The sequence below is a fragment of the Rhodococcus sp. JVH1 genome (assembly GCF_000280725.2).
In the GTDB taxonomy this organism is placed as follows: Bacteria; Actinomycetota; Actinomycetes; order Mycobacteriales; family Mycobacteriaceae; genus Rhodococcus_F; species Rhodococcus_F jostii_A.
In genome coordinates this window covers 6,352,620-6,455,000 of record NZ_CP166289.1, presented here as the reverse complement: position 1 = coordinate 6,455,000, position 102,381 = coordinate 6,352,620, and the positions used below count along the sequence as shown (strand labels likewise).

At 67.9% G+C, this 102,381-nt stretch carries 99 protein-coding genes, 2 tRNA genes and 2 pseudogenes (2 of these 103 running past the window's edge); 32 read left to right on the top strand and 71 right to left on the bottom strand.

Features of this window, described 5'->3' with window-relative positions; translation table 11 throughout:
- A protein-coding gene (gene murA / locus JVH1_RS30005) for a UDP-N-acetylglucosamine 1-carboxyvinyltransferase (RefSeq protein ID WP_011594473.1) crosses the window boundary here: on the bottom strand, positions 1-710 show its 5' portion. It extends 565 nt beyond the left edge of the window; only the first 710 of its 1,275 coding nucleotides appear in the window; the start codon lies at positions 708-710; the stop codon falls past the left edge of the window.
- A gap of 54 nt (positions 711-764) precedes the next feature.
- Between murA and JVH1_RS30000 the strand changes: the two genes are divergently transcribed.
- A complete protein-coding gene (locus tag JVH1_RS30000; protein ID WP_009474164.1) occupies positions 765-1,340 on the top strand; it encodes a cob(I)yrinic acid a,c-diamide adenosyltransferase in 576 nt (191 codons plus the stop codon).
- On the opposite strand, the gene JVH1_RS29995 is transcribed toward JVH1_RS30000, so the two are convergent.
- The 21 genes from JVH1_RS29995 to argS form a co-directional block, all read right to left on the bottom strand.
- Positions 1,341-1,763 carry a DUF2550 domain-containing protein gene (locus tag JVH1_RS29995; RefSeq protein WP_005571048.1) on the bottom strand — a complete coding sequence of 141 codons (423 nt, stop codon included), beginning with the start codon at positions 1,761-1,763 and terminating at the stop codon, positions 1,341-1,343.
- 48 nt (positions 1,764-1,811) lie between these two features.
- Positions 1,812-2,180: a F0F1 ATP synthase subunit epsilon gene (locus JVH1_RS29990; protein ID WP_005252961.1), complete on the bottom strand. Its 369-nt coding sequence runs from the start codon at positions 2,178-2,180 to the stop codon at positions 1,812-1,814.
- A 6-nt stretch (positions 2,181-2,186) separates the two neighbouring features.
- Positions 2,187-3,638, bottom strand: a complete 1,452-nt coding sequence (atpD, locus tag JVH1_RS29985) for a F0F1 ATP synthase subunit beta (protein WP_005252960.1) — start codon at positions 3,636-3,638, stop codon at positions 2,187-2,189.
- A gap of 3 nt (positions 3,639-3,641) precedes the next feature.
- Positions 3,642-4,622, bottom strand: a complete 981-nt coding sequence (locus tag JVH1_RS29980) for a F0F1 ATP synthase subunit gamma (RefSeq protein ID WP_009474166.1) — start codon at positions 4,620-4,622, stop codon at positions 3,642-3,644.
- Between the two features lie 48 nt (positions 4,623-4,670).
- Positions 4,671-6,314: a F0F1 ATP synthase subunit alpha gene (atpA, locus tag JVH1_RS29975; RefSeq protein ID WP_005252958.1), complete on the bottom strand. Its 1,644-nt coding sequence runs from the start codon at positions 6,312-6,314 to the stop codon at positions 4,671-4,673.
- A 62-nt stretch (positions 6,315-6,376) separates the two neighbouring features.
- The gene (locus JVH1_RS29970) at positions 6,377-7,204 is read right to left on the bottom strand and encodes a F0F1 ATP synthase subunit delta (protein WP_009474167.1); all 828 of its coding nucleotides are present in this window, start codon (positions 7,202-7,204) and stop codon (positions 6,377-6,379) included.
- 5 nt (positions 7,205-7,209) lie between these two features.
- A complete protein-coding gene (locus JVH1_RS29965) occupies positions 7,210-7,767 on the bottom strand; it encodes a F0F1 ATP synthase subunit B (protein WP_009474168.1) in 558 nt (185 codons plus the stop codon).
- Between the two features lie 7 nt (positions 7,768-7,774).
- The gene (locus JVH1_RS29960; RefSeq protein WP_005252955.1) at positions 7,775-8,020 is read right to left on the bottom strand and encodes an ATP synthase F0 subunit C; all 246 of its coding nucleotides are present in this window, start codon (positions 8,018-8,020) and stop codon (positions 7,775-7,777) included.
- 85 nt (positions 8,021-8,105) lie between these two features.
- Positions 8,106-8,888 carry a F0F1 ATP synthase subunit A gene (atpB, locus tag JVH1_RS29955; RefSeq protein ID WP_009474169.1) on the bottom strand — a complete coding sequence of 261 codons (783 nt, stop codon included), beginning with the start codon at positions 8,886-8,888 and terminating at the stop codon, positions 8,106-8,108.
- Positions 8,889-9,215: 327 nt separating this feature from the next.
- Complete coding sequence (locus tag JVH1_RS29950) at positions 9,216-9,689, bottom strand: hypothetical protein (RefSeq protein ID WP_009474170.1); 474 nt, start codon at positions 9,687-9,689, stop codon at positions 9,216-9,218.
- Positions 9,690-9,727: 38 nt separating this feature from the next.
- Positions 9,728-10,909, bottom strand: a complete 1,182-nt coding sequence (locus JVH1_RS29945) for a glycosyltransferase family 4 protein (RefSeq protein WP_005252952.1) — start codon at positions 10,907-10,909, stop codon at positions 9,728-9,730.
- Complete coding sequence (locus JVH1_RS29940) at positions 10,906-11,562, bottom strand: L-threonylcarbamoyladenylate synthase (protein ID WP_011594474.1); 657 nt, start codon at positions 11,560-11,562, stop codon at positions 10,906-10,908. Before JVH1_RS29940 ends, JVH1_RS29945 begins: the two co-directional genes overlap by 4 nt.
- Positions 11,559-12,488: a peptide chain release factor N(5)-glutamine methyltransferase gene (prmC, locus tag JVH1_RS29935; RefSeq protein WP_009474172.1), complete on the bottom strand. Its 930-nt coding sequence runs from the start codon at positions 12,486-12,488 to the stop codon at positions 11,559-11,561. Before prmC ends, JVH1_RS29940 begins: the two co-directional genes overlap by 4 nt.
- Before the next feature lie 53 nt (positions 12,489-12,541).
- Positions 12,542-13,621, bottom strand: a complete 1,080-nt coding sequence (prfA, locus tag JVH1_RS29930) for a peptide chain release factor 1 (RefSeq protein WP_009474173.1) — start codon at positions 13,619-13,621, stop codon at positions 12,542-12,544.
- A gap of 91 nt (positions 13,622-13,712) precedes the next feature.
- Positions 13,713-13,955, bottom strand: coding sequence for a 50S ribosomal protein L31 (gene rpmE, locus JVH1_RS29925; RefSeq protein ID WP_005252948.1), 243 nt, complete (start codon positions 13,953-13,955; stop codon positions 13,713-13,715).
- A gap of 226 nt (positions 13,956-14,181) precedes the next feature.
- Positions 14,182-16,275, bottom strand: coding sequence for a transcription termination factor Rho (gene rho, locus JVH1_RS29920; RefSeq protein WP_009474175.1), 2,094 nt, complete (start codon positions 16,273-16,275; stop codon positions 14,182-14,184).
- A gap of 328 nt (positions 16,276-16,603) precedes the next feature.
- On the bottom strand, positions 16,604-17,548 hold the full coding sequence (gene thrB / locus JVH1_RS29915) for a homoserine kinase (protein WP_029539442.1): 945 nt from the start codon (positions 17,546-17,548) through the stop codon (positions 16,604-16,606).
- A 44-nt stretch (positions 17,549-17,592) separates the two neighbouring features.
- Positions 17,593-18,675: a threonine synthase gene (gene thrC / locus JVH1_RS29910; protein WP_009474178.1), complete on the bottom strand. Its 1,083-nt coding sequence runs from the start codon at positions 18,673-18,675 to the stop codon at positions 17,593-17,595.
- A complete protein-coding gene (locus tag JVH1_RS29905; protein WP_009474179.1) occupies positions 18,672-19,985 on the bottom strand; it encodes a homoserine dehydrogenase in 1,314 nt (437 codons plus the stop codon). The genes thrC and JVH1_RS29905 overlap by 4 nt, the downstream gene beginning before the upstream one ends.
- Positions 19,982-21,403, bottom strand: a complete 1,422-nt coding sequence (lysA, locus tag JVH1_RS29900; protein WP_009474180.1) for a diaminopimelate decarboxylase — start codon at positions 21,401-21,403, stop codon at positions 19,982-19,984. The genes JVH1_RS29905 and lysA overlap by 4 nt, the downstream gene beginning before the upstream one ends.
- Complete coding sequence (gene argS, locus JVH1_RS29895; protein WP_009474181.1) at positions 21,400-23,052, bottom strand: arginine--tRNA ligase; 1,653 nt, start codon at positions 23,050-23,052, stop codon at positions 21,400-21,402. The genes lysA and argS overlap by 4 nt, the downstream gene beginning before the upstream one ends.
- A gap of 218 nt (positions 23,053-23,270) precedes the next feature.
- On the opposite strand from argS, the gene JVH1_RS29890 reads away from it, so the two are divergent.
- A complete protein-coding gene (locus JVH1_RS29890; RefSeq protein ID WP_009474182.1) occupies positions 23,271-24,191 on the top strand; it encodes a DUF3105 domain-containing protein in 921 nt (306 codons plus the stop codon).
- Positions 24,184-24,894 (top strand): DUF305 domain-containing protein, encoded by a 711-nt coding sequence (locus JVH1_RS29885; RefSeq protein ID WP_009474183.1) that lies wholly within the window; start codon positions 24,184-24,186, stop codon positions 24,892-24,894. The genes JVH1_RS29890 and JVH1_RS29885 overlap by 8 nt, the downstream gene beginning before the upstream one ends.
- A gap of 9 nt (positions 24,895-24,903) precedes the next feature.
- Here JVH1_RS29885 and JVH1_RS29880 read toward each other — a convergent pair whose 3' ends face one another.
- Positions 24,904-27,306, bottom strand: coding sequence for a phosphoketolase (locus tag JVH1_RS29880; RefSeq protein WP_009474184.1), 2,403 nt, complete (start codon positions 27,304-27,306; stop codon positions 24,904-24,906).
- A gap of 166 nt (positions 27,307-27,472) precedes the next feature.
- On the opposite strand from JVH1_RS29880, the gene JVH1_RS29875 reads away from it, so the two are divergent.
- Together JVH1_RS29875 and JVH1_RS29870 are read left to right on the top strand one after the other, a co-directional pair.
- Positions 27,473-27,548, top strand: a tRNA-Arg gene (locus tag JVH1_RS29875).
- Positions 27,549-27,761: 213 nt separating this feature from the next.
- Positions 27,762-28,922 carry a N(5)-(carboxyethyl)ornithine synthase gene (locus JVH1_RS29870; protein ID WP_009474185.1) on the top strand — a complete coding sequence of 387 codons (1,161 nt, stop codon included), beginning with the start codon at positions 27,762-27,764 and terminating at the stop codon, positions 28,920-28,922.
- Between the two features lie 72 nt (positions 28,923-28,994).
- Here JVH1_RS29870 and JVH1_RS29865 read toward each other — a convergent pair whose 3' ends face one another.
- The 11 genes from JVH1_RS29865 to JVH1_RS29815 are packed head-to-tail and all read right to left on the bottom strand — an operon-like array spanning position 28,995 to position 40,269.
- Positions 28,995-30,653, bottom strand: a complete 1,659-nt coding sequence (locus tag JVH1_RS29865; protein ID WP_043778485.1) for an AMP-binding protein — start codon at positions 30,651-30,653, stop codon at positions 28,995-28,997.
- Positions 30,654-30,706: 53 nt separating this feature from the next.
- A complete protein-coding gene (locus JVH1_RS29860; RefSeq protein WP_009474187.1) occupies positions 30,707-31,495 on the bottom strand; it encodes a RhlG family 3-oxoacyl-ACP reductase in 789 nt (262 codons plus the stop codon).
- Positions 31,496-31,506: 11 nt separating this feature from the next.
- Positions 31,507-32,490, bottom strand: coding sequence for an NADPH:quinone oxidoreductase family protein (locus tag JVH1_RS29855; RefSeq protein ID WP_009474188.1), 984 nt, complete (start codon positions 32,488-32,490; stop codon positions 31,507-31,509).
- 35 nt (positions 32,491-32,525) lie between these two features.
- Positions 32,526-33,626, bottom strand: a complete 1,101-nt coding sequence (locus tag JVH1_RS29850; RefSeq protein WP_009474189.1) for an acyl-CoA dehydrogenase family protein — start codon at positions 33,624-33,626, stop codon at positions 32,526-32,528.
- Positions 33,623-34,813 (bottom strand): acyl-CoA dehydrogenase family protein, encoded by a 1,191-nt coding sequence (locus tag JVH1_RS29845; protein WP_009474190.1) that lies wholly within the window; start codon positions 34,811-34,813, stop codon positions 33,623-33,625. The genes JVH1_RS29850 and JVH1_RS29845 overlap by 4 nt, the downstream gene beginning before the upstream one ends.
- A 5-nt stretch (positions 34,814-34,818) precedes the next feature.
- A complete protein-coding gene (gene fabG, locus JVH1_RS29840; protein ID WP_009474191.1) occupies positions 34,819-35,580 on the bottom strand; it encodes a 3-oxoacyl-ACP reductase FabG in 762 nt (253 codons plus the stop codon).
- A 10-nt stretch (positions 35,581-35,590) separates the two neighbouring features.
- Positions 35,591-36,625, bottom strand: coding sequence for a phosphotransferase family protein (locus JVH1_RS29835; RefSeq protein WP_043778488.1), 1,035 nt, complete (start codon positions 36,623-36,625; stop codon positions 35,591-35,593).
- A complete protein-coding gene (locus JVH1_RS29830; protein WP_009474193.1) occupies positions 36,618-37,400 on the bottom strand; it encodes an SDR family oxidoreductase in 783 nt (260 codons plus the stop codon). The genes JVH1_RS29835 and JVH1_RS29830 overlap by 8 nt, the downstream gene beginning before the upstream one ends.
- 1 nt (position 37,401) lies before the next feature.
- Positions 37,402-38,655, bottom strand: coding sequence for an acyl-CoA dehydrogenase family protein (locus tag JVH1_RS29825; RefSeq protein WP_011594487.1), 1,254 nt, complete (start codon positions 38,653-38,655; stop codon positions 37,402-37,404).
- Complete coding sequence (locus JVH1_RS29820) at positions 38,642-39,454, bottom strand: enoyl-CoA hydratase-related protein (RefSeq protein WP_009474195.1); 813 nt, start codon at positions 39,452-39,454, stop codon at positions 38,642-38,644. Before JVH1_RS29820 ends, JVH1_RS29825 begins: the two co-directional genes overlap by 14 nt.
- Entirely contained in the window at positions 39,451-40,269 is an 819-nt protein-coding gene (locus JVH1_RS29815) for an SDR family oxidoreductase (protein ID WP_009474196.1), read from the bottom strand. Before JVH1_RS29815 ends, JVH1_RS29820 begins: the two co-directional genes overlap by 4 nt.
- 162 nt (positions 40,270-40,431) lie before the next feature.
- Here JVH1_RS29815 and JVH1_RS29810 point away from each other — a divergent pair, with 162 nt between their 5' ends.
- From JVH1_RS29810 to JVH1_RS29795, 4 genes are all read left to right on the top strand, one after another.
- Entirely contained in the window at positions 40,432-40,911 is a 480-nt protein-coding gene (locus tag JVH1_RS29810; RefSeq protein WP_009474197.1) for a MaoC family dehydratase, read from the top strand.
- Between the two features lie 28 nt (positions 40,912-40,939).
- Positions 40,940-42,460 (top strand): AMP-binding protein, encoded by a 1,521-nt coding sequence (locus JVH1_RS29805; protein ID WP_009474198.1) that lies wholly within the window; start codon positions 40,940-40,942, stop codon positions 42,458-42,460.
- Between the two features lie 5 nt (positions 42,461-42,465).
- A complete protein-coding gene (locus JVH1_RS29800; protein ID WP_009474199.1) occupies positions 42,466-43,479 on the top strand; it encodes an NADP-dependent oxidoreductase in 1,014 nt (337 codons plus the stop codon).
- A gap of 88 nt (positions 43,480-43,567) precedes the next feature.
- Entirely contained in the window at positions 43,568-44,551 is a 984-nt protein-coding gene (locus tag JVH1_RS29795) for a zinc-binding dehydrogenase (RefSeq protein ID WP_043778515.1), read from the top strand.
- 50 nt (positions 44,552-44,601) lie between these two features.
- Here the strand turns inward: JVH1_RS29795 and JVH1_RS29790 are convergent, their stop codons facing one another.
- Complete coding sequence (locus JVH1_RS29790; RefSeq protein WP_009474201.1) at positions 44,602-45,978, bottom strand: MFS transporter; 1,377 nt, start codon at positions 45,976-45,978, stop codon at positions 44,602-44,604.
- A 192-nt stretch (positions 45,979-46,170) separates the two neighbouring features.
- On the opposite strand from JVH1_RS29790, the gene JVH1_RS29785 reads away from it, so the two are divergent.
- Complete coding sequence (locus tag JVH1_RS29785) at positions 46,171-46,797, top strand: TetR/AcrR family transcriptional regulator (RefSeq protein ID WP_009474202.1); 627 nt, start codon at positions 46,171-46,173, stop codon at positions 46,795-46,797.
- Positions 46,798-46,804: 7 nt separating this feature from the next.
- Here the strand turns inward: JVH1_RS29785 and JVH1_RS29780 are convergent, their stop codons facing one another.
- From JVH1_RS29780 to JVH1_RS29745, 8 genes are all read right to left on the bottom strand, one after another.
- A complete protein-coding gene (locus JVH1_RS29780) occupies positions 46,805-47,443 on the bottom strand; it encodes a TetR/AcrR family transcriptional regulator (protein WP_009474203.1) in 639 nt (212 codons plus the stop codon).
- A 1-nt stretch (position 47,444) separates the two neighbouring features.
- A complete protein-coding gene (locus tag JVH1_RS29775; RefSeq protein ID WP_009474204.1) occupies positions 47,445-48,437 on the bottom strand; it encodes a phosphotriesterase in 993 nt (330 codons plus the stop codon).
- Between the two features lie 80 nt (positions 48,438-48,517).
- Positions 48,518-49,168, bottom strand: a complete 651-nt coding sequence (locus JVH1_RS29770) for an SUMF1/EgtB/PvdO family nonheme iron enzyme (RefSeq protein WP_009474205.1) — start codon at positions 49,166-49,168, stop codon at positions 48,518-48,520.
- A gap of 7 nt (positions 49,169-49,175) precedes the next feature.
- Entirely contained in the window at positions 49,176-49,577 is a 402-nt protein-coding gene (locus tag JVH1_RS29765) for a nuclear transport factor 2 family protein (RefSeq protein WP_009474206.1), read from the bottom strand.
- Positions 49,574-50,704: a 3'(2'),5'-bisphosphate nucleotidase CysQ gene (locus JVH1_RS29760; RefSeq protein ID WP_009474207.1), complete on the bottom strand. Its 1,131-nt coding sequence runs from the start codon at positions 50,702-50,704 to the stop codon at positions 49,574-49,576. Before JVH1_RS29760 ends, JVH1_RS29765 begins: the two co-directional genes overlap by 4 nt.
- Positions 50,694-52,544, bottom strand: a complete 1,851-nt coding sequence (cysC, locus tag JVH1_RS29755) for an adenylyl-sulfate kinase (protein WP_009474208.1) — start codon at positions 52,542-52,544, stop codon at positions 50,694-50,696. Before cysC ends, JVH1_RS29760 begins: the two co-directional genes overlap by 11 nt.
- Positions 52,544-53,461, bottom strand: a complete 918-nt coding sequence (gene cysD, locus JVH1_RS29750) for a sulfate adenylyltransferase subunit CysD (protein ID WP_009474209.1) — start codon at positions 53,459-53,461, stop codon at positions 52,544-52,546. The genes cysC and cysD overlap by 1 nt, the downstream gene beginning before the upstream one ends.
- 119 nt (positions 53,462-53,580) lie before the next feature.
- Positions 53,581-54,504 carry a helix-turn-helix domain-containing protein gene (locus tag JVH1_RS29745; protein WP_009474210.1) on the bottom strand — a complete coding sequence of 308 codons (924 nt, stop codon included), beginning with the start codon at positions 54,502-54,504 and terminating at the stop codon, positions 53,581-53,583.
- A 93-nt stretch (positions 54,505-54,597) separates the two neighbouring features.
- Here JVH1_RS29745 and JVH1_RS29740 point away from each other — a divergent pair, with 93 nt between their 5' ends.
- The 3 genes from JVH1_RS29740 to JVH1_RS29730 are packed head-to-tail and all read left to right on the top strand — an operon-like array spanning position 54,598 to position 57,735.
- Entirely contained in the window at positions 54,598-55,764 is a 1,167-nt protein-coding gene (locus JVH1_RS29740) for a hypothetical protein (RefSeq protein WP_009474211.1), read from the top strand.
- Between the two features lie 5 nt (positions 55,765-55,769).
- The gene (locus JVH1_RS29735; protein WP_043778525.1) at positions 55,770-56,558 is read left to right on the top strand and encodes an SDR family oxidoreductase; all 789 of its coding nucleotides are present in this window, start codon (positions 55,770-55,772) and stop codon (positions 56,556-56,558) included.
- Between the two features lie 19 nt (positions 56,559-56,577).
- Positions 56,578-57,735, top strand: coding sequence for a sulfotransferase (locus JVH1_RS29730; protein ID WP_009474213.1), 1,158 nt, complete (start codon positions 56,578-56,580; stop codon positions 57,733-57,735).
- Here the strand turns inward: JVH1_RS29730 and JVH1_RS29725 are convergent.
- The gene (locus JVH1_RS29725; RefSeq protein WP_009474214.1) at positions 57,719-58,414 is read right to left on the bottom strand and encodes a low molecular weight phosphatase family protein; all 696 of its coding nucleotides are present in this window, start codon (positions 58,412-58,414) and stop codon (positions 57,719-57,721) included. The genes JVH1_RS29730 and JVH1_RS29725 overlap by 17 nt on opposite strands.
- A gap of 304 nt (positions 58,415-58,718) precedes the next feature.
- Between JVH1_RS29725 and JVH1_RS29720 the strand changes: the two genes are divergently transcribed.
- Together JVH1_RS29720 and JVH1_RS29715 are read left to right on the top strand one after the other, a co-directional pair.
- On the top strand, positions 58,719-59,327 hold the full coding sequence (locus tag JVH1_RS29720) for a ClpP family protease (RefSeq protein ID WP_005568279.1): 609 nt from the start codon (positions 58,719-58,721) through the stop codon (positions 59,325-59,327).
- A gap of 4 nt (positions 59,328-59,331) precedes the next feature.
- The gene (locus tag JVH1_RS29715) at positions 59,332-59,916 is read left to right on the top strand and encodes an ATP-dependent Clp protease proteolytic subunit (RefSeq protein ID WP_005264590.1); all 585 of its coding nucleotides are present in this window, start codon (positions 59,332-59,334) and stop codon (positions 59,914-59,916) included.
- Positions 59,917-59,925: 9 nt separating this feature from the next.
- On the opposite strand, the gene JVH1_RS29710 is transcribed toward JVH1_RS29715, so the two are convergent.
- The 3 genes from JVH1_RS29710 to JVH1_RS29700 all read right to left on the bottom strand — a co-directional run bounded on the left by JVH1_RS29710 (position 59,926) and on the right by JVH1_RS29700 (position 63,012).
- Complete coding sequence (locus JVH1_RS29710; protein WP_009474215.1) at positions 59,926-60,273, bottom strand: helix-turn-helix domain-containing protein; 348 nt, start codon at positions 60,271-60,273, stop codon at positions 59,926-59,928.
- A gap of 106 nt (positions 60,274-60,379) precedes the next feature.
- Entirely contained in the window at positions 60,380-61,228 is an 849-nt protein-coding gene (locus tag JVH1_RS29705) for an alpha/beta fold hydrolase (protein WP_009474216.1), read from the bottom strand.
- The gene (locus JVH1_RS29700; protein WP_009474217.1) at positions 61,225-63,012 is read right to left on the bottom strand and encodes an amidohydrolase family protein; all 1,788 of its coding nucleotides are present in this window, start codon (positions 63,010-63,012) and stop codon (positions 61,225-61,227) included. The genes JVH1_RS29705 and JVH1_RS29700 overlap by 4 nt, the downstream gene beginning before the upstream one ends.
- A gap of 99 nt (positions 63,013-63,111) precedes the next feature.
- Between JVH1_RS29700 and JVH1_RS29695 the strand changes: the two genes are divergently transcribed.
- Positions 63,112-63,720, top strand: coding sequence for a TetR/AcrR family transcriptional regulator (locus JVH1_RS29695; protein ID WP_009474218.1), 609 nt, complete (start codon positions 63,112-63,114; stop codon positions 63,718-63,720).
- Between the two features lie 152 nt (positions 63,721-63,872).
- On the opposite strand, the gene JVH1_RS29690 is transcribed toward JVH1_RS29695, so the two are convergent.
- Positions 63,873-64,391 (bottom strand): SRPBCC domain-containing protein, encoded by a 519-nt coding sequence (locus JVH1_RS29690; RefSeq protein ID WP_009474219.1) that lies wholly within the window; start codon positions 64,389-64,391, stop codon positions 63,873-63,875.
- Positions 64,388-64,690, bottom strand: a complete 303-nt coding sequence (locus JVH1_RS29685) for a helix-turn-helix transcriptional regulator (RefSeq protein ID WP_009474220.1) — start codon at positions 64,688-64,690, stop codon at positions 64,388-64,390. The genes JVH1_RS29690 and JVH1_RS29685 overlap by 4 nt, the downstream gene beginning before the upstream one ends.
- 205 nt (positions 64,691-64,895) lie before the next feature.
- Between JVH1_RS29685 and JVH1_RS29680 the strand changes: the two genes are divergently transcribed.
- Together JVH1_RS29680 and JVH1_RS29675 are read left to right on the top strand one after the other, a co-directional pair.
- The gene (locus JVH1_RS29680) at positions 64,896-66,509 is read left to right on the top strand and encodes a class I adenylate-forming enzyme family protein (protein ID WP_051033660.1); all 1,614 of its coding nucleotides are present in this window, start codon (positions 64,896-64,898) and stop codon (positions 66,507-66,509) included.
- A 53-nt stretch (positions 66,510-66,562) separates the two neighbouring features.
- Positions 66,563-67,867, top strand: a complete 1,305-nt coding sequence (locus tag JVH1_RS29675; protein ID WP_009474222.1) for an MFS transporter — start codon at positions 66,563-66,565, stop codon at positions 67,865-67,867.
- Between the two features lie 47 nt (positions 67,868-67,914).
- On the opposite strand, the gene JVH1_RS29670 is transcribed toward JVH1_RS29675, so the two are convergent.
- Positions 67,915-67,986: transfer RNA gene (locus JVH1_RS29670), tRNA-Cys, on the bottom strand.
- Positions 67,987-68,079: 93 nt separating this feature from the next.
- On the opposite strand from JVH1_RS29670, the gene JVH1_RS29665 reads away from it, so the two are divergent.
- Together JVH1_RS29665 and JVH1_RS29660 are read left to right on the top strand one after the other, a co-directional pair.
- Positions 68,080-69,330: a multidrug effflux MFS transporter gene (locus tag JVH1_RS29665; protein WP_009474223.1), complete on the top strand. Its 1,251-nt coding sequence runs from the start codon at positions 68,080-68,082 to the stop codon at positions 69,328-69,330.
- 54 nt (positions 69,331-69,384) lie between these two features.
- Positions 69,385-69,918: a MarR family winged helix-turn-helix transcriptional regulator gene (locus tag JVH1_RS29660; RefSeq protein ID WP_009474224.1), complete on the top strand. Its 534-nt coding sequence runs from the start codon at positions 69,385-69,387 to the stop codon at positions 69,916-69,918.
- Positions 69,919-69,977: 59 nt separating this feature from the next.
- On the opposite strand, the gene JVH1_RS29655 is transcribed toward JVH1_RS29660, so the two are convergent.
- Genes JVH1_RS29655 through JVH1_RS29635 form a run of 5 tightly spaced genes read right to left on the bottom strand, consistent with a single transcriptional unit; the run spans position 69,978 to position 75,399 of the window.
- On the bottom strand, positions 69,978-70,754 hold the full coding sequence (locus JVH1_RS29655; protein WP_009474225.1) for an enoyl-CoA hydratase: 777 nt from the start codon (positions 70,752-70,754) through the stop codon (positions 69,978-69,980).
- On the bottom strand, positions 70,751-71,791 hold the full coding sequence (gene mmsB / locus JVH1_RS29650) for a 3-hydroxyisobutyrate dehydrogenase (RefSeq protein ID WP_272942751.1): 1,041 nt from the start codon (positions 71,789-71,791) through the stop codon (positions 70,751-70,753). The genes JVH1_RS29655 and mmsB overlap by 4 nt, the downstream gene beginning before the upstream one ends.
- The gene (locus JVH1_RS29645; RefSeq protein WP_371113099.1) at positions 71,683-72,741 is read right to left on the bottom strand and encodes an enoyl-CoA hydratase/isomerase family protein; all 1,059 of its coding nucleotides are present in this window, start codon (positions 72,739-72,741) and stop codon (positions 71,683-71,685) included. Before JVH1_RS29645 ends, mmsB begins: the two co-directional genes overlap by 109 nt.
- Positions 72,741-73,886, bottom strand: a complete 1,146-nt coding sequence (locus tag JVH1_RS29640) for an isobutyryl-CoA dehydrogenase (RefSeq protein ID WP_009480662.1) — start codon at positions 73,884-73,886, stop codon at positions 72,741-72,743. Before JVH1_RS29640 ends, JVH1_RS29645 begins: the two co-directional genes overlap by 1 nt.
- A gap of 10 nt (positions 73,887-73,896) precedes the next feature.
- Positions 73,897-75,399, bottom strand: a complete 1,503-nt coding sequence (locus JVH1_RS29635) for a CoA-acylating methylmalonate-semialdehyde dehydrogenase (RefSeq protein WP_005564060.1) — start codon at positions 75,397-75,399, stop codon at positions 73,897-73,899.
- A gap of 292 nt (positions 75,400-75,691) precedes the next feature.
- Between JVH1_RS29635 and JVH1_RS29630 the strand changes: the two genes are divergently transcribed.
- Positions 75,692-75,802: a nucleotidyltransferase family protein gene (locus tag JVH1_RS29630; RefSeq protein ID WP_237726852.1), complete on the top strand. Its 111-nt coding sequence runs from the start codon at positions 75,692-75,694 to the stop codon at positions 75,800-75,802.
- Between the two features lie 4 nt (positions 75,803-75,806).
- Here the strand turns inward: JVH1_RS29630 and JVH1_RS29625 are convergent, their stop codons facing one another.
- Positions 75,807-76,298, bottom strand: a complete 492-nt coding sequence (locus JVH1_RS29625; RefSeq protein ID WP_005252867.1) for a pyridoxamine 5'-phosphate oxidase family protein — start codon at positions 76,296-76,298, stop codon at positions 75,807-75,809.
- 35 nt (positions 76,299-76,333) lie between these two features.
- Positions 76,334-77,649: pseudogene (locus JVH1_RS29620) on the bottom strand (HNH endonuclease).
- A 158-nt stretch (positions 77,650-77,807) separates the two neighbouring features.
- Here JVH1_RS29620 and JVH1_RS29615 point away from each other — a divergent pair.
- Positions 77,808-78,125, top strand: coding sequence for a hypothetical protein (locus JVH1_RS29615; protein ID WP_157173956.1), 318 nt, complete (start codon positions 77,808-77,810; stop codon positions 78,123-78,125).
- A 57-nt stretch (positions 78,126-78,182) separates the two neighbouring features.
- Here JVH1_RS29615 and JVH1_RS29610 read toward each other — a convergent pair whose 3' ends face one another.
- The 6 genes from JVH1_RS29610 to JVH1_RS29585 are packed head-to-tail and all read right to left on the bottom strand — an operon-like array spanning position 78,183 to position 84,037.
- Complete coding sequence (locus tag JVH1_RS29610) at positions 78,183-78,896, bottom strand: copper homeostasis protein CutC (protein ID WP_009474233.1); 714 nt, start codon at positions 78,894-78,896, stop codon at positions 78,183-78,185.
- Complete coding sequence (gene nagB, locus JVH1_RS29605; protein WP_009474234.1) at positions 78,897-79,676, bottom strand: glucosamine-6-phosphate deaminase; 780 nt, start codon at positions 79,674-79,676, stop codon at positions 78,897-78,899. It lies immediately after the preceding gene.
- Positions 79,664-80,848: an N-acetylglucosamine-6-phosphate deacetylase gene (locus JVH1_RS29600; protein WP_009474235.1), complete on the bottom strand. Its 1,185-nt coding sequence runs from the start codon at positions 80,846-80,848 to the stop codon at positions 79,664-79,666. Before JVH1_RS29600 ends, nagB begins: the two co-directional genes overlap by 13 nt.
- Positions 80,845-82,524 (bottom strand): phosphoenolpyruvate--protein phosphotransferase, encoded by a 1,680-nt coding sequence (gene ptsP, locus JVH1_RS29595; RefSeq protein ID WP_043778544.1) that lies wholly within the window; start codon positions 82,522-82,524, stop codon positions 80,845-80,847. Before ptsP ends, JVH1_RS29600 begins: the two co-directional genes overlap by 4 nt.
- Complete coding sequence (locus tag JVH1_RS29590; RefSeq protein ID WP_037197193.1) at positions 82,524-82,793, bottom strand: HPr family phosphocarrier protein; 270 nt, start codon at positions 82,791-82,793, stop codon at positions 82,524-82,526. Before JVH1_RS29590 ends, ptsP begins: the two co-directional genes overlap by 1 nt.
- A 2-nt stretch (positions 82,794-82,795) precedes the next feature.
- On the bottom strand, positions 82,796-84,037 hold the full coding sequence (locus tag JVH1_RS29585; RefSeq protein ID WP_050787260.1) for a PTS transporter subunit EIIC: 1,242 nt from the start codon (positions 84,035-84,037) through the stop codon (positions 82,796-82,798).
- A 248-nt stretch (positions 84,038-84,285) separates the two neighbouring features.
- Here JVH1_RS29585 and JVH1_RS29580 point away from each other — a divergent pair, with 248 nt between their 5' ends.
- Positions 84,286-84,516, top strand: a complete 231-nt coding sequence (locus tag JVH1_RS29580; protein WP_005563039.1) for a glucose PTS transporter subunit EIIB — start codon at positions 84,286-84,288, stop codon at positions 84,514-84,516.
- On the top strand, positions 84,513-84,977 hold the full coding sequence (locus JVH1_RS29575) for a PTS glucose transporter subunit IIA (RefSeq protein ID WP_011594521.1): 465 nt from the start codon (positions 84,513-84,515) through the stop codon (positions 84,975-84,977). Before JVH1_RS29580 ends, JVH1_RS29575 begins: the two co-directional genes overlap by 4 nt.
- A gap of 96 nt (positions 84,978-85,073) precedes the next feature.
- Here JVH1_RS29575 and JVH1_RS29570 read toward each other — a convergent pair whose 3' ends face one another.
- The 7 genes from JVH1_RS29570 to JVH1_RS29540 all read right to left on the bottom strand — a co-directional run bounded on the left by JVH1_RS29570 (position 85,074) and on the right by JVH1_RS29540 (position 95,090).
- Complete coding sequence (locus tag JVH1_RS29570; RefSeq protein ID WP_005265200.1) at positions 85,074-85,817, bottom strand: GntR family transcriptional regulator; 744 nt, start codon at positions 85,815-85,817, stop codon at positions 85,074-85,076.
- Positions 85,818-85,930: 113 nt separating this feature from the next.
- Positions 85,931-86,410, bottom strand: a complete 480-nt coding sequence (locus tag JVH1_RS29565) for a DUF1990 family protein (RefSeq protein ID WP_009474239.1) — start codon at positions 86,408-86,410, stop codon at positions 85,931-85,933.
- 69 nt (positions 86,411-86,479) lie between these two features.
- Positions 86,480-86,911, bottom strand: a complete 432-nt coding sequence (locus JVH1_RS29560) for a YkvA family protein (protein WP_011594522.1) — start codon at positions 86,909-86,911, stop codon at positions 86,480-86,482.
- Between the two features lie 10 nt (positions 86,912-86,921).
- Positions 86,922-88,355, bottom strand: a complete 1,434-nt coding sequence (locus JVH1_RS29555) for an FAD-binding oxidoreductase (protein WP_009474241.1) — start codon at positions 88,353-88,355, stop codon at positions 86,922-86,924.
- Between the two features lie 50 nt (positions 88,356-88,405).
- A complete protein-coding gene (locus tag JVH1_RS29550) occupies positions 88,406-91,429 on the bottom strand; it encodes an AAA family ATPase (RefSeq protein WP_009474242.1) in 3,024 nt (1,007 codons plus the stop codon).
- 59 nt (positions 91,430-91,488) lie between these two features.
- Positions 91,489-92,262, bottom strand: coding sequence for an SWIM zinc finger family protein (locus JVH1_RS29545; RefSeq protein WP_009474243.1), 774 nt, complete (start codon positions 92,260-92,262; stop codon positions 91,489-91,491).
- Entirely contained in the window at positions 92,259-95,090 is a 2,832-nt protein-coding gene (locus JVH1_RS29540; protein WP_009474244.1) for a DEAD/DEAH box helicase, read from the bottom strand. The genes JVH1_RS29545 and JVH1_RS29540 overlap by 4 nt, the downstream gene beginning before the upstream one ends.
- Before the next feature lie 373 nt (positions 95,091-95,463).
- On the opposite strand from JVH1_RS29540, the gene JVH1_RS29535 reads away from it, so the two are divergent.
- The 3 genes from JVH1_RS29535 (at position 95,464) to JVH1_RS29525 (ending at position 97,524) form a co-directional block, all read left to right on the top strand.
- A complete protein-coding gene (locus JVH1_RS29535) occupies positions 95,464-96,366 on the top strand; it encodes an NADP-dependent oxidoreductase (RefSeq protein ID WP_043778554.1) in 903 nt (300 codons plus the stop codon).
- Positions 96,367-96,437: 71 nt separating this feature from the next.
- Positions 96,438-96,755: a hypothetical protein gene (locus tag JVH1_RS29530; protein ID WP_005252838.1), complete on the top strand. Its 318-nt coding sequence runs from the start codon at positions 96,438-96,440 to the stop codon at positions 96,753-96,755.
- Between the two features lie 64 nt (positions 96,756-96,819).
- Positions 96,820-97,524 (top strand): HNH endonuclease family protein, encoded by a 705-nt coding sequence (locus tag JVH1_RS29525; RefSeq protein ID WP_016883063.1) that lies wholly within the window; start codon positions 96,820-96,822, stop codon positions 97,522-97,524.
- 20 nt (positions 97,525-97,544) lie between these two features.
- On the opposite strand, the gene JVH1_RS29520 is transcribed toward JVH1_RS29525, so the two are convergent.
- On the bottom strand, positions 97,545-99,119 hold the full coding sequence (locus JVH1_RS29520) for a molybdopterin-dependent oxidoreductase (RefSeq protein WP_009474248.1): 1,575 nt from the start codon (positions 99,117-99,119) through the stop codon (positions 97,545-97,547).
- 85 nt (positions 99,120-99,204) lie between these two features.
- Between JVH1_RS29520 and JVH1_RS29515 the strand changes: the two genes are divergently transcribed.
- The 5 genes and pseudogenes from JVH1_RS29515 to pucL form a co-directional block, all read left to right on the top strand.
- Entirely contained in the window at positions 99,205-100,020 is an 816-nt protein-coding gene (locus JVH1_RS29515) for a shikimate 5-dehydrogenase (protein WP_009474249.1), read from the top strand.
- A 1-nt stretch (position 100,021) separates the two neighbouring features.
- Positions 100,022-100,489: a DUF6328 family protein gene (locus JVH1_RS29510; protein WP_009474250.1), complete on the top strand. Its 468-nt coding sequence runs from the start codon at positions 100,022-100,024 to the stop codon at positions 100,487-100,489.
- Between the two features lie 197 nt (positions 100,490-100,686).
- Entirely contained in the window at positions 100,687-101,196 is a 510-nt protein-coding gene (uraD, locus tag JVH1_RS29505; protein WP_009474251.1) for a 2-oxo-4-hydroxy-4-carboxy-5-ureidoimidazoline decarboxylase, read from the top strand.
- Positions 101,193-101,537 carry a hydroxyisourate hydrolase gene (uraH, locus tag JVH1_RS29500; protein WP_009474252.1) on the top strand — a complete coding sequence of 115 codons (345 nt, stop codon included), beginning with the start codon at positions 101,193-101,195 and terminating at the stop codon, positions 101,535-101,537. The genes uraD and uraH overlap by 4 nt, the downstream gene beginning before the upstream one ends.
- 2 nt (positions 101,538-101,539) lie before the next feature.
- Positions 101,540-102,381 (top strand): annotated as a pseudogene (pucL, locus tag JVH1_RS29495) (factor-independent urate hydroxylase); it runs 51 nt beyond the window's last position.

The following is a 102,381-nucleotide window of genomic DNA, read 5'->3' as shown; positions in this document are numbered from 1 at the left end:
GCTGCGACGATCCGATCGCCGATGACCCGGTGCGTGGTGGGCTCGAGTTTGGGGACGCCCTGGATCGTCAGCGTGGACGTGCCGGCACCCCGGATCTTCGCGCCCATCTGAATCAGCATGTTGCACAGGTCGACGATCTCGGGTTCGCGGGCCGCGTTGTCGATCACCGTCTCACCCTTGGCGAGTACGGCGGCCATCAGGATGTTCTCGGTCGCCCCCACCGACGGGAACGCGAGCCGGATGTTCGCACCGTGCAGGTCGTCGGCCTGCGCCACCACGCAGCCGTGTTCGATCGTGCTGTGCGCGCCCAGCAATCGCAGCCCCGACTGGTGCATGTCGAGGGGCCGCGATCCGATGGCATCGCCACCCGGTAGCGCGACCACGGCGCGTCGGCACCGCGCGACCAGCGGTCCGAGCACACACACCGACGCGCGGAACTGACGTACCGCGGCGAAATCGGCGTGGTGTTTCGGCTCCGCGGGTGTGGTGATCCGGACGATGGAATCGTCGAGGTCCACCTCGCAGCCGAGGCCGCGCAGGACGTCGGCCATCAAAGGGACATCGAGGATGTCCGGGCAGTTGGTGACAGTTGTGGTGCCCTCAGCCAACAGCGCTGCCGCCATCAGCTTGAGAACGCTGTTCTTGGCGCCCCCGACAGACACTTCACCTACGAGGCGGTTACCGCCGGTGACAAGGAAGCGTTCACTCACAGAACACAGCCTAGAGCCAGGGATGCCGACCCCGGAGGCCGGTACCGTAACGCTATGGCCGTACACCTCACCAAGATCTACACCCGGACCGGCGACGACGGGACCACCGGACTCAGCGATTTCTCCCGTGTGTCGAAGAACGATCCGCGGCTGATCGCCTACGCCGACTGCGACGAGGCGAACGCCTCGATCGGGGTCGCGGTGGCATTGGGCGACCCGCCCGAGGAGATCCGGTCGATCCTGCGGCAGATCCAGAACGACCTGTTCGACGCCGGCGCCGACCTCTCCACCCCGGTGGAGGAAGAACCGAAGTACCCGCCGCTGCGCATCTCCGACGAGTACATCGACCGTCTCGAGGGCTGGTGCGACGAACTGAACGAACGCCTGGAGCCGCTGAACTCCTTCATTCTCCCCGGCGGCACGGCACTCGGAGCGCTGCTGCACGTGGCACGGACCGTGACCCGGCGGGCCGAGCGGTCTGCGTGGGCGGCCGTCGACGCGAACCCGGAGACCACCAACGCACTTCCGGCGAAGTATCTCAACCGGCTGTCGGATCTGCTGTTCATCGTCAGCAGGCTCGCGAACCCCGAGGGCGACGTGCTCTGGAAGCCCGGAGCCGGGAAGTCCTGATCAGAGTCGGCGACCGCGAACCGATCGGCCGGACGGTCGTGATTCGACCCAGGACAGGAACGCGGTCAACGCTCCCCCGTCCAATGCGATCTCGTACGAGCTACCGCGGTCCTTGACCGACAGGATGATGATTTCCTCGGACATGATGTCGAACTCGGAGCCCTCCGGGCTGCGACGACCTGCGACTTCGATGCCTTGGCGGTCGATGCGCGAATCAGGGCCGGGGCGCAAACTCGACAGTTTGAAGAAGACGAGGGAACCCTCGCCGTAGCGGATGACGCCGTGGCGCCACCCGGTGTCCCCCGGGGCAGGCGTCACCCGAAGGATCGCCGCGGTGCCACCGCGGCGCAGTACTGCAAGCCGATACAAAAAGACCGCGACGAAGGCCGCGAGCAGCACAACCAGAATGATCAACACAGTCATTCCGATTGTCACTGTTCGTCGGCTCCGTCGCGGTCTTTCTCGTGCAGCCTAAGCGCGCTCTACAGCGCGGATCCGACCCTTGGCGACAGCAATCGCCTCGAGATCGTCTCCACTCTCTGCGAGCACGGCCTTGGCCGCTTCCACATCGATGTCCTCGGCCAAGTCGGCTGACTCGGCGAGGATCGTGACTGTCTTCGCGGTCACGGACAGGAACCCGCCGTGCACAGCAGCGACGATACGCTCACCGTCAGCCGTCGTGATCGCAACCACTCCGGCCTCGACCAGCTGTCCGAGAACCGGCTCATGCCCAGGCATGACACCGATCTCGCCCTCGGTCGTCTGTGCGCTGACGAGAGTCGCCGAACCAGACCACAACCGTCGCTCCACGGCGACGAGTTCCACGGTCATCTCAGCCATCGTCGACTACTTCCCGGCGATCTTCTTGGCTGCAGCCTCGACGTCGTCGAGTCCACCGCAGCTGTTGAACGCCTGCTCGGGCAGGTGATCGAATTCGCCCTTGCAGATGCGGTCGAACGCCTCGATGGTGTCGCGGAGCGGCACCACGGAGCCGGGCTCACCGGTGAACTTCTCGGCGACGATGAAGTTCTGGCCGAGGAACTTCTGCAGGCGGCGGGCACGGCCGACGAGCACCTTGTCCTCTTCCTGCAGCTCGTCCATACCGAGGATGGCGATGATGTCCTGCAGTTCCTTGTACTTCTGCAGGATGCGCTTGACCTCGTTGGCGACCCGGAAGTGCTCGGCACCGACGATGCCGGGCTCCAGGATGCGGGAGGTGGAGGTCAGCGGGTCCACAGCGGGGTAGATACCCATCTGCGAGATCGGACGCGACAGCTCGGTGGTGGCATCGAGGTGCGCGAACGTCGTTGCCGGCGCCGGGTCGGTGTAGTCGTCGGCGGGCACGTAGATCGCCTGCAGCGAGGTGATGGAGCGGCCTCGCGTCGAGGTGATGCGCTCCTGCAGCTCACCCATCTCGTCAGCCAGGGTCGGCTGGTAACCCACGGCCGAAGGCATACGACCGAGCAGGGTCGACACCTCGGAACCGGCCTGGGTGAAACGGAAGATGTTGTCGATGAACAGCAGCACGTCCTGGCCCTGGACATCGCGGAAGTACTCCGCCATGGTCAGCGCGGACAGGGCGACGCGCATACGCGTTCCCGGCGGCTCGTCCATCTGGCCGAAGACGAGGGCGGTGTCCTGGAGGACGCCCATCTCTTCCATCTCGAGGTGAAGGTCGGTGCCCTCACGGGTGCGCTCACCGACGCCTGCGAACACCGAGGTTCCGGAGAACTCGCGGGCGATACGGGTGATCATTTCCTGGATCAGAACGGTCTTGCCGACACCGGCACCACCGAACAGACCGATCTTTCCACCCTTGACGTACGGGGTGAGGAGGTCGATGACCTTGATGCCGGTCTCGAGGATCTCCGTCTTGCCCTCGAGCTGGTCGAAGGCCGGTGGCTTGCGGTGGATGCCCCACTGCTCGCCGTCGCGACCCGTGCCGGGAGCGTCGAGGCAGTCGCCCAGTGCGTTGAACACGTGGCCCTTGACGACGTCTCCGACGGGAACCGAGATCGGCTTGCCGGTGTCGGACACCGAGGTGCCGCGGATCAGGCCGTCGGTGGGCTGCATCGAGACGGTGCGCACCAGGTTGTCGCCGAGGTGCTGTGCGACCTCGAGGGTCAGCGTCTTGGCGACCGAGGGGAGCGTGATCTCGGCGTGCAGGGCGTTGAACAGTTCAGGAATAGCGCCACGCGGGAATTCAACGTCCACGACGGGACCGATGACCCGCACGACGCGGCCGGCGACGGACGAACCCGAGCCTGCCCCGTTGTTTTCGGTTACTGCTGCGGTCATTGCTTAGTCACTTCCTGCGCTCGAGGCAAGCGCATTCGCGCCGCCGACGATCTCGCTGATTTCCTGGGTGATCTGGGCCTGGCGAGCCTGGTTTGCCTGACGGCTCAACGTGTTCACCAGTTCGTTTGCGTTGTCCGTCGCGGCCTTCATGGCGGTACGACGGGCAGCCGACTCCGACGCCGCAGCATCCAGCAGCGAGGAGTAGATGCGGGTGCTGATGTACTTCGGCAGCAGGGCGCCGAGCAACTTGTCGGGTTCCGGCTCGAAGTTGTATCCGGCGACCGGCTCCGAGTCGCTGGACCCGTGACCGTTCGACAGCATGTCTTCGCCGAGTTCGACGCGCTCCTCCGAGACCATCACCTCGAGGGGAGCCATCCGGCGAACCTCGGGAGACTGGGTCAGCATCGACACGAAGCGGGTGTAGACGATGTGCAGCTCGTCGACGCCTTCGATGGTGCCCTCGCCGTTCGGCGCGGGGACCTCCGAGCCGGATCCGGCCATGAACAGGTCGACCAGGTGACGGCTCGCCTTGGCAGCGTCGGAGTAGCCCGGATCCTGGGAGAACCCGGTCCACGCACCTCCCAAGTCGCGGCCACGGAACGTGTAGTACCCCAGGCCCTTGGATCCGAGCACGTAGATGACCGGATCCTTGCCCTCGCTGCGCAGCAGCTGGAACAGCTCCTCGGCCTCCTTGAGGACGTTGGAGTTGTATCCGCCGCACATACCGCGGTCGCTGGTGACGACCAGAACCGCGGCACGCTTGGGATCGGTGCGCTCGTTGAGCAACGGGTGGTCCAGCGAAGCCGACGCGCTCGCCAGCTCCGACAGAACCTTCGTGATCTCTTCGGCGTACGGCTTCGCCGCGGCGACGCGCGACTGTGCCTTCGTGATGCGCGAGGTCGCGATCAGTTCCTGGGCCTTGGTGATCTTCTTGGTCGAGTTGACCGACTTGATGCGAGACCTCAGTTCGAGAATGCTTGCCATCGATCGATCACTCTCCCTTCATGTTTCGCAGCATCATGGGCAGGCCGCTCACTTGCTGACGGTGGTGCGCTTGACGTTGATCTGCTCGTGGCCGACCTCGCCGGCGTCCAGAGCTTCGGCCTCGGCCTCGTTCACGACCCGGCTTCCGTCGGACGCGATGAAGGTTTCCTTGAACTTGTCGGTGGCCTCCACCAGCGCCTTGGCGTTGTCGGCGTCGAGGGCCTTGCCGCCCTTGATGCTCTCGTACACGCCGGAGGCGGTGCGGTGCAGCTCGTCGAGCAGTTCGGCTTCGAAGCGGCGGACGTCGCCGACCGGCACGCTGTCGAAGACACCTTCGCCGGCGAGGTAGATCGAGACGATCTGGTCCTCGACGGGGATCGGGCTGTACTGATCCTGCTTGAGCAGCTCCACCAGGCGGGCACCGCGCTCGAGCTGTGCCTTCGAGGCGGCGTCCAGGTCGGAGGCGAAGGCGGAGAACGCCTCGAGCTCACGGAACTGAGCCAGCTCCAGACGCAGCGAACCGGAGACCTTCTTCATGCCCTTGGTCTGCGCGGCGCCACCGACTCGGGACACCGAGATGCCGACGTTGATGGCCGGGCGGACACCCTTGTTGAACAGGTCCGACTCGAGGAACACCTGACCGTCGGTGATGGAAATGACGTTGGTCGGGATGTAGGCCGAGACGTCGTTGGCCTTGGTCTCGATGATCGGCAGCGCGGTCAGCGAGCCTCCACCCAGGGCGTCGGACAGCTTGGCCGAACGCTCCAGCAGGCGGGAGTGCAGGTAGAAGACGTCACCGGGGTATGCCTCACGTCCCGGCGGGCGACGCAGCAGCAGCGAGATGGCGCGGTACGCCTCGGCCTGCTTGGTCAGGTCGTCGAACACGACCAGGACGTGCTTGCCCTGGTACATCCAGTGCTGGCCGATGGCGGAGCCGGTGTAGGGCGCGAGCCACTTGAATCCGGCGGAGTCGGAGGCCGGGGCGGCGACGATGGTGGTGTACTCCATCGCGCCCTGCTCCTCGAGGGCAGCCTTGACGCCCGCAATGGTGGAGCCCTTCTGGCCGATCGCGACGTAGATGCAGCGAACCTGCTGCTTCTCGTCGCCGGTCTCCCAGTTGGCCTTCTGGTTCAGGATCGCGTCGATGCAGACGGCGGTCTTGCCCGTCTTACGGTCGCCGATGACGAGCTGGCGCTGTCCGCGGCCGATCGGGGTCATCGCGTCGATGGCCTTGATGCCGGTCTGCAGCGGCTCCTCGACGGGCTGACGCTCGAGCACCGAGGCAGCCTGCAGTTCGAGCGCGCGGGTCTCGTTGCTCTCGATCTCGCCCAGGCCGTCGATCGGCTGTCCGAGCGGGTTGATGACGCGGCCGAGGAAGGCGTCGCCGACGGGTACCGACAGCACGTCGCCGGTCCGTTTGACTTCCTGGCCTTCCTGGATGTTCTCGTAATCGCCCAGGATGACGGCACCGATTTCGGTGGCGTCCAGGTTGAGCGCGACACCCAGAATTCCGCCGGGGAACTCCAGCAGTTCGTTGGCCATCGCCGAAGGCAGGCCACTGACGTGCGCGATGCCGTCGCTGGTGTCGGTCACAAGGCCGACCTCTTCGCGGGAGGCCTCCGGGGAGTAGCTCGCGGTGTAGTTCTCGATCGCACTACGGATCTCGTCGGAGGAGATCGTCAGCTCCGCCATGTTTTTCCTGCTCTCGGTGTCTGGTCTTCGAAAAGATCTGGGGTATGGGGTTCGGTTGCGGACTACTTGAGGGATTTCCGCAGCGCTGCGAGACGTCCCGCGCCGCTGCCGTCGATCACCTCGTCGCCCACCCGGACGACCAAGCCGCTGAGGAGTTCAGGATCGACCTCCACGTGAACCGTCACCGGCTTCCCGTAGGTACGGGTGAGGGTGGCGGTCAGCCGATCCGACTGCTCACTGGACAGCGGAGCAGAGCTGCGCACCTTGGCGACAACTGCTTCCCGCTGTGCTGCTGCCAGATTCGACAGTTCGTCGAAGGCGTCCGCGGGTGCGGAGTTCTTCAACCGGCCCACTGCCTGGGTCGCCAGCGCCTCGGCGACAGCGGTGACCTTGCCGTACAGCAGCTTGGAGAGCAGTTCACGCTTCCTCTTCGCCGGCACGGAACGGTCGGACAGTGACTGCTCGAGCTTCGGGTTACCGGCAACGATGCGGCCGAGGCGGAAGAGCTCGTCCTCGACAGCGTCGAGCTGTCCCTGATCGGCCGCTGCCTTCAGCAGCGATTCCCGACCGACGAGCACCAGCGAGTTGAGCAGGTCGGAGGTGACGGACCAGTCCTGGCCCACCGCCGCCTTCAGGACGGCGAGGGTCTCGGCCGAGACCTTGCCACCGAATACCTGCTCGGCCAGACCTTCGCGAACGTTCCCGGGCGTCGAGGTGTCCGACAGGGCACTCCGGAGAGTGCGCTGCTCGTCCAGGATCTCGACGACCGAGAACAGCTCGGCCCCGATCTGGGCCGCGGCCGCTGTGGCTGCTCCGGCAGAGACGGATCCCAAGGCCGAAGACAACGCAGCACGGGTCTGCGTCAAGGCCTCACGGCTCGCTGCGTACATGGTGCTCACTTCCCTGCTGCGGAATTTGCGCCGATGGTGTCGAGCTCGTTCAGGAAGCGATCGACCGTGCCGGCCCGCTTGACGTCGTCGGCGAGGGACTCACCGATGACCTTCTCGGCGAGGTCGACCGCGGTGCGGCCGAGATCGGCGCGCAGTTCGGCGACGATCTGCTGACGCTGGGCAACCAACTGGTTGTTGCCGGCGGCCACGATGCGGTCGCTTTCTTCCTGAGCCTGTGCCTTCATTTCGGCGATGATCTGCTGCCCCTGGGTGCGCGCGTCCTCACGGATCTGCGCAGCCTCGGTGCGAGCTTCGGCGAGCTGAGCGCGGTACTGCTCGAGCGCCGCCTTCGCTTCGGCCTGGGCCTCTTCGGCCCTCTTGATGCCGCCGTCGATCTGCTCGGTTCGCTCGGCAAGGACCTTCTGGAACATCGGAAGGACGTACTTCCAGAAGACGAAACCAACGATGACCAGGCAGACGATCGACCAAACGATGTCATACGTCTCGGGCAGGAGAGGGTTGTGACTCTCTTCCTGCGCGAGGACTGCGATGTTGGCTGCCATGACGGTCTTAGAAAATGAAGCCGGCGACGAGGCCGATCAGCGCGAGGGCTTCGGTGAAGGCGATACCGAGGAACATCGTGGTACGAACCTGTCCGGCCATCTCGGGCTGGCGAACCATTCCCTCGATCGCCTTACCGACGACGATGCCCACGCCGATGCCGGGGCCGATCGCGGCGAGGCCGTAGCCGATGGCTCCGAAACCCGTCGAGTTGGTTTCCTGGACAGCTTCCTGAGCGAGGTAGGCGAGGCTCATGGTGTTCCGTTCCCTTTCTGTTGACCTCCGCCGGATTCGGCGGGAGGCTCAGTTCTTGGTGTAGCTGGTCGTGAAATTTGTGGTGCTAGTGCGAATCCGCGTGCAGCGCCAGATCGATGTACACCGACGTGAGCAGCGCGAAGACGTAGGCCTGCAGGAAGATCACCAGCAGTTCGAAGAAGGTGAATGCAATGCCGGCGGCAAGCGAGGCCACACCGAACACGGCCTGGAAGCCACCGGAGACGAAGAAGAAGTACTGGGTGGCGCTGAAGAACAGCACCAGCAGGATGTGGCCGGCCAGCATGTTGGCCATGAGACGAACCATGAGCGTGAACGGCCGGAGGACGAACGTCGAGATGAACTCGATCGGCACGAGCAGGAAGTGCAGCGGAAGCGGAACACCGGGGACCACGATGCTGCTCTTCACGTACTTGAAGAAGCCGTACTTCTTGATGCCGACGTAGTTGAACACGATGTACGCGAGGGCGGCGAGCACGAGCGGCATGCCGATACGCGCGTTCGGAGAGATGTTGATGAAGGGGATGATGCTGCCGAGGTTGGAGGCGAGCACCAGGAAGAAGATGGTGGTGATGACCGGCAGGAAGCGCTTGCCCTGCTCCTTGCCGAGAATCTCTTCCGCGATGTTGATCCGGACGAAGTCGAGCGCGATCTCACCGATGTTCTGGACACCGCGAGGGATGATCTTCGGGCTGCGCAGCGCGATGACGAAGAAGAGCATCATCAGTCCGGACAGCAGGATGCGAACCAGCATCAGGCGGTCGAGTTCGAACGGAGTCCCTTCGAACAGGACCGCGGGCGGGAAGAAGTCGTTCAGGGAAGGCGCGTGGAATTCTTCTCCAGCAGCCACGTTGATGACGCTCAGCGTTCTCTCCCGTAGTCGGTCCGCAGCCTTCGTTGACTGCGGTTCGATCGGACATTGACGATCAAACAAGTCGACAAGCTCGACTCGCGTATTCGTCAGCTGCTGTGGACTGTTCGAGTCCAGCGTCTGTCGGTGTCGGCGACTCTCGTCGACTCGGCGGCCCGGAAAGTGCGGCCACCTACAAGCATGCAATACCGGCGAGTAACTTACTCGCACTCTCATTGCTCTCGCTTGACCCAGACCTTAGCAAGTCATCTACGACGTTGTGTAGACGGGGTCCGGGTCGATTCAATTTTACTACATCTCGTAGTACTACTTATCGTCCGATTCCGGCGATCCGGCGTCGTCCGACGGCGTCGGCTCGACGTACGGCGCCTTGGTTCCCAGGACGCCGAACGTTTCCGCTCCCAGCACGATCACCAACGACAGCACCATGACCAGCACCAATGCCGTCTTGTCGTAGAAGTCGAGCGGTTTGAGGATCGCCAGGACCGTGATCGCGAGAATCATCTTCAGCAACCACGTACCGAGCAGTACCGCTCCCGCCGTCAAGGCCGGAAGTTTCGCGGTGAACAGCACACCCAGTGCCGTGCACAGGATGAACCCTCCCCCGACTGCCGCACCGAGAAGAGCGCCGTACAGACCGGGCTTGCCCGCGACGAGAAATGCGATGATCGAGCCGACCACTGCCAGCACGATCAGACCGAAAACTCCGTAGCGGACGGCAGCCCGCAACGACGCGGTGTGATCAGGGGCGGAGGCGGGGGTGAACGTCACGGTCGCCAAGGGTAGTGGATCTTCGCCGGTCCGCCGCAACCCTCCGGTCAGCCGCGACGGTCGTGCTGCTGTCCGCGAATCGACGGGACGGCCGTCACGACCAGCGCGAAGACGAGGCCTCCCGCAACCAGGAGGACGACGACGCGACGGTCGAACAGGGCCGATCCGACCGCGCCGAACGCCAGGACACCGACCCACAAGTAGATGAGCAGCACGACGCGGCGGTGCGAGTGCCCGATCTGCAGCAACCGGTGGTGCAGGTGCATCTTGTCGGGACTGAACGGGCTCACGCCCGCACGGGTCCGCCGGACGACGGCGAGCAGCAGGTCGAGGATCGGGATGAACATGACGGCACCGACGAGGAGCAGCGGCGAGAGAAGACCGAGCAGGTCGCGGGTGCCGTACGCGGTCAGCGGGATGCGACCGGACGCGCTGGTGGAGATGGCCGCGAGCATCAGACCGATCAGCATGGAGCCCGAGTCGCCCATGAAGATCTTGGCGGGCTGGAAGTTGTGCGGAAGGAATCCGAGACACGCACCTGCCAGCGCCGCGGCGATCAGCGCGGGCGGATACGCGCTGACGTCGCCGCCCTGATCGTGCAGAAGCCCCACCGAGAACACGCAGATCGCGAGCGAGGAGATCAGACCGAGGCCCGCCGCGAGACCGTCGAGGCCGTCGACGAAGTTCATGGCGTTCACCATCACGACCGCGACACCCACAGTGACGAGACCGGCCTGGAGCTGGTCGAGGATGACGGTGCTGCCGTCCCCGAACGGCATATAGATGATGAACCAGCTCACTCCCATCACGACGAGAATGCCCGCCGCGGTGACCTGACCGACGAACTTGGTGAGCGCGTCCAGGCCCCATCGGTCGTCGACCACCCCCACCAGCACGATCACGAACCCCGAGACCAGCGCCGCGGGAATGTCGGACGTGAACTCGAATCCCCGGGTCAGTGCGGGTAGCTGCTGCGCGAACAACAACGCGACGAGCATCCCGAGATACATGCCGACCCCGCCGAGACGGGGCGTCGGGGTGACGTGGACGTCCCGGTCCCGCGGCACGGCAACGGCCCCGAACCGGAGCGCGAACAGCCGCACCGCCCCGGTGGCCAGGTAGGTGACCACCGCAGCGGTGAAGAGTACGAGCAGGAGTTCACGCAGCGGGACACCCGCGCCCCCACCTGCTTGAGCCAGCGCCACGCCGGCCGATTCGGCAGCACTCACTGGGCGGACAGACTCTCCGCCGTCACTCCGAGCACGTCGGCGACATCGCCGGTGGGCACGGCGCCTTCACGCAGGATCCGGGGGGTCGCGCCGGTGAGGTCGACGATCGTCGATGCCTGCCCCTGCTCCGCCCGGCCACCGTCGAGGTACACGCTCGCCGAGCCGCCGAGTTGCTCGCGCGCTTCCTCGACCGTCGTCGCGGGCGGCTGCCCGGAGACGTTCGCGCTCGACACCGCCAGCGGTCCGACTTCACGCAACAGTTCGAGGGCGACGGGGTGCAGCGGCATGCGCAGCATGACCGTGCCCCGGGTGTCGCCGAGGTCCCACGCCAGCGAAGGTGCTTGCTCCACAACGAGACTCAGCCCGCCCGGCCAGAACGCCCGGATGAGGTCGCGCGTCTGCGGGCGCACGCTGTACACCAGGCCGTCGATCGTGTTCCACGAGCCGACAAGCACGGGAACCGGCATGTCGCGCCCGCGACCCTTGGCCCGCAGGAGGGCGGCGACAGCCTCGCTGTCGAATGCGTCCGCGCCGATCCCGTACAGCGTGTCCGTGGGGAGCACGACGAGCCGCCCGGCCTTCAGCGCATTCTTGGCCGCACTCATTCCGGCGGAGCGTGAATCGGGAAGGCCACAGTCGTAAACGGTACTCACCCGCCCATTCTTTCACCCTCGGTGACGGCCCCTGCACGCTGCGCCTCGATATCCGTGGCGACGCGCCGGGCGACCACGAAGCGCGGCTTGCCTGCGAGGTCCGGGTGCTCCGCGACCTCGCCGAACACCCGGCGGGACGCGAACAGTGCCGCCACGTCGGCCCCGTTGGAGTCGTCGTGTTCGATGCCGACCGCTCCCCCGATCCGCAACCAGCGGGCGACGTTCGAGATCATCGGCTTGATGACGGACAGACCGTCCGGTCCGGCGAACAGTGCACTGTGCGGATCGTGGTCGGCCACCTCGGGTTCGAGCTCGACGCCCTCCGGGATGTAGGGCGGGTTCGCCACGATCAGGTCGACGCCGCCTTCGAGCCCGGCCAGTAACGTCCGGTCGGTCACGTCACCCTGGTACAGGCGGATCGGTGCGTCACCTGCCTGTTCGCGGGCGTCGGCGTTGCGCCGGGCCCATGCGAGCGCGTGCGGTTCGAGTTCGACGGCGTGCACGACGGCGTCGGGGCGGGCATTGGCGATCGCGAGCGCGAGCGCGCCCGAGCCGGTGCACAGGTCGAGGACCACCGGCGGATGCTGATCGCAGCTTCCGAGGAAGGCGAGCGCCCACCCGAGCAGCAGTTCCGTCTCGGGACGCGGCACGAAGACCCCGGGACCGACCTCGATGTCGATGTCCCCCATCGCGGCCGTACCGAGGATGTACTGCAACGGAATCCGCTTGGCGCGCTGGTCGACCATCTTCTTGTAGGCGTCGATCACCGACTCGTCGACCAGCGGGACGAGGCCGAGCCGGGTCCGTTCCACCCCCAGCAGGTGGGCCGCGAGCAGTTCGGCATCCGCACGGGAGCTACGCACCCCGGCCTCGTCGAGTTGCGCGGTTGCGTCGATCAGGGCCAGGCGAAGAGGAAGGCGACTCACAGGTACAGAGTGCCACGCGGCTTGCCGCCCGGTGGCGCGGTCCCGCTTCGCGGCTACTCCGCGGCGAGCCTCGCCTCGCGGTCGGACTTGCCCAGGGCATCCAGCAGGGCGTCGAGTTCGCCGTCCAGGACCGCATCCAGGTTGTGGGACTTGAAACCGATCCGGTGATCGGTGATGCGGTTCTCCGGGAAGTTGTAGGTGCGGATGCGCTCCGAACGATCGACGGTGCGCACCTGACTCTGCCTGCCCGCCGACGCCTCCGCATCCGCGGCTTCCTCGGCGGCGGCCTGCAGCCGCGCGGCGAGCACCTGCATGGCGCGGGCCTTGTTCTGCAGCTGTGAGCGCTCGTTCTGGCAGGTCACGACGATTCCGGTGGGCAGGTGCGTGATACGGACCGCGGAGTCGGTGGTGTTGACACCCTGACCGCCCTTGCCCGAGGAGCGGTAGACGTCGATGCGCAGATCGGTTTCGTCGATCTGCACCTCCTCGACCTCTTCCGGTTCGGGGTAGATGAGGACGCCGGCGGCGGACGTGTGGACGCGTCCCTGCGATTCCGTGACCGGCACGCGCTGCACGCGGTGGACACCGCCCTCGAACTTCAGTCGTGCCCAGACCCCGTCACGCACATCGCCCTTCGACTTGATCGACAGGGTCGCGTCCTTGTATCCACCCAGATCGGACACGGTCGCGTCGAGGATCTCGACACGCCAGCCGTGACGCTCGGCGTACCGGACGTACATCCGGGCCAGATCGGAGGCGAACAGCGCGGATTCCTCGCCGCCCTCCCCCGACTTCACCTCGAGCACCACGTCGTCACCGTCGTGCGGGTCGCGGGGGGCCAGAAGGTCGGTGAGGGCCTTGTCGAGTTCCAGGACCTGCGCCTCGAGTTCGGGCACCTCGGCGGCGAAGCTGGAGTCGTCGGCGGCGAGTTCGCGCGCGGCATCCAGATCGTCCTGCGCCGACTTGAGCTTGGCATATGTCGCCATGATCGGCGCGAGCTCGGCGAATCGCTTGCCCGCCTTGCGGGCGGCGGAAGCGTCGTTGTGCAGGGCCGGGTCCGCCAACTGCTGCTCCAGGCCGGCATGTTCGGCCAGGATGTCGTCGATGGCCGAAGGCTGGGTGGTCCCTGCCATGATTCGCTCCGCTCTGCGTTCTTTCGGGAATAGGCACAAAAAAGCCGACGCCCGGCCTGCAATTATCGCAGGACGGGCGTCGGCGGAACAGCTAGGACTCTGCAGATTCCTTGGCTGCGCCCTTGCCGGCGCGCTTGCCGTAGCGAGCCTCGAAGCGGGCGACACGTCCACCGGTGTCGAGGATCTTCTGCTTGCCGGTGTAGAACGGGTGGCACTGCGAGCAGACCTCGACGTTGATACGCCCGGTCTCCTTGGTGCTGTGGGTCTCGAAGGTGTTTCCGCAACCGCAGACCACGGTGGTGGCCACGTAGTTGGGGTGAATGCCTGACTTCATGGTGTCCCTTTCAATGGTCGCCGGGTCGCCTTCGCCGTTCGAAGACGTGAACCGGAACCGGACTCAGCCGCTCAGTATGCCAGATCGCAGGTTCGCGATCCCAATCGGCATTTGTGCTTGCGGTGTGGTCAACGCGGGTGGTCTGCGTTTTGTTCCACGGTGATTTCGAGGGGAAAACAGCGGGGCCCGGCGACCGAAAGTCGCCGGGCCCCGCCTCTGGTCGCGATCAGTCGTCGATCGCGCCCGGAGCAGTCTTCGACACCTGCATGAGGAACTCGATGTTGCTCTTGCTCTTCTTGAGGCGGTCGATCAGCAGATCGATGGCCTGGTGCGAGTCGAGACCCGAGAGCACGCGCCGGAGCTTGTGCAGCACCGCGGCCTCGTCCGGGCTGAGCAGCAGCTCGTCCTTACGCGTACCCGAGGGGTTCACGTCCACGGCCGGGAACACACGACGTTCCGCGATCTTGCGGTCGAGCTTCAGCTCGGCGTTACCGGTGCCCTTGAACTCCTCGAAGATCACGGTGTCGCCGGTGGAACCGGTCTCGACCATGGCCGTCGCGATGATCGTGAGCGAACCGCCGTTCTCGATGTTGCGCGCAGCACCGAGGAAACGCTTCGGCGGGTAGAGCGCGGTCGAGTCGACACCACCGGAGAGGATGCGTCCCGAAGCCGGCGACGAGTTGTTGTACGCACGGCCGAGGCGAGTGATCGAGTCGAGGAGGACGACGACATCCTTACCCGCCTCCACCAGACGCTTCGCACGCTCGATGGCCAGTTCGGCGACCGAGGTGTGGTCTCCCGGCGGACGGTCGAAGGTCGAGGAGATGACCTCGCCCTTCACCGAACGCTGCATGTCGGTGACCTCTTCGGGCCGCTCGTCGACCAGCACGACCATGAGGTAGCACTCGGGGTTGTTGGTCGCGATGGCGTTCGCGATGGCCTGCAGAACGCTGGTCTTACCGGCCTTCGGCGGGCTCACGATCAGCGCACGCTGTCCCTTGCCGATCGGCATCACCAGGTCGATGACACGGGTCGTCAAGATGTTCGGCGTCGTCTCCAGACGCAGCCGCTGATTCGGGTACAGCGGGGTGAGCTTGCCGAACTCGGGGCGCTTCTTGGCCGCTTCCACGTCGCCACCGTTGACGGTGTCGATGCGGACCAGCGGGTTGAACTTCTGGCGCTGGTTGCCCTGTTCGCCCTCGCGCCCGACCCGGACTGCGCCGGTGATGGCGTCGCCGCGACGGAGGCCGTTCTTACGGATCAGGTTCATCGACACGTAGACGTCGTTCGGTCCGGCCAGGTAGCCGGAGGTCCGCACGAACGCGTAGTTGTCGAGGACGTCCAGGATGCCGGCGACCGGCTGCAGGACGTCGTCCTCGCGGATCTCGGTCTCGCGGGCGTCACCGCCGCCGCCTTCGCCGCGGTCGCGTCCACGACGACGTTCGCGGAAGCGACGTCCGCGGCGTCCGCGACCGCCTTCCTCGTCGTCGCCCGGGCGGTTGTCGTTGTTGCGCGGGCCGTTGTTGCCCTGGCTGCGGTCCCCACGGTTGTCGCGATCGCCGCGTTCGCCGCGGTCACCGCGTTCGCCGCGGGTGTCGCCACGGTCGCCACGATCACCGCGGTCGCCGCCCCGCTCACGTCGGTTGCGGTCGCCGCCCTGTTCGCCGGAGCCGTCCTGCTTGGCCGGCTTCTCTGCGGAATCCTGACGGTCGTCGGCCTGCTTGCGCTCGGCCTGCTGCGTGTCGGCGGCATTCGCCGAGGCGGTGTCCTGAGCGTTACCGCTCTGGTCACCCTGCTCGGGTGCGCCTGCCCGACGCGCGGATCCGCGGCGCTGACGCCCGCGGCGGCCGCCTTCGGCGGTGTCCGTGTCGGCGGCTGCGCCGTCGCCCGTCGCGGGTTCGGCCGTCTTGGGCTCGGCGGCCTTCTCGGTGGTCTCCACCTGGGGAGTCACTTCGAGTTCGGTCTGAGCGGACTCGACGCGCTTCGCGCGGGTCGCCCGGGTCCGGGGAGCGGCTTCGGTCGCGGCAGCGGCCGGGGCGGAAGAGCCGCCCTGGCGCTCCTTGATCGCGGCAATCAGTTCGCCCTTGCGCATCCCCGAGATGCCCTTGATGCCCAGCTCACCTGCGAGAGTGCGGAGCTCGGTGAGCACCATTCCGGACAGCCCGGCACCCCGGCGCGCCTCGGCGCGCTTGGTGGAGGCCGTCACTGCACCTTGGCCGGGTGCGGTCGATGACGCCTGTGAAGAGTCGCCTGCCTGCGCGCCAACGGTATCCACCGAGGAGGCGCGCACAGGAGCGGCGATGAGGTCCGTATCGGTCACGGAGGTCCTTTCCTTCCCTCACTCGCGCTGCGCAGAGTCGAGGGTTCGTCCCGTAATTCGGTTTCGAATACCGAATTCGGATGTGCCGTACGTAGTTGCATGTGAAGAACTGCCGGCTTGCCCGCCATCACATCACCTTTGAAACAGGCGCGTACTCGCAATCCCTACACGACAGATAGTGCGGAGGATCGTGCCAGGAGCCGTCAACCCCGATTGACCTGGAGTAATTGCCCTGGTGAAGCACCGGCGTCTGATGCGCACGATGTACGGACATTGCCCAGGATAGCTGTGAACGACCGTAGGGGCAAGGACACGCCCCTACGGCGTGTCAGCTGGTCCGGACGCCGTCCGCCACGTCCAGTTCGAGAACCTGCAACCCCTCGGCCTCGGCCTGCGCCCGAAGATCCACGGGGAAAGGCTCCGTAGTCAATGCGAGGACGGTCGGTCCGGCTCCTGAGACGGTGGCGGCGATACCCGCCTTCCGGAGGACGGCAATCCATCGCGTCGTGAGCGGAAGGGCCGGAGCGCGCTGCGTCTGATGCAGTCGGTCCTCGGTGGCTGCCATCAGAAGGTCGGGACGCTCTGTGAGCGCCACCACAGCGAGGGCGCCGCGGCTGACGTTGAATGCCGCGTCCCGGTGGGGAACCGTCTCGGGCAACAGACCCCGCGTGTGGGCGGTCGACGAGCGCTCCCCCGGCACCAGCGCGACGACGCGGATCGCGGGATGGACCTTCAGCGCGACGGCCGAGTAGATGTCGGTGGCCGCGGGCGCTCCGTCGGGCTGCTCGCTCGCGCAGCTCCACGACACCACGGCGCCCCCGAGCACGCTGGCCGACGCGTTGTCGGGGTGCCCTTCGAATTCGGACGACAGCTGGACGAGCTGATCGAGCGACAGCCCGAGTTCGGGGTCGAGCTTGATCGCCAGGCCGTTGGCGGCCGCCAGTCCCCCGACGACGGCGGAGGCCGACGAACCCAGGCCCCGAGAATGGGGTATCGCGTTGCGGCACACCACATCCAGTCCGTCGGCCCACACGCCCGCCGATTCCAGGCCACGTTCGATGGCCCGGACCACGAGATGGGACGGACCCCACGGCACGTCGTCGGCGCCCTCGCCCTCGACCCGGATCTTCAGCCCCGAACCCGTGGTCGTCACGGTGATCTCGTCGTACAGCCCGAGCGCGATGCCCAGCGTGTCGAAGCCCGGGCCGAGGTTGGCGCTCGACGCAGGCACGCGGGCGGTCACGGTGAGGCCCGTGGGGAGGGTCTGTGTCATGGCAGCGGTGTGGTCCTGCGACGTGGTGGGCGTGGGCGCCACCACTACGCCAGCTCGAGGGCAGACGCGACAGCGACAGGATCGACCGGGATCGGTTGAACCTCAGGCATACCCGCCAGCGCCGTGTCGGGGTCCTTGAGACCGTTGCCGGTGACCGTGCACACGACGGTCAGGCCCGAGTCCAGCCAGCCCTCCTTGCGGGCGGCGAGCAGACCCGCGACGCTCGCGGCCGAGGCGGGTTCGACGAACACCCCTTCGGTCCTGGCGATCAGCCGGTACGCCTCGAGGATCTCGTCGTCGGTCGCGGCCCGGAAGGCGCCGTGCGACTCTTCCTTGGCGGTGACCGCACCGTTCCAGGACGCGGGCGAGCCGATGCGGATCGCGGTCGCGATCGTCTCCGGGTCCTTCACCGGTGCGCCGTGGACGAGCGGTGCGGCGCCGGCGGCCTGGACACCGAGCATGCGGGGCTTCACGCTGGTGAGTCCGTCCGCGTAGTACTCGGAGTACCCGCGCCAGTACGCGGTGATGTTGCCCGCGTTGCCGACCGGGAGCACGTGCACGTCGGGGGCCTTGCCCAGGGCGTCGCAGATCTCGAATGCCGCGGTCTTCTGGCCCTCGATACGGACCGGGTTGACCGAGTTCACGAGCCCGATCGTGGGGAACTCCGCGGTGGTCTTGCGGGCCAGTTCGAGGCAGTCGTCGAAGTTGCCCTGCACCTGGATGATCCGCGCGCCGTGCATGACGGCCTGCGCGAGCTTGCCCATCGCGATCTTGCCCTGCGGCACCAGTACGGCGCAGGTCATCTTCGCCTTCGCGGCGTACGCGGCGGCGGAAGCGGACGTGTTACCCGTGGACGCACACAGGACGGCCTGCTGACCGCGGGCCAGCGCGTCGGTGACGGCCATCGTCATGCCGCGGTCCTTGAACGAACCGGTCGGGTTGAGCCCCTCGACCTTCAGGTAGACGTCGCAACCGGTGAGCTCCGACAGGTGCCCGGCGGGCAGCAGCGGGGTGCCGCCCTCGCGCAGGGTGACCGTCTTCCAGTTCGGTCCGATGGCGAGGCGGTCGCGGTAAGCCTCGATCAGCCCCGGCCAGGGGGTGTGAACGGGGTTACGGGTGCCGGTCATTGTTCGGTGCCTTCCAGTCGCAGCACGCTGGTCACAGCGGTGACGAATTCGAGTTTGCTCAGTGCCTCAACGGTTTCCGACAGAGCAGAATCCGTCGCGACGTGGGTGACGACGACGAGGCGGGCCCCGTCGCCGGCGCCTTCCTGCCGCACGGTGGAGATGCTGACGCCGTGCTGCGAGAATTCGGCAGCGACCGCCGACAGGACCCCGGCCTTGTCCGTCACCTGCATGTTGACGTAGTACCGCGTGGGGATGTCGCCGATCGGCGCGATCTTCAGCTTGGCGTACTTGGACTCGCGGGGGCCGCGGCCGCCGTTCACCTTGTTGCGCGCGGCCATCACCAGGTCGCCCATCACGGCCGACGCGGTGGGGGCGCCGCCTGCGCCCTGGCCGTAGAACATGAGGCGCCCGGCGTTCTCCGCCTCGACGACGACGGCGTTGAATGCACCGTTGACCGAGGCCAGCGGATGTTCCAGCGGCACGAGCGCCGGGTAGACCCGCGCGGAAATCCGCTCCTTGCCCTCGGGGGTGGCGATCCGCTCGCAGATGGACAGCAGCTTGATCGTGCAGTCGAGTGCGCGAGCCGACGTCAGGTCGGCCGCGGTGATCTTGGAGATCCCCTCGCGGTACACGTCGGCGGCGGTGACCCGGGTGTGGAACGCGATCGACGCGAGGATGGCCGCCTTGGCCGCGGCGTCGTAACCCTCCACGTCGGCGGTCGGGTCGGCCTCGGCGTAACCCAGACGTCCGGCCTCGGCGAGGGTCGCGGCGTAGTCCGCGCCGGTCTCGTCCATCGCCGACAGGATGAAGTTGGTGGTTCCGTTCACGATTCCGGCGACCTTGTTCACCCGGTCACCGGCGAGGGACTGGATGAGCGGGCGGATCACGGGGATCGCACCGGCCACGGCGGCCTCGAAGTAGAGGTCGACGTTGTGCAGTTCCGCCGCCTCGGCCAGTTCACCGGTGTGATCGGCGAGCAGCGCCTTGTTGGCGGTGACGACGGACTTGCCGGAATTGAGCGCCGAGAGGATCAGCTTGCGGGGCAGGTCCATGCCGCCGATTACCTCGACGACGATGTCGACGTCGTCGCGGGCCACGAGGGACTCCGCGTCGGTGGTCTGCAACTCCTCGGGAATTCCGCGGTCCTTGCCGGGGCGGCGCACGGCCACTCCACGCAGTTCCAGCGGGGCACCGACGCGAGCCTCGAGGTCTTCGCTGTGCTCCCGCAGGATGCGCACCACCTCGCTCCCGACGTTGCCGAGGCCGAGGACGGCCACACCGATAGCGCGATGCGCCGATTCGCTCGTCACTCCTGTACCTCCAAGCTCAGCAGGTCTTCCACGGTTTCCCTCCGGAGGATCACGCGCGACTGTCCGTCGCGCACCGCCACCACGGCAGGGCGGGCGAGCAGGTTGTACCTGCTCGACATCGAATAGCAGTATGCACCGGTGGCCGCGACGGCGAGCAAATCGCCGGCGTCGATGTCCTCGGGCATCCAGGTGTCGCGGATCACGACGTCACCGGACTCGCAGTGCTTGCCGACGACACGGGACACCACCGGCGCCGCGTCGCTGACCCGCGAGACCAGTTTGGCCTCGTACTCCGCCTGGTACAGCGCGGTACGGATGTTGTCGCTCATTCCGCCGTCGACGCTGACGTACCGGCGGGTGAGGTTGGCGCCGACGGTGACGTCCTTGATGGTGCCGACCTCGTACAGCGTCACCGTGCCGGGTCCGGCGATCGCGCGTCCGGGTTCGACGGCCAGCGTCGGCTCGGGCAGACCGGCGAGCGCCGACTCGTTGCGCACGATGTCGCCGAGTTTGGCGGCGAGCTGATCGACCGGCGGCGGGTCGTCGGAGGGGACGTACGAGATTCCCATGCCACCACCGAGGTCGATGATCGAGATCTGGGCGGTCTTCTCCACACCGAACTCCGCGACGACGTCCCGCAGCAGCCCGATCACACGGTGCGCGGCCAACTCGAATCCGTCGACATCGAAGATCTGCGAACCGATGTGGCTGTGGAGACCTACCAGCCGCAGGTTGCCGGCGGCGAAGACCCGGCGGACCGCGTCGATCGCCTTTCCGCCCGCGAGCGAGAACCCGAACTTCTGGTCCTCGTGGGCCGTGGAGATGAACTCGTGGGTGTGCGCCTCGACTCCGACCGTCACGCGGATCAGAACGTCCTGCACCACACCGGCTTCGGCGGCCACCTTGTCGAGGCGGTCGATCTCCGTGGCGGAGTCGAGCACGATGTGCCCGACCCGGGCCGACACGGCGGCGTTCAGCTCGGCGACCGATTTGTTGTTGCCGTGCATGGCAATTCGCTCAGCCGGGAATCCGGCGTGCAGGGCGACCGCCAGTTCGCCGCCCGACGCGACGTCCAGGGACAGGCCCTCGTCGGCGACCCAGCGGGCGATCTCGCCGCACAGGAACGCCTTGGACGCGTAGTGCACCTTGGCGGTGGGCCCGAACGCACGGGCCATGTCGCGGCAGCGGGACCGGAAATCGTCCTCGTCGACGACGAACAGTGGGGTGCCGTACTTCTCGGCCAGTTCGGTGACCGGGATGCCTGCCAGGCTCACGACCCCGTCCGCGCCGCGGTGGGCGTTGCGAGGCCACACCTCGGGCGAGAGTGCGGCGAACGCAGCCGCGTCGGCGGGACGTTCGGGCAGACCGGGTGCGTGCAGCTGTTCGGCGTGCTTGGGACCTGCGGGGTGCGCGTTCACATCTGCTCCGGTGCGCTGACGCCGAGCAGGGCGAGCCCGTTGGACAGGACCTGCCGGGACGCGTCGCACAGCGCCAGTCGCGCGATGTGCAGCGGGCCGACCTCCTCGTCGCCCTGGGGCAGGATCCGGCAGGCGCCGTAGAACCGGTGGTAGGCACCGGCCAGCTCCTCGAGATACCGCGCAATGCGGTGCGGCTCACGCAGATTCGCGGCACTGGTGACGACGCGCGGGTACTCGCCGAGGGTGCGGATCAGATCACCCTCCTGCTCCGAGACGAGCAGCGAGAAGTCGGGATCCGCGACTGCGATACCGAGGTCGGCGGCGTTGCGGGCGATGGCCGACAGGCGGGCATGTGCGTATTGCACGTAGTACACCGGATTCTCGTTGCCGGTGCTCGTCCACAGTTCGAGGTCGATGTCGATGCTCGAATCCACCGACGACCGGATCATCGCGTACCGCGACGCGTCGACGCCGATCGCCTCGACCAGGTCGTCGAGGGTGATGACCGTCCCGGCGCGCTTGCTCATCTTCACGGCCACACCGTCGCGGACGAGGTTCACCATCTGGCCGATCAGCACCTCGACGGTGTCGGGGTCGTCGCCGAACGCGGCCGCGGCCGCCTTGAGCCGGCCGATGTACCCGTGGTGGTCGGCACCGAGCATGTAGATGCACAGGTCGAAGCCGCGTGAGCGCTTGTCCTGGAAGTAGGCGATGTCACCGGCGATGTACGCCGCGTTGCCGTCACTCTTGATGACGACACGGTCCTTGTCGTCGCCGAAGTCGGTGCTCTTGAGCCACCAGGCGCCGTCCTCCTGGAAGAGGTTGCCGGAGTCCTTGAGCGTCTCGACGGCCTTCTCCACCGCACCGGACTCGAACAGCGAGTTCTCGTGGAAGTAGACGTCGAAGTCGACGCCGAACTCGTGCAGGGTGCGCTTGATGTGGGCGAACATCAGGTCGACGCCGATGGCGCGGAACACTTCCTGCTGCTCGCCCGCGGGCAGTTCCAGCACGTCGGGGCGCTGGGACTGCACCTGGGCGGCGATGTCGGCGATGTACGCGCCCGCGTAACCGTCCTCGGGGGCGGGTTCGCCCTTGGCGGCCGCGATCAGCGAGCGGGAGAACCGGTCGATCTGGGCGCCGTGGTCGTTGAAGTAGTACTCGCGGGTGACCGCCGCGCCCTGGGTGGACAGGATCCGGCCCAGCGCGTCGCCCACCGCGGCCCAGCGCGTTCCACCGAGGTGGATGGGCCCGGTCGGGTTGGCGGAGACGAACTCGAGGTTGATCCGCTTGCCGTCGAGCGTGTGGCCGGACCCGAAGGCGGCGCCCTCGTCGAGGATCTTCGCGACGATCGCGCCCTGCGCGTCGGCGGCCAGGCGGATGTTGAGGAAGCCCGGGCCTGCGATGTCGGCGCTGTCGATGCCCTCGGCCGCGGTCAGCGCCTCGGCGAGCCAGCCGGCCAGCTCACGCGGGTTGGTACCGACCTTCTTGGCCACCTGCATCGCGACGTTGGTGGCGTAATCGCCGTGCTCGGGATTGCGCGGACGCTCGACCGTGAGAGTTTCGGGAAGCACGGACACGTCGAGTCCGCGTTCGTCGAGCACTTTCGCGGCGGTTCCGCGGAGCAGTTCGGCAAGGTCAGCTGGAGTCACAGGTATCTATCCTATGGCCAACGTGTCCCGGGCGGTGATCCGCCTTGCCGCGAGTCCCGTCGCGGGCCCGGCGACCGCCGGCGAGCGTGGCCGCGGCCACTCTCCCAGGTTGCGCTCAGGGTGGGAAAGTACAGTGGTGTCGCCCTGAGTCCCGGCCCTCAGCTTCCGGTTGCCGGGGGTCGAGCGCCCGTAACCCACACACCGAAAGATCACAATCGATGCCAAGCGGTTCGGAAAGTCGCGGTCCCGACAAGAACTCGGGCGCGAAGTCGGCGAAGGCCATCAAGGCCGCCAAGAAGAAGAGCGGCGGCGCGAAAGTCAAGGGTGGCGCGTCCGCTCCGCGGAGCATCCCCTGGCTGACGATCGGCGCCGGAGCTGCCGTTCTCGCACTCGTGGCGGTCCTCGCGATCAACCTGGTCCCCAAGTACCAGGCCAAGGAAGAGGCCGCGAAGTACGCGCCGAGCGCCGAAAATCCCGACCCGTCGGTCAACATCGACGGCGTCGTCAAGGTCGACTACCCGGCCGGCATCCACATCCAGCCGACGCAGCGCGTCGCGTACGACCAGTCGCCCCCGTTCGGCGGCCCCCACGACGCAATCTGGGCGACGTGCACCGGCACGGTCTACCCGAACGCGATCCGCACCGAGAACGCCGTGCACTCGCTCGAGCACGGCGCCGTGTGGATCGCCTACAACCCGGACGAGCTGTCCGCCGACCAGGTCGAGACGCTGAAGGACAAGGTGGACGGCGAGACGTACACGCTGCTCTCGCCGTACCCGGGCCTCGACAGCCCGGTCTCGCTGCAGTCGTGGGGCCACCAGCTGAAGCTGGACAGCGTCGACGACGAGCGCATCGACCAGTTCATCACCGCGTTGCGGATCAACAAGAACACCTACCCGGAGGTCGGTGCGAGCTGCTCGTCCATCCCGGGCTCCGGTTTCGACCCGGACAACCCGCCGCCGTTCGACCCGAGCACACCCGGCGCGGACGCGGTCCCGATGGACGGTGGCGGCATCAGCCCCGACCAGTCGGAATCCGGTGGTGCGGGAGCGCAGCTGCCCAGCGGCATGCAGCTCCCGAGCGACCTGCAGCTGCCGTCCGATCTGCAGCAGGCGCCGGCCGAGGGTGGCAATGGCTAGTCCTGCCGAACCCGCAGACGATCCAGCCCCGTCCCGGCCCAGTCAGCGAACAGCGCTGCTGGTCATCGGGTTGATCGGCGCCATCGCGCTCGGATTCGCGCTCGGGTTCCTCGCCCGGCTTCCGCTCGAGGACACCGGCGCCCCGGTTCCCGAGGCAGGTTCCGTCGATGTCGGATTCGCGCAGGACATGAGCGTGCACCACAGCCAGGCGGTGGAGATGTCGGCGATCGCGCTGCCGGGCGCCACCGACCCGGCGGTGCGCGGCCTCGCGTACGACATTCTCACCACGCAGCAGAATCAGCTCGGGCAGATGCAGGGCTGGCTCGCGTTGTGGGATCAGCCGGCGCTGCCGTCCGGCGGTTACATGGGCTGGATGGCATCCGAGCACTCCGACGGTCACGACCACGGGGCCGCCGACAGCGGGCACATGGGTTCGATGTCGAAGATGCCGGGCATGGCGTCCTCGGAGGACATGGCCGCGCTGCGTCAGGCCACCGGACCGGCTGTCGACGTCCTGTACCTGCAGCTGATGCTGCGCCACCACCAGGGCGGGCTCCCGATGATGGAGTACGCGGCCCAGCACGCGTCGGAGGACGCGGTGCGCTCTCTCGCGCAGACGATGGTGGACACGCAGCAGAGCGAATCGACGGTGATGACGAACATGCTCACCGCGAAGGGCGCCGCTCCCCTCCCGATGAACTGACCTCCGGCTTCACGACCACGTCCAGTCGCGCACCTCGGGCATGTCCTCGAGGTGCGCGACGACGTATTCGCCGTGCCGTTCGAGTTGCCGGAGGCAGAAGTCGGCCAGTTCCCCGGCACCGGACGGTTCCCTCCGCGTGCGTCGCAGCGCCTCGAGGACCAGGTGATAGCGGCTCATCCGGTTGAGCACGACCATGTCGAACGGGGTGGTCGTGGTGCCCTGTTCGCTGAAGCCGCGAACGTGGAAACGGTCCGGGGTGGGACGCCCGTGGATCAGCTCGTGGACGGCGCGCGAGTACCCGTGGAACGCGAACACCACGTCCGTGTCCGCGGTGAACAGGTCCAGGAACATGCGCGCGTCGAATCCGTGCGGATGTTCCGTGGGTGTGAGCAACCCCATCAGGTCGACGACGTTGACCACCCGGGTGACCAGTTCCGGCGTGTGCTCGCGCAGCAACTGCGCCGCCGCCAGGATCTCCTGGGTCGGAACGTCCCCGGCGGCCGCGAGCACGACGTCCAGGTCGGCGCCCGCCGCGGCTTCCGTCCCCGCCCACGCCCACACCGACGCCCCGGCCGCGCAGTGTGCGTGCGCCTCCGCGAGGGTCAGGTACTGCAGGTGCGGCTGCTTGTCGACGACGATGAGGTTGACGTGGTCGGTGCTACGGAGGCAGTGGTCGGAGATGGACAGCAGAGTGTTCGAGTCCGGTGGCAGCCAGATCCGGACGACGTCCGGTGCGAGCGGGATGACGGCGTCGATCATGCCCGGCCCTTGATGACTGAACCCGTTGTGGTCGTTGCGCCAGCAGGTGCTGGTCAGCAGGACGTTCAGCGACGCCACCGGCGCCCGCCACGGCAGATCCACCGCATGCTGCAGCCACTTCGTGTGCTGGATGAGCATCGACACGCTCACCATCGCGAACGCCTCGTAGCTGGCGAACAGCCCGTGCCGCCCCGACAGCAGATACCCCTCGAGCCATCCCTCGCAGAGGTGCTCGCTGAGCACCTCCATCACCCGGCCGCGGGCCGACAGCCCGTCGTCGTGGTCGGTGACCGGCAGCTGCCAGCAGCGGTCGGTCACCTCGAACACGGCGCCCAACCGGTTGCTGGACGTTTCGTCCGGGCAGAACAGCCGGAAGTAGCCGCCGCCGTCGGGCGTGGTGGTGGCGGCGTACAGGTCGCGGAGCAGTTCCCCGAGCACCCGGGTGGTCTCGTGGTGGGTGGTGCCGGGTTTCTCGACGGGGAGCGCGTACTTCTCCAGCGGCGGCACGGGAAGATCCGCACGCAGGCGGCCGCCGTTCGCGTACGGCGACGATCCCATCCGCTTGTCGCCCTGCGGCGCCAGCCGCTCGAGGTCCGGAACGAGTGCGCCGGACGAGTCGAACAGTGCGTCCGGGCGGTACGACCGCATCCACTCCTCGAGCTGACGCAGGTGCGCCTCGTCGGTCCGCACCCCCGACAGCGGAACCTGATGGGCCCGGTGCGTGCCCTCGACGAGCACGCCGTCGACGGTCCGCGGCCCGGTCCAGCCCTTCGGAGTGCGCAGCACGATCGCCGGCCACTTGGCGGCGCTGCGCCTGCCGGCCCGCGCCTCCCGCTGAAGGTCGGAGATCGCGGTGTGCGCGTCGGTGAGTGCGCGATGCAGCGCCGGGAAGACCTGCCGCGGGTCGTCGCCGGAGACGACGGTCGGCGCCCACCCCTGACCGCCGAGGAATGCCTCGATGTCCGCGTCGCTGCTGCGGCCGTAGACGGTGGGCCCGGCGATCTTCGCTCCGTTGACGTGCAGGATCGGCAACACCGCACCGTCGCGTTCCGGATTGAGGAAGGCGGGGAGTTTCCACGAACCGGACAGCGGTCCCGTCTCTGCCTCGCCGTCTCCGATCACGCACGCCACCAACAGATTCGGGTGATCGAACGCCGCCCCGGCGGCATGCGCGAGGGCGTAGCCGAGCTCGCCGCCCTCGTGGATGCTGCCCGGTGTCTGCACACTGACGTGACTCGGGATGCCACCCGGGGTCGAGAACTGCCGGCAGAGCCGGTGGATACCCGCGGCGTCGCGGGACACGCCCGGATACACCTCCGAGTACGTCCCCTCCAGGTACGTGGCGGCGACGAGCGCCGGACCACCGTGTCCGGGACCCGTCACGTAGAGACAATCGGTGTCGGTCCGGCGGATGAGACGGTTCAGCAGGGCGTAGATCATCGACAGACCCGGGCTCGTCCCCCAGTGCCCGAGCAGCCGGGGTTTGATGTGTTCCGGGCGCAGCGGCTCACGCAGAAGCGCGTTGTCCTGCAGGTAGATCTGCGCGACCGTCAGATAGTTGGCCGCCGCCCACCACCGCAGGTCCAGCTCGAGGCCGGAATCGGAATAGTGCCCGTCGGGGTCCTGCGACCCCAGCTGCGGTCCATCGGTCATTCTCGACGCCTCCCCGGGAGTTCGCGAACGTCCACGTCCTCCCGACACTAGGCGTGTCCGGGCCGCTACCGGGGCGAGTCCAAAAAGTAGGGGGACCGATTTGGTTGATCCCACTACCCATGCGCTACGATTGGCCAGCCCAATCGGCACACCGGTTTTCCGGTGCGCCCCCGTAGCTCAGGGGATAGAGCGTTCGCCTCCGGAGCGAAAGGTCGCAGGTTCGAATCCTGCCGGGGGCACCACGAGAAACTGGGTCGCCTGTCGCGGCGCAGTCTTTCTCTCTGGTGCTACCAGTCTTCCCCGAGTGATCTCCTCGGGCTTTGTCGAGAGCTGCAGCCGCGCCGGCAGATGCCGCGCGCCCACCGATCGAACGCTGGCCTCCTCCATTGCGGGTTCCGCGGTAAGAACTCTCTGCCGAAGACTCTCTCCGGCAGTGTCGACCAAGGGACACCCCTGTGCAGCAACACCGCTCTCATCCACTCACCCTCGGCGTCGTCGCGCGTTCGAGTAAGCCCGACGAACGCCGGCTCCCGATCCATCCGCTCCACTTCGACCGGATCGACCCCGACCTCCGTGGCCGCATCCACCTCGAGTACGGCTACGGCGAGCCCTTCGGTGTCTCCGACGAGCAGCTGGCCCGCTCGGTGGGCGGGCTGCGCACCCGGGAGCAGCTGATCGAGCACTCCGACGTCCTCCTGCTGCCCAAACCTCTCGCGAAGGATCTGGCGGACCTGCGCGACGGCCAGATCCTGTGGGGGTGGCCGCACTGCGTCCAGGACACGGAGCTCACCCAGGTGGCCGTCGATCGCCACCTCACGTTGATCGCGTTCGAGGCCATGAACCACTGGAGCGTCGAGGGGTCGTTCCAGCTCCATGTCTTCCACAAGAACAACGAACTTGCCGGATACAGCTCGGTGCTGCACGCCCTGTCGATCGCGGGTTCGACCGGCGACTACGGCCGCCGCCTGCGCGCCGTGGTGCTCGGCTTCGGTGCCACCGCTCGCGGCGCCGTCACCGCGTTGAACGCCTTGGGCATCCACGACGTCCACGTCGTCACGCAACGCGGGGTCACCGCCGTGAGCTCGCCGATCCACTCGGCTGAGATCGTGCAGTTCGATCACGACGACGCCGATCCGCGCCGCAGCCACGTCACCACGGACGAGGGCCGGATGCCGCTCGCCGGGTTCCTCGCCCGGCACGACATCATCGTCAACTGCGTCCTGCAGGACACGGAATCGCCGCTGACGTTCCTGATCGACTCGGACATCGAGACCCTCCTGCCCGGCAGCCTCGTCGTCGACGTGTCCTGCGACCAGGGAATGGGCTTCAGCTGGGCCCGGCCGACGTCGTTCGCCGATCCGACGTTCATGATCAGTGAGAACGTCCGCTACTACGCGGTCGACCACAGCCCGTCCTACCTGTGGAATTCGGCGACCTGGGAGATCAGCGAGGCCCTGCTCCCCCATCTGGGGACGGTCCTCGACGGACCCGCCGCCTGGGACCGCAGCGACACGATCCGGCGGGCCGTCGAGATCCGTGACGGAGTCGTGCAGAACCCCCGCATCCTGTCGTTCCAGCACCGCGCGGCGGACTACCCGCACCCGGTCGTCGCCTGATCGACTGGACGAACGGGACGCTCGTTCGATCTGACGCAACGAGCGTCCCGTTCGTCCGGGATGGCGGCGGGTTCAGGCCGGGGTGCTGCGGCGCATTTCGCGTCGGAGGATCTTTCCGCTGGCCGTCTTGGGTAGTTCGTCGACGATTTCGACGCGCCTCGGGGCCTTGTAGCTCGCCAGCCGCTCCCGGCAGTACTCGACGAGGTCGTCCGTCTCGGCCGTCTGCCCGGGGCGGAGGCTGACGAACGCGGCGACGGTCTCGCCGCGGTAGCTGTCCGGCTCCCCGACGACGGCGGCCTCCCGGACCGCGGGATGCCGATAGAGGACGTCTTCGACCTCGCGGGGCCAGACCTTGAACCCGGACGCGTTGATCATGTCCTTCTTGCGGTCGACGACGTACACCCAGCCCTGGGCGTCCATGAATCCCACGTCGCCGGTGAGCAGCCGGCCGCCGGGCAGCGACTGCGCCGTGGCGTCGGGTTTGTTCCAGTACGCGGGCACGACCATAGGCCCGTCGACGGCGATCTCCCCGACCTCGAGTGGGTCGAGATCCTGCCCGTCCTCCCCCACGATCCGGATCACGGCGGAGGGAAGGGGCAGGCCGATCGCCAGCGTGCCCGACGACGGATCGACCGGCGCCTCCAGGTTCGGCGGGACGACGACGCAGGGCGCGCTGGTCTCGGTGAGCCCGTAGCCGTTGCGGATGTACTTTCCGGTCAGCTCCCGGAACCGTTCGACGATGGCAGGGGGCAGCGGGGCGCCACCGGACATCACGGCCTCCAGCGAGGCGAAGCGCTCACCGGAGAAGTCGGGGTGGGCCATCAGCGCCATGTAGGCGGTGGACGGGCCGACCATGAACACCGGCCGCTCCCGCTCGAGGGCGTCGAGCACCACCCCTGCCTCGAACCGGTATGCGAGGATCAGCGGCGACGCCAGGTCGATCGCGGTGAGCAGCTGGCACACCATGCCCGTGATGTGGAACAGCGGCGCGAGCGCGAAGATCGGCGAACCGGCGGGCTTGCTCTCGTACAGGCGCAGGATGGAACTGTTGACGGTGAGATTCCGGTGGGTGTTGGTCGCTCCCTTGGGGACTCCACTCGTTCCGGACGTGTAGGACACGAGCGCGACGTCGTCCGGGACCAGACCGGGATCCGGCACGTCGGCTCCCGCGCACGCCCGGGCCACCTCGAGCAGGTCCGGCACGCCCTCGGCGCGCACCCGGGTCACGCCCCCGAACACCCGTGGGTCGTCCGACGTCTGGATGTCGAGTTCGCTCGCGGTCATCGCGATCCGCACACCCGCGGCGGACGCCCGCTCCGCCACCCGATCGGTCCACGCGTTCTCGCTGCACACGATCGCGGTGACTCCGGCGTCGGTGAGGATGTGGGAGAGCTCGTCCCGGTACATCGGGTTCAGCGGGACGACGACACCGCCCGCCTTCCACGTGCCGAGCAACGCGAGCACGAACTGCGGGACGTTCTGCAGGTAGATGGCGAGCCGGTCGCCCTTCCCGAACCCGTTCTCGGCGAGGTAGGCGGCCACACCGTCGCTGAGTTCGTCGACCGCGCGGTAGTCGAGGGTGCCGCCGAGGTACCGGATGGCCGGCCCGTCCGGGGCGGATTCGACCGCGGCCGAGAACATGTCGAGCGCTGTCCGCGCGGGGATCTCCCCCACGGAACGTGTGTTCTCGTCGTACCGTTCCATCCAGGGTCTGTCGTCGTACCAGCTCATCGCCGCCGTGCCGCCTCTCGCTCGTTCCGTGTTCCGACTGTCTGACGTGCTGTTCAGCGTGTTCCCGAGATCCCGCCGTCGACGGGGACGACGGTGCCGGTGAGGTAGGCCCCGGCGCGCGAGGAGAGGAAGATCGCGGCGCCGGCGACGTCTTCCGGTGTGCCGACCCGGCCGAGCGGGACCGATCTCTCGACCGCTCCCTTGCGCTCCGGGTCGTCGAGGACGAACGCCATCATCTTGCTCGGGAACGGTCCGGGGGCAATGGCATTGACGGTGATCCGCTCGGCGGCCAGCGTCGCTGCGAGCTTGCGGGTGAGCATGTGGACCGCGGCCTTGCTCGCCCCGTACGAGAAGTTCTCGCTACCCGACACCACGAGTCCGTCGATCGACCCGATGTTGATCACCCGGGCCGGGTCACCGTCCGTCGCCGCGGCCCGCAGACTCGGCAGCAACGCCTGGGTGAGCATGAACACGCCCTTGACGTTGATGTCGAAGATCTTGTCGAAACCGGCGGCGGGGAAATCGTCGACCGACGCACCCCACGTTGCTCCGGCATTGTTCACCAGGACGTCCAGTCGGGGTGACACCTCGGCGACCCGCGCGACGAGCCCCTCGATCCCCTCCTCGGTGGACAGGTCGGCGGGGTGTGCGTGACACGTCCCCGGCCCGGCGGCGGACAGTTCGGCCGCGGCCTTCTCGCATGCCTCGGCCTTGCGGGCGGAGATGATCACGGTCGCCCCGGCGAGGACGAATCCCTGTGCGATCATCCGGCCGATACCCCGCGAACCTCCGGTGACCACCACGGTCTTGCCTGCGACGTCGAACAGTGAACCTATGTCCATGTGCGTTCCCTTCAGGGTTGGAAGACGAGGCGGCCGACGGTGCTGCCGTCACCGAGACGGCCGATGCCGTCGGCCACGTCCGCGAGCGAGAGCCGCTCGCTGATGAGCGGCGTGATCGCACCGGAGTCGGCGAGCCGGGTCAGTTCCGCGTGGCAGTCGGCGATCGCCTGCTGGTTGTACTGCTTGTACAGACCCCAGTGCAGTCCGATGATCGAGTAGTTCTTGATCAGGGCGTGATTGAGGCCGGGTGTCGGGATGGTGCCGCCGGCGAAACCGATGATCAGGATCCGGCCTTCGAACGCGATGCACTTGGTGGACTTCGCGTAGGCGTCGCCGCCGACCGGGTCGTAGACGACGTCCGCGCCGCGTCCGCCGGTGAATTCCTTGACCAGCGGAACGAAATCGTCGGTGTGCCGGTCGATCACCAGATCCGCCCCCAGCCGGCGGCAGTACTCGACCTTGTCGGCGCCGCCGACGACGCCGATCACCTTCGCTCCCGCGGCCTTGCCCAATTGCACTGCGGCGCTGCCCACTCCGCCCGCGGCGGCATGGACGAGCAGCGTCTCCCCCGGCTTCAGTTGGGTGCGCCGGTGGAGAGCGAACCAGCTCGTCTGGTAGCCGATGCTCAACGCCGACGCCTCGGCGTCGTCGAGCGCGGACGGTGCGGCGAACGTGTTGGCCTCGTCCATCACCGCCAGCTGAGCGAATCCCCCGCCGGGAAGGTTGGGGTTGCCGATCACCCGGTCGCCGACGGCGAAGCGGGTCACGCCGTCACCGACCTCCAGCACCTCGCCGCACAGCTCGACTCCGGGTGTGAACGGCAGCGGTGGCTTGATCTGGTATTCGCCGCGGCACAGCAGCACGTCGGGGAAGTTCGCCGGTGCGGCGAGAACCTTCACCAGCACCTGGCCGGGGCCTGCTGTCGGGTCCGGGACCTCCTCGAGTTGCAGCGCGGTGCGCGGCTCGCCGAGTTCGTGGACACGCCATGCCTTCATGGATTGCTTCCTGACTGTCGGTGATGGAGCTCGGGTTACGCGGGCAGGTCGATCAGGTCGGCGAGATGCGCGCGGTGACGGTAGGCGGTGCCGAACGCGAGCTGATCGCTCTTCGCCCTCTTCAGATACAGGTGCGCGGGGTATTCCCACGTCATGCCGATCCCGCCGTGCAGCTGGACGCATTCCTCGGCGGCGTGGACGGCGACGTCGCTGCAGTACGCCTGCGCGACGGCGGCCGCGACCTCGGCGTCCGCGTCGCCCCGGGCGGCGGTGTCCGCGGCGTAGCGGGCAGCGGCGGCCGCGGAAGTGACCTCGAGCCACAGGTCGGCGAGGCGGTGTTTGATCGCCTGGAACGACCCGACGGCGCGGCCGAACTGGGTTCGCTCCTTGACGTACGCCAGGGTCGTCTCGAAGCACCACTGCGCGAGCCCGAGTTGCTCGGAGGCGAGCAGTGCGGCACCGACGACGAGGGCCTCACGGACCGCCGCCGCGGCGTTGCCGTCGTCGATGCGGGTGGATGCGGCGGCGTCGAACGCGACATCCGACAGTGGCCGGGTCATGTCGAGCGCGAGCACGGGCGTGACCGTGACACCGGCGGTGCCGGCGGGCACCGTGTGCAGTTCGAGTCCACCCGGACCCAGGGCCGGCACGATCAGGATGTCGGCCTCCGAGACGCCCGCGACGCTGGTCACGGTGCCCGTCAGGGTGTCGCCCTCTCGGCGCACGGTCGGGGTGAACCGCCCCGGTGCGGTTGCGAGCCCGACCGTGAGTGCACCGGTGGTCGTCCCGTCGGCGAGTGCGCCGACGGTTCGCGTGTCTCCCGCCTTCAGCAGCGCGACCGTCGCGAGCACGGCACTGGACAGGTACGGGACGGGCGCGACGGCACGTCCGATCTCCTCCATGACCACGGCGGCCTCACGTGCGCCGGCTCCGGCGCCGCCCAGGTCCTCGGGAACGAGCAGCCCGGCCAGTCCGAGTTCAACGGCGAGGGATTTCCATACTCCGGAGAAGTCGGCGGGCGCCCGGTCGTACGCTCCGACCACCAGTTCCGGTGGGCAGCGGTCGGCAAGGAGGCGGCGGACGGAGTCGCGCAGGGCGTCTTCCGTATCGGAGTACAGCAGATCTGCGGTGCTCATCGGGGCAGGTCCTTCCAGGCGATGTCCTTGTCGACGCGGTGTTCCGGCGGGAGGCCGAGAACGCGTTCTGCGATGACGTTGCGCAGGATCTCGGACGTGCCGCCCTCGATCGAGTTGCCTTTCGCGCGCAGGTACCGGTAGCCGGGTTCACGGCCGGTGAAGTCGACCCTGTCCGGTCGGCGCATGGTCCAGTCGTCGTACCGCAGCCCGGCCTCGCCGTGGAGTTCGATGTCGAAACCCGAGATGGTCTGCGCGAGCCGGGCGAAGGCCAGCTTCAGGCCGGATCCCTCCGGGCCGGGTTGCCCAGCCTCGAGTTGCTGCCGCAGGCGTTCCCCGGTCAGCCGGGCGACCTCCGCCTCGACCCACAGCCGGAGCAGTTCGTCGTGCATCGCCGGGTCGCGGAGTTCGGGTTGCTCTCGCCAGGCCTGTGCGACCGGTCCGATCATGCCGCTCTCGCGGGCGGCCGCGGAACCGCCGATCGCGACGCGCTCGTTGTTGAGGGTCGCGGTGGCCACCCGCCAGCCCTGCCCCTCGTCGCCGAGCCGATCGGTATCGGGAATGTGGACGTCGGTGAGGAACACTTCGTTGAACTCGGCCTCACCGGTGATCTGCCGCAACGGCCGGACGTCGATACCGGGATCGCTCATGTCGCACAGGAAGTACGTGAGCCCGGCGTGCTTGGGCACCGTCGGATCCGTCCGGGCCACAAGGATGGCCATCTGCGCGTTCTGCGCCCCCGACGTCCACACTTTCTGCCCGTTGACCCTCCAGCCGTCACCCTCACGGACGGCTCGCGTCGCGACCGCGGCCAGGTCGGAGCCCGCCCCCGGTTCACTGAACAACTGGCAGTAGATGTGCTCGCTGGTGAAGATCGGCCGCAGGTACTTCTGTTGTTGTTCCTCGGTGCCGAACGCGGCGATGGTCGGAGCGGCCATGCCCAATCCGATCCCGTTGCGGCCCTTCGCCGGGCCGGGCGCTCCGGCGGCCGCGAGTTCGGCATCGACCTGTGCCTGGAAGCTCTGCGGCAGACCGAGTCCGCCGCGTCCGGGCGGGAAGTGGACCCACGCGAGGCCGGCGTCGAATCGGGCTCCGAGGAACCCGGTCGGATCCGACAGGTCGTTCTGTTCGACGAGGGTCGCGACGCGGCCGCTGAGGTCGCGTGCGATCGCCTGTTCGTCAGTGGTCATGTTCCTCAGTCCTTCGGTCCGCCGGCCACGTAGATCACTTGTCCGGACACGAATCCGGCACCCTCACTCGCCAGGAACGACGCGGTGTTGGCGATGTCCTCGGGCTGTCCGACGCGGTTGACGGGGATCTGCGACGCCGCCGCCTTCTTGAAGTCCTCGAATCCGACACCCACCCGTTCGGCGGTGGCGGCGGTCATCTCGGTCTCGATGAAGCCGGGCGCGATCGCGTTGGCGGTGACCCCGAACTTGCCCAGTTCGATGGCGAGGGTCTTGGTGAAGCCCTGCATGCCCGCCTTGGCGGCGGAGTAGTTGACCTGCCCGCGGTTACCGAGTGCGGACGTGCTCGAGAGGTTGACGATGCGGCCGAACCCGGCGTCGACCATGTGCTGCTGCACGGCCCGCGACATCAGGAACGCACCGCGCAGGTGCACGTTCATCACGGCGTCCCAGTCGTCGACGGTCATCTTGAACAGCAGGTTGTCGCGGGTGATCCCGGCGTTGTTGATCAGGATCGTCGGGGCACCGAGTTCGGTCGCCACCCGCTCGACTGCCGCGGCGACCGACGCCTCGTCGGCGACGTTCGCGCCCACGGCGAGTGCCCGGCCTCCGGTGGACTCGATGGCGTCGACGGTTGCCGCGCAGGCGGACTCGTCGAGGTCGAGCACGGCCACCGCGTACCCGTCGCTCGCCAGTTTCTTCGCCACCGCGGCACCGATGCCCCGTGCTGCGCCGGTGACGATTGCCGTTCGCTTCATGAAGTTCTCCATCGTCGTGTGATCAGATTCCGGCCCGGGCGGCGATGTCGCACGCCTTGGCCACGAGGTCGTCGATACGATCGACGGTCGGGGTGCCCGCGGCCGCCTTGTTCTGCGGTTCGTCCCGCGCGCGGCGCATGACGCCCTCGGCGATGACCGCGACCTTCCAGAGGCCGAGGACGTGCCAGAACGCCAGGGCCTCCGGGTCGCGGCCGGTCTCGTCGAGGTACACCCCGGCGATCTCCACCCGGTCCGGGAAACCGTCGAGGGTGGACGCGGGGAAGTCGCCGCCGGTGGTCTCGCCCGGCTCCGGCCAGTACGCGAGCAGGCTGCCGACGTCGGCGAGCGGGTCGCCGAGGGTGCACAACTCCCAGTCCAGGGCCGCGGTCACCTCCCCGGTCTGGTGGGAGGTGATGACGTTGCGCAGGTGGAAGTCGCCGTGCACCAGTGTCAGTTCCCGCTGCTCCGGTACCGAGGCGGCGAGCCGCCGTGTCAGGTCGTCGAGGGCGGGCAGCTCGCGGGTCTTCGACTTCTCCCACTGACCCGACCACCGCTTGAGCTGACGCTGCGCATACGGCTTGTGGCTGGCCAGGTCGGTCAACCCGGTCCCGTCGAGGTCCACCGCGTGGATCTTCGCCAGCGTCCGCGGCAGCGACAGACCGATCGCCCGGCGACGTTCCGGCGTCAGGGACTCCGCGATCGACATGCGATCGACTACCTGTCCGTCGACGAACTCCATCAGCAGCAGCGGTACCTCGGTCACCTCCGGGTCGTCGGTGAGCCCGAACACCCGCGGGGTGGGCACCGCGCTGTCCTCGAGAGCGGAGAGGATCCGCGCCTCCCGGGCGACGTCGTGGGCCGACGCCAGCAGGTGTCCGAGGGGCGGGCGCCGGAGCACCCATCTGCCACCCGCCTCGTCCCGGACGAGGTAGGTGAGGTTGGACTGTCCGAGTCCGATCCGGTCGAAGGTCAGCGGTCCGGCACTGTCGATGCCGAGCGTGCCGAACCAGCGGCTCACGGCCTCGATGTCGATGCCGACGACGTCCACGCTAGACACCGAGTTGGGCCCCCTGCCGGAACGGGAGGGCGTCGCCGAGCAGTTGACCGCCGTCGATCACCATGGTTTCGCCGGTGATCCAGCTCGCGGCATCGGAGACGAGGAACGCGACCGCGGACGCGATGTCCTCGGGTTCACCGATCCGTCCCAGGGCCGTGGACGCCGACACGGCCTGCTCGTGTTCCTTCCACAGTGCCTCGGCCAGCTTGGTCCGCACCACACCCGGGGCGACGGCGTTGACCCGCACCTTCGGTGAGAGTTCCAGTGCCAGTTGCTTGGTGACGTGAATCAGCGCGGCCTTGGACGCGTTGTACAGGCCGATGTTCGCCTCGAAGGCCATGCCGCCGATGGAGGCGGTGTTGACCACGGCGCCGCCGTGCTCGCCCATCCACGCCCTCGTGACGAGCCCGGTCCACAGCACCGGCGCCCACAGGTTCACGTCGAAGGTCTTGGCGAATCGCGCGTGGTCCTGGTCGATGATCGGCCCGAACGAAGGGTTCGTTCCCGCATTGTTGACCAGGATGTCCAGGCTGCCGAAGCGTTCGAGGGTGACGTCGACGCAGCGCCGGGCGGCCTCTTCGTCGACGGCGTGGGCGGCAATTCCGATCGCGCTGCCCCCGACCTGGGCCGCGGCGGCGTCGGCCGATTCCTGGGACCGTGAGGTGAGCACCACGTTGCCGCCCGCGGCCGCGATGGCCTTGGCGACGGCCAGGCCGATGCCCCGCGAGGCGCCGGTGACGATCGCGGTGCGTCCGGTGAGGTCGAGTCCGGCCATGTCAGCTCACCGCAACCTTGTGTCCGTTGGTGGAGGCGCTGACGGCGGCGTCGCGGTACTGCCGAAGTTCCTGCCGTGCGATGGCGCGCTTGTGGACCTCGTCGGGACCGTCCGCCAGGCGCAGCGTGCGCAGGTGCGCCCAGGCCATGGCGAGGGGGAAGTCGTCGGTCACGCCGGCCCCACCGTGCACCTGAATCGCCCGATCCACAATCTTGAGCGCAATATTCGGAGCCGCCACCTTGATCGCCGCGATCTCCGTCCGCGCCTCCTTGTTCCCCACCGTATCCATCAGATACGCCGCCTTCAGCGTCAACAACCGAATCATCTCGATCTCGATCCGCGCCTCCGCAATCCAATCCTGAACATTCGCATTCTCACTGACCGGCTTACCGAACGTCACCCGCGACGACGCCCGACGACACATCAACTCCAACGCCCGCTCCGCCATCCCGATCGCCCGCATGCAATGGTGAATCCGACCCGGACCCAGGCGCGCCTGCGAAATCGCGAAACCCTCCCCCTCCCCCTTCAACACATCCTCGACCGGAACCCGCACATCCGCGAAATCGATCTCCGCATGCCCCTCACGATCCTGATACCCGAACACCGGCAACCCCCGCATCACCGTCACCCCCGGCGCATCGATCGGCACCACCATCATCGACTGCTGCCGATGCGGCGCCGCCGACGGATCCGTCTTCCCCATCACGATCAACACCCGACAATTACGATGCAACGCATTCGACGCAAACCACTTCCGCCCGTTCAGCACATACTCGTCACCGTCCCGGACCATCGACAACTCCACATTCGTCGCATCCGAACTCGCCACCGCCGGCTCCGTCATCGCGAACGCCGACGCCATCGTCCCCTCCAGCAACGGCGTCAGATACTTCTCCTTGTGCTCGGCCGTACCGAACAACTCCAGCACCTCCATATTGCCCGTATCCGGCGCATTACAATTGCACGCCTCCGACGCAATATGACTGCGCCCCATGATCTCCGCCAACGGCGCATACTCGAGATTCGTCAACCCCGCACCCGTCCCCGGATGCGGATGAAACAGATTCCACAACCCCCGCCGCCGCGCCTCCGCCTTCAACTCCTCCAACACCGGCGGCTGGAAATGCGGATCCCCCGACTCCCGCATCTGCTCCTCGTACACCGCCTCCGCCGGATACACATGCGAATCCATGAACTCCAGCAGATCGGTCTGCAACTGCTGGGCGCGATCCGAGATGTCAAACAGGGACATGGGAACTCCTGACGGGTAGTGAGGGAAACATGGGTGTGCGCTTGTCGAGGTGACTCTGTACGCCCTCGACGAGATCGGCCCCGCGGAACGCCTGCAACATCAGGCCTTCCGCACGGGCCACGGACTCGGCGTAGGTGCCGTCCGCATCGTTCTGTAATTGGTTCTTGATGACGGCCATCGACGTCGGGGAGCAGTGCGCCGACAGCTGTTCGGCATACGCGACCGCGGCGTCGACGACCGAACCGTCCGGCACGAGGTGGTCGACGAGTCCGATGCGCAGTGCCTCCTCGGCGTCCACCATGCGGCTCGACAGCAGCAGGTCGGCGGCGCGGCTGCGTCCCACGAGCCGGGGCAGCAGCCAGGAGATGCCGTATTCGGCGATCAGTCCCCGCTTGGCGAAGGCGGTCGTGAACCGGGCGGACGCCGAGGCGAACCGGACGTCGCAGTAGAGGGCTTCCACCATTCCGAGCCCGGCGGCGACCCCGTTGATCGCCCCGATCAGCGGCTTGCGCAGTGTCGCGGGAAGGTCGCGGGGACGCGGTCGGAGGAGGTTTTCTTCGGAGACGTCACCGATGGCCTGCAGGCGTCCGAGGTCGGCGCCTGCGCAGAACCCGCGCCCGGCTCCGGTCACGACGATCGCGCGTACGCCGGGGTCGTCCTCGGCGTCGCTCAGCAGCGTGAAGTAGCGGTCCTCGAGGTCGTCGGTCCAGGCGTTCAGCTTGTCCGGCCGGTTGAACGTCAGCACCAGGACCGGTCCGCGCCGCTCGGCGAGGACCAGGTCTGCGTGCTCGGGTGTCACGCGTGCTCCATCAGCGAACTCTGGTAGCGGCGCATCCCGCGGAGCCAGCGGTCGTAGTCGGACCCCTTCTGCCGGTACATGGTGAGGACGCTCTCGTGGGGCAGGATCAGGAACGTCTCCCGGTCCACGGCGTCGAGCACGATGTCGGCGACCTGCTCCGGCTGCAGCACGTCGCCTGCCGAGACGACGGCCCGGGTGGCCGCGACGCCGAGTGGATCACCCGAGTTCTCGCCGGAGCGCATCAACTTCGTCTCGACTCCCATCGGACAGAGGCAGCTGACCCGGACTCCGTTGTCCCCGTAGGTGACCGACAGCCATTCGGAGAACGCGACAGCCGCATGCTTGGTGACGGCGTAGGTGGCCGAGCCGATCTGAGTGAGGAGCCCGGCCGCGGACGCGGTCGACACGAAGTACCCCTCCCCCCGCTCGATCCACCTCGGCACGAGTTGCCGGGCGGCGCGGATGTGGGCGCGGACGTTGACGTCGATCGCGAGATCCCAGCCGGCGTCGTCGGCGTCGAGGCCGGGTGCTCCCGCGATACCGGCGTTGGCGAAGTAGAGATCGACCGGGCCGAACTCGGTCTCGGCGCGCTCGATGATGCGCCGGATCTGATCGGCGTCCGCGACGTCGGCGCCCTCGGCGACGGCCGTTCCGGGGTGGCGTGCGTTGATTCGGTCCGCAACCGCGGCGGCTGCGTTCGGATCGAGATCGGCGACCAGCACCTTGGCACCCTGGTCGGCGAGACGGTCTGCGATCGCTCCGCCGATACCGCCTCCACCGCCGGTCACGATGGCGACCTTCTGTGCAACCTTCACGAGGTGTCCTCTCCTTCGCCGTGCGTTGTGACTCGCGTCTCTCTTTTGTATAGTTGAATCCGTCGTCAAGTTCAAGTGTCGGAGTTCGACGAACACCTCGAAGTTCGATGCAGCCAACGTGACACATCCAGGCCCTGCACCACCCGGAATTGAGGGAGACAGATGACCGACACCACCGCACTGCCCGTTCGCCCCGCGAGCTTCGACGAGCTCACGGCGCTGATCGGCAAGGAGCTGGGCCCCACCGACTGGCACGACGTCACCCAGGAACGCGTCAACGCCTTCGCCGACGCGACCGGCGACCACCAGTGGATTCACATCGATCCCGAGCGCGCCGCCGCCAGCCCGCTCGGCAGCACCATCGCGCACGGGTTGTACAGCCTGTCCCTCGGACCGGCACTGTCGGCGACCCTGCTGCGGTTCGACGGTTTCGCCCACAGCCTGAACTACGGCTACAACAAGGTGCGTTTCCCCGCGCCGGTGCCGGTGGGTTCACGCATCCGGATGCGCGCCACCGTGCAGTCCGCGGAACAGGTCGGGGGCGGCATCCAGGTGACGATGAGCCAGGTCGTCGAGCGCGAGGGCTCCGACAAGCCGGTGGTCGTGTCCGAGTCCGTCGCCCGCGTCGTCGAGGCCGGATAATCCTGCTACCGCGTCGGAGGTTGACGACATGGCAAACGTGATCGATCCGGTGTCCCGCCACGCGGACGCCACTCCCGGCAACATCGCGCTACGGGGCGCGGACAGCACCCTGACCTACGGACAGTTGCGCGACGCGAGCACCCGGTATGCGGGAGCACTCACCCGAGCGGGCCTGTCCCCCGGCAGCAGAGTCCTCCTGGCCGCACCCTCCGTGCCCGAGTTCGTGGTGGCGTATCTGGGAATTCAGGCGGCGGGGTGCGTCGTGGTCCCGGTGAACACGATGTCCACCCGGCCCGAGACCGAGTACGTCCTCGCCGACGCCGGCGCCGCGCTCGCCATCGTGTGGCACGAACTCGGGCCCGCGATCGGCGACGCCGCGTCCGCGTTGGACATCCCCGTCTGGACGCTCGCACCCGGTGCCGCCGCACCGGACGCCGAGCCGGTTCCCGTCGTCGAGCGGGACCGCGACGACACCGCCGCCATCCTCTACACGTCCGGCACCACCGGGCGGCCGAAGGGCGCGGAGCTGACGGTCGGGAACCTGTTGTCCGGCGGTGAGATCGGCGCCGAATGCAGTCGCGGTTCCAGCGACGACCGGACGGGCACCGGGCTTCCCCTGTTACACGTCTTCGGCCAGGCCTCGGTCATGATGGCGACGTTCACGGGCGGCGGGTCGCTGTCGCTGCTGGCGCGGTTCGACCCGGCCGCGATGCTCGCCCTCCTGCGACGCGACCGGCTCACGATCATGGCCGGGGTGCCGACGATGTGGAACGCGATGCTCCACGCCGCGGACGGCGCCGACTCGCAGGACTTCACCCAACTGCGCATCGCCATCTCCGGGGGCGCGTCGCTGCCGGGCGAAGTGGCCCGCGAATTCGAGTCCCGCTTCGGGTGCACCATCCTGGAGGGATACGGGCTCACCGAGACCACCGCGTTCGGCACGTTCAACGACATCGACCGCGGCGGAAAGATCGGCTACACCGGACGCGCGGTGCCCCGGCTGGAGGTCGAGGTGCGGGACCACGACGACACCGCCTGCCCTCCCGGCACCGTCGGCGAGGTGTTCGTGAAGGGGGCGACCGTGATGAAGGGCTACTGGAACCGGCCGTCCGACACGGCGGCCGTCCTGGACGCGGACGGCTGGCTGCGCACGGGCGATCTGGGTGAGATCGATGCGGACGGGGATCTGCGCATCGTCGACCGGGTGAAGGACCTCATCATCCGCGGCGGCTACAACGTGTACCCGAGCGAAGTCGAGGAGGTGCTGTACACACACCCCGACATCCTCGAGGCCGCCGTCGTGGGTGTTCCCGACGATCACTACGGCGAGGAGGTGGCCGCGGTCGTGGCCACCGTCCCCGGTTCCGGACTGGACGGCGGCGAACTGACCAGCTGGGCGCGGGAACGACTGTCCGCATACAAGATTCCCCGGATCGTCGCGATCGTCGATTCCCTCCCCAAGGGGTCGACCGGAAAGATCCTCAAGCGGTCGATCGACCGGACCGCACTGAAGAACGACGCATTGACCGCAGAAGTACCCGAAAGGTGAACACCGTGACATCCGTGAACAGGCAGGTCCGACTGGCGAAGCGCCCGGTCGGCCGTCCCGACGACTCCACCTGGGAGATCACGTCGGAACCGATCCCCGAACCCGCGGACGGCGAATTCACCGTGAAGGTGGACTACGTGTCCCTCGACCCCGCGATGCGCGGGTGGCTCGACGACGTGAAGTCGTACGTGCCGCCGGTGGCGATCGGTGAGGTGATGCGCACCCATGCCGTCGGCCGGGTGGTGGCGTCGAAGAACGCGAAGTTCCCGGAGGGGCAACTGGTCTCCGGGCAGTTCGGCGTCCAGGAGTTCGCGCTCTCCGACGGCCGCGGCGCTCTCGCCGTCGACGAGTCGCTCGCCCCGGCACCGACATGGCTGGGCGCGCTCGGGTTTCCCGGCATGACCGCCTATTTCGGCCTCACCGACGTCGGCAAGCTGGAAAAGGGCGACACCGTGCTCATCTCGGGTGCGGCGGGAGCGGTCGGGAGTATCGCCGGGCAGATCGCCAAGCTGAAGGGCGCCACCGTGATCGGCATCGCCGGCGGCCCGGAGAAGTGCGCGTGGCTGACCGAGGATCTGGGTTTCGACGCGGCGATCGACTACAAATCCGAATCGGTCGGGAAGGCGCTGCGCGCCGCCGCACCGGACGGAATCGACATCTACTTCGACAACGTCGGCGGCGAGATCCTCGACGCCGCACTGGCCCGGCTCCGCAAGAACGCCCGGGTCGCGCTGTGCGGTGCGATCTCCGGATACAACGCCACCGACCCGCAGCCCGGCCCGTCCCGGTATCTGTCGCTGCTGGTCAACCGGGCGTCGATGACCGGGTTCATCGTGTTCGACTACCTCGACCGGTTCCCCGAGGGCATGGAGGCGATGTCGGAGTGGATCCGCGCCGGGGAGATCGTGACCCGCGAGCAGGTGGAGACCGGGGGCGTCGAGGCCTTCGGCCGCACACTCAATCTGCTGTTCGACGGCGCCAACACCGGCAAGCTCGTGCTGGAGATCGGCGACCACTGACAGCACACCCGCTCGGAGGGCTCGTCGCGGCCGTCACCGTACTACGGTGGCGGCCGTACCCGTGCGACGACGAGATGACGAGGTAGGCATGCGCGCGATCACCATTTCACGCTTCGGCGAGGTAGACGTCCTCGAGGCGGCCGACCTCGCCGTTCCGGAGCCGGGGCCCGGCCAGGTGAGTATCGATGTGTCGCACGCCGCGGTCGGGTTGGCGGACGTCCTCATGCGGTGTGGCGAATTCGGTGGGACACCACCGATCGTGCCCTGCCTCGAGGTGGCGGGAACGGTGCGGAAAGTCGGTGCCGGCGTGCATCATCTGCGGGGCGGCCAGCCCGTCGTGACGCTTTCTCGCCCCACCGCGGGCGGCTATGCCGAGGTGTCGGTGGCCGATGCGGCCATCACGATCCCGCTGGATTCCGTCGACCCTCGCCTCGATGCCGCCGAGGCGGTGGCGGTGGTCCCGAACACGACCACGGCGCTGCTGGCACTGGAACTCGTGGGCAATGTCGGTCCGGGAAGTCAGGTGCTGATCCACGGCGCCGCAGGTGCCCTCTCGGGAATCACCGCACAGGTGGCCCGTCGGCTCGGCGCCGCGCAGGTGCTGGGCACGGTCCGGTCCTCCCGGCGTGCGGCGGAGGCCGAGCGGTACGGATACGACCTGGTGGTGTCGAGCAACGGATTCCGCATCGCTCTGTCGGACGCGGGCATCGATTCGGTGGACATCGTCGTGGACCCGGTCGGCGGCCGGTTGCGCGCCGAGAGCCTCGAGGTGCTCGCGCCGCTGGGCCGGCTTCTCGCCGTGGGCAATGCGAGCGGAGAGGACGACGTGCGGGTCGGGGCCAACGAGTTGTGGCTCGCCAACCGCGCCGTCCTGGGTTTCAACGTCGGTGGACTGCTGATGCAGGATCCGACTGCCGCGGAGGCCGCCGCGCGCCGCGCGATCGCGTGGGTGGCCGCGGGCACGGTGAGCATGCCGCACACCACGCTGCCGCTGGCGCAGGCCGCCGAGGCGCACCGCCTGCTCGAATCCGGGGACTGCGAGGGCCGGATCGTGCTGACGGTGCCGGACTGACGGCGTGGGGTGGCTGGATCCCAGCCACCCCACGCCGCCGGCAGTGCCGGCTAGTAGAACTGGGCGCCGGGTACGGCGGTGGGATCGTTCCGGACCTCGGCGGTGTTGGTCTCGCGGAGCTTCCACGCGCAGAGGAACGTGACCAGCCCCATCAGTGCGACGAAGACGGCGACGAACGTGGTGGTTCCGGTCTTGGCGATCAGCGCGGTCATGATGAACGGAGTGCCGCCGCTCACCGTGATCGCCGCCAGCTGGTACGCGAGCGACGCCGCCGAGTATCGGACGTTGGGAGCGAACAGTTCACCCATGTATGCGGCGATCGGGCCGTAGGTCATGGACTGGAAGACGCTGCCGACCGTGACGGCGATGAAGAACAGCAGCAGGTTCCGGGTGTTGATCAGCCAGAAGTACGGGAACGCCCACACGATGATCATCGCCGCGCCGATCAGGATCATCGGCCTGCGCCCGATCTTGTCCGACATGTGCCCGGACCACAGCACGACACCCACCGTGAGTCCGGCGCTGAGCAGCGAGATCGCGAGCAGGTCGTTGCGCTTCATTCCCAGTTCCGCGGTGCCGTAGCTGAGCACGCCGGCAATGGAGATGTAGAACAGGGAGTTGGTGGCCGCGAGCAGGCCGCAGCCGAGCAGGATCTTGCGCCAGTGTTCCTTGATCGCCTCCGTCAGCGGTGCGCGGACGACGGTCTTGTTCTTCTTCTGCGCCTCCTCCTGCAGGTCCCGGAATTCGGGGGTGTCCTCGACCTTGGTCTGGATGTAGAGCACCACCGGGAACAGCAGTGCGCTCGCGAAGAACGGGATCCGCCAGCCCCAGCTGAGGAACGCCTCGTTCGAGATCGCCGCGGTGGCGCCGAGGAACACGAGGTTGCCGAGCAGGACGCCGAAGGAGACGCCCATCTGGCCGAAGGTCCCGGAGAATCCCCGGCGCTTCGGGCTCGCCGATTCGGTCAGCAGCAGGACGATCCCACCCCATTGACCACCGCAGGCGAGGCCCTGGACGAACCGCAGGGCCACCAGCAGGATCGGGGCCGCGACGCCGATGGTCGCGGCACCCGGAAGGCAGCCGATGAGGAACGTCGCCAGTCCCATGAACAGCAGGCAGGTGACGACGGCCGGCTTGCGGCCGTACTTGTCGCCGAAGTGCCCGGCCACGAGGCCGCCGAGTGGGCGTGCGACGAAGCCCGCCCAGAATGTGCTGAACGAGAGCAGGGTGCCCATCAACGCCGACGAGTCGGGGAAGAAGACGTGGGGAAAGACCAGTGCCGCAGCGGTTCCGTACAGGAAGAAGTCGTACCACTCGATCGAGCTGCCGACGAGCCCCGCCGCAAGCAGCTTCCGATGTGCACGCTTGCGCGAGACGGCTGTGTCGCCGGCTGCGTCCTTACTCGGCTGCACCGCGGATGTAGTCATCCGATCACTCCTCGAGATAGGTCTTCGTATGGATGTGGGAATGAGACTTTTCAGAACATGACGCCAACTTCAAGTCAGTGAGCGCTTGCTTAGTGTGTTTGAATAGCTGTGTGATGTCAATCACTCGAGGGGATTGATCTTGCCGGATCCCGCCGGTGCGGACGAAGCTCGAAACGGCGGAGAGGACTACCGATGACCGAATTGCGAGACGACGTGTCCGCGACCGAGGAGCCGAGCCCGGGTCCGCCGACATCCGAGGAACGCCTGCTCCGGGCGGCGACGACGCTGTTCTCCGACAAGGGTTTCGAAGCCACCCGCACGAGGGACATCTCCACAATGGCCGGGATGAGCCCCTCCGCGATGTACGTGCACTTCCCCTCCAAGGAGGATCTGCTGTTCCAGCTCGTCCGCCGGTCGAACGAACGCGCGCTCGCGCTGGTGCTGGAGGCCGTGGCGCCGTTCACCGACCCCATCGACCGCGTCCGGGCCTTGGTTCGCGAATTCAGCATCATGCACGCCCGGAACTTCCGGCGAGCGCGCATCGCCCAGTACGAGAGCAGGCATCTCTCCCCCGAACACCGCGAGGTGGTCGCCGAGACCCGGCTCCAGATCCGGGTCGCGGCAATCCGGGAGGTGCAGAACGGGATCGATCAGGGGGTGTTCCTGATCCCCGACCCCCGCGTCGCGGTCCTGGCGATCATGTCGCTCGCGGTGGACATCTGCCGGTGGTACAGCCCCGACGGTGAATTCACACCGGAGGAGCTGGGCGACATCAACGCCGACCTCGTTCTGCGCATCCTCCACGCACCCGGCTACTGACAGCCCCTCACACGCGGTCGGGGACGCGTAGCGCGTTCGTCCACATCCGCGCGAGTCCGGCGGTCAACTGCTCGAACGTGAGCGATCTCCGCTCGCTCGGCGGTCCGACGAAATAGCTGTAGGCCATCCTTCCGACCATGGCGGACAAAGCCTTCGACGTCAGCATCGGATCGAGCGACGCGTCGGCGAGACCGCGGTCCTGCAGATCGGCGATCGCCCGCGCGTTCCGGCGGTAGAACGTCTCGTCCCGCGAGCGTTCCAGTTCACGGAATGCGGGGTCGACGTGCGCGACCTGCTCGAGCAGGGCCAGCAGTCGCGCATTCCGGCGGCACGCGTGCAGGTAGGCGCGGATGCTCGCCTCCACCACCGCGTGCACGTCGCCTTCGTCCGCGACCCGTCCCATGCCGGGATGCAGCAGGTCGTTCTGCGTGACCTCGACGACCGCCGCGAACACCTCCTCCTTGTTGGTGAAGTAGGTGTAGAACGATCCGGTCGAGAGTCCGGCCTCCTTGCTGATGTCGACGAGACGGGCGTCGAGGTACCCCTCCCGCTCGAACACCACCCGGGCGGCGGCGACGAGACGATCGCGGGTGCGGACGCCCCTGGCCGTGACCGGTGGCGTGGGTGCGATTCGCGGGCGCGACATGTCAGTAGGGGTCGACGTTCTCGAAGTATCGCCGAGGCACCTCGACCAGCATCTCGGTGATCATCTTCTCGGTCACACCCCGCTCGCGGACGTACGGCAGCACGTCGTTCTCGATGTGCAGGTAGTGCCACTGCGGGAGCGCGGCCATCAGGGCGGGGTCGATCCAGTCGATGTAGCAGGAGGCGTCCTGCGACAGGACCATCTGCCCCGCGAACCCCCGGCGGCACATCTCGACGAGCGTGTCGGCGCGGGCCTCGAACGTCGTCTCGAGGTTGATCCCGAACCGGTCCATCCCGAGGACGAAGCCGGCCTCGGCGAGGCTCGTCAGATGCTCGATGTCGGTGCTGTCTCCGCTGTGCCCGAGCACGATCCGGTCCGGCCGCACCCCCTCCTCGTCGCACATCACACGTTTGACGTGCACTCCGGCCTCACTGCCGGGGTGGGTGTGCACCGTGATGGGAACGCCCGTGCGCCGATGCGCCTTCGCGACGGCCCGCATCACCCGCTCGACACCGGGCGTGGGCCCCTGGTGGTCGATCGCGCACTTGAGCAGCCCCGCGCGAACCCCGGTGCCGGCGATCCCCTCTTCGATGTCCTTCACGAACATGTCCACCATCGGGTCGGGGACCTCGGCCCCCACGATCGCATCCAGCGCCGGACCGCGGTAGTGGAAGAAGAACGGCACGTCGTCGTAGGTGTACAGCCCTGTTGCCGCAACGATGTTCAGCTCGGGAAGCTGTTCCGCGACCCGCTGGATGCGCGGGATGTACCGGCCGAGGCCGACGACGGTGGGGTCGACGATGGTCCGGACACTCTGCGCCGCCAGCGCGCGCAGCTTGGTGACGGCGTCGGCGACCCGCTCGTCCTCGCTCCCCCACTCGTCCGGGTAGTTCTGCTGCACGTCGGGCGTCAGCACGAACACGTGTTCGTGCATGTAGGTGCGTCCGAGTTCGGCGCTGTCGATCGGTCCGCGGACCGTGTTGACCTGGCTCATACAGACTCGCCCTCTCCGGGTGTGACCGTCGTCATACTCCCGAGCTCAGCGTAGAGCTAACTTGAACCTGACGTCAACATTTATTCCGGAGTGAATGCACCCCGGGCCAGACGGAATCCGACGTCGTCGATGCGATAGGTCGGGTGACTGCGCCGACGCACGGAGGCACGGCAACTCCAGTGCTCGTCGAACCACCCACCGCCGCGCAGTACCCGGTACGTGCCGTACACCTCGGGGTCGTACAGATCCCAGCACCACTCCCACACATTGCCCAGGGTGTCGTGCAGGCCCCAGGCGTTCGGCTGCTTCCCGCCCACATCCCGCGACCCGCCGTCGGAGTTGCCGCGGTACCACGCAATCGCGTCGAGCGGACCGTACCGCGGACCCGTGGTGCCCGCCCGGCAGGCGCGTTCCCATTCCGCCTCGGCCGGAAGCCGGTACCCGTCGGCCGTGGTGTCCCACACGACGTCGTTGCCGGTCACGCGATAGGCAGCGCCGAGCCCGGCGCGCTCGGACAGGGTGTTGCAGAACAGGATCGCGTCCCGCCACGACACTCCGTCGACCGGCAGCCGCGTTCCCCGCGTCGTGCCCGGCCACTCGCCGGTGATCTCGGCGTACTCTCCCTGCGTCACAGGGTGGACGGCGATCTCGAAGGCATTCAGCTCAACGCTCCAGCTGCGGGTGGTCCGCCGATCCGACAGCGTGATCTCCCCGGCCGCGACGGCGATCATCGGGCCGCTATCCACCGCCGGCAGCAGCCTGGATCGGTGCCATGTCGAAGTAGTCGCGCCAGGTGGTGATCTTGCCGCCGGTGATCTCGAAGACCCCGACGACGGGCAGTTCGACGACGTTGCCGTTCAGCGTGAACACGTCGATCCGCTCGTTCATCACCACCCCGCTCGATTCCTCGGCGTTGGGGCTCTGACCGCCATCGGTGACCTGCCGGTGCACACGGAAGTCGATGCCGCCGAACGCGGCGATGAAGCCGGCGACGAACTCGCGGATCGCGTCACGCCCGATGACGGGTTCCATCGGAATGTTGTGGTAGACGGCATCTTCCGCGAAGTACTCCGCGATCTTCGCCGGATCGGGCTCGATCCACTCGGCGCAGAATTGGGTGACCAGTTGATCCGGAGTCATCGGTTCTCCCTTTCGATCGCGGACGGTTCGATGATGGCCATGACGGACTGGATCGCCCCGGCCGGGATGTCGAAGTGTTCCGTGATCCGGACGGACGTCACCTCGGTGGGCGTGGCGCCGAGATCGAGCACGAACCGGGCCACCACGTTGTCACCCCACTCGTGGAAGGAGAGTTCGCGCACGGCCTGGATGGCCTGATACTGCAGGCCGTTCTCGAGTTCGTCCCGGATGAAGGCCCCCGATTCGCCCGTATGCTGCCCGTTCTCCACCCGCCATGCTTTGTCCGCGAGACGCACCTTGGTGGCGTCGTGGCTGACCAGCGCATCGATGTAGGCCCTGGCCATCGCGACCCGGCCGCTGTCGGCCGTGTCGGTGGCATGTGTCGCGATCGCGGCGAGCAGCGGCCGAGCCAGCTCCGGTCGGCAGATCAGGAGGTCGGGCAGGTAGGGGTGGGACTCGTTGTAATCCAACGGGGTTCCGTCGATCCGCGAGCAGTGCAGGCCCGCAGCCTCGGCGACGCCGACGGGGGCGGCCGAGTCCCATTCCCACTGCCCGCCCGCGTGGATGTAGGCGTCCACGTCCCCACGAAGCACGGCCATCGCCTTCGCTCCGGCCGAACCCATGGTGGTGACCTCGGCACCGATCTCCGTCGCGACGGCGTCGACGAAGGCGGGCGGCCTGCTCGCGGACACGACGATCCGTGGTCGTGCCGGGAGCTGTTCGGTATGCACCGCGTGGCTGTCGTCGTCACTGGCATACACCGCACCCAGTGCCGGTTGCGCGACCGCTGCCGCCGTGATGCCCCGGCCGCGTTCCCACAGTGCGACGTGCACCGCCCAATCCGAGTGACCGGGCAGTCCGTACTCCTTGGAACCGTCGAGCGGGTCGATGATCCACACCCGGGAACTCTCCAGCCGCGACCGGTCGTCGGCGGACTCCTCGGAGAGGATCGCGTCGTCGGGTCGCTCCGCGGAGAGCTTGCCGAGAATGAACGCGTCGGCGGCGACGTCGCCCCGCCTGCCCAGTTCACGACCGTCCGCCGATCCGAGTCCCGCGGTGCGGATGTCCAGCAGCAGGGCACCGGCACCGGAGGCGATGTCGGCCGCGAGTCGTGCGTCAGTGATCACGTCTCAACAATTCCATAATTCTCTCGGCTTGTTCGGTCGGCGTGCCGTCCCCGGGCCGGAGGACGAGTTCGGCGTTCTCCGGGGCCTCGTACGGGTCGTCGACCCCGGTGAACCCGGTGATCTCCCCCGCGCGGGCTTTCGCGTACATGCCCTTGGGGTCCCGCGCCTCGCACTGCTCCACCGGCGTGTCGACGAACACCTCGACGAAGTCGAGCCCGGCAGCCCGGTGCTGCTCCCGGACGCGGTCCCGGTCGGCGCGGTACGGGCTGATCAGTGACGCGATCGCGACCACCCCGGAGTCCGCGAGCAGTTGTGCCACGGCGCCGACGCGGCGCACGTTCTCGGCGCGGTCCTCGGCACTGAAACCGAGGTCGGCGTTCAGTCCGTGACGCAGGTTGTCGCCGTCCAGCCGGTAGGCGGGCACCCCGGCCGCGACGAGACGTCGTTCGAGTTCCACCGCGACCGTCGACTTTCCCGACGCCGACAGTCCCGTCAGCCACACCGTGCGACCCCGCGTCGCCCGCTCGTCCCGCGAGACGGCCGCGGCGTGCCACACCACCTTGGAACGCGACAGCGTCGGCCCGGTGATCATGCCGGCGGCGACGGTGTTGTGGGTCGACTCGTCGACGAGGATGAAACTGCCCGTCACGTGGTTGCGGCGGTACGGGTCGAACATCAGCGGCTGCGACGTCCTCAACTGGATACGGCCGATCTCGTTGAGCGAGAGCGACTGTGTGGACTCGTCGCGGTGCAGGGTGTTCACGTCGAGGCGGTAGTCGAGCCGCACGACGGAAGCCCTGGTGGCGCGGGTGGTGTGCAGCAGCGTGTACCGCGCGTCCGGCGTCAGCGAGGACTGTTCGCTGAACCAGCAGACCATCGCGTCGAGTTCCTGCCCGACGAGCGGACGGTTGTTGGGGCGGCACAGCACGTCTCCGCGACCCACGTCCAGCTGGTCGGCGAGCTGCACGCACACCGCCGACGGTGCGAACGCCTCGTCGAGGCGGGTTCCGCCGGGACCCCAGATGGCGCTGACGGTGGAGGTGAATCCGGACGGCAGCACCACCACCTCGTCGCCCGGCTTGAACACGCCGCTGGCGACCGTGCCCGCGTATCCGCGGAAATCGTGCAGCGCGGAATCGGTCCGGCGCTGCGGCCGGACCACGTACTGCACCGGGAACCGCGCGTCGATGAGGTTGCGGTCGGATGCCACGTGGACCTGCTCGAGGTAGTGCAGCAGCGACGCGCCCTCGTACCAGGCCATGTTGACGGTGCGCTGCGCGATGTTGTCGCCGCGCAGCGCCGACACCGGGATGAACGTGAGGTCGTGGACCTCGAGTTTGATCGCGAACTGCCGGAACTCCTCCTTGATCTCGTCGAACCGTTCCTCGGACCACCCGACGAGATCCATCTTGTTGACGCACAGCACGAGGTGGGGAATGCCGAGGAGGCTGGCGATGAACGCGTGGCGGCGCGTCTGCTCGAGGATCCCCTTGCGGGCGTCGACGAGGATCAGGGCCAGGTCGGCGGTGGACGCGCCGGTCACCATGTTCCGGGTGTACTGCTCGTGTCCCGGCGTGTCCGCGATGATGAACTTGCGGTGCGGGGTGGCGAAATAGCGGTGCGCGACGTCGATGGTGATGCCCTGCTCGCGCTCGGCACGTAGGCCGTCGGTGAGCAGTGCCAGGTCGGCGTGCTCGTCGCCCCGTTCGCGGCTGGTGCGTTCGACCGCCTCGAGCTGATCCTCGAAGATCGCCTTCGAGTCGTACAGCAGCCGGCCGATGAGGGTGGACTTGCCGTCGTCGACGCTGCCCGCGGTCGCGACCCGCAGTAGCTGCGGCATCAGAAGTACCCTTCCTTCTTGCGGTCTTCCATGCCGGCCTCGGAGATCCGGTCGTCGGCCCGGGTGGCCCCGCGCTCGGTCAGCCTGCTCGCGGCGACCTCGGTGACCACGGCCTCGGCGGTGGTTGCCGACGATTCGACGCAGCCCGTACACGTGGCGTCGCCGACGGTCCGGAAGCGGACGAGGGCCTCGTACGGCTCGTCACCGGGGAGCAGGGTCAGGAATCGGGTGTGCGCCAACAGCATTCCGTCGCGGGGCACGACCTCCCTGCGGTGCGCGTAGTACAGGGGCGGCAGTTCGATCTTCTCCTCGCGGATGTACTGCCAGATGTCGAGTTCGGTCCAGTTGGACAGCGGGAATACCCGGATGTGCTCCCCCTTGCGGTGCCTGCCGTTGTAGAGGCTCCACAACTCGGGGCGCTGCGCCCGCGGATCCCACTGCCCGAATTCGTCGCGGAAGCTGAACACCCGTTCCTTCGCGCGGGCCTTCTCCTCGTCGCGGCGGGCGCCGCCGAAGATGGCGTCGAATCCGTTGTCCCGGATCCCGCGCAGCAGCGCCGTGGTCTGGAGCCGGTTGCGGCTGGCCCGCGGACCCGTCTCCTCGCTGACGCGGCCGGCGTCGATGTCGTCCTGCACGCTGGACACCACCATCCGCAGGTCGAGGCGGTCGACGGTCCGGTCGCGGAATTCGATGACCTCGTCGAAGTTGTGGCCGGTGTCGACGTGCATGACGGCGAACGGGAGCGGTGCGGGCCAGAACGCCTTGGCGGCCACGTGGAGCATCACCACCGAGTCCTTGCCGCCGGAGAACAGCAGAACCGGACGCTCGAACGTGGCGGCCACTTCTCGGAAGATGTGCACGGCTTCGGCTTCGAGCGCGCCGAGGTGGGACAACTCGTACACGGGCGGTGCGGTCATGGGCGACTCCTCGTCGCGAGTGCCTTACCGGTCACTGGTCCATATTTGGACCAGCTCGGTCGAAAATGATTGCACCTCCGAGAATAGAACGTGTTTCAGATTGCGGTCAATGCCCGGTGTCACCGCGGCCGGCGGCCGCCCACCTCCGCCGTGATCGCGTCCGCGGCCGCAGCGAGAGCCTTGCCCCGCCGCGCGATGTCCGACGGCGCGAGTTCGGCGCCCACATAGAGCGTCAGGACCATCGCCTGATGCCCCTCGGCGTCGTACGTCGGCGCGGCGATGAGACTGACGGGGTGCGGCGCAGCGGGGTCCGCGCGTTCGGCGTCCAGGTACACCCGCTCCCCCAGGCTGGACACCATCTCACCGAGCACGTCGCGCAACTCCGGCGGCAGGTCGTGCGCGGCGACCCCGGCCATGAGCGTGTGCAGGCGCTGACCGACCGGAGTGAGCGTCTCCACGAGATACCCGGTCCGGGAGCACTCGTCCACCACCGTGCGCAACCGGTCGCGGTCGAGACGCACCGGCAGGGTCGGCTCCCGGCGCAACCACGACTGCAGCGCGTCGTCGCCGTCCCACAGCACGTACATCAGGCCGACGGGCGGCGCGAACGGGTACATCTCCCCGACCTTGGCGGCGGCCCGCACACCCGGCGGACTCGTCAGCTCCAGGACGGCGATGCGGTCGCCGACCACCGCCGACGCCGTGCACGTCGTCCGGAACTCCTCGCTGAGCACGGCGAGATGCCTGCGCGCCACCGGCCCGGCCGCGAATCCTTGCTGCGCCGCGCGGCCGGCCGCGATGAGGGCGGGCCCGAGGCCGTACGTCTTGGTGGCGGGATCCCGGACGAGGTAGCCGCCGCGGGCCAGTTCGGTGAGGATTCCCAGGCAGGTGGGCTTGCTGATGTCGAGCTGCCGCGCCAGCTCCGACAACCCGAAGCGGTGCTCCTTGCGCGCCACCAGGAAGTCGAGCACCTGCACCACACGTTCGGTGGGCGGCGACCGTCGGCCCTGCGCCCGGTCAGGCGTCTCGTCCTCGTGCCCCATTGACCACTCCTTAGAACACGTTCTATTGTCGGTTCATCAATGTTCTACCACGCAGGTACATATTTGTACCACCCCCATCGTGAGGAGCACGGTGTGCTGACCGACCCATTCGCCGACGCCATGGCCGAGTCCGAGAAACTGATCGAGAGCGCCCCCCACATCCGCACCGAACAGGATCTGCTGGAGGGCTACCAGTACCTCGCCGGCGGCATCCTCGCCACGACGCACGCGGCCTGGGCCACCGAACAGTCGCACCCGACGTTCATCTCGGGCACCGGCCCGTACATGAAGATGGGCCTCGACAACCCCGACACACTGTACTTCGGCGCGCGGATCAACGACGACGTCGAATACGTGGTCACCGGGCGGCGCGGCACCACCGCGGACCTGAGCTTCCAGGTGCTGAGCGGAAACTACACGGCCGCACACGTTCCCGGCAGCGTCACCGCGTTCGACGACCGCGAGATCGACATCGCCCCCGACGGCTCGTTCGAGGTGCGATTCGGCCCCGACGAGAGCGCAGGCAGGCGCAACTACTTCACCCTCGCGCCGGGTTCGTCGCAGCTGGTGGTCCGGGAGGTGTACAGCGACTGGAGCCAGCAGCGCGGCACCATCCGCATCGCCAGGGCGGATACGACGGGTACGCCTCCGGGGCCGCTCACCCGGGAAGCCGTCGAGAAGCGTTACGCCCGCGCGGGCAGAGCCCTCGTCTCCCGGGTCAAGACGTGGCTGCAGTTCCCGGAGTGGTTCTACCTGAACCTGCCGGTGAACACGATGACCGAACCGCGGCTGACGCCGGGCGGCCTCGCCACGCAGTACTCGTCCGTCGGGCACTACGAACTCGCCGACGACGAGGCCATCGTCATCACCGTCCCGAAAGCCGATGTGCCCTACCAGGGTTTTCAGCTGGGCAGCATGTGGTACATCTCCCTCGACTACGTCAATCACCAGACCTCGCTGAACGTCGCCCAGTCGCAGGTGGATCCGGACGACCACATCCGTCTCGTCGTCAGCGAGCGCAATCCTGGCGTGGCCAACTGGATCGCCACCGTCGGGCACCTCCGCGGGTACTTGCAGTTCCGCTGGCAACGCGTCTCCCGCGAACTGACCCCGGACGACGGGCCCCGCATCGAAGTCGTGAAGTTCGACGAGATCCATCGGGCGCTGCCGTACTACGACTCCAACAAGATCTCGCCCGAGGACTTCGCCGCACGCATCGCCGCACGCCAGGCCGCGGTCGCGGACCGGATGCTGGGGTGAGCGCCATGACTACTCCGCAACTCCTGCAGGACAGGGTGGTCGTCATCTCCGGCGTCGGACCGGCCCTGGGCCGCACCCTCGCCGTCCGCTGCGCCGACGCCGGCGCGGACGTGGTGCTGGCCGCCCGCACCGCATCGCGTCTCGACGAGGTGGCCAAGGAGATCATCGCCGTCGGCCGCCGCGCGGTGACCGTCCCGACCGACATCACGGATCAGGCGTCTGCCGAGAATCTGGTGTCCGCGGCCGTCGACGCGTACGGCAAAGTCGACGTGCTGATCAACAACGCGTTCTCGGTTCCGTCGATGAAACCGCTGGCCCGCACGGAATTCGACCACATCCGCAGCAGTTTCGAGCTGACCGTGCTCGGGGCGCTGCGGCTGACCCAGCTGTTCACCCCCGCACTCGCCGACGCGAACGGAGCGGTGGTGAACATCAACTCGATGGTGCTCCGGCACTCCCAGGAACGGTACGGCAGCTACAAGATGGCCAAATCCGCCCTGCTCGCGACGTCGCAGTCGCTCGCCACGGAACTGGGACCGCAGGGAATCCGCGTCAATTCCGTTGCCCCCGGCTACATCTGGGGTGACACGTTGAAGCAGTACTTCACGCACCAGGCCGAGAAGTACGGGACGACCGTCGAGCAGATCTACGAACACACCGCCGCGAACACCGACCTGAAGAGGCTCCCCACCACCGAGGAGGTGGCCGACGCCGTGATCTTCCTGGCCTCACCATTGGCGAGCGCCGTGACCGGCCAGTGCCTCGACGTCAACTGCGGCGAATTCCATCACTAGCGACGAGAACCGGAGCATCATGAGCGAGCGCACCACCGTCGGCACGGTCGAGGACCTTCACGCCTCGGCCACCCGCCTGACCGGCCTCACCGACTTCGGCGTGGACGACTACACCGAGGCCCTCGGCGTCCTGCTGGACTCCTACCACGTCGACGAGCAACTGACCCCGCTCGGAAGCAAGGTGTCGCGGGTGTTCCTCCGCGGCGCCCTGGTGGCGCGGTTGCTGAGCGAGGCGGCGTGGAAGCAGCACTCCGAGCACGCGGACGTGCGGATCGAGCGGCCGATCTTCGTCACCGGGCTTCCCCGCACGGGAACGACGGCGCTGCACCGGCTGCTCACCGCGGACCCGTCGCATCAGGGCCTGGAGATGTGGCTGACCGAGATGCCCCAGCCCCGGCCGCCGCGCGAGACCTGGGAATCGAATCCCGTGTTCCAGAAGATCGAGGAGGGCTTCAGCCGTCACCACATCGAACGCCCCGAATTCATGGGCGTGCACTACATGTCGGCGAGCGAGGTCGAGGAGTGCTGGCAGCTGCTGCGGCAGACGTTCAAGTCGATCTCCTACGAGTGCCTGGCATCTCTCCCGACGTACTCCCGCTGGCTGGAAGGCCAGGACTGGACCAACGCCTATCAACGGCACAAGAAGAACCTGCAGCTGATCGGGCTTCCCGATCGGGACCGCCGCTGGGTGCTGAAGAACCCCAGCCACCTGTTCGCGCTCGACGAGTTGCTCGCCGTCTATCCGGACGCCCTGATCATCCAGACCCACCGGCCGCCGCGCACGATCGTCCCGTCGGTGTGCAGCCTGGCGGAACAGGCGACGGAAGGGTGGTCGGAGAAGTTCCGGGGCAGCGTCATCGGGGAGAGCCAGCTCGAGCTGTGGGCCCGGGGGCTCGAGCAGTTCACCGCGGCGCGCACCCGGCACGATCCCGCTCAGTTCATCGACGTCGACTACCACGAATTCGTGGCCGATCCCCTCGGCACCGTCGAAGGGGTCTACACGCACTTCGGGCTCGATCTCAGCTCCTCGGCCCAGTCGGCGATGGAGGCGATGCACGCCGAAAGTCGCAGCGGCGACCGCCGCCCCTCGCACAAGTACACGCTCGAGGAATTCGGGCTCACGGCCGAGCAGGTGGACGAGAGATTCGCCAACTATCAGTTCAGCGCGACCAGCTGACGGGATAGTCGAGGATCGACGACGCCGCCCGCGCCGCGATCAGCGGCCTGGGCGACAGCGGCAGGTGGACGACCGGGGACGGCAGCGGTTCGGGCTCGAGTTCGGGTTCGGGTCCGGGCTCGGGTTCGGGCTCTGGTTCGGGTTCCCGCATCTTCGTGCCGCTGCCGAGGTCGAGTGCGTCGAGCAGCGGCATCAGTTCGGCGGCGATCCGATCTCCCACCTGCGTGAACGCCGCCTCGCCGAGGCCGACGGGGTCGCTGATGTTCGCGTCGTCGATGGGCCCGTACTCCCTTCGCGCAATGGCGAGTTCGGCGACGGTGCGGGCACCGGTGTCGGTGGCGATCCGGCGGGCCTCGACAAGCGTGAACGTGCAGTGGCTCGTCCCGAGGAGCAGTTCCATCGAACGGTCCCGGATCTGCTCGGTCATCGCGAGGACGAGGTCGGCGCGTTTGATCATCTCGGGCCGCAGGCGCCGCGCTCGGAATCCTTCGGCGCTCGCGCCCAGGCCTTCGATGACGCGGGCGGCGACGGGTTCGATCGGAAAGCCCACGAGGGCGCGGACACCGGCGCTCTCCGCGGTGAGGTTCGGCAGGTCGTGGGCACGCGCGTACGCGTGCGTCAGCCGCTCTGCAATCGGCGAGCGGCAGACGTTCCCGCTGCAGATGAACAGAACGTGCATGAGGGCACCCTAACCAGCGACTTCGCCTTCGCGCGCGGGCAATTCCACTGTCCGAGCGGTCTGTTTCCGACGTTCATCTGCCCGTGGCGAGTCGTTCACCCCTCGGACTCCTCGCAGTCACTTCGAATCACGAACGCCCAGCTCACCGCGGTCGACGCCGGAGTGCCGCCACGTATGCGATCTGCGTCACTTTCCGGGTGGGCGCCCCGCCGTCGCCGGGGGTTCGGAACCTCCCCGGCACAGGCCGTCTGCCCACAGCAGACAAGTGCCGGTCCGGCGCCGACGCGGCGGTAGTAATGGAGGCATGACCACAGCCGCACTACCCGACCTGAACTACCGCGACCTGTTGGCGGACAGACTGTTTCGCCAGCGCACGATTCTCCTCACCGGCGAGGTGGACGACGCAATGGCCGAGCGGGCCTGCTCCGAACTGGTGCTGCTCGCGGCCGCCGACCCCAAACGCGACATCGTGCTGTACATCAATTCCCCGGGCGGCTCCGTCTTCGCCGGCCTGGCCATCTACGACACGATGAAGCTCGTTCCCAACGACGTGGTCACCGTCGCCATGGGTTTCGCCGCCAGCATGGGCCAGGTACTGCTGTGCTCGGGGACCCACGGCAAGCGAATCAGCCTGGCGCACAGCCGCATCATGATGCACCAGCCCTCGGCGGGCATCGGCGGCACCGCCGTCGACATCGCCATCCAGGCCGAGAGCCTCGAACGGATGAAACGACAGTCGCAGGAGATCCTCGCCGCCGAGACGGGGCATCCGGTCGAGCAGATCGCCGAGGACAGCGACCGGGACCGGTGGTTCACCGCCGACGAGGCCCGTGACTACGGGATCGTCGACCGCGTCGTGTCCTCGTTCGCCGAGATCGCCCCGCACACCACCGCCCCGAGAATTGGATTGTGAAGCCATGTCCCAATACACCATTCCCCACGTCATCGAGCGCACCCCGGCAGGCGAGCGGTCGTTCGACATCTTCAGCCGACTGCTGAACGAGCGGATCGTCTTCCTGGGCACCGAGATCGACGACGGAGTCGCCAACGTCGTGATGGCACAGCTGCTCCACCTCCAGGCGGACAGTTCCGATCAGGAGATCGGGCTGTACATCAATTCGCCCGGCGGCTCCACGACCGCGATGCTCGCGATCTACGACACGATGCAGTTCCTCCGCCCGACCATCGCCACGTACTGCATGGGTCAGGCCGCGTCCGCCGCCGCCGTGCTCCTGGCGGCGGGAACCAAGGGACACCGCCACGTCCTGGCCCATTCCCGGACGCTGCTGCACCAGCCGTCCACCCAGGGCAACGGCACGATCTCCGACCTGGCGCTCCAGGCCGCGGAGATCATGCGGGTCCGTTCGCAGACCGAGGCGATCCTCAGTAAACACACCGGTCAGACCGTCGAGCGCCTGCGGCGGGACACCGACCGGGACCGCATCTTCACAGCCGAGGAGGCCATCGAGTACGGCCTGGCCGACACGCTCGTCGCGGCCTGACGGAAGCCGCTACGCGGCGAGCAGCGTGGGCACCTGCCGGTTCGGGCTCCTGGTCGCCGGGTTCCGGTTCGCCGCGCCGAGCCGGCGCCCGGACCGGAACAGCAGGTGTTCCACCGGCAGACCGAGCGCGCCACACACTGCGCGCAGCATTTCCGACGACGGCTCCTTCTTCCCGCGTTCGATCTCGGAGAGGTACTGCTTCGACATGCCGACGGCGGCGGCGACGTCCCCGAGACTCCGATCCTGGTCCCGGCGCGCCTCGCGGAGCACTCGCCCGTACAGCTCACGCACCAGCGGCTCCTCCCGTGATTGCTCGGGAGCGGCCGTCACCAGCGTCAGTCTGCGCTGAGCTTCCATACCTCCGGAGTCTTCCAGACGACGCACCCGGCCGGAGCGGCGTTCACCGACAGCGGACAGCCGATCAATACCGCCCGCCGACGGAGCGCGGACGGATCGATCGGCGTCACGACTGATCGAGCAGGTGGCTGCCGAGTAGTTCGTCGACGCGCTCGGCCGCCTCGTCCGGAATCCAGTGGCTCACGCCGCGGAGCACCTCGTAGGTGTACGGGCCGTCGACGAAGCGTGCGGTCAGCTCGGGACCTACCGGCCCGATCGCCGTGTCGCCGTCGCTCCACACGAAGAGCGTGGGCACCCGCACCTTCCGGGAGGCCGATCGGGGTGCGGTGAACGGGATGGCCCGATACCAGTTCAGGGCGCCCCGGGCCCGCGTCCGGTCGCGCATGGGCTCCAGGTCGCGCTTCGCACCGTCTTCGGATTGGCCGCTGGCGAGCAGTGCCCGGTAGCCGTAACCGTCCGGGGTGATCAGCCGCTCCGGAATCCACGGCAGCTGGAACGCGAACATGTACCAGGACTTCAGGATCTGGCGACTGGTGAGCATCGCCCGCACGAACGCCGCCGGGTGCGGCACCGACAGCGCCGTGAGCGTGCGAACCCTGTCGGGCCGTTCCGCCGCGATTCCCCAGGCCACCGCCGCGCCCCAGTCGTGCCCGACGACATGCGCCGGACCGAGGCCCGCCTGGTCGATGAGCGCGACGACGTCCGCGACCAGTTCCGAGGCGCGGTACGCCCAGCGGGCGCGGGGCCGGGCCCCGGCCGAATAGCCACGCTGGTCCGGCGCGAGGGTGCGGAATCCCCGCCGGTGCAGCAGCGGCGCCAGTTCGTCCCACGACCGCGAGTCCTGGGGGAATCCATGTAACAGCACCACCGGCGTGCCGTCGATCGGACCCTCGTCGCGGACGTCGAACACGAGCCCGTCCCGGGTGAACGTGCCGATCCGTTCCGTGCCGCTCATCGGACGACCGGCTCACGGTGGCTGCGGTCGGCGGCCGACGCTCCGGCGCGGAGGAACCGTCCCGTCTTGGTGACGCCGAACCCGCCGGTGAACTCCCCGTCGCGGTAGACGAGCCTGCCGTTGATCACCGTCGCGACCGCCGCGCCGTCACTGCGGTTCACCATCCGGCGCAGACCGCCGTACTCGGGGACCTCGGCCTCGAACAATCCGTCCACGGTGGCGTCGAGGCCCGCCGGATCGATGACGACGAGATCGGCGCGGTCCCCCTCGCGCAGATGTCCGGCGTCGATGCCGTACCAGTCGGCCAGTTCTCCCGTCAGCCGGTGGATGGCGCGTTCGACGGACAGGAATGGCTTGCGGTCGGACTGCGCGTCCTTGACCTTCTTCAGCAACCGGATCGGATAGTTGTAGAACGCCATGTTGCGTAGGTGCGCACCCGCGTCGCCGAATCCCATCTGCACGCCGGAGCTCGCCGCGAGTTTCTTCGCGAACTTGGGACGATGATTGGCGATAGTGGTCCGCCACCGCAGGTCGGTGCCGTACTTCACGACGAGATCGAGGTACGCGTCGACCGGGTGGACGCCACGCAGGTCGCCCACCGCGCCGAACGTCTTGCCGATCAGCGTCTCGTCGGGGCAACCGACGATCACCGCGTCGTAGAAATTGCGGTGCCAGATGCGGGGGCTGAACTTGTTGTCGTAGTCCTTGCGGAACCGACGTCGGTAGGATTCGTCCTGCAGCAGGGCGTTTCGCTCTACCTGGTCCTTGAGATGCAGGGCCGCCGCGCCGGCACCGAACTCCTCGAACACCACGAGGTCGATTCCGTCCGCGTAGACGGTGAACGGCACCGGGAGGTGCTGCCACTTGAAGTCGGTCTTCGCGAAGCGGTTCAGCAGTGGCGCCGCGGCGAGCATGAAGTACACGATCGGCGGGTAGGCCTTCGAGTCCGCCGCCGACAGCAGCGACGTCTTGAGCGGCTTGCGTCGTCCCAGACCCGAACTCTCCGCGAAGAATCCCGCGATGTTGGGGTGCAGGTTGATCGTCGGCGCGCTCTGCAGGATCTTGCCACGCTCGCGCAGGATGCGGTTGAGGAAGCGGAACTCCTTCCACCGCGCATACGTGGACGGCAATGAGCGCGAACGGTATTCGTCGCCGTCGATCTTGTCGAGCGCATTCGTCATCGAGGACAGGCCGAGGAAGCCGGCGTCCACGGCCTCGGTGAGCATCGTGCCCATCCGCTCGAGTTCGCGAGCACTCGGCTTGACCCGCTTGTCGGTGCCCCGGCCGAGGCCGAGCACATGGGTGCGGATGTCCGAGTGCCCGATGAAACCGGCGATGTTGGGGCCGAGCGGCAGCGATTCGAGTGCCTCGACGTACTCCGCCGGGCTCTGCCAGATCTTGTTCTCCTCCAGGATCCTGAGCACGGACTCGTGTGGCACGGCCTCGACCCGGCTGAACAGGTCGGCGCACTCGCGCGGCGTCGAGTACACGGTGGACAGGGAGCAGTTTCCGAGGACGACGGTGGTCACGCCGTGTCGCACCGACTCCGGCAGTCCGGGGCTGACCAGCACCTCGGCGTCGTAGTGGGTATGCACGTCCACGAACCCGGGGACCACCCATTTGCCTGCCGCATCGATGATCTCGGTGTCGGGCCCGACGGGCAGCGGACGGATCGATGCGCGGACGACGACACCGTCGCGGATGCCGAGATTGCGCCGCCGGGGCGCGGATCCGGTTCCGTCGAACCACAGGCCGCCATTGACGACGACATCGAAATCCGACATTGTTGCGCTCCTCACACTCGGTATGTGTAACCCGAGGTTACGTTTCCCGTTGAGTAAAAGTCAATGGACGCCTCGAGGGTTCCTCAATAGAGTGCAGGGGTGGCCGCCACACCCCGCTCTCCCGAAGATCGGCGCGCGCAGATCCTCGACGTGGCCGTCCGGCTTCTCGAGACGGTGCCGTTCGACGACCTGTCGATGGACCAGGTGGCGGCCGCGGCGGGCGTCTCCCCGCCCCTGCTGTTCCACTACTTCAAGAACAAGCCGGGTTTTCGCAACGCCGTCCTCGAGGCCTCGGCCTCCGAACTGCAACGCCGGATGACACCGGACGCGACGCTCCCCGTGTCCGGGCAGCTCCGGGCCGGGGTCGAGACGTTCGCGGACGCGGTGATCGAGCACCCCACCATTTATCTGGCGGTCATGCGGATGGCCGGTAGCGGCGACGAGCGGATGCGGCAGATCTACCGCGGCATGCGGCGCACGTTCACCCGCTGGATAGGCGCGTCGCTGGCCGAGTTCGGGGTGCCGACGACGCCCGCGCTCGAGGCCGCGATCTCGGGATGGCAGGCGTTCATGGAAGAGATCGTGCTGTCGTGGCTCGACGAGCCGACCATGGACCGTACGGACATGATCGATCTCTGCGAACGCGCTTTCTATCACCTGCTTCCAGCGGCAGGCGTCGACGTCGATGCACTCGACGTGACACGCTGATCCGGACCACACCCGGTCTCTCCCGGAGCGCGTCCGATGCAGGCCGGAACTGCTGGACGAGCGCCGTTTCGGCAGCGGCCTCGCCTTCCTCCACTACCGCGTCGCGAACCAGTAATTCGGCGCGCGTCGTGCCTCCCAGGGCCTACGGGATGTCATTGGCCGGCGCGCTGCGTCTCCAGGAATTGCCGTCCCGGCGTCGGGTCGACGCCGAAGCGCTCGGCGTAGCGCTCGTGAAGTTCCTCCCACCGGTCCCACGACCCGTGCGCCTCCGCCTCGGAGAGGAACCCGCCGGCGAGATGAGGCTCGAGCCGCGCGAAGTAGGTCTCCCAGCCGGCCGCGGTCTGCGCTGCGATCGCACGGTCGCCGAAGACATGGATGAAGATCAGCCGGCACCCGTCTCCCTCCGCGGTCAGATCGAAGCTGTACCGCTCACCGGCGAAGGTCCACGCCAGCCGATGGGGTGCATCGACCTCGATCACCTCGCCGGTCGCGCCGTAGGCCTCGAAGGTCTCCCCTGTCGCCGGTGTCCACTCGGCGGCGGCGGGAAACCAGCGCTCGAGCTCCGCCGGCACGCTGACCGCCCGCCACACGCGCTCGACCGAGTGGGCGAGCGTGCGCTCGAAACGCAGCGCCGGACGGCCGTCGATCGTCTCCAGGGTTCCGTCGGTCATGGGTTCTCCTCCAGGTGTCGTTCGAGGGCGTCGAGGCGCCTCGACCAGTACGCGCGATACGGCTCCAGCCACCGGTCGACCTCGGCGAGGGGTTCTGGGCGCAGCGCGTACAGACGTTGTTTGCCATCCGCGCGCACCACGACGAGCCCGGCCTCGCGCAGCACCTTGAGATGCTTGGACACGCCGGGCTGACTGAGCGCGATGCGCTCCACCAGTTCTCCGGCGGGTCGCTCACCCTCACGCAGCAGGTCGAGAATCTGCCTGCGGTGCGGCTCGGCCAGGGCGGCGTAGGCGCTCATAGCCTCATATTGCCAGACGGAAATATGAGCCACAACCGTCGCTGGGGTCGCCACGGAAACCCCGGTTTCCGCCGAGCGGCGGGCGGGCCCGACTTGACACACCTCGTGTGACACACAACACTTGCCCACACCGACCGAGCGAGTGATCGGTCGGCCGCTCGAATTCGGACATCCCGTTCCGACCGAGCCGGAGAAAGGACATGCGGTGTCGTCGACGTTCATCAACGACGGAATCCAAAAGCCACCCGTAGCGACCACTCTCGACGCGTGGCGATCGCGCGTGCAGGCGCATCCCGATCACCCGGCCGTGGCCTATTTCGATGGCGTCCTCACGGCCCGTGAGGTCGACGACCTGTCGGACGCCCTCGCCGTCGCGCTGAGCGAGTGGGGTGTCGGGCGCGGTGACCGGGTCGGCATCTACCTACAGAACGTGCCGCAGTACGTCCTCGCTCTGCTGGCGCTGTGGAAGGTCGGCGCAGCGGCGCTGGTACTCAACCCGATGTACCGCGGCAACGAACTCCGCCGCCTCGTCGACGACGGCGAACCGATCGGCATCATCTGCGAAGACGTGAGCGCCGCGGCCACGGCCGAGACCCTGCGCGGCAGCAGCGTGCGATTCTCGATCAGCACCAGCGCCCTCGATTTCCAGACCCGCAACGATCCGCGGGTGTTCGAGTCCACCACCCGCGCCACGCCGGCGACCGACGGCGACCTCGTCGAACTCCTCGCGCGTTTTGGCGGCAGGCGGCCTCCCCTGGTCGAACTCGGCGGAGACGACCTCGCGCTGCTCACCTACACCTCCGGGACCACCGGCCCACCGAAGGGCGCGCTCAACTCCCACGCCAACGTGCTGGCCACCGCACTCGACTTCGGTGACTGTGCCGGCGTCGTCGACGGGGACGTCGTGTTCGCCGTCGCTCCCCTGTTCCACATCACCGGTGCCGTGCTCAATGCGGGTGTGGCCCTCGTCCGGGACTGTCTGCTCGTCTTCGCGAACAGGTTCAACGCGGCCGTCGCACTGGAAACATTCGTGGAGCACCGGGTGACCTACACGATCGGATCGATCACCGTGTTCAACGCACTGTCCGAGGTGCCGGGTGTGAGCGCGGACCACTTCGCCTCGGTCAAGACCCTCTACTCGGGCGGCGCGCCCATCCCGCCTGCGACCGTGGAGAAGTTCGAGGCCCGATTCGGCAAGTACATCCACAACGCGTACGGGATGACCGAGACGACGGCCGGAGTGATCGCGGTGCCACCCGGCAAGCGGGCGCCGGTCGACCCGTCGAGCGGCTCACTGTCCATCGGTCTCCCGCTGCCCCGGGTGGACGTCCGCGCCGTCGACCCGAATGGCGACCCCGTTCCGCCCCACACAGCAGGCGAACTGGAAATCGCCGGACCGCAAGTTGTTTCGGGCTACTGGCGCAACCCCGACGCCTCCCGGGACACACTGCCCGGCGGACGGCTGCGCACCGGGGACGTCGCGATCATCGACGAGGCGGGGTGGGTGTACCTCGTCGACCGGCTCAAGGATCAGATCAACGTGTCCGGGTACAAGGTGTGGCCCCGTGAGGTCGAGGACACCCTCTACGAGCACCCGGCCGTGCACGAGGCCGCCGTCGTCGGGCAACCCGACGACTACCAGGGCGAATCGGTGGTGGCCTACGTCTCGCTCCGTAAGGGCGCGACCGCCACCGAGGACGAACTCGTCGCGTTCGCCCGCGACCGGCTCGCCGCGTACAAGCGGCCGCGACTGGTGCACATCATCACCGACCTCCCGAAGACCCAGACGGGCAAGATCCGTCGCAGCGACCTGCGCTGACAGCACCTCCACTCGACATCTCGACTCCGCAACCCCGACGAAAGTGACTGCACGTGAACGTCGACCTCACTCGCCAGGACCAGCCTGACACCCATTCCGGCACCACCCTCGCCTCCCGCAAGAAATCGCTCCTCGCCAGCTCCGTCGGCAACGTCCTCGAGTGGTACGAGTGGAGCGCGTACGCGGTGTTCGCCCCGTTCATCGCGGCGGCGATGTTCAGCAACTCGGACCCGGTCTCGGCCTTGCTGTCCACGCTCGCCGTGTTCGCGGTCGGGTTCCTGATGCGCCCGCTCGGCGGGATCATCTTCGGCCGGATCGCCGACAAGCGCGGACGCAAGTTCGTCCTCGTCACCACCATGCTGATGATGGCCACCGGCAGCCTGATCATCGGGGTGATGCCCACCTACTCGACGATCGGCGCGTGGGCGTCGCTGATCCTGCTCACCGCGCGCGTCATGCAGGGCTTCGCGCACGGCGGCGAGTCCGCGACCGCGTATTCCTACGTCGGTGAGATCGCGCCTCCGCACCGGCGCGGCATGTGGGGCAGCGTCGCGTTCATCGCGATCTTCGGCGGTTCGGTGCTGGCCTACACCGTCGGCGGCGTCGTCACCACCTCCCTGTCCGACACCGCTGTCGGTCAATGGGGTTGGCGGATCCCGTTCCTCATCGGCGCGCTCCTGGCACTGTTCGCCCTGTACCTGCGCCGCAGTATGGACGAGAGCGACGTCTTCGACGCTGCGCAGAAGGATGACGATCAGCCCAGCATCCCCCGTCGCACCGTCGTCCGGGCGATCCTCCTGATGATCGGGATGACCTCGGGCATCACGGCCGCGCACTACACGTGGACGTCGTACATCTCCACGTACGCGATCACGCAGCAGGGCATGAACCCCGACACCGCGTACTGGATGCTGGTGATCGCTCAGCTGATCGCTCTGGTCTCGCTGCCGTTCCTCGGGTTGCTCTCCGACAAGATCGGCCGACGGCCCATGCTGGGCGCCTTCGCGGTTCTGATGTTCGTCCTGCAGTTGCCGCTGACGATGATGATCACGTCCGACGGGTGGACCCTGCTCGTCGCCACCACCGCCGCCCTGCTGATCGTCGCGGTCCCGGCGTCGATTCTGTCCTCCACGCTGTCGGAGAGTTTCCCGACGCGACTGCGCACCCAGGCGATCGGATTCGCGTATTCGTTCTCCGTTGCGGTGTTCGGTGGCACCGCCCCGTACCTGAACCAGCTCCTCCTCGGACTCGACCTCGGCTGGGTGTTCGGCGTCTACATCATGGTGCTGGCCGTCCTCACCGGCGTCGCGTGCCTGTTCATGAAGGAGACCAAGGGCATTCGCCTCGAAGACGTGTGAAACACGACAGAGAACCGGCAGGTGCATCACCTGCCGGTTCTCACCCGAGCGAGTGACGGGATTCGAACCCGTGTGAACGGCTTTGCAGGCCGGTACCTCAACCACTCAGTCACACCCGCATCGATGATTACTGTGCCCGGCCGGTGCCCCGGACGCGAGGGTTACGCTCAGGGTGATTCTGAAACCGACACGCCGGGGCGGGAACAAACCACGTGCCCTCGTTGCTGTGTTGCTTCATGACCGAGACCGAAGAACGCGCCGCCCCGACCGCCGACCGGACAACCACCCGTCCCAGCCTTCGGGTGATCCTGGTACTCGGCGCGATGGTGGCCCTCGGTCCCTTCACCATCGACATGTACCTGCCCGCGCTTCCGGACATCGGAACCGACCTCGGCGCATCCTCGTCCGCGGTCCAGCTGACCATCACCGGCACTCTGCTCGGCCTCGCGCTGGGACAGTTGATCGTCGGACCGCTCGCGGACAGCCTCGGTCGCAGGCGGCCGCTGATCGCCGGTATCGGAGTCCACGTCGTCGCGTCCGTGCTCGCGGTCTTCGCGCCGACCGTCGCCGTTCTGGGTGTGCTTCGCGTCTTCCAGGGCATCGGGGCCGCCGCCGCAGCGGTGGTCGCCCTCGCCGTCGTGCGCGACCTGTTCTCGGGGAACACCGTGGCCGTCGTGATGTCGCGACTGATGCTCGTGCTCGGTGTCGCACCCGTTCTCGCCCCGAGTATCGGCGGGGCGCTCCTCATCGCCGTCGACTGGCGCGGAATCTTCGTCGTCCTCGCCGTGATCGGCACGCTGACGGCGTTGATCGGCGTGTGGGGTCTGACGGAGACGCTGCCGCCGGAGCGGCGGCGCAAGAGCAATCTGCGCGCCGTGCTGAGCACCTACAAGAGCCTGCTGGGCGACCGCGCGTTCATGGTGCTCGCCCTCGTGTCGAGTGTGGCGATGGGATCGTTGTTCTCGTACGTCTCCGGTGCGTCGTTCGTGTTCCAGGACCAGTACGGCCTGGACGAGCAGCAGTTCGCACTGCTGTTCAGCTCCGGCGCGATCGCTCTGATCGGCGCCTCGCAACTCAACGTCCGCGCCCTGGCACGCTGGTCACCGTTGCAGATCACGGTGTCGGCCCTCGCCTTCGCGACGGTGGCCGGGCTGGCGCTCGTCACCACCGCCCACTTCGAGTTCGGCGGGCTCGTCGGGTTCGTCGTTCCGCTGTGGTTCCTCCTCGCCGGTGTCGGCTTCGTCCTGCCCAACGCCCCGGCGCTGGCCCTCGGCCGGCACGGGGAGGCGGCCGGCACGGCGGCCGCACTGCTCGGCGCCCTGCAGTTCGGTGTCGGCGCACTGATCGCTCCCCTGGTCGGCGTGCTCGGCAACACCGGCGTCGCGCTCGCGGTCACGATGACGGCGTGCGCGGGACTCGGGCTGGTGGCGTTGGCGGCCGCCGCGAAGGCGGAAGCGCACTGACGACACGCTCGGCAGACTTTCGCGGCCCATCACCCGACATGGGATGATCGACGCATGCCACCACCGTCACCACTTCATCTCGACCCCATCGAAGAGGCCCACCGGCAGTGGACGAAGCACGGCTGGGGTGATGTCGCCGACGGCATGGCCGCGGTGACCTCGGTGATGCGGGCACAGCAGATCATGATGGCCAGGGTGGAAGAGGTGCTCAAGCCGTCGGGGCTCACTTTCGCCCGGTACGAATTGCTGACACTGCTGACGTTCACGCGCACGGGCGCGCTCCCGATGGCGAAGGCCAGCGCGCGCCTTCAGGTTCACCCCACGAGCGTCACCAACGCCGTCGACCGGCTCGAGACTGCGAACCTCGTGCGGCGTGTCCCGCATCCGAGCGATCGCCGCGCCACCCTGATCGAAATCACCGACGCGGGAAGGAAACTGGCTGTCGAGTCCACCGAGCGACTCAACGCCCAGGTGTTCTCGCGCCCCGGGGTGTCCGGCGACAAGCTGGAGCAGCTGGTCACGATCCTCGCCGAACTGCGCCGCGAGGCAGGCGATTTCGACACCGGGGACGCCCCCACCAAGTGGTGAGAGACGACTGTCGCCCCGCACCGGATCCCGGTGCGGGGCGACAGTCGTTTTCAGGGCTTCTAGCGGTGCTTGAATACTGGCGCACGCTTCTCGACGAACGCCGCCATCCCTTCCTTCTGATCCTCGGTGGCGAACGTCGAATGGAACACCCGACGCTCGAACCGGACACCCTCTGTGAGGGTCGTCTCGAACGAGCGGTTCACGGCTTCCTTCGCCATCATCGCGACCGGAAGCGACATCTCGGCGATGGTGGTCGCCGTCTGCAGCGCCTCGTCCAGGAGATCCGCGGCGGGCACGATCCGCGACACCAGTCCGGCGCGTTCGGCTTCCTCGGCGTCCATGTTCCGGCCGGTCAGGCACAATTCCATGGCCTTGGCCTTACCCACCGCGCGCGTCAGCCGCTGCGAACCGCCGATGCCGGGGATGACACCGAGCTTGATCTCCGGCTGACCGAACTTCGCGGTGTCGGCGGCGATCAGGATGTCGCAGAGCATCGCCAGCTCGCATCCGCCGCCGAGTGCGTAACCGGCGACGGCAGCGATCGTCGGCTTGCGGGCCGCGGCAAGCCGATCCCACGCGGCGAAGAAGTCGTCCAGGTAGACGTCCATGTACGACTTGGGCTGCATCTCCTTGATGTCGGCGCCCGCCGCGAATGCGCGATCGGAACCGGTGATCACAATGGCACCGATCGCCGAATCCTTCTCCAACTCCTCCACCGCCGACACGACCTCGCGCATCAGCGCGGAGTTCAGGGCGTTGAGCGCTTTCGGACGATTGAGGGTGATGATCCCCACCCGGCCCTTGCGTTCGAGCAGGATGGTCTCGAAGTCGGTCACTGGTCTCCCTTGGTAGAACGGTCACGGATGTCGTTGATGATGGCCGAGAAGTCCTGGCCACCACCACCGGCGGCGTGGAACCGGCTGTACAGCTCCGCGGCACGCAGCCCGAGGTCCGCCTCGACGCCGTTGGTCTTCAGCGCATTCGCGGCGAGACCGAGATCCTTGTCCATCAGCGCGGCCGCGAAGCCCGGCTGGTAGTCGTTGTTGGCCGGGCTCGTCGGAACCGGTCCGGGCACAGGACAGTTGGTGGTGAGCGCCCAGCACTGACCCGACGCGTTGGACGCGACGTCGAACAGGGCCTGGTTGCTCAGACCCAGCTTCTCGCCGAGGACGAACGCCTCGCTGACGGCGATCATCGACACGCCCAGAATCATGTTGTTACAGATCTTCGCGGCCTGACCGTTGCCCGGGTCTCCGCAGTGGACGACCTTCTTGCCCATCACGTCGAGCAGCGGCTTCGCGGACTCGAAGTCGTCCGCCGTGCCGCCGACCATGAACGCGAGCGTTCCCGCGGTGGCGCCGACGACGCCACCGGAGACGGGTGCGTCCACCGAACGGTGGCCCGCCTCGACCGCCTCGTCGTGCGCCGCCCGGGCGTCCGCGACGTCGATGGTGGACGAATCGATGAACAGGGTGCCCGGCTTCGCGGCGGGCAGGATCTCCGCGTAGAGCCCGAGAACGTGCTTGCCGCTCGGCAGCATCGTGATCACGACGTCCACCTCACGCACGGCCTCGACGGCCGAATCAGCGACGGTGACACCGTCTTTCACTGCCTGTTCGAGTGCGGCGGGCGCGAGGTCGAAGCCGACCACCGTGTGCCCCGCCTTGACGAGGTTGGCCGCCATGGGGCCACCCATGTGGCCGAGTCCCAGAAATCCGACGGTAGTGCTCATAGCAGTCCCTCCTGGACGCGTGTGGCTGGTGGTCAGTGCTGGCGCTGCGGGGCCGTGAGCCCGAGTTCGAGGTCGCCGAGTGGGGCGAAGAACGCGTCGACCTGCGCTTCGTCGACCTCCTCGATGGTGGCGGGCGACCATTGCGGGTTGCGGTCCTTGTCCACGACCTGCGCGCGGATGCCCTCGACGAGGTCGGGTGAGTTCAGGCAGGCGACGGACACCCGGAATTCGTCGTTGAGGACTTCCTCGAGGCTGCCGGCCCGCCGGGCGCGGCGCAGCGATGTCAGGGTGACCGCGCACGCGGTCGGCGACTTCGCCCGCACCTGCTCGGCCGCCTTCTCCGCCTCGGGCACCCCACTGGCCTGCAGGCGCGCGACGATGTCGGCGACACTGTTCGCCGAGTACGCGGCGTCGATCCAGCCCCGCTGCGCCAGCAGTTCCGAGGCGGGAGCCGGTTCGGTGAACTGTGCGAGCGCCTCCTGAACCGGCGTGGTCGACAGTGCGTCGAGGAACCGCTCGATCTTCCCGGACGGGATGAAGTGGTCGGCGAACCCGCAGGCGATCGCGTCGCCGGCACCGAGCCGGGCGGTGGTCAGGGCGATGTGCGTGCCCAGCTCACCCGGGGTGCGGGCGAGCAGGTAGGTGCCCCCGACATCGGGGACGAAACCGATCCCGGTCTCGGGCATGCCGATCATCGACCGCTCGGTGACGATCCGCACGCTGCCGTGCGCCGACACCCCGACGCCGCCGCCCATCACGATGCCGTCCATGATCGCCACATACGGCTTGCCGTAGTTCGCGATGGCCGCGTTGAGGAGGTACTCCTCGCGCCAGAACTCCCGCGAACCGGTGCCCCCGTCCTTCGCGTCGTGGTAGATCGAGACGATGTCGCCGCCGGCGCACAGGCCACGCTCGCCGGCACCGGTGATCACCACCGCCCGCACCGCGTCATCGCCGGACCACTCGGCCAACGCCGCCGCGATCTGCCGCACCATCGCATGATTGAGGGCGTTGATCGCCCGGGGCCGATTGAGCACGATCCGGCCCAACCCGTCCCGCTTCTCGACAATTACCTCGGATTCAGCAATCATCATGCTCCTCTGTTTCCGATGACGCTGCGGGCGATGACCACCCGCATGATCTCGTTGCTGCCCTCGAGGATCTGGTGGACCCGCAGGTCGCGGACGATCTTCTCGATTCCGTACTCCGCAAGATAGCCGTACCCCCCGTGCAGCTGCAGCGCCCGGTTCGCCACCTCGAAACCGGTGTCGGTGGCGAAGCGCTTGGCCATCGCACACAGCTCGACGACGTCCGGAGCGCCGTCCTCGAGCGCGGCCGCCGCCCGCCACAGCAGGGTGCGGGCCGCCTCCAGTTCGGTGCGCATGTCGGCGAGCTGGAACTGCAGGGCCTGCGAGTCGAGCAACGGCGCACCGAACGCCTTCCGGTCCGCCAGGTAGGCGACGGCCCGCTCCAGCGCGGTCTGCGCGCCGCCCACCGAACACGCCGCGATGTTGAGCCGGCCCCCGTTCAGGCCCGCCATCGCGATCCGGAACCCACCACCCTCGGAACCGAGCAGGTTGCCCGCCGGCACCCGCACGTCCTCGAAGATCACCTGACGGGTGGGCTGGGCGTTCCAGCCCATCTTCACCTCGTTCGGCCCGAACGACAGACCCGGCGAACCCTTCGGGACGATGAACGCCGAAATCCCGCGGGGCCCACCCTCCCCGGTGCGGGCCATCACCACATACACCTCCGAGGTGCCGGCACCGGAGATGAACTGCTTGACCCCGTTGAGCACGTAGTCGTCGCCGTCGCGGACCGCCCGGGTACTCAACGCCGCCGCATCCGAACCGGCACCCGGCTCGGTCAGGCAGTAACTGCCGAGCTGATCCATCGAACACAGCCCCGGCACCCACGCACGGCGCTGCTCGTCGGTGCCGAACCGGTCGATCATCCACGTCACCATGTTGTGGATCGAGATGTAGGCGGCGATCGACGGGCACCCCTTCGCGAGCTGCTCGAAGATCCGGGCCGCATCGACACGAGTGAGCTCGGATCCCCCCACGTCCTCACGGATGTAGATCCCACCCATCCCCAACGACGCCGCCTTACGCAGGACATCCACGGGGAAATGCTTGGCCTGATCCCATTCCACGGCGTGAGGCGCGAGATGCTCGGCCGCGAAGTCGCGGGCAGTGTCGCTGATCGCCCGCTCGTCATCAGTCAAGGTGAACATGGAGGTCCGTTCAGTTCATGGTGGGGATGACGAAGTGGTTGGTCTCTTCCTTCTTGCCTGAGGGCCAACGCTGCGTCACGGTCTTGGTCTTGGTGTAGAAGCGGAAGGAGTCGGGACCGTGCTGGTTCAGGTCGCCGAAGCCGGAGCGCTTCCAGCCGCCGAACGTGTGGTACGCGATCGGCACGGGGATCGGGACGTTGACGCCGACCATGCCGACGTTCACGCGGTTGGTGAAGTCGCGGGCGGTGTCGCCGTCGCGGGTGAAGATCGCGACGCCGTTGCCGTACTCGTGCTCGGTGGGCAGGCGGAGTGCTTCCTCGTAGTCCGCGGCGCGGGCGACGAGCAGGACGGGTCCGAAGATCTCTTCCTTGTAGACGCGCATGTCGGTGGTGACCTTGTCGAACAGGGTCGCGCCGGCGAAGAAGCCGTTCTCGTGGCCCTCGAGGGTGAAGCCGCGGCCGTCGATCACGGCCTCCGCGCCCTCGTCGATGCCGATCTGGATGTAGTTGTTCACCCGCTCGAGGGCGTCCTTGCTGACGAGCGGACCGAAGTCGGCGGACTCGTCGTCGCTGCGGCCGATCGTGAGCTTGCCGACCCGTTCGGTCAGCTTGGCGACCAGCGCATCCGCCGTCTCCTCGCCCACCGGGACCGCGACGGAAATCGCCATGCAGCGCTCACCCGCGGAGCCGTAACCTGCGCCGATGAGGGCGTCGGCCACCTCGTCGAGGTCGGCGTCGGGCATGATGATCGCGTGGTTCTTCGCGCCACCGAAGCACTGCGCACGCTTGCCGTGGGCCGCAGCGGTCTCGTAGATGTACTGCGCGATCGGCGTGGAACCGACGAAGCCGACAGCCTTGACGCGGTCGTCGGTGAGCAGGACGTCCACCACTTCCTTGTCACCGTTGACCACGTTGAACACGCCTGCGGGCAGACCGGCCTCGAGGAACAGCTCGGCCAGACGCAGCGGCACCGACGGGTCGCGCTCGGACGGCTTGAGGATGAACGCGTTACCGGCGGCCAGCGCGGGACCGGCCTTCCACAGCGGGATCATGGCCGGGAAGTTGAAGGGCGTGATGCCCGCGACGACGCCGAGCGGCTGACGCATCGAGTACACGTCGATGCCGGTTCCGGCGGATTCCGTGTACTCACCCTTGAGCAGGTGCGGGGCGCCGAGGGCGAACTCGATGACCTCGAGGCCGCGCTGGATGTCGCCCTTCGCGTCGGGGATCGTCTTGCCGTGCTCGGACGACAGGAGGCGCGCCAGCGAATCCATCTCCTCCTGCACGAGCTGGAGGAACTTCATCAGGACGCGGGCCCGCTTCTGCGGGTTGAACAGCGCCCATTCCCGCTGAGCATCCACCGCGTTCGCGATGATCGCCTCGGTCTCGGCCTTGTCGGCGAGAGGCACGCGCGCCTGGACCTCACCGGTGTTGGGGTCGTAGACGTCGCCGAACTTGTTGGAGGCACCGGGGACGCGCTTGCCGCCGACGAAGTGGGATAGCTCTTGAACCATTGTGCGAACCCGTTTCTTGCTCGATGATGAAGGAGTTCCGAATATGTAGCCCATCCTATAGTTGGATGTCCATGTATGTCCAGGCCATACGATCGGATCATGCAGAGCCGCCCTCCCGAGGAGCGGAACTTCGTCCGCATCCTTCGGACCAACCCGTGCATTACCACCATCCTGGACCGCGCACCCCAACTCGGCCTCTCGGAGTGGTACCTGACCGCAGGCGCCGTGTTCCAGAACGACCTCGACGTGCGCGTCGAGGTCAGAAACGAACGGATTCACCGACCTCTTCGACATGATCCTGCGCCCGAACCCCGTCCTCGCCGCGCGGGAGGTGTACGAATCCAAAGCCGCCCGGTGGCAGAAGGAATGGCCCCGTTTGACGGTGGTGCCGTGGCCGGAGTGAGCAGTCAGTGCTTCCGCACGACGTGTTCGGGCTCTCCCGGTTTCCAGATGGTGATGTCCATGTGGCCGTCGCCGACCTCCACTGCCGAGCCCCCGGTCAGGTCGGCTCGGTAGCAGTGATCGAATTCCTGCCCCCGGATGTCGAACCCGGTCTCGTCGAACAGCGCCTGTGCGAAACGCTGATGCAGGGCCTTGTCCTGGACGTCGTCGACGACCCCCCACAGTTTTGCGTCACCCTCCTTCACCTCGGTATCAACGGTCGCGGTATGCAGGCAGAAGCGCGGATCGCGAGCCAGATCCCGGAACTTCGTCGTGTTCGGCATTCCGGCGATCCACAACTGATTCTCGAAGAACCTCGGCTCGACCGGGCTGATCCGCGGGAATCCGTCGGAGCGAAGGGTGCCGAGCATGCACAGGTTTCCGGTCGCCGCGTGCCGGCGGGAGAAGATAGCGGCAATCCGCGGAGCAGCTTCGGCGAACTCATTCCAGCTGGCCATGCCACGACCCTACGACGAATCCCGTGGCCGCCGGGTCAAGACGCACGCAATTGTGCGATGAGCACCGCCTCGACCTCCGACTGCCGCGCTGCGGCCGGGAGCGGCGGGGCCGCCGACCGGTAGTGGTGCCCGGTCGGGGTGCCCAGGTCGAGGAGATGGGTGCGGCCAGGGCGGTGTATCGGGCGGGCCGTCCACCCCGGAGCCTCCTTCGCATAATTGCACGCCTCACACAGCCCGGACCCGTTGTGCACGCTGGTCGCCCCGTGCTTTCGGCGTGACCGGATGTGGTCGTGGTGCCGGATCGGCGCGTCACACCACGGGGTGCGGCACGTCCGATCCCTCAGGTCGATCAGCTTTCGCAGGCCCTTCGGGAACGTGCGCGACTGCGACTCCATCGCCGTCAACGCCCCTGACTGCGGGCACGAATACACCCGCCGCAACGACGTCTCCGCGTCGGCATCGACAGAATCGGCCACCAACTGCCGCACGATTGCCGCCGGCACCGGCCCGAACCCCTGCAACTGCGCCGCCTCGCACCCGCCCGCCAGCAGGGTCTCGTCCGAGAGCACCAGATTCACCGCCACCGGAACCCTCGACGCCACCGCCTGCCCGGTGCCGCGGTCGAACAACAGATCCACCATCAGCTGATTGCGGGTGCGGCCACCGCTGTTCCCGCTCGCAATGAGACTGTCCGCGTCCCGACCCAGCGTGGCCTGCAAACACACCGCCTGTTCGACCGGCATCAGCACGCTCAGATAGGCCATCGAGTCCGGCGCCGGCCGTGTCGTCACCCGACGCTCCGACACCGCTTTGCGATGCCGGGCCACGACCCCCGCGGCATCGAGTTCCACCGCCAATGCTTTCGCCCGTGCGATCAGACCGCGGTCGCCGGCGCCGTCGAGAGTGGCCGGGTCCGAGCACAACCTACGGTCCACGATCGCCCGATCGGCCGCGGACAGGCAGGCTGTTTCGCGCACCAGCAGGGTGGCACGCCATTCGTTCAGCCGGCCGGTCTGCAACATCGCCAGGGTGTGCGGCATCTCGTGCACCGACGCCTGCGCAAACCCCACATGCCGGCCGCCGCGGTTCGGGGATCCCTGCGCGCCAACGCAATCTGCGACGCGATGCCGCGGTCCCACTCCGCCCGCGGCAACCCGGCAGCCTTGCGGTCCGCGCGGATACTCGTCGCCACATCGTCGGTGATCACCTCCTGCGCCGCGCACCCGACGGACTTCAACGTCTCGATCGCGTCGAGCAGATCGATGCCCAATCCCGCATCACCACTCGCCGCCTCGGCACATTGCAACCGCGCCGTGAATGCGCGCAATTCCTCGAGAAGTAATGCCCCCACAACCAACCTCCCCCAAGGTTATTCGAATGTATGTTCGATTATAACAACAGCCCCTACCCCGTGGCAATAGTCCGCGTTGACTCTTCAGAGATGCCCCGCGTAGTCCATCCGTCGCCTCACCCGAGAATGCCGGCGCAGCGGTCACCTCTGCAGAGTTGTTGCTGCTCAATCAGATTTGGGTGCTGCAGTCGCAGCTGACAAACTCCTTCTACCTGCCGCAGAAACTGGTGTCGAAAGAACGTGACGGCGCGAAGGTGATCAAGAAGTACGAGATCGCCACCACTCCGCATCGGCGTGCAGACCAGCACGAGGCCGTCACCGGAGAGGACAAGCAATCCTCGCCGACAGATACTCCCGATCAACCCCACCGCCGTCCAACGTCAAATACAGGCATTGACCACCGAGCTCATCGCCCTCGCCACCGCCACCGCCACACCAACGAGAGAAGCCGCTGCCACGGGGGCATTTCTGGATGAGTCAACGAATCAGACTTCGCGGGCATCGTGACATGAGGCAACAGGGAGCCACCGAAGTCAGCGCCCCAGCGCCACCGCCGCTGCCTGGGCGAGGGTTTCGTCGACGGCGTCGTAACCGCCGGACCCACCGCCCGGTCCGCCGTTGTCGGCGACGGTGCGGCGGGCGGAGAGGTGCACGGCGTCGACCCCGGTGCCTGCGACGGCGGCGATGTCCTCGACGCGGATCCCGCCACCGGCCATCACTTGGATCCGCCCGTGCGCGTGAGCGACCATGCCGGACAGGGCTTCGAGACCGTCGATGCACCGCGGTGCTCCGCCCGAGGTGAGAACCCGGACGATGCCCGACCGCGCGAGCGTGTCGACTGCGGTCGCCCTGTCGGCGACGACATCCATCGCACGATGGAACGTCACCTCGACCGCGTACGGGTCGATGCCGTCGAGCAGGCGGCGCAGAGCGTCGCGGTCGACGGACATGTCGGGAGTGAGTGCGCCGAGCACGACCCCGGAGGCGCCTGCGTTCACCGCGGCCAGGATGTCGCGAGCCATGACCGCGATCTCGTCGGCGTCATAGACGAATCCGCCGGGCCGGCAACGGATCAGCGGGTGCACCGCGATCCCCTGGGCCGCAACCGCTTCGATCGTCCCGATGCTCGGCGTCAACCCGCCGGTCGCGCCGAGTGCGGTGCACAACTCGACGCGCACCGCGCCGGCACGTCGTGCGATCCGGGCGCCCGCGACGTCCTGGACCGCCAATTCGAGTACGGGTGTCATCTAGAACGACTGCCAGGAAGGCTTGTGTTCCAGCGCATACCGGTAATAGTCGGCGAGTTGCAGCTTGCTCGCTGCGGCTTCGTCGATCACGACGGTCACGTGCCGGTGCAGCTGCATCACCGATGCCGGGCAGAACGCGGATAGCGGACCTTCCGTGGCTGCGGCGATCGCCTCGGCCTTGCCCTTGCCGAACGCGATCATCACCAGGTGCCGGGCCTCGCTGATGGTGCCCAGCCCCTGAGTCAGGACGTGGTGCGGGACGTCGTCGACGCTGTCGAAGAACCGCGCGTTGTCGAGGCGGGTCTGCTCGGTGAGGGTCTTGACGCGGGTGCGTGAGGTCAGCGCGGAGCCCGGCTCGTTGAAGCCGATGTGGCCGTCCGTCCCGATGCCGAGAAGCTGCACGTCGACGCCGCCTGCCTCGGCGATGGCTGCGTCGTACCGCGCACCTTCCTCCGCGATGTCGGGCGATTCGCCGTTCGGGCCGAGCACGCGATCGGTGTCGAGGTTGACGTGGTCGACGAACTCCGAGCGAATCACCGAGAAGTACGACTGGTCATGGCTTTTCGGAAGTCCGACGTACTCGTCCAGCAGGAAGGCCCGAGCGTCCGAGAAGTCCAGTCCGGACTCACGGTGCCTGCGTGCGAGTTCCCGGTAACTCCCCAGCGGGGACGAGCCGGTCGCGAGGCCCAGCGTCGTCGGACCGCGTCGTACGTATCCCTCGACGATGTCCGCGACGGTCGAGCTGACCTCCGACGGTGTCTGCCGGATTACGATTTCCATGCGAGTCCTTCCGTTTCGGCGGGCATTCCGCCGACGAACACGCCGCGGGGGCGCAGTTGGTGATCGGTCACGACGATATCGGCGCGGCGGCCCGGGGCGAGGGTGCCGCGGTCGGACTCCAGGCCGAGCAGCCGGGCCGGAGTCCTGGTGGCGGAAGCGACGGCGTCGACGAGTCCGATGCCGCTGTCGACGACGGCGGTGCGCACCACGTCCAGCAGCCGTGCGGTGCCGCCCGCGATGGCCCCCTCGGACCCGTCGGCGGTCGCGAGCCGGGCCACACCGTGCGAGACGCGCACGTCCAGGGGCCCGAGCTGGTAGTCGCCGTCCGTGACACCGGCGGCGGCCATGGCATCACTGACGAGGACGATCTGGTCGGGCCCGACGGTGTCGAACACCATGGACACGGTCTCGGCCGCGAGATGCACTCCGTCCGCGATCAGTTCGACGACGATGTCGCCGCGGCCGGCTGCTGCGAGGAACGCGGCCACCGGTCCCGGCGCGCGGTGATGCAGCGGCGGCATCGCGTTGAACAGGTGGGTGGCGGTCAGTGGGCCGCCGGCGGCGTCGGCGATCCTCGCGGACGTGGTCGCCGCGTCGGTGTCGGTGTGTCCGAGGCTGGGTAGCACGTCACGCCGGCGCATCGCGGCGAGAAGTTCGCCGAAGTGCGCAGTCTCCGGCGCGAGCGTCATCGACCGGACGGTGTCACGCGCGGCGTCGCAGATCCTTTCGAAGAGACCGGGATCGCCGGGGATCACGGACGCGGGATCCTGCGCGCCGCACCGGGCACCGGAGATGAACGGACCCTCCAGGTGGATCCCGAGGAGCTCACCGCGTTCCACCAGATCGGCGAGAATCCCGGCCTGCCGGAGCAGGTCCTGCTCCCCTGCCGAGACGAGACTGCCGAGCAGTCCGGTGGTGCCGTGCTCGCGGTGATGGTCCGCGGCCTGCCTCGCCCCGTCGGCGTCGGTGTTGGGAAACCCCGCACCGGCACCGCCGTGGCAGTGCAGGTCGATCAGACCGGGCAGCAGTATCGAGGAACTCGGTTCCGGCAGCGGCACCTGTCCGCGGTACTGCGCCGCGGACCCGACCCAGGAGATTCGGTCGCCGTCGGTGGTCACCACACCGTCGGCGATGACGCCGTCCTCCACGACGACCTTGCCCCGCAGGATCATCGACGCGCCCCGGACGCGAGAGCGGCGACCGCCGATCGTGCGGCCTGCGGGGACCGTGCGCGCCGTGCGGCGGCCGCCATCTCCCGGCACAGGCCGAGGTCGGTGTCGGCCAGACTGGCACGCACGGCACCCAGCGACGGGGCCACCATCGACAGGCTGGTGACGCCCAGCCCGACCAGCACCGGCGCCAGCGCGGGATCGGACGCGGCCTCCCCGCAGACGCCGACGGGTGTGCCTGCTTCCGCTCCTGCCGCGCCGACCAGGCCGATCAGGTCCAGGACCGCGGGCTGCCACGGGTCGAGCAGTGGGGCGAGACTGCCTGCCATCCGGTCCACGGCACACGTGTACTGACTCAGGTCGTTGGTCCCGATACTGACGAAATCGAGGTGCTCGAGCAGGTCACGCGCACGCAGTGCTGCCGAGGGGATTTCGATCATCGCCCCGACCCTGGCGATACCGCGGGAGCGGGCGAGCGCGGCGAAGCCCTCCGCCTCCTCCGCCGTCGCCACCATCGGCGCCATCACCCACAGGTCCGCGCCGGTGACGGCCGCCGCGGCGCCGAGCGCCTCCAACTGGGTGGCCAGAACGTCCGGGTAGACGGTGCCGACCCGCAGCCCCCGCACGCCGAGTGCCGGGTTCTCCTCCGCGCCGAGGTCGAGGAACGGCAGTGGTTTGTCGGAACCGCTGTCGAGTGTCCGGACCACCACCTTGCGTCCCGCGAACTGCTCCAGCACCGACGTGTAGGTGGCGATCTGTTCGTCGAGGGTGGGCGCGATCTGCCTGCCGAGGTACAGGAACTCGGTGCGGAACAGCCCGACCCCCTCCGAATCCGCGGTGGCGGCGCGGGTGGCGTCGTCGACGGTGCCGATGTTGACGAGCAGTCCGACATGTGCACCGTCCCGGGTGCGGCCGGGTCCACTCGTGGCCGCGACCCGCGCTCGCGCCTCCGCGAGCTGCTCGGCCACCTCTGCCTGCCGAGGGTCGCCGGGGTCGACGACGATCTCGCCGGTCGTCCCGTCGAGCACCACCGGCCTTCCCTCGACCAACACGTCGAGGTCGGCGCAGTTCACGATCGCCGGCAGGCCGAGCGATTTCGCCAGGATCGCAGTGTGACTCGTCGGCCCGCCCTCGGCGGTGAGCAGACCGACCACGTCGCTGCCGCCGAGCATCGCGGTGTCCGCGGGCGACAGGTCCCGGGCGACGAGAACGAACGGGTACCCGGGATCGGGGATGCCGGGCATCGGCACTCCCAGCAGCACCGCGACCGCGCGATGCCCGAGGTCACGCAGGTCTGCGACGCGCTCGGCCAGGTACCCACCGAGTGCCTCGAGTTTGGCGCAGTAACCGTCGAACGCGACGCTCACGGCGTGTGCCGTCGGCATGCCGGCGCGAAGGTTCTCCTCGGCGGCGGACACGATTCCCCGGTCCCGGGCCATGGCCGCCGACACGAGCAGGATTTCGGACGCGACGCCGTCCACCTGGGCGGCGCGGGCTTCGAGGTCGCCGGACACGGTCGCCAGGGCGTCCCGCACGCGGGCGGCCTCGGCCGTGATCGATTCGCCGACAGGGTCTTCGGCCGACGTCGCGACCGGTGTCCCGAACGCGAGCCAGGGTGCGCAGACCAGTCCCGGACTCACCCCGAGGCCGTGCACGAGAACTTCCGTAGCCGTCGACATCAGGCGGCGTCGAGGTCGGAGGCGAGCAGGTCTGCGAGGCGGTCGAGAGCCTCCTCGCTGCCCTCCCCTTCCGCGGTGATCGTCACCTCGGTACCGAATTCGGCGCCGAGGGTCATCACCGCGAGCATGCTGCCTGCGTCCACCGGCGCGGACTCGCCTACCGCGATCTGCACTGCCACCGGTACCGCCGCGGCGGCCTGGGTGAACTGCGCAGCGGGGCGGGCGTGCAGTCCGACCTTGGAACCGATGAGGACCGTTCGTGTAGCCATGCTCACTGACCTGCCTTTTCGGTGTCGGCGTTCGTTTCCGCGTCGTCCTCCCGACCGGGAGTGCGCAGGTTCCACTTCTTGATGACGAAGCTGAACAGGACGTAATAGATGACCGCATACCCGAGCCCGATGGGGATCAGCATCCACGCGTTGGTGGCCTTGCCGAAGTTGAGCACGTAGTCGAAGAAGCCTGCGGAGAACGTGAATCCGTCGTGAATGCCGAGCGCGTTGACGAGCGCCATCGACGTGCCGGTGAGGAACGCGTGGATCAGGTACAGCGGCCAGGCCACGAACATGAACGCGAATTCGAGGGGCTCGGTGATGCCGGTGAGGAACGCCGTCAGCGCGGTGGAGAGCATGATGCCACCCACGACCTTCTTCTGCGACGGCCGGGCGTTGCGCCAGATCGCCAGTGCGGCAGCGGGAAGGGCGAACATCATGATCGGGAAGAAGCCGGTCATGAAGATGCCTGCGCTCGGGTCGCCGGCGAAGAACCGGTTGAGGTCGCCGCGGACGAGCTCACCGCTCGCGTTCTGGTAGTCGCCGACGAGGAACCACACGGTGGAGTTCAGGATGTGGTGCAGTCCGGTCGGGATGAGCAGGCGGTTGGCCATGCCGTAGATGCCGCCACCGACGACGGAGTTCTCGGCGACGGACTCGCCCACCCACGTCAGTGCGGAGTTGAAGGCCGGGTACAGGAACGCCATCAGGACGCCGACGACGAGACCGGTGACGGCGGTGAGGATGGGAACGAGCCTGCGCCCGTTGAAGAATCCGAGGTAGTCGGGCAGTTTGGTGCGGTAGAACCGCTGCCACAGAATCGCGGACAGCAGACCCATCACGATGCCTGCGAGCACACCGTAGTTGATCAGCGCTTGGTCGCCGTTCGGATCGGTCTTGCCTTCGAGGACGACCGGCGACATGGCCTCGAACACGCCGTTGATGACCATGTATCCGACCACTGCGGCCAGGGCGGTGGAACCGTCGGCCTTCTTGGCCCATCCGATGGCGATGCCCACCGCGAAGATGAGGGGCAGCCAGGTGAACACTGCCTGGCCGGCTGCGGAGATGACGGACGCGGCGGTGTGCATCGAGTCGAATCGGCCGAGGAGGTCGTCCTGGCCGAGCCGCAGCAAGATGCCGGCCGCGGGAAGTACCGCGATCGGCAGCATCAGGCTGCGCCCGAGGCGCTGTAACCCGGCAAACACCGCTGATTCCTTTTTCGGGCTGTCTACGACAGTCATATCGGCCTTCTCTGTGCGCTTCGGTCGCCGAATCGGCGTCTGGTGAGTCCCGAACCCGGTGGCGGCGAGCGCGTCGTACGGCTTCGGGAAAACTATTGTGGACCAGCACCCCCAACGGGTACTGTCCGGTCATAACCAGTTGCTAGTTTGACCAGGTGAGCACAGGATGTCAACAGGCAAATGTGATCCAGCTAACCCATCCGGCACCATTCACCTGCGGCTCGAACACGAACTACGAGGGAGAACCGATGTCCAAAGCGGACGCAATCATCAGCGGCCTCGGCGGTGCCGACAACATCGTCGAGATCGAGGCCTGCATCACCCGCCTGCGCACCGAGGTCAAGGACGGGGCCAAGGTCGACGAGGCCGCACTCAAAGCCGCGGGCGCGCACGGCGTCTTGAAGGCGGGCAGCGTCGTCCAGGTCATCGTCGGCCCCGAGGCGGACACGCTGGCCGAGGACATCGAGGACATCCTGTGAGCCTGTCCGTGCAAGCTCCACTGCCCGGCCGCGTGCTCGCCCTGGCCGACGTCCCCGACCCCGTGTTCGCCGGACAGATGGTGGGTTCCGGAGTCGCGATCGATCCGCCGCGCGACCGCGGCGCCCTCGACGTGCTCGCGCCGATCTCGGGCAAGATCCTCAAACTGCACCCGCACGCGTTCGTCATCCTGGGCTCGGCCGGCGGCGGTGTGCTGGTGCACCTCGGAATCGACACCGTGAAGCTGAAGGGCGAAGGGTTCACCCTGCTGGCAGCGGAAGGCGACGACGTCGACGCGGGCGACCCCGTGGTGCGATTCGATCCGACCGAGATCGACGGCACCGGATACTCCGCCATCTGCCCGGTCGTCGTCATGGACTCCAAGTCGGATTCGGTGTCCACCGACACCATCGGATCCGACGTGGCCACCGGCGACGCCCTGTTCGACTGGACGGCGCCGTAGAAACTTCGACGTGGGGCGGGTCGGCACGGGCGTGATCGAGGCGCACTTCAGCAAATGCTGACGACGCGGAGGGAACACCGCGGTCGTATTCGTGGCTCAGACGCTGCGCTGAGCCCGCTCCCCCTGAACTTCCATCTGCAGTTGATAGCGATCGGACCGGTACCAGCTGCGGGTGTGCTCGACCGGTGTGGGACCACTGAAGGACACGCGGTCGAAGTACATCACCGGGGCGCCCTTCTTGATGCCGAGCAACGTCGCGATCTCCTGGCTCGCCCCGTCGGCGCTCACGGTCTGCTCCGCCCGGTCGATCGGCATGCCGTACTTGTCGGCGGTCGCCCGGTAGATCGAGCCGGTGAGGTCGAGGTCCAGCAGGCCGGGAAGCAGTGCCGCATTGAACCAGCCGTCGTCGACGCTGACCGGTTCGCCGTCCGCCAGCCGCAACCGTTTGACGTGATACGCACTGGTGTCCGGTGCGATGCGCAGCGCCTTCGCAGTGGCCTCCGGCGCCGCGTCCTCCTCGCTCTGTAGCACCACCGTCGTCGGCTTGTGCCCCTGTGCCCGCATCTCCTCCGTGAACGAGGCCAGGTGGAGTTTCGACTGCACCGGACGATGCGCCACGAACGTGCCCTTGCCACGCACCCGCACCAGGTGACCCTCGTTGACGAGCTGCCCGATCGCCTCACGAACCGTGATGCGACTGACGCCGTAGTCCTGCATCAGCTTTCGTTCACTCGTCATCAGGTCGCCGGGCTGAAGTTCCTTGGTGCACTTGTGCAGCAGGATGGCACGGAGTTGTTCGTGCTTCGGAATCACGCTGTCGCGTAGATGTACGGGCATCATTCCGGCGGCTCCAGCTCTGTCAGTGGTGGGACACATCGGATCAGGCAGTCGGACTGCAAAGGTCCCGTCCGGTCCGGTCCAACCACGAGAATACGTGATCCGGACGCTCCGGCCTACCGTGCGGCCTCGGCCAACGCCTCCAGATACTTGCGCGTCATCACCTTCTGCACGACCCGGCCGGCGGGTCCACCGAGCCGGGTGAACCACCGATCCGGTGTGGAGAACGCCGAGATGGTCGCGAGCACGGTGCCGTCCGGCCGCTGTTCGACGACGAATCGCTCCTCGCCGCGCTCGGGGTGGCCCGGCAGCGTCCCGTAGGCGAATCCCTTGCGGTGCGGTTCGTCGAGCACGTAGACGACACGGCACGAGAACGTCAGCCGAAGCGGACCGATGCCCCATCGCAGTTCGACCGACGTGCCGGGCGCGGCCGCCGGCGCGTCGGCCCGTACGTCGATCCCGGCGCCGCGGTGCATCCCCCAGGTGCACAGGCAGGTGGCGGCTGCGTCGAATGCGTCTGCCCCGTAACCGATCACCTTCCGCTCGGTCAGATGGTGATATCCCGCGGGGAAGGGGACGTCGCGGCTCGCACCCACCTCGGGGTACGTGAACGCGGGCAGGTCGTCTCGGGAGGTACTGATGGCGGGATCCTCTCGGTCCGGACGTCACGAGCAGGTGGAAAGGCACGTTACCCGGCGCACGGTCTCGAGCCCCTCAGGGGTACCCGGCCAGTGCCGCGCCACGACCTGCGGACCTGCGCGGCGCACCACCGAACGAAGCGTGAGGCCGATGACGATCACGTCGTCGGCGTACCCGATGACGGGGACGAAATCGGGTATCACGTCGATCGGAACCGCGAGGTAGGCCAGCAGCAGGACGAGCCGGACGCGCACGCCCCGGGGCAGGTCCGGATCGGCGGCGAGCCGGCGCAGGAGACGGAGCAGGTCCGGCAGCACCCGGATCGTCTCCCCGAGCCCGGTGCCGTCGGGTCTCGATCGCCACAGCACGAGCGCCAGTACCGCCCAGACGGCCAGCAGGCCCGCTGCCGCGGCGATCAGGACGGGCCATGCGACCGCCCACACCTGCACCGGATCCATACGGCCGCGCCTATTGCTCCGACCGGACCGCGGGACGGATGTTCTGGTTCACGTGGAAGAGGTTGTCCGGATCGTACTTCGCCTTCACCTGTGCGAGCCGGTCATAGTTGCCGAGGTAGGAGGCACGCACGCGGTCCTCGCCCTCGGACATCATGAAATTGACGTACGCCCCGCCCGCGGTCGTCGGGTGGAGGGCCTCCCAGTACCGCTTGGCCCAGTCCGTGATGACCTCGGCGTTGGCCGGATCGGGGTCGACACCGACGATCACTGCGGCCCAGCCGCCGTCCCGATACGCGAACGCCGTGGCATCCTCGGCGACCCGCGTCGCCGCGCCGTCGATGGGATACATGTGCATCGTCGAATGCCCGGTGGGCAGCTGACGGCCGAACTCCAGATGGATGTCGATGGCGTCGTCCGAGATCTCCCGGACGAAGTCGGCGCGCCAGTACCACTGCAACCCGGCCGGGTACAGTCCGTCGAAGGCGGATTGCAATGCGGTGAAGGGCATTTCGTGGAGTCCGACCAGCAGCGGGTTTCCGAAGTCGCGGATCGGTTCGAGAACCGCGTCGGCCTTGCCCGGGTCGCCGGTGTAACACCAGACGATGCCGCACGCCTTGCGCCCCCACAGTTCCTCGGGGAACGGCGGCGCAGGCGGAATGGTCAGCAGCCCGATCCAGCCGTTGAGTTCCTCGGGCAGCGACGGCAGGAGTTCGCGGTACCACCGCATCACGTCGGGGGCGTCTTCCAGGTCGTAAAGCACCGGCCCGCCGACGACGGTGCCGTGGTCGCCGATCTCGTGACACGCGAACTGGAACGACGTGACCACACCGAAGTTTCCGCCGCCGCCGCGCAGCGCCCAGAACAGGTCCGGGTGCGATCGTTCACTCGCCGTCACCAGGGTGCCGTCGGCGAGGACGACGTCGGCGCTGAGCAGGTTGTCCACGGTGAGACCGAAACGGCGCGTCAAGTACCCGATTCCGCCGCCGAGCGTCAGCCCGCCGACACCGGTGGACGCGATGAACCCGGACGGAGTGGCCATCCCGAACGGCACGGTGGCATGATCGACGTCGCTCCAGGTGCACCCGCCGTCCACCCGGACGGTCCGATCGGCGGGCGAGACCGTGGTTCCGCGCATCCCCGACAGATCGATCACGAGGGCGTCGTCCCACACGCCGAGACCTCCCGCATTGTGTCCTCCGCCGCGAACCGCGAGTTCGACGTGATGCTCCCGCGCGAACTTCACGCACGCGACGACATCCGCGGCGTTGGCGCACCGCGCGATGGCCGCGGGCCTGCGGTCGATCATCGCGTTGTACACCGCACGCGCGTCGTCGTAGCCGGCGTCGTCGGGGGTGATCAACTCTCCGCGCAGCGCTGCGGCCAGTTCCGCGTAGGGCGGCGGTGTCGTCGTCGACGGTGTCGAATTCGTGGTGGTGGTACTCATGACCTTCTCCTCGCATCGGCACGCCCCCGGAACGGGCCGTACCTGGTAATTCACACCGTAGGAATCCGGCGTTCGCGCACCGTTCGCGCCGACGCGCCGCCCGCGAACGGTCCGGCGTCCGCACGTAGTCGCAGTACCTGCGGCAACCACCAGCGGTCGTCGTATTGCTCGGCGGCGATCCGGGCGGCATCGAGCGTGGCGCGGGCCGCGTCGCACCGGCCGACGTCGATCTGGACCTCCGCCAGCAGTGAGAGCCAGTAGGGCATGCGCGCGAATGCCCGCTGCCGCCGCAACTCGGCGAGCCCCTCGCGGATCTTCGCGATTCCCGGTTCGCCGCCGAGGAGCCGGCCTTCGAGGATCTGCGACCACTGGCTGTAGTAGGCGAAACGGTAGCGCTCGCACAGCTCCCGCAATTCGGTGACAGCGGCGAGGAGCGAAGCGTCGTCGCCGCGTATCTGATACAGCATCGACGCGTATCCCAGCGCCACCGCGAGACTGTAGGGGTGGCCGCAGGTCCTGCCCAGCGCGAGGGCCTCGGTGCACGAGCGCGCCGCTCCCTGCTCGTCACCGATCATCCAGTACGCGTGTGACTTCCAGGCGTGGGCATGCACCTCGAGCCTGGTGCCGAGGATGAAGGAATAGTCGTCGGAGAACGATCTCAGCGCGACGTCGAAATGTTCGATCGCTTCCCTCGGCCTGCCGAGGCCGAGGGCGGCGCCCGCCACCGCGAAGTGCGCCTGACCCTCGAATTCAGGATCGGCCGCGGACAGTTCGAGGGCACGTACTCCGATGCCGTGGGCCTGCGCGGTGTGCCCCTGCACGAAGTGTGCCGCGAACAACCCGATCAGGGCACCGAGCACGACTTTCGGCCTGCGTAGCCGCTGCCCCAGCTCGACGGTGCGGTCCAGTGTCTGTTCGAGCGCGGCGGAGGAGTACCCGTACAGGGTGGTCAGCGGCGCCGACATGCCCTGTCGCACGTCCACCTCGTGAGCGTCCCGGTTGCGGCCCACCGGCATCGCCTCGAGAAGGTCGAGGCAGTCCCGGAAGTGCCGCAGAGCCTCCGCGTTCGCGAACACGCTGGCCGCCACCTCGGCGGCGCGCTGCAGATAGTGGAGCGCGCGGTCGGGGCGACCGCCGCGCCGGTACTGCTCGGCGAGGTGCGCTGCCACGTCGTCGGTGCGGCCGGCGTGGAGAAGTTCGAGTCCCTGCGCCAGGCGCCGATGCAGAAGCCAGCGTCGCGGCGGGCTGACCGAGCGGTACGCGGCCTCCCGGACCAGGTCGTGCACGAAGTCGTATCCGGTGCCCGCCGGCCGGACGATCCTCCGCCGCCACAGTTCGTCGACCGCCTGCACGAGAGAGTCCGTGTCCAGGTCGCTCGCCTCGCTGAGCAGGTCCAGATCGAAATCCGTGCCGAGCGCAGCGGCGAGGCCTGCGACGTCCCGCGCGGGTTCCGAACACTGTTCGAGCCGCCGCTGCAGCACCTCGCCGAGGTCGTCGGCGCCCCCGCCGCGCCCGGCCGCATCCGTGCCCGGGACCATCCTGGCCGCCTCCACGACGTACAGCGGGTAGCCCCCGGTCGCGGCGTACAGGACCGCTTCCTCCGCGGGATTCAGCGCCCGGCCGCCGAGGGACCGCGCCAGCTCCGCGGTTCCGTCCGCCGTCAACGGGTCCACCTCGACGTCCGTGACCAGCCGCGCCGACCGGAGTGCCCGCAGCGCTTCCCGCACATCGTGGCGCGACCGCGCCTCGTCCGTGCGGGCGGTCGCCGCCACCAGTACCCGCATGTGGGTGTCGAGTGAGAGCAGGAAGGCCAGCCAGGCCGTGGTCTCCGCGTCGCACCACTGCAGATCGTCGAGGACGAGCAGAACCGGCCGGCCCGACGACAGCACCGCGCGCGCCGTTCCCTCGAAGAAGCGGTGTCGCTGCCAGGCGTCGACCATCGCCCGGGACGTCGACGGCCGCGGCTCGGATTCGGCGCTCGGGACCAGCCGTTCGACCTCGGCCCGCCACAACGGATTCAGGGACCCGATCGCGGACCGAAATTCCGGGCTGCGCAGCCAGTCGGCGACGGGCGCCAGCGCGACACGGCCCGGCAGTCCGAAACACCGCGTGGACGCCACCACCGCCCCGTCGGCGCGGGCGATCTCCGCGAGTTCGGTGGTCAACCGGGTCTTGCCGACCCCCGCGTCCCCCGAGACGAGCAGCAGTCCCTGCCTGCCGTCGAGGGACTGCCGCCACCGCCGTTGCAGCTCCTCGCGTTCACGCTCCCGCCCGATCAGGACGGGCACCGCGGTCCGGACGCGTTCGGGCCGGCGAGCCGCGGCGGCACCGACCCTCGGGTGGTCCCCCAGCAGGGTGTCGAACAGCCTGCTGGTCGCCGCACTCGGCGCGACCCCGAGTTCGGTCTCGAGAACGGCCGCGCATCGGTGGTAGGTGGTCATCGCCGCAGCCCGGTCGCCCGACGCGGCCTGCAGTTCCATGAGCGTCCGGTACCCGACCTCCTCCAGCGGGTCGAGCTGGATACGCCTTCGTGCGCACGCCGTGGCCGTCTCCACGTCACCCGACTCCCGCAACACCCGCACCGTCGCCTCGCAGAGTTCGACGCACTGCCGGCGCAGCACCTCGCGGTGCTCGAGGACCCAGTCTTCATAGGTCCCCGGCATGAGCTCGCCGCGATAGATGTCGATCGCGCGGTCCGCGTGATCGAGAAACGCCCGTGGGTCGGAATCGGCGAGGGCCGCGACGGCGGCCGACCGTTCGTTGCGGAAGGTGTCGACGTCCACCCGGCACGACGACGAGTTCGTCCACGTGAGCGTCGGCCCGTCTGCCGCGAGCGCGCCGTCCGATCCCAGGAGGCCGCGGAGGTTGTGTAGTTCCCGCCGGAGGTTGGTGCGGGCCTGCTGCTCGCTCGATTCGGGCCAGAACAGCCCCGCGAGACGGGTCCTGGACTGAGCGAGACCGGCATGCAGCACGAGGTAGGCCAGCAACGCGATCGCCCGTGACGAGATGGGGCCGACCCTGACATCTTCCGGGTTCGATACGCGCTGTTCGCCGAGCAGGTAGACCGTCAACATGACTGACCAGCTCCCGGTCGCGGAACGAGGCGAGCCTCCGCGTCCTCATCATCGCACGGTCAGCGGAAGTGCTGGTACAGCGCTTTCAGCTCCCGGATCGCGGCGTCCACCGCCCGCTCGTCCTCACTGATTGATCGGATCGCCTTCCGCAACAGCAGCGGGTCGAGGTCGTCGATCGCCGCCCGGAAGTCGGCGTCGGGCAGGGCAGGCAGCGGGGACTCGTCACCGAACCAGTCGTCGATGTCCGCGTCGGAGGAGTCGCCGCCGACGCCGTCGATCAGCATCTCCAGGTCGACGCCCCGCAAAGTCAGGATTTCGAGCGGGTTCTCGTCGAGGCGTTCGGTGGTGAGGTACGCGACCGCCGCCGCATGCTTGCAGGGCCAGCCGTCGTCCGGGCAGGTGCAGTCGTAATTCAGCGCGGACGCCCCCGCGGGCAGCAGCAGGGGTCCGAGAACCTCCGGAACTCCGCCGCCCGCCAGCATCGCGAGACTGCCGGGTTGCCGACGCACCAGCGCGACGAGTTCCGCGACCTCCGCGTCGTCGAGGCGATCGATCGAGACGGTCGCGACGAACGGCTGGAGCTGACTGCCCTGGACCTCCCCCGTCACCATCCCCGCCGCGATCTCGAGCGAGATCACCTGACCGCTGCGCGCGTAGCTCCGCCCACGGCTCATTCGGCCCTTGTCGGCGACGAACTCGATGATGTCCACGAACTCGCGGCCCCACCACGTGCGCCCGAACGATCCGCGCTGGGACCGTGCCTCCAGCCCGCCCGCCACCGGTCGACGCTTGCCGTACTGACCGAAGTACGGCCCCGGTCGCCGATTCGTCATTCGCCCACCGCCTCGTCACCGAGGCGGAGCAGTTCGCCCAGTTGTTCGGTGCTCATCTCCGTCACCCAGTTCTCGCCCGTCCCGACGGCGAGATTGGCCAGCTCCTGCTTGGTGGCGATCATCGCGTCGATCCGCTCCTCCAGGGTGCCGACGCACACGAGCTTGCGCACCTGCACGTCCCGCCGCTGGCCGATCCGGAACGCCCTGTCCGTGGCCTGGTTCTCGACCGCCGGATTCCACCACCGGTCGAGGTGGACGACGTGATTGGCCGCGGTGAGGTTCAAACCCGTCCCGCCCGCCTTCAGCGAGAGCATCATGATCGGCGGCCCGTCGTCGCCCTGGAACGAGGCCACCATGTCGTCGCGCTTCTGCTTGGACACGCCCCCGTGCAGAAACGGCACGGGAGTACCGAAACGCTCCGCGAGGTACGGGGTGACGAGGTCGCCGAATTCCCGGAACTGGGTGAACAGCAACGCCTTCTCGCCGTCCGCGACCACGGAATCCAGGATGTCCTCGACGAGCCCCAGCTTGCCGGAGCGGTGCTGTCCGCGCCGCATCACCGCCGACCCGTCGCGCAGGAAGTGTGCCGGGTGGTTGCACACCTGCTTGAGTTTCGTCAGGGCGGCGAGGACGGCGCCCTTGCGCTTCATCCCCTTCTTGTCCTTGATCTGCGCCATCATGTCGTCGACCACCGCCCGGTACAGCGCGGCCTGCTCCGCGGTGAGGTTGGCGCGCACCGTCATCTCGAACTTGTCGGGGAGGTCGGCGATGACCGCGGGATCGGTCTTGACCCGGCGCAGCACGAACGGGGACGTGACCGCGCGGAGCCGGGCGACGGCTGTCTCGTCCTGCTCCCGCTCGATCGGCACCACGAAGCGCTTGCGGAACATCGCCTCCGAGCCCAGGATGCCCGAGTTCGCGAAGTCGAGGATCGAGCGCAGTTCGTCGAGGCGGTTCTCGACCGGAGTGCCGGTCAGCGCGACGCGGTGCGCCGCCGGAATGCTCCGCGCCGCCCGCGCCTGCGACGTCTTCGCGTTCTTGATGTGCTGCGCCTCGTCCAGCACGACACGCCGCCAGTCCTGCTCCTTCAGGTGCGCGACGTCGCGGGCCAGCAGCGCATACGTGGTGATCACCAGATCGCTCTGTGTCACGGCGGCGGTGAACTCCGCGCCGCTCAGCCGCTGCGGACCGTGGTGGACGAGCACCCGCAGCGAGGGGACGAAGCGCGCTGCCTCGCGCTGCCAGTTGCCGACCACCGACATCGGGCACACCAGCAGCGTGGGCGTGGGCGCCTTCTCGTGTGCCAGCAGCGCCAGCAACTGCAGCGTCTTGCCGAGTCCCATGTCGTCGGCGAGGACGGCCCCGAGGCCGAGACGGCTCATGAACACCAGCCAGTCGAGCCCCCGCTTCTGGTACGGGCGCAGCGTGGCGTCCAACCCGTCCGGGGTCGGCACGTCCTGCGGCTTCGTGTCGCCGTCCAGCAACGCGGCCGCCCAGCCGGTGGCCGTGACCTCCTCCACGGGAAGATCGGACAGATCGTCCGCGATCAGGTCCTTCAGCAGGTCCACGATGGCCCGCTCGCCGCTGGCGTGCCGCTCCGCCACGTAGCGCGCGGCGCGGGAGAGCACCTCCTGATCCGCCCGAACCCACTCACCGCGCAACCGCACGAGATCGCTCTTGGAGTTGACCAGTCGATTCATCTCCGCGGCGGTGAGCACCGTGTCGCCGAGTGCCAGCTCCCAGTTGTATTGCACCAACTGGTCTTTGCCGACGGCCCGGTTCTCCGCGCTCGCCGGAGTGCTCGGCGAGCTCACCCGCAGACGCATCGACGGCGACGCCACACTCCACGCCCGCGGCAGCAGCAGGCTGATGCCCTTCTCCTTCAACGCCACCGCACCGTGCCCGACGAGGTCGATGACCACGGCGGTGGGCAACATCAGGTCCAGGCTGTCGGGGTCACTGGGAACGTCCTGCAGTCGCGGGTAGGCTGCCACGGCCTCCGTCAGCTTGCGCACCCCGATCTGCAGACGACTCGCCTCCGTGCGGTGCAACGGAATCGGCACCGGGGCTTCGCCTTCCGGTCGAAGGCAGACCTCCAGTCGCCACAGCACCGTGTCCGGGTCCCAATCCCCCTCCACGTCCACGTCTTCCGGCTCGAGGAGCCGCAGCACCAGTTCGGGCTCGTCCACCTTGAGGCTGTCGCGCCACCCGTCCAGCGATCCCGACAGCTGGGCGGTGCCCTCGGCGAACTGGTCACCCCGCACGAGCGCGTCGATCAGCGGATGATCCACGTCGCCGCCGGAATCGTCCGGGTGCCGTCGTTCGAGGACACGGCGGGCGACGGGGTCGGTCAGCTCGGTGACCATGTCGTCGAGCACGGCCCGGGGGGTCGTGCCGTGACGCTGGACCGGCGGCATCGCCACGGCCAGCTCCGTGAGCCACGCACGCTGCCGTTCACCGCCGAGCAGCCGCCAGCGCGGCCACCAGCCGCCCTCCGCCCGGTGCACCTCGGGCACCACCCGCCCGGCCCGTGCCCACCGCTCGACACCGCGGGCGACGTGGGCGAGGTAGCGCAGATCCCCGGCGATCCGGGGGTCGCGGGACGACACCGACAGCAGGAACTCCGTCGCATCCGGTGGTGCGAGCGCAACCGCGGCCCACTCGAGCATCTCCGGCCCCGACGGCGTCGGCATCGGCACCTTCACGTGATGCCGGAACTTCCGCGCCAGCACCCGCCCGACCGCATCCGTCGGCTCCGGAGCTGCCGGATTCCGATCCTCCACCCACAGCATGAGACCCGAACCCGGTGTCCAGAGGCCGTGCAGCATGCACCCATCCAAGCAGGTGCGACCGACAGCGCGTGAAGTCCCTGCTCGCGCCATGTAACCCTCGACCATATTCCACCGATGAACGAGTTGGCGGCTGTCCACGCCGGTAACTCACCGGGATCGCTGCCGAACGTGATCGCAGTGATCGGAGGAAGACAAAATGGACATGACAGAAATCTTGCAGGTTCTCGTCCAACTCATCCAGGTCCTCGGACCGTTGATGGGTGGTGGCGGAGGCGGCGGAGGCACAGGCTCCCTGGGCGGCCTGTTCGGCTCCTGAGTTCTCACGAGAAGGCTCACCGACACCGGTTCGGTGGGCCTTCTTCGTGCCCGGATCCCGGCCCCGGTTCGTGATAGGACTGTGGGCGTGAGCATGGCATACGGCTTCAGCGAGTACGGCGGCCCCGAGACGCAGCAGTTCTTCGACGTCCCCGTTCCCTCCCCCGGCCCCGGACAGTTGCTGGTCGCCGTCCACGCGGCCGGCGTGAATCCCGCCGATTGGAAGGTGCGCGCGGGCACGCGCAAGGACACCGTCCCCGTCACCCTTCCCGCCGTTCTGGGCCGGGAGGTCGCCGGTGTGGTCGCGGATGTCGGCCCCCGGGTGACCGGCTTCGTGGTCGGCGACGCCGTGTTCGGCGCGACCGCCACCGGATTCGGCGGATACACCGAGTACACCCTGGTCAACACGGCCTCGGCGGCGCACAAGCCCGATCCGGTCTCGTTCGCGGACGCGGCCACGCTCCCCGTCGCGGCGGGAACCGCGTACGACGCGCTGACCACCCTGGACCTGGCGCCCGGCAGTCGGTTGCTCGTCGTCGGCGCGGGCGGTGGCGTGGGGGTGGCGGCGTTGCAGTTGGCCGCGGCGCGGAACGTCACGGTGATCGGGGTCGCGAGCGAGAGCAAACGGGAGGTCGTCGAATCCCTCGGCGCCACCTGGGTGGCATCCGGAGACGGACTGGCCGCACGCCTACCCGGCCCGGTCGACGCCGTCTTCGACCTCGTCGGCGGTGACGCGCTCGCCGAGGCGGCGCGGGTGGTTGCGGATCCGGCGGTGATCATCAGCATCGGCGACTCGCTCGCCGCGCGCGATCTCGGCGGCTCGGGAGTGGAACGGCGCCGAACGTCCGCGGTGTTCGCGGAGGTGGCCGCGCTGGTGGCGGACGGGACCCTGGACCCGCGGGTCGCCCACCGATTCCCGTTCGCACACGCCGGTGACGCTCTCGCGATGGTCGAGTCCGGTCACACGAGCGGCAAGGTCGTGATCGAGTTCGGTTAGCAGGTCTGGATTTCACCCGTTCCGAGGTAGATGCTGGAGAGACGTAACTGCCGGACACTCGGGAGTCGGTCATGAGCATCCTGATCCAGGTTCTCGAACAGGGGTACGCGCTCACCACTCCGTGGGAGCAACGGAAGTACGCCTTCGTCGATGCCACGCACATCGTCACGATTCGACTGGACGGACAGTCGGGTGTGTGGCTCGACGGGATGAAACACGGTGAGGCACACAGGCTTGCGGTCACGCCCACCCCCAGCGAGGCGATCTTCTTCCTCCTCCGCACCCTCGACCTGCTCGCCGAGTGCAGGCAGAGCGGAGGTTCCTGGGTGATCGGCCACGACGGCACGCACCTGTCGTCGATCGCCGCTGTGCGCCTGCCCTTCACTTGACCTGTCGGGGGCCCGGTGCATACTCCGGGTGGTAGGGGGAGATTCGTCGAGCGCCGGGGGACGCATGAGACTTCTGTACGTGGCCGCGTGGCTGGCGGCGATCCTGACGGTCTGCGGTTGCGGGGTGTCGCTTCTCGACCTCAGCGGCCCCGGCCCTGCGCCGGGCAGTCCGCCCCGCGCACACATCGAGGAGTTGCTCGGCCGGGTCGCGACGGTCGAGTCCCGCCCGCACCCCGGCGGATACCAGCGCGGCTGCTCCGGCAAGGAGTTGTGTGTGTTCGGCCCGGCCTGGACCGACGACCAGGACGCCGCGGCGGGTCACGACGGGTGCGACACCCGCAACAACGTTCTCGCGCTCGATCTCCGCTCGGTGGCGTTCCGCGACGGCACCCGCGACTGCGTGGTGCTGAGCGGCGTCCTGGCCGATCCGTATTCCGGCGAGGTGCTTCCATTCGACCGGGCCGACGCGAAAGCCGTTCAGATCGACCACGTCTACCCGCTGGCGGCGGCGTGGGACATGGGCGCGTCGACGTGGTCGCCCGAGCGTCGGCTCCGGTTCGCCAACGACGTCACGTTCAATCTGCTGGCCGTCAACGGTGCGGACAATCAGGACAAGGGCGACCGGACCCCGCAGGACTGGCTGCCACCGAATCCGGCGTACCACTGCTTCTACGCGGGCAAGTACCTGTCGGTGGCGGTGGAGTACGGGCTTCCGGTGACGGTGGCGGACCGCGACGCGCTCGCCGAGGTGGCGAAGAAGTGTCTGTGAGCGCCTCAGGCGACGGCGCCTCAGGCCACGGTGAAGGACCGCGTGTGCCAGCCGGTGGCGCCACCCGGAATCGGAGGCGTCCGCTCCTCCACCTGAACGTTGCCGTCCAGATCCGTGGCACGCACCTGGAGGGTGTGCAGGCCGGACGTGGCCTGCCACTCCCACGTCCACTGCCGCCAGGTGTCGATGGTGTACTGCGGGGCGAGGGTCGCCGTCTGCCATTCGCCGTTGTCGACCCGTATCTCCACCTTCGCGATGCCGCGGTGCTGCGCCCATGCGGTTCCGGCGACGAGGACGGGTCCGGGCGGGGTGGGCGCGAACGAGGCGGGCACGTCGATCCGGGACGCGGTCTTGATCGGACCTTTCGCGGACCATCCGCGCTGGGTCCAGTAGGCCTCCGCCTCGTCGAATCGCGTGAGTTCCCAATCCACCACCCATTTGGTGGCCGACACGTAGCCATAGAGACCGGGGACGACCTGCCGCACCGGATAACCGTGCTCGAACGGCAACGGCTGACCGTTCATCGCCACCGCGAGAATCGCGTCGCGCCCGTCCCGCAGGGCGTCGACCGGGGTGCCCGCCGTGAAGTCGTCGCTGCTGGTGGACAGCAGCATGTCGGCGCCCGGGTGCACACCGGCCTCGTCGAGGATGTCCTTGATCGGGTAGCCGATCCACGTCGCGTTGCCGGCAAGGTTTCCGCCGACCTCGTTGGACACGCACGTCAGCGTGATCACCCGTTCGACGGGCGTCCTCGCGACCAGGTCGTCCCACGTCAGCGTGAGCTCGCGGTCGACCATGCCGTGGATGTGCAGTTGCCAGTCGTCCGTCGTCAACCGCGGGACCCGCAGGGCGGTGTCGATCCGGTAGAAATCCTCGTTCGACGTGACGAACGGGGTGGCTCCCGGCACGTCGACGTCGGTGCCGGGAGCGATCGGGGCCGCCCGGTCCGACACCTCGGGAAGGGCGAAAGCGCGGCGGTTGTCCAGAGCTCCCGCGGCTTGCTGCCCGAGGTAGCGGCCGGCGGCTCCCGCGGCAGCGGCCGTCGCGGCGGCAGCCGCCGCCAGCAGAAGAAAAGTCCGGCGCGGCAACCACGAATCCTCGGCATCCGAATCCTCGGGCGCCCGCGCGGCGGTCGTCAACACCCGCAGAACCGCGATGCCGGCGACGACCCCCACCACGGTCGGCAGTGCAAACATCCACGTGGCGCTGGGACGCTGGGTCGAGGCAACGATGCCCACCAGCCCGAGAACCGCCAGGATCGCGCTGCCGAACGGGGCGCGGGGGCGCTCGACGATTCCCGCTGTCGCGGCGAGGAGCACGATGAGGATCGTCATCCCGACGAACAGTGCGGGTTTGTCGTTGGTGCCGAACGTGTCGATCGCGAACTCGCGAGCCCAGGCAGGACTGCGGTCCACCGTCGTCGATCCGACCGCATAGAACGGCGACGAGTTCGGGTCGATCAGCACCGACAGCAGTTCGCCCACCCCGAGCACGACGCCGGCGGCGATCACTCCGGCGAGCGCGCGGGAGAACAGGTGCCGCCGCCTCCGAGGCGTCCGCGCCGCCTCGTCCCGGTCACCGATCGTCGTAGTCATCGCAGCCCTGCTCCTTTGCCGTCGTCACCGTGTATTCGGAGCTGAGAACGCGCACGGATGGGAGCCCACTACTAGTATTTACCGGATGAACCAGCTCGACAAAGACACTCTTCTCTGCATCTCGCTCTCCGGCCGACCGAGCAACGTCGGCACCCGGTTTCACAATTATCTGTACGGCGAGCTGGGCCTCAATTTCGTCTACAAAGCGTTCACCACCAACGACCTCCAGGCCGCGGTCGGCGGCATCCGCGCGCTGGGCATTCGCGGCGCCGGCGTCTCCATGCCGTTCAAGGAGCAGATCATCGAGTACGTCGACGTGATGCACGAATCGGCGTCGGTCATCGAGTCCGTCAACACGGTGGTCAACGAGAACGGAGTGTTGCACGCCTACAACACCGACTATCAGGCCATCGCGAACCTGTTGCGCGACAACGCGTTGCCGCACTCGCTGTCCGTCGCGGTGGCCGGGAGCGGCGGAATGGCCAAAGCTGTGGTCGCCGCCGTGCGCGACTACGGCTTCACCGACGTCACCGTGGTCGCCCGCAACGAGACCACGGGCGGTGCCGTCGCGAAGCAGTACGGATTCGACTGGCAACCCGAACTCGGCGCGGCACGGCCGGGGCTCCTGATCAATGCCACCCCCGTCGGCATGGCGGGCGGTCCCGAAGCGGACGATCTGGCGTTCGAACTCGATGCGATCGATGCGGCGGAGGCCGTGTTCGATGTGGTTGCCATGCCCGCCGCGACGCCGCTGATCCGGGCCGCGGCCGAACGTCACAAGACCGTCATCACCGGCGCCGAGGTGATTGCACTGCAAGCGGCGGAGCAGTTCGTGCTCTACACCGGTGTCCGCCCGTCCCCCGAAGAGATCCGCAGGGCCTCCGAGTACTCACGGTCGTGAGGTGAGCACCGAGGAGACACCCGCGCAACGGCTCGCACGCAACTTCAGCGAGCTGCTGCAGGAACTCCGTGTCGCGCAGGCAGGCGTGCAGATCCTGTTCGCCTTCCTCCTCGCGGTCGCCTTCACCGAGGCGTACGAGGAGCAGTCGTCCGGCCTTCGCATGCTCCATCTCGTCACGGTGCTCCTGGCAACGGTGTCCTCGGCGCTGCTCATCGCCCCGGCGGTCTGGCACCGGGTGCTGTTCCGTCAGGGCCGCCGGGTCGACATCCTGCGCAAGGCCAACCTGTTCGCACTGTGGGGTGTCGGATTTCTCGCCGCAGCCATGACCGGCACCGTGCTCCTGATTGCCGAAGTGGCAGTGGGCGGTCCGGTCGCGATCGTGATCGGGGTGGCGGCCGCGCTGATGTTCGCGACGCTGTGGTTCGCGTTTCCCCGTCTTCTCGCTCACGATCCCGGCGGCGAGGACTAGAACCCCACATTTCGGCGCGACCGCGCTCGCGCACTGTTGTGCTACAACGGCTTTCGCCGGTTCTGATTTCGGCACGCCGCGGACCGCACTCGCATCCGAATCTGGATCAATTCAATTTTGGGTCTTGACATGAATTGTGACCCCTGTCACGCTTCTCTATACGGAATCATTATTTCGCATTGTGGAAGAAGGGTCGCATGGATCTCGATGCAGGACTCCAACGATTCAACGAGGCTTCACAGTCCGAGGCAACGGAACTGGCGCGGATCTGCCTGGATATTCCCCGGTGGGCAGACGAACTCGTGTCCGCCCGGCCGTACACCGATCGTGCCTCACTCCTCACCGCGGCCAGGACGGGCGCCGGCCCGCTCTCCGCGGGGGAGATCGAGCAAGCCCTCGCGCACCATCCCCGAATCGGTGAACCCCCGGGAGGCGACCACGCCCAGGCGCACCTGGCACGCTCGGAACAGTCGAATGTCGATTCGTCCGACGCAGCGGCGCAGAAACGGCTCATCGACGGCAACCGCGCCTACGAGGACAAGTTCGGCCGGGTCTTCCTCGTCCGCGCCGCCGGCCGCAGCACGTCCGACATCCTCACCGCACTCGACCGCCGGCTCCTCAACGACGAGGACAGCGAATTAGCCGTTGTCGCAGAGGAACTGCGCGACATCGCCGCACGTCGGCTCGCCGGGATGCTGGACGCATGAGCGAGATCAGCCAGGTCACCACCCACGTACTGGACGCGGCCGAAGGCATGCCCGCGCGGGAGGTGCCGGTCACGCTGACGGTCCAGCGACAGTCCGACTGGATCACCGTGGCCGAGGCCGTCACCGACGACGACGGACGCGTCACAACCCTGGGCCCCGCCCGACTCGAGCCGGGCACCTACCGGATCGTCTTCGACACCGGACGCTATTTCGCAGTGAAGGGACGTCCGGCGTTCTACCCCGACATCACCATCACGTTCGCGCTGACCGACAGCGAACAGCACTACCACGTACCAGTGCTTCTCAGCCCGTTCGCATACTCGACCTACCGAGGGAGCTAATCATGAGCAAGATCGTGCTCGGCCAGAACCAGTACGGCAAGGCAGAAGTCCGGTTGGTCAAGATCACCCGGGACACGAAGCGACACGAGATCGAAGACGTCACCGTGACGTCGCAACTGCGCGGCGACCTCGACGCGGTGCACACCGAAGGCGACAACGCGCACGTCGTGGCCACGGACACCCAGAAGAACACGGTGTACGCGTTCGCCCGCGACGGCGTCGGCTCGATCGAGACGTTCGCCATGCGGCTCGGACAGCACTTCACAGGGGAATTCGAGTGGATCACCGGCGGCCGGTGGGAGATCGAGCAGTACTCGTGGGCGCGGATCCCGGTCGACGGCGAGGGCCACGACCATTCCTTCGTCCGATCGAGCGACGAACGGCGAAACACCGTGGTCACCATGGACGGCGATCGGACGTGGATCGTGTCCGGTCTCAGCAACATGGTGGTGTTGAAGTCGACGGGCTCGGAGTTCCGGGGCTACCCGAAGGACGAGTACACCACGCTGCAGGAGACGTCCGACCGGATCCTCGCCACGTCGGTGAGCGCCCGGTGGCGTTACCTCACCACCGACGTCGACTTCGACAAGACCTTCGAGAACGTGCGGGCAATCATGCTGGAGGCCTTCGCCACGACGCATTCGCTCGCGCTGCAGCAGTCCCTGTTCCAGATGGGTTCGGCGGTACTCGAGGCGCACCCCGAGATCGCCGAGGTGAAGTTCTCGATGCCGAACAAACACCACTTCCTCGTCGACCTGGAACCGTTCGGACTCGACAACCCCGGCGAGGTGTTCTTCGCGGCCGACCGCCCCTACGGGTTGATCGAGGCGACCGTCGAGCGCGA

What these genes read in the sequence shown, in the direction of transcription:
- JVH1_RS30000 (WP_009474164.1), top strand. Translation starts at nt 765, where the DNA reads ATGGCCGTACACCTCACCAAGATCTACACCCGGACCGGCGACGACGGG.
- JVH1_RS29995 (WP_005571048.1), bottom strand. Translation starts at nt 1,763, where the DNA reads ATGACTGTGTTGATCATTCTGGTTGTGCTGCTCGCGGCCTTCGTCGCG.
- JVH1_RS29990 (WP_005252961.1), bottom strand. Translation starts at nt 2,180, where the DNA reads ATGGCTGAGATGACCGTGGAACTCGTCGCCGTGGAGCGACGGTTGTGG.
- atpD (WP_005252960.1), bottom strand. Translation starts at nt 3,638, where the DNA reads ATGACCGCAGCAGTAACCGAAAACAACGGGGCAGGCTCGGGTTCGTCC.
- JVH1_RS29980 (WP_009474166.1), bottom strand. Translation starts at nt 4,622, where the DNA reads ATGGCAAGCATTCTCGAACTGAGGTCTCGCATCAAGTCGGTCAACTCG.
- atpA (WP_005252958.1), bottom strand. Translation starts at nt 6,314, where the DNA reads ATGGCGGAGCTGACGATCTCCTCCGACGAGATCCGTAGTGCGATCGAG.
- JVH1_RS29970 (WP_009474167.1), bottom strand. Translation starts at nt 7,204, where the DNA reads ATGTACGCAGCGAGCCGTGAGGCCTTGACGCAGACCCGTGCTGCGTTG.
- JVH1_RS29965 (WP_009474168.1), bottom strand. Translation starts at nt 7,767, where the DNA reads ATGGCAGCCAACATCGCAGTCCTCGCGCAGGAAGAGAGTCACAACCCT.
- JVH1_RS29960 (WP_005252955.1), bottom strand. Translation starts at nt 8,020, where the DNA reads ATGAGCCTCGCCTACCTCGCTCAGGAAGCTGTCCAGGAAACCAACTCG.
- prfA (WP_009474173.1), bottom strand. Translation starts at nt 13,621, where the DNA reads ATGGCAGGGACCACCCAGCCTTCGGCCATCGACGACATCCTGGCCGAA.
- rpmE (WP_005252948.1), bottom strand. Translation starts at nt 13,955, where the DNA reads ATGAAGTCAGGCATTCACCCCAACTACGTGGCCACCACCGTGGTCTGC.
- thrB (WP_029539442.1), bottom strand. Translation starts at nt 17,548, where the DNA reads ATGACACAGACCCTCCCCACGGGCCTCACCGTGACCGCCCGCGTGCCT.
- thrC (WP_009474178.1), bottom strand. Translation starts at nt 18,675, where the DNA reads ATGACCGGCACCCGTAACCCCGTTCACACCCCCTGGCCGGGGCTGATC.
- JVH1_RS29890 (WP_009474182.1), top strand. Translation starts at nt 23,271, where the DNA reads ATGCCAAGCGGTTCGGAAAGTCGCGGTCCCGACAAGAACTCGGGCGCG.
- JVH1_RS29885 (WP_009474183.1), top strand. Translation starts at nt 24,184, where the DNA reads ATGGCTAGTCCTGCCGAACCCGCAGACGATCCAGCCCCGTCCCGGCCC.
- JVH1_RS29880 (WP_009474184.1), bottom strand. Translation starts at nt 27,306, where the DNA reads ATGACCGATGGACCGCAGCTGGGGTCGCAGGACCCCGACGGGCACTAT.
- JVH1_RS29865 (WP_043778485.1), bottom strand. Translation starts at nt 30,653, where the DNA reads ATGAGCTGGTACGACGACAGACCCTGGATGGAACGGTACGACGAGAAC.
- JVH1_RS29860 (WP_009474187.1), bottom strand. Translation starts at nt 31,495, where the DNA reads ATGGACATAGGTTCACTGTTCGACGTCGCAGGCAAGACCGTGGTGGTC.
- JVH1_RS29855 (WP_009474188.1), bottom strand. Translation starts at nt 32,490, where the DNA reads ATGAAGGCATGGCGTGTCCACGAACTCGGCGAGCCGCGCACCGCGCTG.
- JVH1_RS29850 (WP_009474189.1), bottom strand. Translation starts at nt 33,626, where the DNA reads ATGAGCACCGCAGATCTGCTGTACTCCGATACGGAAGACGCCCTGCGC.
- JVH1_RS29845 (WP_009474190.1), bottom strand. Translation starts at nt 34,813, where the DNA reads ATGACCACTGACGAACAGGCGATCGCACGCGACCTCAGCGGCCGCGTC.
- fabG (WP_009474191.1), bottom strand. Translation starts at nt 35,580, where the DNA reads ATGGAGAACTTCATGAAGCGAACGGCAATCGTCACCGGCGCAGCACGG.
- JVH1_RS29830 (WP_009474193.1), bottom strand. Translation starts at nt 37,400, where the DNA reads ATGGCCGGACTCGACCTCACCGGACGCACCGCGATCGTCACCGGCGCC.
- JVH1_RS29825 (WP_011594487.1), bottom strand. Translation starts at nt 38,655, where the DNA reads ATGTCCCTGTTTGACATCTCGGATCGCGCCCAGCAGTTGCAGACCGAT.
- JVH1_RS29810 (WP_009474197.1), top strand. Translation starts at nt 40,432, where the DNA reads ATGACCGACACCACCGCACTGCCCGTTCGCCCCGCGAGCTTCGACGAG.
- JVH1_RS29805 (WP_009474198.1), top strand. Translation starts at nt 40,940, where the DNA reads ATGGCAAACGTGATCGATCCGGTGTCCCGCCACGCGGACGCCACTCCC.
- JVH1_RS29795 (WP_043778515.1), top strand. Translation starts at nt 43,568, where the DNA reads ATGCGCGCGATCACCATTTCACGCTTCGGCGAGGTAGACGTCCTCGAG.
- JVH1_RS29790 (WP_009474201.1), bottom strand. Translation starts at nt 45,978, where the DNA reads ATGACTACATCCGCGGTGCAGCCGAGTAAGGACGCAGCCGGCGACACA.
- JVH1_RS29785 (WP_009474202.1), top strand. Translation starts at nt 46,171, where the DNA reads ATGACCGAATTGCGAGACGACGTGTCCGCGACCGAGGAGCCGAGCCCG.
- JVH1_RS29780 (WP_009474203.1), bottom strand. Translation starts at nt 47,443, where the DNA reads ATGTCGCGCCCGCGAATCGCACCCACGCCACCGGTCACGGCCAGGGGC.
- JVH1_RS29775 (WP_009474204.1), bottom strand. Translation starts at nt 48,437, where the DNA reads ATGAGCCAGGTCAACACGGTCCGCGGACCGATCGACAGCGCCGAACTC.
- JVH1_RS29770 (WP_009474205.1), bottom strand. Translation starts at nt 49,168, where the DNA reads ATGATCGCCGTCGCGGCCGGGGAGATCACGCTGTCGGATCGGCGGACC.
- JVH1_RS29765 (WP_009474206.1), bottom strand. Translation starts at nt 49,577, where the DNA reads ATGACTCCGGATCAACTGGTCACCCAATTCTGCGCCGAGTGGATCGAG.
- cysC (WP_009474208.1), bottom strand. Translation starts at nt 52,544, where the DNA reads ATGCCGCAGCTACTGCGGGTCGCGACCGCGGGCAGCGTCGACGACGGC.
- cysD (WP_009474209.1), bottom strand. Translation starts at nt 53,461, where the DNA reads ATGACCGCACCGCCCGTGTACGAGTTGTCCCACCTCGGCGCGCTCGAA.
- JVH1_RS29745 (WP_009474210.1), bottom strand. Translation starts at nt 54,504, where the DNA reads ATGGGGCACGAGGACGAGACGCCTGACCGGGCGCAGGGCCGACGGTCG.
- JVH1_RS29735 (WP_043778525.1), top strand. Translation starts at nt 55,770, where the DNA reads ATGACTACTCCGCAACTCCTGCAGGACAGGGTGGTCGTCATCTCCGGC.
- JVH1_RS29730 (WP_009474213.1), top strand. Translation starts at nt 56,578, where the DNA reads ATGAGCGAGCGCACCACCGTCGGCACGGTCGAGGACCTTCACGCCTCG.
- JVH1_RS29725 (WP_009474214.1), bottom strand. Translation starts at nt 58,414, where the DNA reads ATGCACGTTCTGTTCATCTGCAGCGGGAACGTCTGCCGCTCGCCGATT.
- JVH1_RS29720 (WP_005568279.1), top strand. Translation starts at nt 58,719, where the DNA reads ATGACCACAGCCGCACTACCCGACCTGAACTACCGCGACCTGTTGGCG.
- JVH1_RS29715 (WP_005264590.1), top strand. Translation starts at nt 59,332, where the DNA reads ATGTCCCAATACACCATTCCCCACGTCATCGAGCGCACCCCGGCAGGC.
- JVH1_RS29710 (WP_009474215.1), bottom strand. Translation starts at nt 60,273, where the DNA reads ATGGAAGCTCAGCGCAGACTGACGCTGGTGACGGCCGCTCCCGAGCAA.
- JVH1_RS29705 (WP_009474216.1), bottom strand. Translation starts at nt 61,228, where the DNA reads ATGAGCGGCACGGAACGGATCGGCACGTTCACCCGGGACGGGCTCGTG.
- JVH1_RS29700 (WP_009474217.1), bottom strand. Translation starts at nt 63,012, where the DNA reads ATGTCGGATTTCGATGTCGTCGTCAATGGCGGCCTGTGGTTCGACGGA.
- JVH1_RS29690 (WP_009474219.1), bottom strand. Translation starts at nt 64,391, where the DNA reads ATGACCGACGGAACCCTGGAGACGATCGACGGCCGTCCGGCGCTGCGT.
- JVH1_RS29685 (WP_009474220.1), bottom strand. Translation starts at nt 64,690, where the DNA reads ATGAGCGCCTACGCCGCCCTGGCCGAGCCGCACCGCAGGCAGATTCTC.
- JVH1_RS29660 (WP_009474224.1), top strand. Translation starts at nt 69,385, where the DNA reads ATGCCACCACCGTCACCACTTCATCTCGACCCCATCGAAGAGGCCCAC.
- mmsB (WP_272942751.1), bottom strand. Translation starts at nt 71,791, where the DNA reads ATGGTCGCCCGCCACCATCGAGGAGGTCGACGAAGCGCAGGTCGACGC.
- JVH1_RS29645 (WP_371113099.1), bottom strand. Translation starts at nt 72,741, where the DNA reads ATGATTGCTGAATCCGAGGTAATTGTCGAGAAGCGGGACGGGTTGGGC.
- JVH1_RS29640 (WP_009480662.1), bottom strand. Translation starts at nt 73,886, where the DNA reads ATGTTCACCTTGACTGATGACGAGCGGGCGATCAGCGACACTGCCCGC.
- JVH1_RS29635 (WP_005564060.1), bottom strand. Translation starts at nt 75,399, where the DNA reads ATGGTTCAAGAGCTATCCCACTTCGTCGGCGGCAAGCGCGTCCCCGGT.
- JVH1_RS29630 (WP_237726852.1), top strand. Translation starts at nt 75,692, where the DNA reads ATGATCCTGCGCCCGAACCCCGTCCTCGCCGCGCGGGAGGTGTACGAA.
- JVH1_RS29625 (WP_005252867.1), bottom strand. Translation starts at nt 76,298, where the DNA reads ATGGCCAGCTGGAATGAGTTCGCCGAAGCTGCTCCGCGGATTGCCGCT.
- JVH1_RS29610 (WP_009474233.1), bottom strand. Translation starts at nt 78,896, where the DNA reads ATGACACCCGTACTCGAATTGGCGGTCCAGGACGTCGCGGGCGCCCGG.
- nagB (WP_009474234.1), bottom strand. Translation starts at nt 79,676, where the DNA reads ATGGAAATCGTAATCCGGCAGACACCGTCGGAGGTCAGCTCGACCGTC.
- JVH1_RS29600 (WP_009474235.1), bottom strand. Translation starts at nt 80,848, where the DNA reads ATGATCCTGCGGGGCAAGGTCGTCGTGGAGGACGGCGTCATCGCCGAC.
- ptsP (WP_043778544.1), bottom strand. Translation starts at nt 82,524, where the DNA reads ATGTCGACGGCTACGGAAGTTCTCGTGCACGGCCTCGGGGTGAGTCCG.
- JVH1_RS29590 (WP_037197193.1), bottom strand. Translation starts at nt 82,793, where the DNA reads ATGGCTACACGAACGGTCCTCATCGGTTCCAAGGTCGGACTGCACGCC.
- JVH1_RS29585 (WP_050787260.1), bottom strand. Translation starts at nt 84,037, where the DNA reads ATGACTGTCGTAGACAGCCCGAAAAAGGAATCAGCGGTGTTTGCCGGG.
- JVH1_RS29580 (WP_005563039.1), top strand. Translation starts at nt 84,286, where the DNA reads ATGTCCAAAGCGGACGCAATCATCAGCGGCCTCGGCGGTGCCGACAAC.
- JVH1_RS29570 (WP_005265200.1), bottom strand. Translation starts at nt 85,817, where the DNA reads ATGATGCCCGTACATCTACGCGACAGCGTGATTCCGAAGCACGAACAA.
- JVH1_RS29560 (WP_011594522.1), bottom strand. Translation starts at nt 86,911, where the DNA reads ATGGATCCGGTGCAGGTGTGGGCGGTCGCATGGCCCGTCCTGATCGCC.
- JVH1_RS29555 (WP_009474241.1), bottom strand. Translation starts at nt 88,355, where the DNA reads ATGAGTACCACCACCACGAATTCGACACCGTCGACGACGACACCGCCG.
- JVH1_RS29550 (WP_009474242.1), bottom strand. Translation starts at nt 91,429, where the DNA reads ATGTTGACGGTCTACCTGCTCGGCGAACAGCGCGTATCGAACCCGGAA.
- JVH1_RS29545 (WP_009474243.1), bottom strand. Translation starts at nt 92,262, where the DNA reads ATGACGAATCGGCGACCGGGGCCGTACTTCGGTCAGTACGGCAAGCGT.
- JVH1_RS29540 (WP_009474244.1), bottom strand. Translation starts at nt 95,090, where the DNA reads ATGCTGCACGGCCTCTGGACACCGGGTTCGGGTCTCATGCTGTGGGTG.
- JVH1_RS29535 (WP_043778554.1), top strand. Translation starts at nt 95,464, where the DNA reads ATGGCATACGGCTTCAGCGAGTACGGCGGCCCCGAGACGCAGCAGTTC.
- JVH1_RS29530 (WP_005252838.1), top strand. Translation starts at nt 96,438, where the DNA reads ATGAGCATCCTGATCCAGGTTCTCGAACAGGGGTACGCGCTCACCACT.
- JVH1_RS29525 (WP_016883063.1), top strand. Translation starts at nt 96,820, where the DNA reads ATGAGACTTCTGTACGTGGCCGCGTGGCTGGCGGCGATCCTGACGGTC.
- JVH1_RS29520 (WP_009474248.1), bottom strand. Translation starts at nt 99,119, where the DNA reads ATGACTACGACGATCGGTGACCGGGACGAGGCGGCGCGGACGCCTCGG.
- JVH1_RS29515 (WP_009474249.1), top strand. Translation starts at nt 99,205, where the DNA reads ATGAACCAGCTCGACAAAGACACTCTTCTCTGCATCTCGCTCTCCGGC.
- uraD (WP_009474251.1), top strand. Translation starts at nt 100,687, where the DNA reads ATGGATCTCGATGCAGGACTCCAACGATTCAACGAGGCTTCACAGTCC.
- uraH (WP_009474252.1), top strand. Translation starts at nt 101,193, where the DNA reads ATGAGCGAGATCAGCCAGGTCACCACCCACGTACTGGACGCGGCCGAA.